This is a genomic window from Flavobacterium sp. WC2409 (assembly GCF_041200085.1).
In the GTDB taxonomy this organism is placed as follows: Bacteria; Bacteroidota; Bacteroidia; order Flavobacteriales; family Flavobacteriaceae; genus Flavobacterium.
This window is the reverse complement of the sequence record NZ_CP165625.1, coordinates 685,343-800,685: the sequence shown is the minus strand read 5'-3', so window position 1 is coordinate 800,685 and position 115,343 is coordinate 685,343. Positions and strand designations below refer to the sequence as shown.

At 32.5% G+C, this 115,343-nt stretch carries 90 protein-coding genes, 3 tRNA genes, 1 pseudogene and 1 CRISPR repeat array (2 of these 95 running past the window's edge); of the genes and pseudogenes, 44 read left to right on the top strand and 50 right to left on the bottom strand.

All coding sequences use genetic code 11. From position 1 onward, the window contains the following. Positions 1-156: direct repeats of the CRISPR family, unit length 36 nt; unit sequence AATATCGTGTTTTCTAATCTTTAATCAAACCACAAC (it extends 1,067 nt beyond the left edge of the window). 121 nt (positions 157-277) lie between these two features. Beyond that, entirely contained in the window at positions 278-3,664 is a 3,387-nt protein-coding gene (cas9, locus tag AB3G34_RS03560) for a type II CRISPR RNA-guided endonuclease Cas9 (protein WP_369753472.1), read from the bottom strand. A 508-nt stretch (positions 3,665-4,172) separates the two neighbouring features. Between cas9 and AB3G34_RS03555 the strand changes: the two genes are divergently transcribed. Both AB3G34_RS03555 and hemN read left to right on the top strand, forming a co-directional pair. After that, complete coding sequence (locus tag AB3G34_RS03555) at positions 4,173-6,179, top strand: DUF349 domain-containing protein (protein WP_367768615.1); 2,007 nt, start codon at positions 4,173-4,175, stop codon at positions 6,177-6,179. Between the two features lie 139 nt (positions 6,180-6,318). Continuing rightward, positions 6,319-7,683, top strand: a complete 1,365-nt coding sequence (hemN, locus tag AB3G34_RS03550; protein ID WP_369753471.1) for an oxygen-independent coproporphyrinogen III oxidase — start codon at positions 6,319-6,321, stop codon at positions 7,681-7,683. A gap of 130 nt (positions 7,684-7,813) precedes the next feature. On the opposite strand, the gene AB3G34_RS03545 is transcribed toward hemN, so the two are convergent. From AB3G34_RS03545 to AB3G34_RS03505, 9 genes are all read right to left on the bottom strand, one after another. Beyond that, positions 7,814-8,050, bottom strand: a complete 237-nt coding sequence (locus AB3G34_RS03545; protein ID WP_367752106.1) for a YdcH family protein — start codon at positions 8,048-8,050, stop codon at positions 7,814-7,816. 41 nt (positions 8,051-8,091) lie between these two features. Then, the gene (locus AB3G34_RS03540; RefSeq protein WP_369753470.1) at positions 8,092-8,793 is read right to left on the bottom strand and encodes a sulfite exporter TauE/SafE family protein; all 702 of its coding nucleotides are present in this window, start codon (positions 8,791-8,793) and stop codon (positions 8,092-8,094) included. Positions 8,794-8,877: 84 nt separating this feature from the next. Further along, positions 8,878-9,327: a FixH family protein gene (locus AB3G34_RS03535; RefSeq protein WP_367752102.1), complete on the bottom strand. Its 450-nt coding sequence runs from the start codon at positions 9,325-9,327 to the stop codon at positions 8,878-8,880. A 47-nt stretch (positions 9,328-9,374) separates the two neighbouring features. Then, positions 9,375-10,793, bottom strand: a complete 1,419-nt coding sequence (gene ccoG, locus AB3G34_RS03530) for a cytochrome c oxidase accessory protein CcoG (protein ID WP_369753469.1) — start codon at positions 10,791-10,793, stop codon at positions 9,375-9,377. 69 nt (positions 10,794-10,862) lie between these two features. Continuing rightward, the gene (locus AB3G34_RS03525) at positions 10,863-11,762 is read right to left on the bottom strand and encodes a cbb3-type cytochrome c oxidase N-terminal domain-containing protein (protein ID WP_369753468.1); all 900 of its coding nucleotides are present in this window, start codon (positions 11,760-11,762) and stop codon (positions 10,863-10,865) included. 25 nt (positions 11,763-11,787) lie between these two features. Then, positions 11,788-11,958, bottom strand: a complete 171-nt coding sequence (locus tag AB3G34_RS03520) for a CcoQ/FixQ family Cbb3-type cytochrome c oxidase assembly chaperone (protein ID WP_367752096.1) — start codon at positions 11,956-11,958, stop codon at positions 11,788-11,790. 83 nt (positions 11,959-12,041) lie between these two features. Next, positions 12,042-14,225, bottom strand: a complete 2,184-nt coding sequence (gene ccoN, locus AB3G34_RS03515) for a cytochrome-c oxidase, cbb3-type subunit I (protein WP_369753467.1) — start codon at positions 14,223-14,225, stop codon at positions 12,042-12,044. A 2-nt stretch (positions 14,226-14,227) separates the two neighbouring features. Continuing rightward, complete coding sequence (gene ccoS, locus AB3G34_RS03510; protein ID WP_367768600.1) at positions 14,228-14,419, bottom strand: cbb3-type cytochrome oxidase assembly protein CcoS; 192 nt, start codon at positions 14,417-14,419, stop codon at positions 14,228-14,230. A gap of 69 nt (positions 14,420-14,488) precedes the next feature. Further along, positions 14,489-16,891 carry a heavy metal translocating P-type ATPase metal-binding domain-containing protein gene (locus AB3G34_RS03505; protein WP_369753466.1) on the bottom strand — a complete coding sequence of 801 codons (2,403 nt, stop codon included), beginning with the start codon at positions 16,889-16,891 and terminating at the stop codon, positions 14,489-14,491. Between the two features lie 106 nt (positions 16,892-16,997). Between AB3G34_RS03505 and AB3G34_RS03500 the strand changes: the two genes are divergently transcribed. Continuing rightward, the gene (locus AB3G34_RS03500; RefSeq protein ID WP_369753465.1) at positions 16,998-17,678 is read left to right on the top strand and encodes a Crp/Fnr family transcriptional regulator; all 681 of its coding nucleotides are present in this window, start codon (positions 16,998-17,000) and stop codon (positions 17,676-17,678) included. A 209-nt stretch (positions 17,679-17,887) separates the two neighbouring features. Here AB3G34_RS03500 and mazG read toward each other — a convergent pair whose 3' ends face one another. The 3 genes from mazG to def form a co-directional block, all read right to left on the bottom strand. Further along, positions 17,888-18,670 carry a nucleoside triphosphate pyrophosphohydrolase gene (gene mazG, locus AB3G34_RS03495; protein WP_367768593.1) on the bottom strand — a complete coding sequence of 261 codons (783 nt, stop codon included), beginning with the start codon at positions 18,668-18,670 and terminating at the stop codon, positions 17,888-17,890. A gap of 84 nt (positions 18,671-18,754) precedes the next feature. Next, positions 18,755-19,228 (bottom strand): DUF5606 domain-containing protein, encoded by a 474-nt coding sequence (locus AB3G34_RS03490; protein ID WP_367752085.1) that lies wholly within the window; start codon positions 19,226-19,228, stop codon positions 18,755-18,757. 89 nt (positions 19,229-19,317) lie between these two features. Continuing rightward, a complete protein-coding gene (gene def / locus AB3G34_RS03485) occupies positions 19,318-19,905 on the bottom strand; it encodes a peptide deformylase (protein ID WP_367768590.1) in 588 nt (195 codons plus the stop codon). A gap of 201 nt (positions 19,906-20,106) precedes the next feature. Between def and AB3G34_RS03480 the strand changes: the two genes are divergently transcribed. After that, the gene (locus AB3G34_RS03480) at positions 20,107-22,338 is read left to right on the top strand and encodes an FUSC family membrane protein (RefSeq protein ID WP_367768588.1); all 2,232 of its coding nucleotides are present in this window, start codon (positions 20,107-20,109) and stop codon (positions 22,336-22,338) included. 40 nt (positions 22,339-22,378) lie between these two features. Here the strand turns inward: AB3G34_RS03480 and AB3G34_RS03475 are convergent, their stop codons facing one another. The 4 genes from AB3G34_RS03475 to AB3G34_RS03460 form a co-directional block, all read right to left on the bottom strand. After that, positions 22,379-23,878 (bottom strand): malate:quinone oxidoreductase, encoded by a 1,500-nt coding sequence (locus tag AB3G34_RS03475; protein ID WP_367768586.1) that lies wholly within the window; start codon positions 23,876-23,878, stop codon positions 22,379-22,381. A gap of 119 nt (positions 23,879-23,997) precedes the next feature. Next, positions 23,998-24,414, bottom strand: coding sequence for a Holliday junction resolvase RuvX (gene ruvX, locus AB3G34_RS03470; protein WP_367768583.1), 417 nt, complete (start codon positions 24,412-24,414; stop codon positions 23,998-24,000). A 1-nt stretch (position 24,415) separates the two neighbouring features. Next, positions 24,416-24,697, bottom strand: a complete 282-nt coding sequence (locus AB3G34_RS03465; protein ID WP_367752075.1) for a type II toxin-antitoxin system RelE/ParE family toxin — start codon at positions 24,695-24,697, stop codon at positions 24,416-24,418. After that, positions 24,687-24,920 carry a hypothetical protein gene (locus AB3G34_RS03460; RefSeq protein ID WP_369753464.1) on the bottom strand — a complete coding sequence of 78 codons (234 nt, stop codon included), beginning with the start codon at positions 24,918-24,920 and terminating at the stop codon, positions 24,687-24,689. Before AB3G34_RS03460 ends, AB3G34_RS03465 begins: the two co-directional genes overlap by 11 nt. Before the next feature lie 344 nt (positions 24,921-25,264). Here AB3G34_RS03460 and AB3G34_RS03455 point away from each other — a divergent pair, with 344 nt between their 5' ends. The 9 genes from AB3G34_RS03455 to AB3G34_RS03415 all read left to right on the top strand — a co-directional run bounded on the left by AB3G34_RS03455 (position 25,265) and on the right by AB3G34_RS03415 (position 33,507). Continuing rightward, positions 25,265-26,080 carry a 2,3,4,5-tetrahydropyridine-2,6-dicarboxylate N-succinyltransferase gene (locus AB3G34_RS03455; protein ID WP_367752071.1) on the top strand — a complete coding sequence of 272 codons (816 nt, stop codon included), beginning with the start codon at positions 25,265-25,267 and terminating at the stop codon, positions 26,078-26,080. Between the two features lie 33 nt (positions 26,081-26,113). Then, positions 26,114-27,094, top strand: a complete 981-nt coding sequence (locus AB3G34_RS03450) for a glycosyltransferase family 2 protein (protein WP_369753463.1) — start codon at positions 26,114-26,116, stop codon at positions 27,092-27,094. A gap of 19 nt (positions 27,095-27,113) precedes the next feature. Continuing rightward, on the top strand, positions 27,114-28,178 hold the full coding sequence (locus AB3G34_RS03445) for a glycosyltransferase family 9 protein (RefSeq protein ID WP_369753462.1): 1,065 nt from the start codon (positions 27,114-27,116) through the stop codon (positions 28,176-28,178). Positions 28,179-28,218: 40 nt separating this feature from the next. Further along, positions 28,219-28,992 (top strand): glycosyltransferase family 2 protein, encoded by a 774-nt coding sequence (locus AB3G34_RS03440; protein ID WP_369753461.1) that lies wholly within the window; start codon positions 28,219-28,221, stop codon positions 28,990-28,992. 146 nt (positions 28,993-29,138) lie between these two features. After that, positions 29,139-29,705 carry an L-threonylcarbamoyladenylate synthase gene (locus tag AB3G34_RS03435; protein ID WP_369753460.1) on the top strand — a complete coding sequence of 189 codons (567 nt, stop codon included), beginning with the start codon at positions 29,139-29,141 and terminating at the stop codon, positions 29,703-29,705. Positions 29,706-29,763: 58 nt separating this feature from the next. Further along, positions 29,764-30,147: a GxxExxY protein gene (locus AB3G34_RS03430; RefSeq protein WP_367752062.1), complete on the top strand. Its 384-nt coding sequence runs from the start codon at positions 29,764-29,766 to the stop codon at positions 30,145-30,147. A 29-nt stretch (positions 30,148-30,176) separates the two neighbouring features. After that, positions 30,177-31,598, top strand: a complete 1,422-nt coding sequence (locus AB3G34_RS03425; protein ID WP_369753459.1) for a CCA tRNA nucleotidyltransferase — start codon at positions 30,177-30,179, stop codon at positions 31,596-31,598. A 49-nt stretch (positions 31,599-31,647) separates the two neighbouring features. Beyond that, a complete protein-coding gene (locus AB3G34_RS03420; protein ID WP_369753458.1) occupies positions 31,648-32,670 on the top strand; it encodes a COX15/CtaA family protein in 1,023 nt (340 codons plus the stop codon). Positions 32,671-32,733: 63 nt separating this feature from the next. After that, a complete protein-coding gene (locus AB3G34_RS03415) occupies positions 32,734-33,507 on the top strand; it encodes a CDP-alcohol phosphatidyltransferase family protein (protein WP_369753457.1) in 774 nt (257 codons plus the stop codon). Between the two features lie 91 nt (positions 33,508-33,598). Here AB3G34_RS03415 and AB3G34_RS03410 read toward each other — a convergent pair whose 3' ends face one another. The 9 genes from AB3G34_RS03410 to AB3G34_RS03370 all read right to left on the bottom strand — a co-directional run bounded on the left by AB3G34_RS03410 (position 33,599) and on the right by AB3G34_RS03370 (position 42,772). Then, positions 33,599-34,354, bottom strand: a complete 756-nt coding sequence (locus AB3G34_RS03410; RefSeq protein ID WP_369753456.1) for a LytR/AlgR family response regulator transcription factor — start codon at positions 34,352-34,354, stop codon at positions 33,599-33,601. A gap of 45 nt (positions 34,355-34,399) precedes the next feature. Then, positions 34,400-35,890 carry an ArnT family glycosyltransferase gene (locus AB3G34_RS03405; protein ID WP_369753455.1) on the bottom strand — a complete coding sequence of 497 codons (1,491 nt, stop codon included), beginning with the start codon at positions 35,888-35,890 and terminating at the stop codon, positions 34,400-34,402. A gap of 58 nt (positions 35,891-35,948) precedes the next feature. Then, positions 35,949-36,302: a 2TM domain-containing protein gene (locus AB3G34_RS03400; RefSeq protein WP_367768554.1), complete on the bottom strand. Its 354-nt coding sequence runs from the start codon at positions 36,300-36,302 to the stop codon at positions 35,949-35,951. A 17-nt stretch (positions 36,303-36,319) separates the two neighbouring features. Continuing rightward, complete coding sequence (locus AB3G34_RS03395) at positions 36,320-36,625, bottom strand: 2TM domain-containing protein (RefSeq protein ID WP_367768551.1); 306 nt, start codon at positions 36,623-36,625, stop codon at positions 36,320-36,322. Between the two features lie 17 nt (positions 36,626-36,642). Further along, positions 36,643-36,954, bottom strand: coding sequence for a 2TM domain-containing protein (locus AB3G34_RS03390; protein ID WP_367752048.1), 312 nt, complete (start codon positions 36,952-36,954; stop codon positions 36,643-36,645). A gap of 249 nt (positions 36,955-37,203) precedes the next feature. Further along, complete coding sequence (locus tag AB3G34_RS03385; protein WP_369753454.1) at positions 37,204-38,103, bottom strand: alpha/beta hydrolase family protein; 900 nt, start codon at positions 38,101-38,103, stop codon at positions 37,204-37,206. 222 nt (positions 38,104-38,325) lie between these two features. Beyond that, on the bottom strand, positions 38,326-39,663 hold the full coding sequence (locus AB3G34_RS03380) for a histidine kinase (RefSeq protein ID WP_367768546.1): 1,338 nt from the start codon (positions 39,661-39,663) through the stop codon (positions 38,326-38,328). Between the two features lie 46 nt (positions 39,664-39,709). Next, positions 39,710-40,360 (bottom strand): hypothetical protein, encoded by a 651-nt coding sequence (locus AB3G34_RS03375; protein WP_367768544.1) that lies wholly within the window; start codon positions 40,358-40,360, stop codon positions 39,710-39,712. Between the two features lie 252 nt (positions 40,361-40,612). After that, the gene (locus AB3G34_RS03370; RefSeq protein WP_369753453.1) at positions 40,613-42,772 is read right to left on the bottom strand and encodes a TonB-dependent receptor domain-containing protein; all 2,160 of its coding nucleotides are present in this window, start codon (positions 42,770-42,772) and stop codon (positions 40,613-40,615) included. 270 nt (positions 42,773-43,042) lie between these two features. Here AB3G34_RS03370 and AB3G34_RS03365 point away from each other — a divergent pair, with 270 nt between their 5' ends. The 8 genes and pseudogenes from AB3G34_RS03365 to AB3G34_RS03330 all read left to right on the top strand — a co-directional run bounded on the left by AB3G34_RS03365 (position 43,043) and on the right by AB3G34_RS03330 (position 49,978). Further along, positions 43,043-43,600 carry a sugar O-acetyltransferase gene (locus AB3G34_RS03365; protein ID WP_369753452.1) on the top strand — a complete coding sequence of 186 codons (558 nt, stop codon included), beginning with the start codon at positions 43,043-43,045 and terminating at the stop codon, positions 43,598-43,600. Positions 43,601-43,603: 3 nt separating this feature from the next. Beyond that, the gene (locus tag AB3G34_RS03360; protein ID WP_367752037.1) at positions 43,604-43,864 is read left to right on the top strand and encodes a hypothetical protein; all 261 of its coding nucleotides are present in this window, start codon (positions 43,604-43,606) and stop codon (positions 43,862-43,864) included. A 1-nt stretch (position 43,865) separates the two neighbouring features. Beyond that, entirely contained in the window at positions 43,866-44,255 is a 390-nt protein-coding gene (locus tag AB3G34_RS03355; RefSeq protein ID WP_369753450.1) for a VOC family protein, read from the top strand. An 87-nt stretch (positions 44,256-44,342) separates the two neighbouring features. Beyond that, positions 44,343-44,882: a hypothetical protein gene (locus AB3G34_RS03350; RefSeq protein ID WP_367752029.1), complete on the top strand. Its 540-nt coding sequence runs from the start codon at positions 44,343-44,345 to the stop codon at positions 44,880-44,882. Between the two features lie 63 nt (positions 44,883-44,945). Next, positions 44,946-45,305: pseudogene (locus tag AB3G34_RS03345) on the top strand (four helix bundle protein). A gap of 62 nt (positions 45,306-45,367) precedes the next feature. After that, entirely contained in the window at positions 45,368-46,426 is a 1,059-nt protein-coding gene (locus tag AB3G34_RS03340; RefSeq protein ID WP_367768525.1) for a nucleoid-associated protein, read from the top strand. A gap of 788 nt (positions 46,427-47,214) precedes the next feature. Then, positions 47,215-47,454: a hypothetical protein gene (locus AB3G34_RS03335; RefSeq protein WP_367768523.1), complete on the top strand. Its 240-nt coding sequence runs from the start codon at positions 47,215-47,217 to the stop codon at positions 47,452-47,454. Positions 47,455-47,614: 160 nt separating this feature from the next. Then, entirely contained in the window at positions 47,615-49,978 is a 2,364-nt protein-coding gene (locus tag AB3G34_RS03330; protein WP_369753449.1) for a GAF domain-containing protein, read from the top strand. Here AB3G34_RS03330 and AB3G34_RS03325 read toward each other — a convergent pair. Next, a complete protein-coding gene (locus AB3G34_RS03325; protein WP_369753448.1) occupies positions 49,975-51,165 on the bottom strand; it encodes a Pycsar system effector family protein in 1,191 nt (396 codons plus the stop codon). The two genes, AB3G34_RS03330 and AB3G34_RS03325, sit on opposite strands and share 4 nt — an antisense overlap. A gap of 23 nt (positions 51,166-51,188) precedes the next feature. Between AB3G34_RS03325 and AB3G34_RS03320 the strand changes: the two genes are divergently transcribed. Next, positions 51,189-54,917 (top strand): metallophosphoesterase, encoded by a 3,729-nt coding sequence (locus tag AB3G34_RS03320; protein WP_369753447.1) that lies wholly within the window; start codon positions 51,189-51,191, stop codon positions 54,915-54,917. Here the strand turns inward: AB3G34_RS03320 and AB3G34_RS03315 are convergent. Together AB3G34_RS03315 and AB3G34_RS03310 are read right to left on the bottom strand one after the other, a co-directional pair. Further along, positions 54,900-55,784: an SdiA-regulated domain-containing protein gene (locus AB3G34_RS03315; protein ID WP_369753446.1), complete on the bottom strand. Its 885-nt coding sequence runs from the start codon at positions 55,782-55,784 to the stop codon at positions 54,900-54,902. The genes AB3G34_RS03320 and AB3G34_RS03315 overlap by 18 nt on opposite strands. A gap of 51 nt (positions 55,785-55,835) precedes the next feature. Further along, positions 55,836-56,900, bottom strand: a complete 1,065-nt coding sequence (locus tag AB3G34_RS03310) for a hypothetical protein (RefSeq protein ID WP_367752016.1) — start codon at positions 56,898-56,900, stop codon at positions 55,836-55,838. Between the two features lie 299 nt (positions 56,901-57,199). On the opposite strand from AB3G34_RS03310, the gene AB3G34_RS03305 reads away from it, so the two are divergent. The 7 genes from AB3G34_RS03305 to AB3G34_RS03275 all read left to right on the top strand — a co-directional run bounded on the left by AB3G34_RS03305 (position 57,200) and on the right by AB3G34_RS03275 (position 70,976). Then, on the top strand, positions 57,200-59,029 hold the full coding sequence (locus AB3G34_RS03305) for a PAS domain S-box protein (RefSeq protein ID WP_367768510.1): 1,830 nt from the start codon (positions 57,200-57,202) through the stop codon (positions 59,027-59,029). Continuing rightward, positions 59,019-59,408, top strand: coding sequence for a response regulator (locus tag AB3G34_RS03300; protein ID WP_367768508.1), 390 nt, complete (start codon positions 59,019-59,021; stop codon positions 59,406-59,408). Before AB3G34_RS03305 ends, AB3G34_RS03300 begins: the two co-directional genes overlap by 11 nt. Positions 59,409-59,480: 72 nt before the next feature. Then, positions 59,481-60,395 carry an ABC transporter ATP-binding protein gene (locus AB3G34_RS03295; protein WP_369753445.1) on the top strand — a complete coding sequence of 305 codons (915 nt, stop codon included), beginning with the start codon at positions 59,481-59,483 and terminating at the stop codon, positions 60,393-60,395. Positions 60,396-60,400: 5 nt separating this feature from the next. Continuing rightward, entirely contained in the window at positions 60,401-61,237 is an 837-nt protein-coding gene (locus AB3G34_RS03290; protein ID WP_367752008.1) for an ABC transporter permease, read from the top strand. A gap of 15 nt (positions 61,238-61,252) precedes the next feature. Continuing rightward, positions 61,253-63,586: a choice-of-anchor L domain-containing protein gene (locus tag AB3G34_RS03285; RefSeq protein WP_369753444.1), complete on the top strand. Its 2,334-nt coding sequence runs from the start codon at positions 61,253-61,255 to the stop codon at positions 63,584-63,586. A gap of 23 nt (positions 63,587-63,609) precedes the next feature. Beyond that, a complete protein-coding gene (locus AB3G34_RS03280; protein WP_369753443.1) occupies positions 63,610-68,094 on the top strand; it encodes a T9SS type B sorting domain-containing protein in 4,485 nt (1,494 codons plus the stop codon). A 95-nt stretch (positions 68,095-68,189) separates the two neighbouring features. Then, a complete protein-coding gene (locus AB3G34_RS03275) occupies positions 68,190-70,976 on the top strand; it encodes a T9SS type B sorting domain-containing protein (protein ID WP_369753442.1) in 2,787 nt (928 codons plus the stop codon). A gap of 91 nt (positions 70,977-71,067) precedes the next feature. Here AB3G34_RS03275 and typA read toward each other — a convergent pair whose 3' ends face one another. Beyond that, positions 71,068-72,864, bottom strand: a complete 1,797-nt coding sequence (gene typA, locus AB3G34_RS03270) for a translational GTPase TypA (protein ID WP_367752001.1) — start codon at positions 72,862-72,864, stop codon at positions 71,068-71,070. A gap of 171 nt (positions 72,865-73,035) precedes the next feature. Between typA and AB3G34_RS03265 the strand changes: the two genes are divergently transcribed. Continuing rightward, positions 73,036-74,748: a PAS domain-containing protein gene (locus tag AB3G34_RS03265; protein ID WP_367768497.1), complete on the top strand. Its 1,713-nt coding sequence runs from the start codon at positions 73,036-73,038 to the stop codon at positions 74,746-74,748. Between the two features lie 3 nt (positions 74,749-74,751). Beyond that, complete coding sequence (locus AB3G34_RS03260) at positions 74,752-75,162, top strand: response regulator (protein ID WP_367768496.1); 411 nt, start codon at positions 74,752-74,754, stop codon at positions 75,160-75,162. Positions 75,163-75,260: 98 nt separating this feature from the next. Here the strand turns inward: AB3G34_RS03260 and rpsT are convergent, their stop codons facing one another. The 5 genes from rpsT to proS form a co-directional block, all read right to left on the bottom strand. Next, positions 75,261-75,512, bottom strand: a complete 252-nt coding sequence (gene rpsT / locus AB3G34_RS03255; protein WP_072941373.1) for a 30S ribosomal protein S20 — start codon at positions 75,510-75,512, stop codon at positions 75,261-75,263. 35 nt (positions 75,513-75,547) lie between these two features. Then, positions 75,548-75,619: transfer RNA gene (locus tag AB3G34_RS03250), tRNA-Glu, on the bottom strand. Positions 75,620-75,658: 39 nt separating this feature from the next. After that, a tRNA-Glu gene (locus AB3G34_RS03245) sits at positions 75,659-75,730 on the bottom strand. A gap of 47 nt (positions 75,731-75,777) precedes the next feature. Then, positions 75,778-75,849 (bottom strand) — tRNA-Glu (locus tag AB3G34_RS03240). Between the two features lie 77 nt (positions 75,850-75,926). Further along, a complete protein-coding gene (gene proS, locus AB3G34_RS03235; protein ID WP_367768494.1) occupies positions 75,927-77,405 on the bottom strand; it encodes a proline--tRNA ligase in 1,479 nt (492 codons plus the stop codon). Between the two features lie 101 nt (positions 77,406-77,506). Here proS and AB3G34_RS03230 point away from each other — a divergent pair, with 101 nt between their 5' ends. From AB3G34_RS03230 to AB3G34_RS03210, 5 genes are all read left to right on the top strand, one after another. Beyond that, positions 77,507-78,517, top strand: coding sequence for a hypothetical protein (locus AB3G34_RS03230; RefSeq protein WP_367768491.1), 1,011 nt, complete (start codon positions 77,507-77,509; stop codon positions 78,515-78,517). A 31-nt stretch (positions 78,518-78,548) separates the two neighbouring features. Next, the gene (locus AB3G34_RS03225; RefSeq protein WP_367768488.1) at positions 78,549-80,051 is read left to right on the top strand and encodes an OmpP1/FadL family transporter; all 1,503 of its coding nucleotides are present in this window, start codon (positions 78,549-78,551) and stop codon (positions 80,049-80,051) included. A gap of 255 nt (positions 80,052-80,306) precedes the next feature. Further along, a complete protein-coding gene (gene rimO / locus AB3G34_RS03220) occupies positions 80,307-81,620 on the top strand; it encodes a 30S ribosomal protein S12 methylthiotransferase RimO (RefSeq protein WP_369753441.1) in 1,314 nt (437 codons plus the stop codon). Between the two features lie 46 nt (positions 81,621-81,666). Next, on the top strand, positions 81,667-82,146 hold the full coding sequence (locus tag AB3G34_RS03215) for a hypothetical protein (RefSeq protein ID WP_367751987.1): 480 nt from the start codon (positions 81,667-81,669) through the stop codon (positions 82,144-82,146). A 36-nt stretch (positions 82,147-82,182) separates the two neighbouring features. Further along, a complete protein-coding gene (locus AB3G34_RS03210; RefSeq protein ID WP_367768482.1) occupies positions 82,183-83,085 on the top strand; it encodes an N-acetylmuramoyl-L-alanine amidase in 903 nt (300 codons plus the stop codon). A gap of 197 nt (positions 83,086-83,282) precedes the next feature. Here the strand turns inward: AB3G34_RS03210 and AB3G34_RS03205 are convergent, their stop codons facing one another. The 7 genes from AB3G34_RS03205 to AB3G34_RS03175 all read right to left on the bottom strand — a co-directional run bounded on the left by AB3G34_RS03205 (position 83,283) and on the right by AB3G34_RS03175 (position 94,169). Continuing rightward, positions 83,283-84,308 (bottom strand): outer membrane beta-barrel protein, encoded by a 1,026-nt coding sequence (locus AB3G34_RS03205; protein ID WP_367768479.1) that lies wholly within the window; start codon positions 84,306-84,308, stop codon positions 83,283-83,285. Positions 84,309-84,741: 433 nt separating this feature from the next. Next, positions 84,742-85,704, bottom strand: coding sequence for a glycoside hydrolase family 5 protein (locus AB3G34_RS03200; protein ID WP_369753440.1), 963 nt, complete (start codon positions 85,702-85,704; stop codon positions 84,742-84,744). A 9-nt stretch (positions 85,705-85,713) separates the two neighbouring features. After that, on the bottom strand, positions 85,714-86,952 hold the full coding sequence (locus AB3G34_RS03195) for a glycoside hydrolase family 27 protein (RefSeq protein WP_369753439.1): 1,239 nt from the start codon (positions 86,950-86,952) through the stop codon (positions 85,714-85,716). Between the two features lie 86 nt (positions 86,953-87,038). Continuing rightward, positions 87,039-88,079, bottom strand: a complete 1,041-nt coding sequence (locus tag AB3G34_RS03190; RefSeq protein ID WP_367768471.1) for an IPT/TIG domain-containing protein — start codon at positions 88,077-88,079, stop codon at positions 87,039-87,041. An 18-nt stretch (positions 88,080-88,097) separates the two neighbouring features. Further along, positions 88,098-89,690, bottom strand: coding sequence for a RagB/SusD family nutrient uptake outer membrane protein (locus AB3G34_RS03185; protein ID WP_367768468.1), 1,593 nt, complete (start codon positions 89,688-89,690; stop codon positions 88,098-88,100). A gap of 19 nt (positions 89,691-89,709) precedes the next feature. Then, positions 89,710-92,901 carry a SusC/RagA family TonB-linked outer membrane protein gene (locus AB3G34_RS03180; protein ID WP_369753438.1) on the bottom strand — a complete coding sequence of 1,064 codons (3,192 nt, stop codon included), beginning with the start codon at positions 92,899-92,901 and terminating at the stop codon, positions 89,710-89,712. 389 nt (positions 92,902-93,290) lie between these two features. Beyond that, the gene (locus tag AB3G34_RS03175) at positions 93,291-94,169 is read right to left on the bottom strand and encodes a helix-turn-helix domain-containing protein (RefSeq protein WP_369753437.1); all 879 of its coding nucleotides are present in this window, start codon (positions 94,167-94,169) and stop codon (positions 93,291-93,293) included. A gap of 275 nt (positions 94,170-94,444) precedes the next feature. On the opposite strand from AB3G34_RS03175, the gene AB3G34_RS03170 reads away from it, so the two are divergent. The 6 genes from AB3G34_RS03170 (at position 94,445) to AB3G34_RS03145 (ending at position 102,074) form a co-directional block, all read left to right on the top strand. After that, complete coding sequence (locus AB3G34_RS03170) at positions 94,445-95,593, top strand: glycoside hydrolase family 26 protein (RefSeq protein WP_369753436.1); 1,149 nt, start codon at positions 94,445-94,447, stop codon at positions 95,591-95,593. 29 nt (positions 95,594-95,622) lie between these two features. Beyond that, positions 95,623-97,014, top strand: coding sequence for an MFS transporter (locus AB3G34_RS03165; protein ID WP_369753435.1), 1,392 nt, complete (start codon positions 95,623-95,625; stop codon positions 97,012-97,014). Positions 97,015-97,038: 24 nt separating this feature from the next. Beyond that, positions 97,039-98,235: a glycosidase gene (locus AB3G34_RS03160; RefSeq protein ID WP_369753434.1), complete on the top strand. Its 1,197-nt coding sequence runs from the start codon at positions 97,039-97,041 to the stop codon at positions 98,233-98,235. 2 nt (positions 98,236-98,237) lie between these two features. After that, on the top strand, positions 98,238-99,440 hold the full coding sequence (locus AB3G34_RS03155) for an AGE family epimerase/isomerase (RefSeq protein ID WP_369753433.1): 1,203 nt from the start codon (positions 98,238-98,240) through the stop codon (positions 99,438-99,440). Then, positions 99,433-100,674: a glycoside hydrolase family 26 protein gene (locus tag AB3G34_RS03150; RefSeq protein ID WP_369753432.1), complete on the top strand. Its 1,242-nt coding sequence runs from the start codon at positions 99,433-99,435 to the stop codon at positions 100,672-100,674. The genes AB3G34_RS03155 and AB3G34_RS03150 overlap by 8 nt, the downstream gene beginning before the upstream one ends. A 110-nt stretch (positions 100,675-100,784) precedes the next feature. Next, positions 100,785-102,074, top strand: coding sequence for a beta-mannanase (locus tag AB3G34_RS03145; protein WP_369753431.1), 1,290 nt, complete (start codon positions 100,785-100,787; stop codon positions 102,072-102,074). Positions 102,075-102,143: 69 nt separating this feature from the next. Here AB3G34_RS03145 and AB3G34_RS03140 read toward each other — a convergent pair whose 3' ends face one another. From AB3G34_RS03140 to AB3G34_RS03125, 4 genes are all read right to left on the bottom strand, one after another. Beyond that, positions 102,144-103,100: an aldo/keto reductase gene (locus tag AB3G34_RS03140; RefSeq protein ID WP_369753430.1), complete on the bottom strand. Its 957-nt coding sequence runs from the start codon at positions 103,098-103,100 to the stop codon at positions 102,144-102,146. Positions 103,101-103,226: 126 nt separating this feature from the next. Then, the gene (gene bglX / locus AB3G34_RS03135) at positions 103,227-105,521 is read right to left on the bottom strand and encodes a beta-glucosidase BglX (protein WP_369753429.1); all 2,295 of its coding nucleotides are present in this window, start codon (positions 105,519-105,521) and stop codon (positions 103,227-103,229) included. A 160-nt stretch (positions 105,522-105,681) separates the two neighbouring features. Further along, the gene (locus AB3G34_RS03130; RefSeq protein WP_369753428.1) at positions 105,682-107,061 is read right to left on the bottom strand and encodes a sialate O-acetylesterase; all 1,380 of its coding nucleotides are present in this window, start codon (positions 107,059-107,061) and stop codon (positions 105,682-105,684) included. Beyond that, positions 107,051-108,145, bottom strand: coding sequence for a GDSL-type esterase/lipase family protein (locus AB3G34_RS03125; RefSeq protein ID WP_369753427.1), 1,095 nt, complete (start codon positions 108,143-108,145; stop codon positions 107,051-107,053). The genes AB3G34_RS03130 and AB3G34_RS03125 overlap by 11 nt, the downstream gene beginning before the upstream one ends. Before the next feature lie 310 nt (positions 108,146-108,455). On the opposite strand from AB3G34_RS03125, the gene AB3G34_RS03120 reads away from it, so the two are divergent. Both AB3G34_RS03120 and AB3G34_RS03115 read left to right on the top strand, forming a co-directional pair. Continuing rightward, entirely contained in the window at positions 108,456-108,908 is a 453-nt protein-coding gene (locus AB3G34_RS03120; protein WP_369753425.1) for a DUF3291 domain-containing protein, read from the top strand. A 51-nt stretch (positions 108,909-108,959) separates the two neighbouring features. Beyond that, the gene (locus AB3G34_RS03115; protein ID WP_369753424.1) at positions 108,960-109,454 is read left to right on the top strand and encodes a nuclear transport factor 2 family protein; all 495 of its coding nucleotides are present in this window, start codon (positions 108,960-108,962) and stop codon (positions 109,452-109,454) included. 51 nt (positions 109,455-109,505) lie between these two features. Here AB3G34_RS03115 and AB3G34_RS03110 read toward each other — a convergent pair whose 3' ends face one another. From AB3G34_RS03110 to AB3G34_RS03095, 4 genes are all read right to left on the bottom strand, one after another. Further along, positions 109,506-111,047: an acyl-CoA carboxylase subunit beta gene (locus AB3G34_RS03110; RefSeq protein WP_369753422.1), complete on the bottom strand. Its 1,542-nt coding sequence runs from the start codon at positions 111,045-111,047 to the stop codon at positions 109,506-109,508. Positions 111,048-111,098: 51 nt separating this feature from the next. Beyond that, positions 111,099-112,538, bottom strand: coding sequence for an acetyl-CoA carboxylase biotin carboxylase subunit (gene accC, locus AB3G34_RS03105; protein WP_369753421.1), 1,440 nt, complete (start codon positions 112,536-112,538; stop codon positions 111,099-111,101). Positions 112,539-112,638: 100 nt separating this feature from the next. Beyond that, a complete protein-coding gene (locus tag AB3G34_RS03100; protein ID WP_367768424.1) occupies positions 112,639-113,124 on the bottom strand; it encodes an acetyl-CoA carboxylase biotin carboxyl carrier protein subunit in 486 nt (161 codons plus the stop codon). Between the two features lie 101 nt (positions 113,125-113,225). Continuing rightward, positions 113,226-115,343 carry the 3' portion of a radical SAM protein gene (locus tag AB3G34_RS03095; RefSeq protein ID WP_369753418.1) on the bottom strand. 111 nt of this gene lie beyond the right edge of the window, so the window shows 2,118 of its 2,229 coding nt (coding positions 112-2,229); its start codon lies off the right edge, out of view; its stop codon occupies positions 113,226-113,228.

Here is a 115,343-nt window from a genome sequence, read left to right as displayed (position 1 = left end):
TCTAATCTTTAATCAAACCACAACAAAATATTTATATTACACAAATATTTAAATAATATCGTGTTTTCTAATCTTTAATCAAACCACAACGTCTTGGAATGGCTGATTTGAAAGATAATTAATATCGTGTTTTCTAATCTTTAATCAAACCACAACTGAAAGTTACTGCATCCCTGCTGGGCGGATACCATACCTTTCAGTTGTGGTTTGAGATGTTTAAGATGCCGAACGAAATGTCAAAGAACTTCACTATACTAATTTGTCTTCCCTGGCAAAATTATAGCTTTTCTATTTTTCCTGAAACTGAAATTTTTACTTTAATTGGATTATGATTTCTCCATCCCGTTTTTCCATCTCCAAAGCTCTGAATTCTTTTAAATACGTTTGAATTAGTATCTTTATTTTGGGTAGAATCACTACTCAATCTAAATTCATAAAATATTGAAGATAAAGTTTGAACTTTAAATAAATGTTCTTTCAAAAAAACGTAATCTGGATTTTCCCAATTAATTTCTTCCTCATGTAATCCCAATAAAAACATATCGTTAATATGCAAAGTTGTAACAATTACGGCTCCATCGGGAGGTAATTTATAAACTGCCTCTCCTGTTCTTTTGCGTTCTACAACGGTCCAAAAAGTGGAGATTTCTTCTTTTAAGTTTCCTTTTTCATCTTTATAAATCAAAACGTGATGATTGTTTCTTGGGTTTACCCATTGATTTATATTGTCTTTTAGTTTTTCTGCACCTCCTATATTTTCTTTCATTCTAACTTTCATAATAGGAACAGGCGAACCATTATTATTTGGTAAGAAAATCTGAGGTTGCTTTACTCCGTTTTTATCAACTATGAAAAAAGTATTTACTGGAATTGTGCCTTTTACAAATCCTCCTAATTCTTGAATTCTTTTATGGATTAACTTTTTAATAGTTTGGTCAACCACTTTTTCTAGTTGTTTTTCGGTTGTTAAACTATCTATAGATTTCCTAACGTGATAGGCTTCTTCTCCATTAAAATTTCTTTTGCCAAAAACAGTTTCTTTATGTAATTGCCCGCGTGCTGCAACTCCTTTATTGATATGCGTTTTGCCGTTTTTCTCAACTTTAGTATATCTAACGGTGATGTCATTTGATATACGCTTATGCGAAATCAAAATTTTATCTACTGCTTTTTCCGCATCAAATCGGAAGGTTTCCCAAGGCATTGGAAAATCTTTTAAATCATAATTTCTATTGTAACGATTCCATTTTGATAATTCTTGTAAGTAACTTGTTTTTCCACAAGCCATAACCAAAGCATCGATAGCATGATGACGATGATCGTCACGAGTTTTTGCATTTTCATCATTCAGAACCGTGTTCAAACCCCATTTTTGGCGTAAGTTAGCTGTCATTTGACCTGGCGAAACATTTACTTTTTTACAAACTTGAGTTAAATAAGTCGCTGCTTCTTTACTTATAAATCGCGTATCGTTTAATTGTCTTGAAGAAAAATCGTCATCAAATTTAACCTGAACAAATCGTTTAAATTTCTGGTAAGCATTCGGATATTCCTTAGTGTCAGAAAATAATTTTAACGCTCGTTCTTTTCTAGAAATCCAATCTAACTCATCGTTTCCATAAAATTCAAAAGGTGTTTTGTCTCCTTTTCGTCTGTTCTCATCTGCATAACACAATGTTTTGTTATTAAAACTATCGTTTAATGAACGACTCCAAGGATGAATATGCTCTATTTGAACTTCACCTGTAAAAAGTTTGTTGATTGGAATTGTTACCCCTGTATAAGGACAAGTTTGTTTACACTCTTCCCATAATTTGAATTTTAATATGTTATCGTGAGAAACTCTAGTATATTTTTCTACTTCACTTTTTACTCTATCATTTTCTCGCTCCAATCTTTTTTGGTCTCTTCTAATTTTATTTCGTTGTGATTTAGATATTTTCAAATCACGAGCCATTTCTACTTTTATCTCATCAAGTTGCCCGTGTTCTTCAATTAATTCATTGACTAATTTTCGCAATTCAAATAAAGCAGTAATGACAATAGGATTCCGAATCGCTTGAATTTCCTTGTCTGCAGCTGCACCAACTGGTAATTTATCTAATAATACTTCAACATCAATGGTTGCGGAATGATGGTAGAGTTTCTTTAATTGTTTATCATCCAATTGGAAATCTTTACGAAGTAAATCCTTAATCGTATCGATAAAACCTCCTGATATTTTCGACCTCACAATTCCTTCAATATTATCAACTAAGTCTAATTGTTTTTGATTGTTTTCTGTAGTATCATTTTGCCATTTATCACCAAATGTATTTTTTATTCCCCCCATAACTACGGCAACATCATAGGTATATCCTTGGTGGAGAAAAGATAAAATATTCCCAATTGCTTTTCGACTCAAACTAGCATAACCGTCTTTTACATTAAATTTAGAAATAGCAATAGCTTGTTCATCTGAGAAATTCCAATTCTGAATAGCATATTCTTTTAAATTTGATTTACTATCAAAAAAATACAAAACGTGCCAAATATCTTCTTGCTCTTTCTCTGAAAAATCAAACCATTTTTTACCAAAGAATTTTTTATTTGATAAATTAGAGATAGTGTGTGTTCCAACTATTTTATCATCATCTTTATAATTAAACTTAAATTCAGCACTTTCTTTGCCAATAGCTTTTCGTAGTTTTTTAAATTCAATTTTATCAGATAAAAGTAATTGCTCAATTAGTTTGTCTTTTTCGTCTTGAGTTATTTTTTTTCCATTGTATTCAACCGTATTAACCCATTGATAAATTCTGAACATTTCAACAGGAATAGCACTAATAGGGCATTTGGTTTTTGAAGGTTCAAAAGAACAATTACCAACTAAATGCTTTTGAGAACGTAAAGGTCTTTGATGAAATAAAATTCCATCAGCTGTGTAATTGTCTTGCTTTCTTCCTCCCAAAATTGTTTTTAAATCATCATTTAGTACCGAATGAAACTGGGATTGCTTCCCCCAAATCATCTCAAATTCATCAATATACATTTTACGAGTAGTATATCTATTTCTGATTCTTTCTAATCCATCTTGAAAAGGTTGGTTTTCTTTTGGATAAATTTCATATAGATAAGAGCCTAATGTTTTACCTTCAATACTTTCCAAAGTATCATCAATTCCGATTTTTCCTTCTTTAGCATTTCCTTTAAAAATAGCTCCGTCATCGCTTCCGCCTTTTCTACTGTTACTTAAAAAACCTCTTCTTTGAATTAAATGATAAAAAACTCTGCCAATTTCTTCTAAAGATAGTTTTTCATTCAAAGCTCTCTGACGTAATTCATATGGATTTATAGCAAACCAAGAAGCTAATTTTTCGGATGGAAATTGCTTCGTTTTTTTCCAATCGTCAAAATCACTGTTATTCATTGGACACATATTATTTTCCGAAAGTGCTTTCAACAGCACTTTCTTTCTTAATCTTCTTCTAAAAAACTGACGCCTTACTCCTCTTGCCCCTGTCCGGCTTGCATTTTTAGACATTTCATTATCTCCATCACCCAAGTTTTCAACTCCCATTGGAAAAATTCTACTTCCAACACCTATTATTTTATTCAATTTATCCTCAATCAAAGCCCATCCAATCGAGTTTGTTCCTAAATCTAATCCTAATATTTTTGCCATATCAATCTATGTTTTGTAAGAATTTTTAAAGCTACGGTAAAAATAATTAGTCCCTTTACGGTTTTCCTCATTGCTAACTAACTAATTTTTAGTTATGTTTGTAACTGATTAAAATTTCTAATCTTTAATCTTATCACAATAAGGCTATATGCCGTAGATGAAAATCTTTAGTCCTGCTTCGGTGGGACTTTTTTATTTTATAATTTGTACTTTTTTATGTTTCAATAAGTATTTGTTATTGTGGACTACATTTAATTATTTACAATCGCCCCAATTGTCTTTAAATCACTAAAATTTAAACCTATAAACAATGCCTAGCCCTGATAGTAGCGGCATCCTTTTATAGCTTTTTTTAAGCTATAAAAGATAGAGCGAATAGCAGGAAATTGCTACAAAAAAACCCTACATTTTAACCTAAAACGACTCTAAATTAGAGAATTGTTTTGTATTTCAATACTGCTTTACTATCTTTCGTGTTCAATAAATAGAAACCTTACACATTGAACAAATGTTAGAAGAAAAGAATGATAACCTGCAAAATGCAGATGGAACGTTAACAACTGATTCTATTGAATCAACTCCAGAAACTACAGAGAACCTAGAAACTGTAGCGGAAGAGACAGTTGTACCCGCAGAAGAAAACACTGTTGAACCTGCAACCGAAAAAGTTTTGGTTACAGATACGGTAATTGAAAACGAAAATCAAAAAGCACTAAATTCAATAGACGATTCTAATGCTGAGGAAAGTGAAGATGAGACCTTGAAGGAGCGTCATCACATCCCGATGCAAGATTATGATACTTTGTCTATGGAGCAGCTTGTTGATGAGTTAGAAAACCTTGTTGGTACTGATAAAGTAATGTCAGTAAAGGATCATGTTGATGAAATCAAGAAAGCTTTTTTGGCAAAATTCAATCACTTCATAGAAGAGAAAAAAGAAGAATTCCAAGCAGAAAATCCTGATAGTACTGAAGATTTTCAATACCATTCTCCGTTGAAAGTGAAATTTGACCAATTTTACACGCAATATAAAAACAATAAAAATGTTCATTTCAAGAGTTTACAAACGAACTTGAAATCGAATTTAGAAAATAGATTAGCTATCGTTGAAGAATTAAAAGAGCTAATTAATCCGCAGGAAAACATCAAAGACACCTTAAAACATTTTAATGAATTAAGAGAACGTTGGAAAAATGCAGGGCCAATTCCAAAAGACAAATACAATCATGTATGGAATAATTATCATTTTCATGTAGAAAATTTCTATGATTATTTGCATCTTGACAGAGAGGCCAGAGACTTAGACTTCAAGCACAATCTTGAGCAAAAGCAAAAAATTATTTTGCGTGTTGAGGAATTATTGCATGAAGAAGATGTGAATAAAGCTTTTAGAGAACTGCAGGATTTACATAGAATGTGGAAAGAGGACATAGGTCCTGTTTCTAAGGAAAATCGTGATGAAATTTGGAATCTGTTCAGTGATTTGACAAAAAAAATGCACGACAAACGTGAGGTTTTATTTGAGAAACTGAGAGGTACAGAAGTTGAAAATTTAGAAAAGAAAAAAGAAATTATTTCTAAAATTGAAGAATTAGCATCTGTGAAAGTAAATGCTCATTCTCAATGGCTTGGCCAAATTGAAAAAGTAGAAGCGTTAAGAACTGCTTTTTTTTCGGCTGGAAAAGTGCCTTCGGAAGTGAATGAAGAAACTTGGGCTGCGTTCAAAACAGCAGTTCGAAATTTCAACTCTTTCAAAAATTCTTTCTACAAAGATATTAAGAGAGACCAAACTGAAAATTTAAATAAAAAAAATGCACTTGTTGCCAAAGCAATTGAATTGCAAGACAGCACCGACTTTGCTGTGACTACTCCAATCATGAAGCGTATTCAGGATGAGTGGAAACAAATAGGACATGTGCCAAGAAAATATTCGGACAAAGTATGGAAAGAATTTAAAGATGCCTGTAACCATTATTTTGACAAATTAAAAGAGCAAAAGAATGAGGAAAATGGTGAAGAGGTGGCTTCTTTTGATAATAAAAAAGCTTATCTAGAAACGTTGAGAGAATTCCAATTAACGGGAGATCACAAAACGGATTTGGATGCTATCAAATTACATATCGAAAATTGGAAAAACTTGGGTAAAGTTCCTTTTCCAAGAAGACATATTGAAGGAAAATTCAATAAAATCCTTGATGCGCTGTTTGATAAATTAAGTTTGAGTAAAAAAGACACTGATATGTTGCGTTTTGCTAACAGAATGGATCATTTATCAGAGAATAACGATACTCGTAAACTAGAAAACGAAAAGATTTTCATCATGCGTAAAATTGATGAAGTGCAAAATGAAATTTTTCAATTGGAAAACAACATTCAGTTTTTTACGAATACTAGAAATGCTAAAAAAGAAAATTCTATTGTTCTAGAAGTTCGAAAAAACATTGCTATCCATAAAGAAAGCTTAGATGTTTGGAAAGAAAAATTAAAACAACTAAGAAATATAAATCAAGAATAAAACCTTTAATTCTGATACTTATTAACCTCATCCTAGAAATAGCATGAGGTTTTTTTTATATAAAAAATGAGGCATGATAATTATCATTTTAATTTTTGATCATTCCTTGTACTTTTGATTTAAGATAAATTTCCTAGAAATGAAAAGTACACTAATTCAAAAATATAATGTTCCCGGTCCTAGATATACTAGCTATCCCACCGTTCCGTATTGGAATGAAACCGATTTTTTATATGAGGATTGGATTGCAACTTTACAAAAATCATTTATAGAAAGTAATTCAAAAGAAGGAATTAGTTTATATATACACCTCCCCTTTTGTGAAAGTATGTGCACTTTTTGTGGATGTAATAAACGTATAACCAAAAACCATGAAGTAGAGCACCCTTACATTGAAGCATTGCTCAAGGAGTGGAAATTATATTGTGAAATTCTAGGGAAACAACCTATCGTAAAAGAGATTCATCTGGGTGGCGGAACACCTACTTTTTTCTCGACTAAAAACTTAGAAGATTTAATCAATGGGATTTTTTGTTATGCAAAGAAAGCTCCCGATTATGAATTCAGTTTTGAAGGACATCCTAACAATACAACATACCAACATTTACAAAAACTATATGATTTAGGTTTCAGAAGAGTGAGTTTTGGCGTTCAGGATTATTCTGAAAAAGTACAAAAAGCCATTCATAGAGAACAACCTTTTCACAATGTAGCCAAAGTCACTTTTTGGGCTAGAGAAATTGGATATACCTCAATTGGACATGATATCATTTTTGGTTTGCCTTTTCAAGAAATAGAAGATGTGATTGATACTATAGAAAAAACAAAATCATTACAACCAGATCGATTGGCTTTTTACAGTTACGCCCATGTTCCCTGGATAAAAGGAAACGGACAACGTGGTTTCAAGGACGAAGACATCCCAAAAGATCAAGAGAAAAGAATGCTATACCAAATAGGCAAAGAATTATTACTAGAAAATGGATACCACGAAATAGGCATGGATCATTTTGCTTTAAAAACGGACTCCTTATACGAAGCTTTTCAAAATGAGAAATTACATCGTAATTTCATGGGGTACAGCTCTTCTAAAACAAAATTAATGATTGGACTCGGTGTTTCATCTATTAGTGATAGTTGGTACAGTTTTGCTCAGAACGAAAAAAACTTGGAAGACTATTATCAAATATTAGAATGGAATAAATTACCCATTTACCGAGGTCATTTATTGACAGCCGAAGATTTAATTATTCGAAAACACATCTTGAATTTAATGTGCCAATTTGAAACTTCTTGGGAAAACAAAAGTGATTATTTTGAAGAAATTCCTGAAGTTGTTACCCAATTGCAAGAAATGGAAAAAGATGGTTTGCTATTACTTAGCGATAGTGGAATAAAAGTGACAGAATCGGGTAAAGCACATGTTCGCAATATATGTATGGCATTTGACTTACTATTAAAACGAAAAACACCTGATACAAAATTATTTTCAATGACTGTATAAAAAACTCGCCTTTGAGTTAAAAGATAAACCGCAAATTCGCAAGTTGAAACACTTATATTGTGTTGATCATTTGCAAATTTGCGGTGATTTTTTCTAAAAAATATCGCAATTCAATTATTAGAAATGCAGTTTATTCATCCTTAGTTAAAATACTGTATAATTCATCTTTAATGAATAATAGCTTCGCTTTCAATTCATGGGCATGTTCATCAGTAACTACTTCAATATCCGTATTTATGCGGTGAATTTCATGTTCTAATTCATGGTACTCGTCAAAGAGTTCTCTAAAATGACTGTCGTCAACTTTTAGTTGATGTATTTTTTCCTCGTATTCAGGAAATTCGTGTATTAAATCGTGTCTTTCCATTGTGTTTAATTTTATAGAATATTTAAATGATGTCAAATCAATTAATGGCAATTTGGGGTAGCGTGAATAAACAAACTCATATTAGATGGTGAGACATAAGGTATGCCTAACCCTAAACCTCTTAAAATAAATAGTAATGCAATAAGAACGGCAACGTAAGGAACCACTTTCTGAATTTTATTTCGAAAAGAAATCGTAATAAAGGAATTCAAATATATAATACTACTCATCATGGGAACAGTTCCTAATCCAAATAAGAGCATGTATATAATTCCAAAACTAGCTGATTGCATAGCCATTGCTCCAAATAAAGCGACATACACCATGCCACAAGGCAAAAACCCATTGAGTAAACCTATTGTAAATAATGATTTGTAACTCTTATTTTTAAATTGACTCCCTAGCTGTTGTTTTACTTTTGAAATTATTTTGAAAATAGGCTTTGAAAAATTATAACGGGCGACCACTTTTTGAGGAATCAAAACAACAAGTAGCATTAGCACTCCTATAAAGATAGATAATTTTTGTTGCATTCCAGCCATAAAAAAACCTTTTCCTACCAATCCAAAAAGTAATCCTATTGTCCCATAAGCCGTTAATCGACCTATATGATATGTCATTATTTGAGTGACTTTTTTCGCTGGATTATTTCTGTCTACAGGCAACATCATAGCAATAGGACCGCACATTCCTATGCAATGAAAGCTGCTGATCAATCCAAAAATAAAGGCTGTATAAAGCATAAATTTAGTCTAAAAGTCAAAGGTCGAAAGCCCGAAGAAATAAATCATTACCACTTCGCGTTTTACAACTTCAACATGTTGTTTCTAATCAATATAAATCACATCTTTGGTTAAATACGATTTTCCATCATATTGCCATTCCATATTAATGTCCCATCGACCGCCTACCAATTTTGATTTAGGTATGAGCAAAGTTGGATTAGATAATGAAATTGGAATTTCAAAATCTAATTTTTTGTTAGACGGTCTGTATAGGGACACATTCCCTTTTATCTTATTAGGAATAAATTCATTTGGAAAAACAATGGTAACTCCATCCCTAGTTTTGGTAATAATAGGCTTTTGAGTTAAATCTTGTGCATTCTGTACTCGAGTCATTTCCTCCCCAAAACGGGCATCGTGTTTGTAATATTCTTCAACAACCAATTCATTATCATATTTAGAATTAGTTTGTACTTTAATCACGAAGTATAATATAAAACTCATGAACAAAGCTATTGCTATGACGATTCCGGTTCCCCAATTTATTTTCATTTTTTCTATTATTTTTTTGAAGTAAACTCCTTCAATACATTATTATGCTAATCGAAACTTCGTGGGCTTAAAAAACTGGTTGTACTGGTTTCAATTTTTTTATTGCCCTCGTACACTTCTATTTTTAATTTTGTTTTATCACTCTCTAATGTATACTGATTGATTTCAACAAATAAAGTTCCTTCATTCATTCCTTGTTTTTTTACTTTGAAATGTTGTTTCCCCACTACATTCAAATTTCCTTTTATTCCTACCAATTTGAAATGAATATCATTAAAATCATTGTTGGTTTTATTGATAATTTTATAGGTAAATACATTACTTATATTATCTCCTTTATGTTGAAACAGTTGTCCTGGTAATCGCAAAATGGTTGCTTCTACTTCGGTTCGTAAAAATAATAATCCAATTAAAATACCAACTAAAATCAACAAAATAGCGGAATAGCCTTTCATTCTAGCAGTGAATTTAAAAGGCGCTTTTTTCTCTATTTCATCTTCAGATGCATATCGAATTAATCCTTTGGGTAAACCTACGCTATCCATGATTATATCACACTCATCAATACATGCGGTACAGTTCACACATTCCAATTGCGTTCCATTACGAATATCAATACCGGTAGGACAAACATTTACACATTGTTTACAATCAATGCAGTCTCCTTTTCCAGAAACAGTTCTATCTTCTTGCTTATTGAATTTGGCTCTACCCAATTCTTTTTCACCACGAACAAAATCGTAGGCAACATTAATTGATTTATTGTCTAATAACACCCCTTGAAGTCTACCATATGGACAAGCTATGATGCACACTTGCTCTCTAAACCATACAAAGATGAAGTAGAAAACTCCTGTAAAAATGGACAATGCAATTAGTGTACTGAAATGGGTCTCTGGTCCATCTTCAATCATTTGAATCAATTCATCACTACCAATTAGGTACGCCAAAAACACATTTGCAATAGCAAAAGAAATGAGTAAAAATATAAACCACTTAATTCCTTTCTTTCTTATTTTCTCGCTATTCCATTCTTGTTTTTCTAATCTAATTTGGGCTCCACGATCTCCTTCTATCCAATATTCAATTCTTCTAAAAACCATTTCTAAGAAAATAGTTTGAGGGCAAATCCAGCCACAAAATATTCGTCCAAAAATTACTGTAAATAAGATTACAAATACGACTCCTACTATCATAAACAGCACAAAAAGATAAAAATCTTGTGGCCAAAATGGGAATCCAAAAATATTAAAACGACGTTCTAATACATTAAACATCATAAATTGGTTCCCATTAATCTTAATAAATGGGTTTGCAACTAAAATGATTAATAAAATATAACTCACCCATTTTCTATAGTCATAGAATTTTCCAGAAGGTTTTTTTGGAAAAATAAATTTCCTTTTTCCTTCAACATCAATGGTTCCAATTGTATCTCTAAAAGCTTCGTCTGGTAATTTTGACATTTTGTTTTAATTTATAATTCTAAGTTTTAAGCTATTTTACACTTTTAAAAACTTAGTAAATCAGTGTTTTTATTTTGCTGCCGGTGCTGCAGCATCATCAACCCAAACTTCACCATCTGGTGCTTTTGGATCTTTTGGGTTACTTCCCTGTAATGACAATATATAACTAGTTACTTTTTGAATCTCTTTTGGTTTTAAAGTTCCTTTCCATGAAATCATTCCTTTACCATCACGACCCCCATTAGTTACAGTATGGAAAAGATTTTTAATTCCACCACCCAGAATCCAATGATCATCTGTTAGGTTAGGACCAATTTGTCCACCAGCATCCGCTCTGTGACAAGCAGCGCAATTGGTTGTAAAAATGGTTTTCCCTATAGCTAAATCAGCAGGATCAGTCAGTAAGGTTACTGTTTTCTCATCCATTAAATCGGGTGCCGTTTTCATGTACTCCGCCACATCTATTTTGGCTTGAGCCAATTCTTTCTTCAATTCCATTTCCTGATTATCGCCACCCATGATCTCAAAACGAACTAAATATATTGCTGCAAAAGCGATGCATCCGTAAAATAAATACACCCACCATGGTGGTAAATTATTATCTAATTCCCTGATTCCATCATAATCATGACTCAACAATAAATTAGCTTCATTTTCAATAGGCTCGGTTTTAGTCAGTTTTTGCATTAACTTTTTAAACCACTCGCTCTCTTTATAACTTATAGCACTAACTTCTTCTAATTTTGCTTTTTGTTCTTCTGTAAGCATTTGATACGTAATATTATCAATAGCACTTACGGTGATTTCAATCGCTATTAAAAGAAAGAGAAATACAAATAGAAATACCGAAACCATTGGATATTTTATAAATGCTGCACGATCGCCAGAATCTATAAAGTATTCCATAGCGCCAAACACGAGAAAGAAAATTACGGGTACTCTTACGTATGCTGGGATTAATTTTTTCATTTTATCTAATTTGAAATTATACTGATTAATTGTCGTTTAATGGAATTTGGCTCAATTCATTGATCTTCTCTTTTTTATAGGATGCAACCCATATACCAAGCCCCACAAAGAAGAAAAAGAAAATCAATAACGATAGTATCGGATAAATTGCAACACCTGCAATCGTTTCCATGTTGTGTTTTATTTGTTCGAACATTTTTTTATAGTTTTGAGTTTCAAAGTAGCACAGTTACAAATTTGTTTTTCAACACTTTATAACTATGCTACTTTGCTACTTAGTTACTTTTTATCTTTTACTTTAATGTCTGTACCTAATCTTTGGATGTAAGCAATCAATGCTACAATCTCTCTCTGATGCATTGGCACAAATTTTTCTCCTTTTGCTTCGGCTTTTTTCTTGCTATTTTCATAACTTTTCACAAAGTCAGGATCAGCATGCAAATTGTCTTCAATTTTTTGAGATTGTACTTTGATTGCATTTTTAGCATTGGCAATTTCAGCATCTGTATAAGGAACCCCAAGTGTTTTCATCACTTGCATTTTCTTTTCAATGTCAGAAATATCTAAAGCGCTATTATCAAATAACCATTTGTACCCAGGCATTATAGATCCAGAAGATACACTTTGTGGACTCCACATGTGATTGAAATGCCAATTGTCGTTGTACTTACCACCTACTCTTAATAAATCCGGTCCTGTACGTTTTGAACCCCAAAGGAATGGGTGATCATACACAAATTCTCCCGCTTTTGATTGTGGTCCATAACGTTCTACTTCTGAACGGAATGGTCGAACCATTTGAGAATGACATCCTACACAACCCTCACGGATGTATAAATCACGACCTTCTAATTCCAATGGTGAATACGGTTTTACACTTGCAATTGTTGGTATATTAGATTTTACCATAATTGTAGGTACAATTTGAATAACACCTCCAATTAAAATCGCTACAGTAGCCAGAATAGTTAACTGGATTGGTTTTCTTTCTAACCAAGGGTGAAATTTTTCACCTTTAGTTCTACCACTACTTATTTTTTGTAATTCTGGTGCTTCGGCTAATTCATCTTCAATTGCAGCATTAGCTCTTATAGTTTTAGTAATATTGTATACCAAGACAAACATTCCAATAATATATAATGTTCCTCCAGCAGCACGCATCCAATACATTGGCATAATTTGCGTTACCGTTTCAAGGAAATTACCATATGTTAATGTTCCATCAGGATTAAATTGTTTCCACATAGAAGCTTGTAAAAATCCAGCTACATACATAGGAAGCGTATAAAGTATAATCCCTAATGTTCCAATCCAAAAGTGGAAATTAGCTAGTTTAGCAGAGAATAAAGGTCCTTTTGACATTCTTGGAACCAACCAATAAATCATACCAAAAGCCATAAATCCATTCCATGCTAACGCTCCTACGTGAACGTGTGCAATAATCCAATCTGTAAAATGCGCTATTGCATTTACATTTTTTAATGATAGCATCGGTCCTTCAAAAGTTGCCATACCGTATCCAGTAATAGCTACTACGAAAAATTTCAAAACAGGATCTACACGCACTTTATCCCATGCTCCACGCAAAGTCAACAATCCATTAATCATACCTCCCCAAGAAGGTGCAATTAACATGATTGAGAAAACAACACCTAGATTCTGTGCCCAGTTAGGCAAAGCAGAATATAATAAATGGTGCGGTCCAGCCCAGATGTATAAAAATATTAATGACCAAAAGTGAACAATTGATAATCTATAAGAATATACCGGACGATTTGCCGCTTTAGGAACAAAATAATACATTAATCCTAAAAATGGTGTTGTCAAGAAAAAGGCAACCGCATTATGACCATACCACCATTGTACTAATGCATCTTGTACTCCTGCATAAACAGAGTAACTTTTCATTGCAGAAACAGGAATAGCCAAACTATTAAAAATATGCAATACTGCAACTGTCACAAAAGTCGCTAAGTAAAACCAAATGGCGACATATAAATGACGTTCTCTTCTTTTTAAAATCGTACCAATCATATTGATCCCAAAAACAACCCAAATTAATGCAATTGCAATATCAATAGGCCATTCTAGTTCAGCATATTCTTTAGAAGAAGTATATCCCATTGGTAAGGAAATAGCTGCCGCTACAATAATCAATTGCCAACCCCAGAAATTAAGGTTACTTAAAAAATCACTATACATCCTTGCTTTCAATAATCGTTGCAAAGAATAATATACTCCGGCAAACATGGCATTACCTACAAAGGCAAAAATAACGGCGTTGGTGTGTAAAGGTCTTAATCGACCAAAACTTAACCACGAAACCCCGTCAGTAAGGTTTGGGAATAAAAAAAATGTTGCTAATAAAAGTCCGACGGCCATTCCGACTACGCCAAAAACAATGGTAGCGTAAATAAACTTTTTTACAATTTTGTTGTCATAGTAAAACTGCTGCATTTCCATAATTAATTTTGTTTTTCTTCTGTTGTTTGTATTTGTTTTTGGGGTGTTTTTTTGATTTCATCGTCAAAAAGCATTCTGACAGATGGCGTATAATCATCATCATATTGACCACTTTTTACTGCTACTATAAAAGCAATAAAAAAGCCAACCGCAACGAATATGCTTATGGAGATTAATAAATAAATGACACTCATACCTTAAATTTGTGTTAACAAAGTTAGTCTGCTCCTTTTTTAAAAAATATGACATTTATCATACTTCCTTTATTTGGTAAAATTCTTATTAATATATTTTAACCTTCTGGCATAATAATTACTCATAACGGTAACAAAACTGACAATGGTAATAGTACTTAAAGGCATTATAATGGCCGCAACTAAAGGCCGTAAATTCCCACTTATGGCAAATGATAACCCTACGAAATTATAAAGCAGTGATAAAGCAAAACTCAACTTAATTGTAGTCATCGCTTTTTTTGAAAGCTTTAAAAAATAATGCAGTTTTTGAAATTCATTGGCTTCTAAAATAGCATCACAAGCAGGTGAAAAAACATTTACATTTTCTGATATTGAAACACCTATATTACTTTGCGCCAATGCTCCTGCATCATTCAATCCATCGCCTACCATCATCACATTGCGACCTTGTTCTTGTAGTTTTTTGATAAACTCCAATTTCTGTTCTGGATTTTGGTTAAAAATTAGTTCGGTTCCTTTCGGCAAAATAGTCTCTAGGGCTCTTCTTTCACCATCATTATCTCCAGATAAGACTTTGATTTGATAATTATCCTTCAAGCCTTTAAAAAGGCTATCTAACCCTTCTCGATACTGATTATTGAAAATATATTTCCCATAATAAACGCCATCAATTCTAATATGAACAACGGTTCGTAACAAAGCATTGCCTTCTATTTTTCCAACAAATGAAGCAGAACCAATTTTAATTTGTTTCCCATCTATTGTGCCCTGAATCCCTTTCCCATTAATTTCTTCAAAATCAGCAATAGATATTTTTTGCATCTCTGGTAAATAATCATATAACATACGACTCAAAGGATGGTTGGACGCACGAAGTAAATTCTTAATCCAAAGGCTATCTATATCAGAAATAGGATTACCCTGATAGGAAATACTTGATTTTTTATTGGTCGTTATAGTACCCGTTTTATCAAAAACAATGGTATCTACTTTTGCCAATTGTTCTATTACCAAAGCATTTTTCAGGTAAAATTTCTGTTTACCTAAAATTCGCAATACATTCCCCATTGTAAACGGTGCAGTTAAGGCTAAGGCACAAGGGCAAGCCACAATTAATATGGAAGCAAAAACATTGAAAGCTGTAATGGTATCGATGAAAATCCAATATCCAAACGAAACAAAAGCAATCACGAGTAAAATTGGAGTAAAATAATGACTAATCGTATCCGTGATGTTTTTGTGTTTTTGCTCTACATTTTTTTGAAAAACATCATTGCTCCACAATTGCGTTAAATAACTTTGTGAAGTAGACTGTAAAACATCCATTTCAATCACTTTACCTATTTGTTTACCTCCTGCAAATATTTTATCACCAGAATTTTTAGTAATAGGTACAGCTTCTCCAGTTACAAAACTGTAATCAATAGAAGCGCTATCACTAATCAAAATTCCATCTACGGGAATTAACTCTTGATTTCTTATAAGTAGTCGGTCGCCTTTTATAATATCATAGACAGGTACACTTTCCTCTGTTGCATCAGGATTAATTCTAGTAATCGCTATTGGAAAATACGATTTAAAATCCCTTTCGAAACTCAAAAAACTGTATGTTTTAATTTGGAACATTTTACCTAAAAGCATAAAGAAAATCAACCCAGTCAAACTGTCAAAAAAACCGGACCCATAATCAAAAACAATATCTACGGTACTGCGAACGAACATTACTATAATCCCTAAAGCAATAGGAATATCAATATTCAACATTCTCGATTTGATGCTTTTATAAGCCGAAACATAATAACTACTAGCTGAATAAAAGAAAGCGGGTAACGAAAGAGCGAAGATTAACCATCTAAAAAAAGGGCGGTACGCGTCCAACCAATATTCCCTCACTTCAAAATACTCTGGAAAGGATAACAACATAATATTTCCAAAACAAAAGAAAGCGACTCCCAATTTATAAGTTAAACTTCGATCCACACTATTACTTCCGGTTTCATAGTTTTCTAAACTAATATAGGGCTCATAGCCAATAGAACTCAATAAATAAGCAATTTCACTAAGCGAAACTTCTTCAGGATTATAGGTAATTCGGACTTTTTTTTCTGGAAAATTAACCTGAGAAGTACTTATTCCTTTTTGAAGACGCTGTAAATTTTCCAAAATCCAAATACACGAACTACAATGAATATGAGGAATACTAAGTGAAACGATAGCGGTTGCAGTTTCTTGAAAATCCAATAATTTTGAAATGATATTTTCATTATCTAAAAATTCATATTTACCTTTAATATCTAATGGTGTTGCTCCAGGGGATTTTTCAAAATCATAATAGCAAGTCAAATCATTGACACTAAAGATTTCGTACACCGTTTTACAACCGTTGCAACAAAACTCTTTATTGTCAAAAATAATTTCTTCTGCTCTTATAATATCTAACCCACAATGGAAACAGTTTTGTGTGTCCATAAATTTGCTCATTTTACCTGATGCAAAGCTCTTAAACGAATGTTAATTAAAATATGATATATGTCATATTAAAGCGTATTTTTACATAAAAACAAACTATTTCAAGATGAGTAAATGCGAACAATGTATCGTTAGGGAATTTAGCTCACTAAAAGCCCTCAACAAAGATGAATTAGTAAAACTTGCTGATTGTAAAACATCACGCATCATAAAAAAAGGGGAAGTCATTTTTGAAGAAGGAGAAAATGTAAATGGAATCTTTTGTATTAAAGATGGTGTTTGTAAGTTATCGAAGTTAAGCCCCAATGGCAAAGATCAAATAGTTAAACTTGTTTCAAAAGGAGAATTATTAGGTCAGAGATCATTAATAAGTGATGAACCTGTTAACTTAAGTGCGGTAGCACTAGAGGACATGGAAGTTTGTTTTATTCCTAAAACTGAAGTAATGGGCTTTTTTGATAAAAACAATCAGTTTTCAATGAATGTCATGAAAGTAATTTGTGGCGATCTTAAAGAAGCTGATGGACATATGGTTGATATGGCTCAAAAAACAGTAAAAGAAAGACTTGCAGAAACACTATTGTACTTACAAGCTACTTTTGGCATAAATGAAGATAGTAGCTTAAAAGTTCAGTTATCTAGAGAAGAGTTAGCCAGTATGATTGGTACTGCCACCGAAAGTTGTATACGATTACTTTCTGATTTCAAAAAATTGGGGTTAATTGAATTAACTGGTAAAAAAATCACACTTATTGACATCAATAAATTAAAAAGAATAGCAGAATAATTATTTTGTTATAATACTTTCTTCGCTTCCTCCAAAAATTGAAGTATGTGAAAATCAGAGATTTTAAATTCCTGTTTTTGGGGTAACCGCTTCGCTTCTTCCCAAAATTGAAGTATGTGAAAATCCGAGATTTTAAATTCCTATTTTTGGGGTAACCGCTTCGCTTCTTCCCAAAATTGAAGTATGTGAAAATCCGAGATTTTAAATTCCTATTTTTGGGGTAACCGCTTCGCTTCTTCCCAAAAAACATCCATTTCAGCCAAAGTCATGTCCATTAGTGGTTTTCCTAATTCTCCTGCTTTACTTTCTAAATATTGAAAACGTTTAATGAATTTTTTGTTAGTGCGTTCTAAAGCATCTTCGGGATTTACATTTAAAAAGCGAGCGTAATTAATCATTGAAAATAAAACATCGCCAAACTCGGATTCTATTTTATCTTGGTCTCCTGCTTTAACCTCAACCTGTAATTCCTCCAATTCTTCTTGCACCTTGTCCCAAACTTGATGTGATTCTTCCCAGTCAAATCCTACCCCTTTTACTTTATCTTGAATTCTACTTGCTTTTACTAAAGCAGGTAAACTTTTAGGAACTCCTTCAAGAACCGATTTTTTACCTTCTTTCAATTTTAATTTTTCCCAATTTTGCTTGACTTCTTCTTCATCTTTTACTACCGTATCACTATAAATATGAGGATGACGGTGAATCAATTTTTCACAAATTTCATTACACACATCCGCAATGTCAAAATCATTAGTTTCACTGCCTATTTTGGCATAAAAAACAATATGTAATAGTAAGTCACCTAATTCCTTCTTTACTTCATTTAAATCATTATCCAAAATAGCATCCCCCAATTCATAGGTTTCTTCAATAGTAAGGTGACGTAATGTTTGAAGAGTTTGTTTTTTATCCCAAGGGCATTTTTCCCTTAGATCATCCATAATATTTAATAATCTTTCAAAAGCTTGAAGTTGAATTTGTCTTGCATTCATAGCGTACGGTTTTGTGTAAAAATAAGAAATCCTGTAATCTAATAAAGAAGATTACAGGATTAATTTATAAACATAAGGAATTAATTATTCCTTAACTTTTTTTTCTTTTTTTGGTTTTTCAACAACTGCTTCTGCTTCAACAGTAGTTTCTACTTCAGTAGATTCAGCTGGAGCCTCATCTACAATTAGCCCTTTTGCTTGAATCGTATTGTACCAATTCAAAATTTTCTTGATGTCAGATGGATACACTCTTTCTTCATCGTAATCTGGCAAAATTTCTTTAAAATAAGCTGCTAATGTGGCATTATCTTCTTTATGAGAGATTGCTGGACCATTACTTTCCTTAGCCCCAATACGTTTCATTATTTCGCCTAACGGTTGTTCTCCTTCATAAGTATAAACTGAAATCTCAGATAATAAACTTACATTGCTTTTTAAATTTACCGTGATTTTTTTTCCATCTGCTAATGATTCAGCTACAAAACCAGTACGCGTTTGTACTTTAAGTACGTATAAACCTGGCTTCCCTGAAATGGATAATATTTTTTCTAAACTCATGCTTTTTTAATTATTATTAAGAATTCAATTTGTATTATATTTTTTGTCACGACCAAAGACCATACCAAAATAAGAAATGAAAAATAATATTATCTTCCTTTTTTCGCAATAAAACGCATTCTATAATCTTGAAACGTTTTTCCTTCAGTAATGTTTTTTAATTTTTTTTGTATCAATCGTTTTTTTAGAGATGAAATTTTATCTGTAAACAAGATTCCTTCAATATGATCGTATTCGTGTTGAATTACTCTTGCAATTAAACCGTCAAACACTTCCGTTTTCATTACAAAATCCTCTTCACAGTATTCAATAGTAATTCTTTCGTTTCTATAAACGTCCTCACGAACGTCAGGAATACTTAGGCAACCTTCGTTAAAACACCATTCTTCTCCATCTTCCACTAGAATTTTCGCATTAATAAAAGTTCTTTTAAAGCCTTTTAATTCTTTTTGTGCCGATGCTTCTAAATCCTCATCCTCGCTAAAGGGAGTTGTATCAATTATAAACAAACGAATCGCTTTCCCTATTTGTGGAGCCGCAAGGCCAACACCATAAGCATTATACATCGTTTCATACATATCCGCGATAGTTTGTTTCAAGTCTGGGTGCTCCTCCGTAATATCCTCCCCTACCTTTCTCAAAACAGGATGTCCATATCCTACAATTGGTAAAATCATTGTTCTTGTATTAAATATTATCAACCACAAATCCAGAATCAACATTCCTTAACTGCAGTTTGCAAAAATAGTAAAAAATTAGACAATGAATAATTCCAAATTGATAAATAATATTTTTTTATACTATTGTATTAAATGGTCATTCATTATGATAGGCTTAAATCATACAATCCTTATCTTTGTGAGTAAGCGATATTATTTATGATTTCTACAATAAAAAAATTTACAGACAGTACCAATTTTACAAATGCATTAAAAGTAACTATTTCCGCAGTAATTCCTGTTTTGTTATTTACCTATTTAGGTGATTATTCTATTGGCTTTACAATAGCTCTTGGTGCATTTTTCACGTACCCAAGTGACATTCCCAGTAACTTAAAACACAAAGTAATTGGAATTCTAGTAGCTACATTAATTGTTTCTGGAGTGAATTTATTAATAAATCTTATCCATCCCTACCCATGGATTTTTTATCCATTATTAGCAATATTAATTTTTATATTATCCATGATCTCCGTTTACGGACAACGTGCGATTATGGTTTCATTTTCAGCATTACTGTCTATTTCTTTGGCGTTTGCTCATATTAATTCGGGTTGGGAAATGGTATTGCATTCCGGACTTCTACTTATAGGAGGATTATTTTATTTACTAATTTCATTGCTTTTTTTTTACATTAGACCTCATAGATATGTAGAACTACAGATCGCCGAATGCATTCAATTAACTTCCAGTTACTTAAAATTAAGAGGTGATCTTTGGAAAATAAATTCGGATAGAAAAGCAATCACAAAAAAACAGTTACTATTACAAGTAAAACTGAATGCTATTCATGAAAATATTCGAGAAATTTTAATACGAAATCGTACCAATTCAGGTTCTTCAAATCAAAATCGTAAAATGCTTATTCTTTTTATTTCACTTGTAGAAATAATGGAACTCGCCATATCAACTTCATTTGATCATAATAAATTACATCAAAAATTTGATAACCATCCCAATGTTTTATTGACATATCAAAACTTAGCATATAACCTGTCCAAGGTCTTAAAAGAAATATCAAAAAGCATTGAAGACAAAAGCAAATACAATTCGAAACATAATTTAATAACCGATTTACACGAATTTGAAATAGCTATTTCTGACTATGAAATTGAGATAGGAAAAACACGTGCGACTGAAGGCGTTTTTATGCTTACAACTATGTTGCACTATGCTGAAAAGCAAGTCGAAAAAATAAAAACACTAGAACGTGCTTATACTTCAACCGTCGACTTACATGACTTTAAAGAAAGAGACAAAGATTTAGAAAAATTTATAACGCCATTATATTACCCAATAAGTACATTTCTAGAAAATTTGAGTTTTTCATCGACCGTATTTAGACATTCTCTGCGTTTAACAATTACAATATTAATTGGTTTTATAATTGGGCAACTACTTCCGTTTCAGAATGTATATTGGATATTACTTACCATTATAGTTATCATGCGACAAGAATACGGCTTAACAAAACAACGCACTTATCAAAGAATTTTTGGTACTCTTTTAGGTGGATTAATTGCCTTTGGGATTTTATCAATTGTTCATGATAAAAACATAATAGGGGGTTTAGCTATTATTGCAATGCTTTTTGGATTTTCATTTACTCCCACTAATTATAAAATTGGAGCCACATTTGTCACTTTATATGTGGTTTTTATTTATGGAATTTTAACACCTAATATTCAAGATGTAATCCAATTTCGAATATTAGATACCCTAGTGGGTGCTACATTATCCTTTTTAGCTAATTATTTTTTATGGCCTTCTTGGGAATTTTTGAGTATTCCAATCCATTTGGAAAAATCCATTAAAGCCAACAGAAATTATTTACAACAAATATCGATTTTCTACAATGAAAAAGGAATCGTTTCTACCTCTTACCGCCTTGCCAGAAAACAAGCATTTATTGAAATTGGAAACCTTATGGCTTCTTTCCAAAGGATGTTGCAAGAACCTAAATCTAAGCAAAACAAACTAGCTCAAGTGTATAAATTAACGGTGCTGAACCATGCCTTACTGTCATCCGAAGCCTCATTAGGAACCTATATTCAATCACACAAAACAACCGAAGCTTCTGAAGCCTTTAATGTGGTTGTAAATCAAGTAATAAAAAATTTAGATTACGCTATAGTACTTTTAGGAAATACTGCTTTAGAACAAAAAGAAGAAAACAATAATGAAGAATTCAATACACGATTTACGGAGTTAAAAAAGATTCGTGAAAAAGAACTAAAACAAGTAAATAATAGTAATGACGCAGTGTTTCAACAAAAAATGCAAGAGGCACAACTTGTGATTGAACAATTGATTTGGTTAATAAACTTATCTGAAAATATTGTAAAAACAACAAAAATATTGATCCAAACAAAAAATGAATCCATTAGATAGGATTCATTTTTTTTTATAATTGCAATTCTATTTTTAAAACTTAATTATTCAGTTTTAAAACTTCAGCAGTGTGTTTTCTTATTTCAGCTGAAAGTGCAGGATTCTCATTTAATTGCTGGCCAAAAGAGGGTATCATTATTTTCAATTTTTCTTGCCATTCTGATGTTGCCAATTTGTCTTTAAAACATCTACCTATTAGATCTACCATAATGGAAACCGCCGTTGAAGCGCCTGGTGAAGCGCCTAATAATACTGATAAAGACCCATCGGCAGTAGTAATCACCTCAGTACCAAATTCAAGTATTCCTCCTTCTTTTTTATCTCTTTTTATCACCTGAACTCTTTGCCCTGCTCTTTCTATAACCCAGTCTTTCGATTCTGCTCCAGGCACATATTCTCTTAAGGCATTCATTCTATCTTCTGGCGATTGACGTACTTGCTCTATTAAATATTTTGTTAGTGGAATGTTTTTTATTCCTGCAGAAATCATTGGAAAAATATTATCTGTAGTGATCGATAATGGCAAATCAGAATAAGAACCATTTTTCAAAAAACGAGTAGAAAAACCAGCAAAAGGTCCAAATAGTAATTGTTTTTCTCCATTAATCATTCTAGAATCGATATGAGGAACAGACATAGGAGGCGCACCTACACTAGCTTTTCCGTATACTTTCACTTTATGTTTAGCAATTACCTCTGGATTCGTGCATTTAAGCCATTGCCCACTTACTGGAAAACCACCGTACCCTTCTCCTTCAGGAACATCGGCTTTTTCTAATAATGGTAAAGAACCTCCACCTGCACCAATAAATAAAAACTTAGTATACACCTTCATTTTTTGACCCGTAACCAAATCCGTGATTTTTAATCTCCATTTACCATCATCACGTCTTTTTATCTTAGAAACTTCATGGTTATAATGAATCGTAACTCCATCTAAATTTGATAAATAACCAAAGATATTTCTAGTTAATTCACCAAAGTTAACGTCCGTTCCTATAGCCATAGAAGTGGCAGCCACTTTCTCAGACTCATCTCTACCTTCCATTACTAACGGCATCCACTCTTTCAATTGAGAAAAATCAGTACTGAAAACCATATCCTTAAAAAGCGGATTGGCTTGTAACACCTCAAAACGTTTCTTTAAATAGGCAACATTTTTTTCACCCCACACAAAGCTCATGTGCGGAATACTTTTGATAAAATTTTCTGGAGAAGGTAATTTATTTTGTTCCACTAAATAAGACCAAAATTGTCTTGATACTTCAAATGATTCAGCTATACTAATTGCTTTTTTAGGATCAATAGAACCATCTGCTCCTTCTGGGGTATAGTTCAGCTCACAAAAAGCAGAATGTCCAGTTCCAGCATTATTCCATGCATCAGAACTTTCGGCAGCCGCAATGTCTAATCTCTCAAAAATTTGAATTTTTATATCAGGTTGTAGTTCTTTTAGAATTAAGCCAAGCGTGGCGCTCATAATTCCAGCTCCTATAAGTACTACTTCAGTATTTGAACGAATGGTTTTTGTATCAAGCATATCAAAATTTTAAAATGCAAAGATACTTTATATAATTAAAAAAATTATAATAAATTAAGGTGGAAAAGTTAGAAATTACGAAAACGTTCTAGTCTTTATAGTTGATTCAAAATGACTACTTAAAACTTTTTTTGAATCAGGTAATCTTGAAGCATAATTGTAGCCGAAATTTCATCAATTAGGCCTTTATTTTGACGTTGTTTCTTATTGAGTCCACTATCGATCATAGTTTGAAAAGCCATTTTTGAGGTAAAACGTTCATCCATTCGTATGACTTTCATGTCTGGAAAATGGTTGGTAAAATGAGTCACAAAGCCTTTTATTATTGAGGCACTTTCGGATGGTTGACCATTCATTTGTTTAGGTTCCCCAATTAAAACTGCCTCCACCTTTTCTTTGGTAAAATAATCTTTCAAAAAAGCAATAGCTGTAGCAGAGGGAATAGTAGTTAATCCCGAGGCGATGATTTGCATTTCGTCTGTAACAGCAATTCCGGTGCGTTTTTGACCGTAGTCTATGGAAAGTATTCTTGGCATTTTATAGGGAGTCTTTATATTTTATGAAAGCAAAAACAGAAACCATTTCTTTCTCAACATCAACTTCATAAACAGCTATATATCCTTTAAAAACATAATCTCTTATGTTTTCATTTTCAAAATATCTAGATACTTTGAAATGAAAGGGATGTTTTAGGTCTTTTTTAATGTTTCTAAGTAATTCTTTTCTGAATTTTAATGCCGCTTTGGGTTTGTCTTTGTAAATAAAACGAACTTGATTTGTAAGTAATTCCAAAAATTCATTGGAGACACTAACTGTCATATTCTGAAAAGGTTTGATCTAAAATAGCATCTGCTTCTTCAACAGTATGCATTTTTTCAGCACCACTTTTTAGTTTAGCATAAGCAATATCTACCTTTCTTTTATTACTATCCAATTGTGCTTCTTCTTGAACTATTTTCAACTCATCCGAAGAGAATGAACTCAATAATTCTAAAATTTTGGCTTTGATATTGGGTTGAAATTCTAATCTAATGGTTTCCATAATCTTGATTTTAAAATACAAAGATAAAACATTTCATGATAAGTTGTTTTTTGTATTCGTTTCTCCATCACACCAAATATCTTGTCTGTTTTCATATGATTTTTAAAACAAATTTAAAATCAAAATCTTGTCTTTAAAGAGGGCTGCGTGAGGGATTGTAGTGAAGCTCTTTTTATTGCTGGATTTTTTGACCAGTAATAAAAAAGCGAGAACGAAAAGCCCGACCCGAAGTTTTTACGTAGGGTCATGCCCAAAGAAATCATATGAAAAAACTAACATTTTGGAAAAATTTTCACTTTTTGCTTTTGGTTAAAAAGTATATCTTTGTCAAAAATCTAACAAAAATGAATCCATTACAGACAATTATAGAACAAGCTTGGGAAAACCGTGCTTTGTTACAAGAAACTACAACAACTGATGCTATCAGAGAAGTTATTGAATTATTAGACGCAGGAAAATTACGTGTTGCTGAACCAGTAGGTGAAGGATGGCAGGTAAATGAATGGGTAAAGAAAGCGGTTGTAATGTACTTCCCTATTCAAAAAATGGAAACTTGGGAAGCCGGTATTTTTGAATACAACGATAAAATGTTGCTAAAAAGAGATTATGCTGCCAAAGGAGTTCGTGTAGTTCCTGGAGCATCAGCTCGTTATGGTGCTTATATTTCAAGTGGTGTAATCATGATGCCAAGTTATGTAAACATTGGTGCTTATGTAGATGAAGGAACCATGGTTGATACTTGGGCAACTGTAGGAAGCTGTGCTCAAATTGGTAAAAATGTACATTTAAGTGGTGGTGTTGGTATTGGTGGTGTTCTTGAACCTTTGCAAGCGGCTCCGGTAATTATTGAAGACGGCGCTTTTGTAGGTTCTCGTTGTATTGTTGTTGAAGGAGTTCATGTTGGTAAAGAAGCAGTTCTTGGTGCTAATGTTTGTTTGACTGCCTCTACAAAAATCATTGATGTTACTGGTGAAACTCCGGTTGAAATGAAAGGTTTTGTACCTGCTCGTTCTGTAGTGATTCCTGGTAGTTATACTAAAAAATTCGCTGCTGGTGAATTTCAAGTACCATGTGCATTAATCATTGGGACACGTAAACCTTCAACTGATTTGAAAACTTCATTGAATGATGCTTTACGCGAATATGACGTAGCGGTATAATCCGATTCGTTAACCCACTTTATAAAAGACCTATTGGATATATCTATAATTATCGTTAATTATCGTGGCTGGAAAGCATTAGACGAATGTTTAGAATCTATTGCTACAATTGTTTCAAAAACAATTTCCTTTGAGGTTATCGTAATTGATAATTTCTCTAACGATGGACAATTCTCTATTTTTAAAGAAAAATATTCCAAGTTTACAATAATAGAAAATTCTGGAAATAATGGTTTCTCAAATGGTTGCAACGTTGGTGCAAGCATGGCAACGGGAAACCATTTCCTTTTTTTAAATCCAGATACCAAACTTACTATTGAAGCATTAGAAATACTTTTACAAACTGCCGTTTCACATCCTGAAATTGGAATTCTATCGTGTTTACAAATCAATGAGAATGCTATTTTCTATAAGCAAAACAACTTATTTCCTGCTTTGGGACGCTTTTTCGGAATTTCGCGAGCGCTTTTTAGAAAATGGAACAAAGCCAAACTAGAAAAACGCTTTAACACTACTACCGATTTGTTTTACCCAGATTGGGTCACTGGTGCAGTTGTTTTTATAAACAGAGATTGGTACACCAAAATTAACGGCTGGAACGAAGATTACTGGTTGTACTTTGAAGATGTTGATCTTTGTAAAAAAATAACCGATATAGGTGGAAAAGTTGCCGTTACTAGAAAAGCAACGATTTTTCATCAACATGGTGGTGCTTCCCGATTGAATATCAAAACAAAAGCACTCACAAAAACAGAAGTTATTATTTCAAAACACACTTATATTAGCAATCAATTTACTTTTGGAATACAAATCTATTTACATAGCTTGTTGATTATTGGAGTACTATTAGAAAAAATAATATTATCTGTAATTAGTCTATTTTTATTTTTTATTCCAAAATTAAAAGTGAATCGATTGATGCTTAAAAATCTATCCGTTTATTATTTTAATGCCATACAAAAGCAAACCTGGATTAGTCCTAGAGCCATGAATTACTTGAAAATAAAAGCATAATTTTTCAAATCCAAATCAAATGAAAATACTTGTTATTCAACAAAAAATGATTGGAGATGTCTTAATAAGCTCTTTATTATGTGATAATTTGCGCAAAGCATACCCCAACGCTCAAATTGATTACATGGTTTATGAATCGACAATTGCTGTTTTACAGGGAAATACTAGCTTTGATAATCTTATCCTTTTTAAGGAAAAACATCAAAAGAGTAAATGGGAACTTTATAAATTCCTAAAAACGATTCGTAAAGAAAAATACGATATTGTTATAGATGCTTATTCCAAATTAGAAAGTTGGCTCGTAGTATTATTTTCAGGAGCATCAAAAAAAATATCTTATCTAAAAAAAGGGAGAACATTCCTTTATACAGATAATATAATAAGACAGCAAACACCTACTAGTAATTTAGGCTTAATAATTGAACAACGATTAGCATTGCTAGATCCATTGCAGCTCAACATCGATTTGATTACATTTCCAGAAATTTATGTAACAAAGGAGGAAAATGATTTCGCCTCTTCCCTATTGGATTCTCATGGTCTAGATCGATCCAAAAAAACGATTATGCTCAGTATTATTGGAAGCAGTCCCGACAAAACCTATCCATTGAAATACATGTCAGAATTAGTTGATTTCATTGGTGACAATGATAACTGTAATATCCTTTTTAATTATTTTCCAAAGCAAATTGAAGAAGCTAAAACGATCTTCAATGGATGCAAAGAGAGTACAAAACAAAAAATCTACTTCTCTGTTTTAGGAAAAACAATTCGAGAATTTATCGCCATAATGAACCAATGTGATATGATTATTGGTAATGATGGTGGAGCAATCAATATGGCTAAAGCACTCCACAAACCTTCCTACATTGTTTTTTCTCCTTGGATTGACAAAAAAGGCTGGGCCACATTTGAAGACGGAATCAATCATATTTCCTTACATTTAAATGAATTTAAACCCGAATTATTTGAAGGAAAGTCGGCTAAAATTGTAAAAAAAGAAACTAAATTATTTTATAATGAGTTTCAACCTGAACTATTATTCCCTTCGTTGCAAACTTTTTTAAATACACATTCTCGCTAAACCCAAAAGAAAGAACTTATTTTCAAACTGCCCATAATTTATGATTGAATCGTCTAATACAAATATATCCGTTTTAATAATTACATTAAACGAGGAAAATCAAATGCAGACGCTTTTGGCTGATTTGGATTTTGCGGACGAAATTATTGTTGTCGATTCATTTAGTACAGATAAAACGGAAGCAATTTGTAAATCATTTCCAAAAGTAAAATTCTTTCAAAACACTTTTAAAAATTATCCAGCACAAAGAAATTATGCGATTTCATTAGCCCAAAATGATTGGATTCTTTTCCTTGATGCTGATGAAAGGCTAACTCCTGAATTAAAGTCAGAAATTCTAGAAACGACACAACAAAAAACAACTTCTATTGCTTTTCAGTTTCGTAGAAAATTTATGTTCAAACATAAGGTTCTTCATTTTAGTGGCTGTCAAAATGATAAAATTTTTCGCCTTTTCCATAAAGGATTTGCTACTTACGCAACTGAAAAATTAGTCCATGAAAAATTAATTACGAATGGAAAAACGGCGGTATTCAAAAACAAACTCATTCATTACTCCTATCCTAATTATGGTTCTTATAAAGCAAAAATAATACGTTACGGAGAATTGAAAGCACAGGAAAAGTTTATGCAAAATGACTTTCCTTCCATTTTGTTCCAATACCTCCACCCTGCCTATAACTTCCTTTTTAATTATATTGTACGATTGGGGTTTCTCGACGGAAAAAAAGGAATCACTATTTGCTATCTAAATGCGTACAGTGTTTTTATTCGTTACAAACGATTAAGAATCCTTAAAATCACACTAAATTAAAGGGAGATTTACTAAACGGTATTTCAAAAAACCACAGGTAATAAGTATAAAAAAACAGTATTTTAAGTTATTAGAAACTCAAATAAAGAGTTATAACATTTAGAATAGTTATTTTTGCAGTCAAATTTATTTTTTTTTATATAACTATGGATCTTAACGAAGAAGTAATTAAAGCACTTGAAGTGATCAAAGAAGGTGGAATTATCCTTTATCCTACAGATACCGTTTGGGGAATAGGTTGTGACGCAACTAATGCTGAGGCTGTAGCCAAAATATACAAACTCAAACAAAGAGCCGAAACGCAAAGCATGATCGTTTTGATGAATGGCGAAAAAATGATGTACAATGTTTTCAAAGAAATCCCAGAAGTAGCTTGGCAAATCATGGATTTATCCGAAAACCCCACTACTTTAATTCTTGATAATCCTAGAAACATTGCTGCTAACTTAATTGCCACCGACAAAACTTTAGGAATCCGAATCGTAAAAGAACCTTTTTGCTTTAAACTATTGGAGCGAATGAAAAAACCATTAGTTTCCACTTCGGCCAACATATCAGGGCTACCCACACCAAAAAGTTTCAAAGAAATTAGTCCTGAGATTATTAAAGGTGTAGACTATGTTGTAAATTTGCACCGCGATAAAATTGGGGGGAAACCATCGACAATTATAAAGTTGACAAATGACTCTCAGGTAAAAGTGATACGTAAATAGTTTTTAATAGCAGATTATTAAAGTACAACCGCAGATTCGCAGATTAAAATTTTAATTTATGGAGGAATATTTATCCGCAGATGAGACCTACAAAATAATTGGAATTCTATTTGAAGTTCATAAAACTTTAGGAAAAGGTTTTTCAGAAATTGTATATAAAGACGCTTTAGAATTTGAGTTTAACGAAAACAACATCCCTTATGAACGTGAAAAAGAATACTCAGTAAACTATAAAAACACAATTTTAAAGCATCAGTTTTATGCAGATTTCGTACTTTATAAGTCAATAATTTTAGAAATTAAAACTGTAGATTGTTTTAATAATAGCCATTATAATCAATGCTTAAATTATCTAAAAGTGTCAGATAATGAACTTGCATTATTGGTGAATTTCAATTCTATTTCTTTAGAATACAAACGAATTGTTCGCACAAAAAAATAAAAAAATCTGCGAATCTGCGGTAGAATCTTATGAATTACAAAGAAGCATTACATAACAAAATATTCCAAGTCATCTCTCAGGCTTCCCAAGAACTTAACGTTGATAGTTATGTTATTGGTGGTTTTGTGAGAGATTTGATTTTAAAAAGAGATTTTAAAAAAGACATTGATATCGTTGCTGTTGGCAGCGGAATCGAATTGGCTTTAAAAGTATCTAAATTACTACCTAACAAACCAAAAGTTCAGGTTTTCAAAACTTATGGTACTGCCATGTTGCGTTTTGAAGATACTGAAATCGAATTTGTTGGTGCTAGAAAAGAGTCGTACCATTTTGAAAGTCGCAACCCCGTTGTAGAAAACGGAACGTTAAAAGATGACCAAGACCGTCGTGATTTTACCATCAACGCATTGGCTATTTCTTTAAACTCAAAAAATTACGGGGAATTATTAGATCCTTTTAATGGTTTAAAAGATATGGAAAACAAGGTTTTAAAAACACCTCTTGATCCAGATATCACCTATTCTGACGACCCGTTGCGCATGATGCGTGCCATTCGTTTTGCCAATCAGTTGAATTTTGAAATAGAGGAAAATTCGCTGCAATCCATAACTAAAAATGCTGAGCGAATCAAAATCATTTCAGGAGAACGAATTGTAGATGAATTAAATAAGATTCTTTCGACTGATAAACCATCAATTGGCTTTTTACTGCTTTACAAAACGGGACTTCTAGACATTCTTTTACCAGAATTGACCGCTTTAAACAACGTAGAAGAAATTGAAGGGCAAACACACAAAAACAATTTCTACCATACGCTTGAAGTCGTAGATAATATTTGTCCAAACACAGATGATGTATGGCTTCGTTGGTCTGCTTTACTACATGATATTGGGAAAGCACCAACCAAACGATTTAATAAAAAACAAGGCTGGACCTTTCACGGACATGAATTTCTCGGAGGAAAAATGGTCAAAAAATTATTTGAACGTTTGCATATGCCTTTGAATCAAAAAATGAAATTTGTTCAAAAAATGGTCATGATGAGCTCCCGTCCTATTGTACTTTCGCAAGACACAGTTACGGACTCAGCAGTACGCCGATTGGTTTTTGACGCTGGTGAAGATGTAGAAGACTTAATGACACTTTGTGAAGCTGACATTACCACCAAAAACCCAAATAAATTCAAGAAATACCATAGTAATTTTGAAATTGTTCGAAAGAAAATTGTGGAAGTAGAAGAACGCGATCAAGTACGTAATTTTCAACCTCCAATAACAGGAGAGGAAATTATGGAGCTTTTTAACATAAAGCCTTCCAAAGAAATAGGTATGCTGAAAGAAGCTATAAAAGAAGCTATATTAGAAGGTGAAATCGCCAACGAGTACCAAGCTGCTTACGACTTTATGTTAAAAAGGGCTCAAAAAATCGGATTAAAGATTAACGCTTGTTGAATTAAGAATTAATTGTTTATAAAATATCTTTGCCAAAATTAGTTTCAAAATGAAAAAACAGAATAAATCAGTTATAATTTGGTTGTTATCCGGTTGTTTATTAATTTTTATAATGGTAGTCGTGGGTGGAATCACCCGATTGACAAATTCAGGTCTATCGATGACTGATTGGCACTTGATAACAGATACTCTACCCCCATTAACAGAAGCAAAATGGCAAGAAGCATTTGACCAATACAAACAATTTCCTGAATATCAAAAAATCAATATCCATAATGATTTTACCCTTTCTGATTATAAATTTATTTATTTCTGGGAATGGTTTCACCGTTTTATAGGTCGTGCCATTGGAATGGTATTTATGCTTCCATTTATCTATTTTTTAATTCGAAAACAACTAGACAAAAGCACAATTAAAAAATGCATCATACTATTAGGCCTTGGTGGTTTACAAGGCTTTTTTGGTTGGTTTATGGTTCGAAGCGGATTAATTGATAATCCTGATGTAAGCCATTTTAGACTTGCCTTACACCTTACGACAGCCTTTATTACCTTTGCTTACACTTTTTGGGTAGCGTTAGACCTAATTTATCCAGACAAAAGAGCTGCTCAAAAATCGTTACAAACTATCGCTAAATATGCACTTGCTTTTTTATTATTGCAAATCATCTACGGAGGCTTTGTTGCAGGTTTAAATGCAGGTTTAATTCACAATCATTGGCCATTAATGAGTGATGGACAATTCATTCATGACTCGGTATTTTTAGAGCAAAAAAACCTGTTTTTAAGCTTTACCGAAGGAAAAAGTGGCGTGCAGTTTATACATAGAACATTAGCTTATTTTGTAGTTGCTATGATGCTTTTACTTTATTTTAAAAGCAAAAAATACGTATTGGACAATGGACAAAAATATGGTATTAATTTGCTTGTAATTCTTGTTTTTTTACAGTTTGCTTTAGGTGTTTTTACATTACTTTATGGTGTCCCATTATGGCTAGGATTGATCCACCAAATCAATGCTTTTTTCCTTTTATCAGCCATGACATATACCTTGCACCGATTGTCTAAATAACAACTTTTAGCTATATTTACATTTGACTATATTGTCACATTTCTTTGTTCATCTTAAACAAAAATGTCTAAACTTGCTGCTCAGGATAAGTTCTTCGATTTATCAGATTACGGAAGATCACCTGGAAAATTATTTGCAAAACGATTAAAAAACACTCGATTTACCCCTATACATGTTACGCTGCTTTTTGGCCTATCAGGTCTTATTGCTGTCTATTTTATAGTGCAAAATCAATACTATTTAGCAGGTGTTTTTATTATTTTAAAATCGATAATTGATGCCGCTGATGGGGAACTGGCACGCTTAAAAAAAAGACCATCCTACACTGGAAGATACCTTGACAGTGTCTTTGATATTTTTCTAAATTTTTTCTTTTTATCGGCAATTTGCTACGTTTCAGCAACGCCTTTTTGGGTCGCATTATTGGCTTTCTTTTGCATCCAATTACAGGGAACATTATACAATTATTACTATGTAATTTTAAGAAACAAATCAATTGGAGGTGACTCCACAAGCAAAGTTTTTGAGTACAAAATGCCTAAAGCTTTACCTGGAGAAAGTCAAAAATCAGTAGCCATTTTATTCGAAATTTACACTCTTGTTTATGGTGGTTTTGATAAAATAATTCACACCTTCGACAGTGATGCTTATAGAGTCAAAACATTACCAAATTGGTTTATGACTTTTGTATCTATCTATGGATTGGGTTTCCAACTATTAATAATAGCGCTGATGTTGGCCTTAGATTACATTGAATACATTGCTCCATTTTTTATAGTGTATTCCATTTTTATTTTTATCCTAATAGGAATAAGAAAGCGATATTTTAGACATTAATACCCAATAGAGATAATCTATTGTCGGTATTTAAAAAATTAAATACGAGATAGTTAAGCTATTTATTATAAACTCATAGTTTAATCACTAATTAAGCAATCCAATTTTTAAAATCAGAAACTTTTTCTCTACTTACAACAACCTCATCGGTGGTATACGACGGCAAAATTACTTTTAAACGAGAATTACTATAGACAATAATTTCCTTTATTGCCTTCATTGGAATAATGAATTTACGGCTCACTCGATAAAAAGCAGAAGGATCTAATTCTTGCTCCAATACTTCTAAAGTAGTTTCGACAAGATAATTTCTATTGTCAAAAGTATGAATATAAGTCCCCTTATTTTCGCTATAAAAACACTCTATTTCATCAGTAGAAATAACTTTTAGATGCTGCCCTATTTTTACTGTAAACCGCTTTTTGTAATTTTTTTCAAACGGATTTGAAAGCATTTTTTTGATCTCTTCAAAATCAATTTGAAGCTTTTCCTTTTTAGGTAAACGGTCCTTAAATTTTGCAATTGCAATTTCTAAATCATCTTCGTCAATAGGCTTTAAAAGATAGTCAATACTGTTCAATTTAAATGCTCTCAAAGCATATTCATCGTAGGCAGTTGTAAAAATAATTGCACTCTTAATTTCGATTTTTTCAAATATCTCAAAGGACAATCCATCCGACAATTGGATGTCCAAAAATATCAAATCTGGATGTTCATTATTCGAAAACCATTCAATAGATTCTTCAACAGAATGAAGCATTACTCCTACCTCCAGATTCAGCTTTTCTAATTTACGTTGCAACAATCTTGCTGCCGGTTTTTCATCTTCGATTATTATGATAGTCATAAAATATTGTTTTTAAAATCTAAATTAATGAGTGTAAAAAACATGTTATTCAAAAACATATTTTTCTAACAAAGGCCATTTTTTCTTCAGGTTAATTTTGGGTTTTCTACAAAGGTAAACGGGAATATTATTTTCTTCATCAATGGCATATTTATGCTTGATTATTTTAACCAATTTCACCTCCTGAAAAACACGATAAACGGCTACTTTTTCGTTCCCAACACTGATACAAAAAGTGCCATCTGTACTTCCCGTTCCCCAAGTCCAAAAACTCCCATGTGAACAAACTGGATTAGGCAAATGATACTTTTTTCCTAAAATTTCTAATGCACCAGCTTCACCATAATTCTCGGCCCAAATCATACAATTCTCTTTCTCTTTTAACGGTAAGGATTGATATAAACTATCTACTAATTTCACTTGTTCTTCCCAACCAAACATATCCGCATAATCCGATGTTAATTCGACTCTACCGTCCTGTAGCTTTTTTGCATCAGCATATTCCACATAATCCGTGATAGGCAAAATAGGTATTGCTAAAGGCAAAAAAGGAAGAGCCGGAAGTAATAGTACCGCAGCCACAACATAAATCCATTTAGGCTTATTCTCCAATAATTTTTCGATTTTCACGGCACCTGCTGCAAACAGTATTGGATAAATGGCAAAGAAATAATAGGCTTTGGATTCCATAATCCATAGGGTTCCAAAGATGACAAGCGTGGCAACTCCAAAAATTTTATACTTTTTTAAATTGGTATCCAAAAAATAAGCAACTAGACCAATGAGGCTAATCGTAAATGTGAAAGGGTGTTTGATTTGTTCGATAACAAAATCAAATGTACCATTAGCATCTAATTGAGTTTCTTTTAATTTCTTTAAGTGCAAAATGAGAGGAAAATGGTGGTTTACTTGCCAAATAATATTGGGGAGAAAAATTAAAAAAGAAATAATTCCTGAAATATACAACCATTTATTTTTGAATAATTTCCCTTTATCGTAAAACATCAATCCAATAAAAACTCCAAATCCCCAAACTAGAATGGTGTATTTATTCATCAAGCCAATACCAAAAGTAATTCCTAGAAGCACCAGAAATTTAATTTGTTTGGTATTGAAGTATTTAATTAAAAAATAGAATCCTAAAGTCCAGAAAAACTGATCAAAAGCTACTGGCTGAAATAATAAATGGTTGCGGTAAAAGGGTAAGAATGCCAAAACTGAAATTCCTGCTAACAAAACGGCATTTCTCTTTCCGCCCAATTCTTTGGCAATGAAACAACAGATTATAAGTATTCCAATTCCAGCTAAAGTAGAAAAAAAACGAATTCCTGATAAAGAGTATCCAAAAACGAAATGAGCCACTTTACCTACGAAAGCAATAAAAGGTGGAAATTCAAAATAACCCCAATCCAAGTGTTCACTTACTGATAGGTGCAATAATTCATCACGATGGAAACCATAATTTTGATTTCCAATTAAATGAATTATAAGTTTTATAAAGGCTAAAACGGCAATAACTGGTACATATTTTTTCAAGGTAGCTAGCTTTCTAGTTTACGGTTAAATAATAAAGAATCAAATCTAAAAATTCATTTTACTCCCATTTATTATTTTTATCCTTATCCATTAATTCTTGAATTTTCTTCTCTTCCCAATCGGATCCAAAAAACAACTCTCTTCCAAAAACTGATAATCCATGTGATAGCAAACCAATTCCCCAGAATAAAGCCGTACTCCATGTCTCCCATTTCCAAAAGACTTCACTTCCGAGCAAGCTTCTATTAAAAGTAGAAAGCACTATAAAGGCATTAACTAAAACGTAAACTAATAAATGAACATAAAACCCTTTTATTCTTTTTACTCTTCTATAAGCAATATCATAACGCGCATCAGGACTATCATTCCCTGACGTATAATTTTCATACATTCTTCGTCTAAATCTTCCCATTTTTATAAAAATTTAAATTATTCCCAATTATTTCTGGATTGTTCTTCTTTATCTATAAACTCTTTTATTTTTCTTTTTTCCCATTCTTTATTAAAAAAAGGAGGGTAATCAAAAGCGATTAAACCATGTAAAACTATTGGTATTGCCCAGCCCAACAAGCACCACAAACACCACAAATATTCTGGAGAAGTAATCAGATTTACTGCAATTACAATTGGATTTGTCAGAAGATATACTGTAAGATGCACATAAAAACTTTTAATTTCTTTTACTTTTTTTTGCGCTTCATAATAGCGTTTCTCCTCTTGATAATTATTTTCCATTTTATTGATTTAAAATATTATTTCCATTTCTGCATTTTTTCCTTCTCCATAAATTCTTTGATTTTTTGCTCTTCCCAATCTTTACCTAGAAATGGCATGTAATTAAAAACCTTCATCCCGTGAAAAAACACACCCATTCCCCAACCTAATAGCGGCCAAAAAAACCATAAATATTCTGGTGAGGTAACCAAATTAAGTACTAAAAGCCCCGTGTTTACAACAATATAAGAGATCAAGTTTCCGTAAAATCCTTTAATTTCCTCTACTCGCTTTTTAGCCTTAAAATAACGTTCTTCGTTTTGATATTTATTCTCCATGATTATTTCCATGTTTGTTTATTATCTTCTTTAATTAAAATCTCTTGAATTTTTCTTTCTTCTCACTAATCGGTAAATATATTAAATTTTACAGGCATGTATTAATAAACGAATTCCTCTACTAACGTTCTTGGAATGCGGCTTTGCAAGGTTTCGAAATTCTTGGCAGTGATCTTTCAGCTAAGATAAAATTTCCCACGGAACGCAAACATAAATTTATAAGAAAATTCTTAATATTTCTATACAATTGTAGGCATTTCTTTATTTTGATACTTTAGACTTTTGAATACTCAAAGCTTTCTGTTTTATCCATTGAATTGAAATATCAACAGGTTCAGCATCATTGTCAGAAGAAGTATTGTGTCCTAAGTTAGAAAACAAAGTATATTCGAAAGGTCTACCTAGAACTTTCAATGTGTTTAATTGCTCGATACACATCTTTACCGGGATCTGTATATCTTTCTCACCAAAAAGCCAAAGTCCCGGAATTGAAAGTTTATTTAGAGCGTTTTTGGGATCAGTAGCCGTAAATTGATAGCGGTCAGCATCATTTTTGACATGTTCACGAGCATCCGCTTCTGAATGAGTTTCCCAAAAATTGTTGTTTCCATTGGTATAAAACTGAAACCTTAGTTGTTCCAGAGTTGTAATTGTTGGGCAACTAAACAAAACCATAAATTCTATTTTCGGATTTTTACTTGTAGTAATTGGGATTATCCACCCTGCTTGACTAAAGCCAACTAATCCAATAGGTATCTTTTTATCCTTCAAATAGGTTCTAAATGTATTTACTGCTGTATTTGCATCGTGAGATAATAAACTAAGATTAGTTGTGTCAATATTATTAGTACCAACAGATGGTCCCACATATACACCGCCTGATTCCCCAACTCCTCGTTTATCATATGTAAATACAGCAATGCCTTCTTTGGCAAGACGTTTTGCAAACTCCAATTCTCTTTTTACAGGGTCAGACCCATGAACAATTACAACAGCTGCAAATGTTTTTTTTGGCGTTAAAATTGAGCCTGAAAGAGTGACGCCCTGACTTTCGAATTTTACATCTTGAATTGTAAATTCCGTTGATTGAGAAAATACAATTTCTGGTAAAGTTATTACTACTAACCAAATAAATAAGTTTGAAAAAGAGTTAATGTTCATTTTTGTTTAATGTAAAAATTTGTTTTTTAAGTGTTTTTAGCATTGCCCACAACTACTGAATATGAACACCATTGTAATTCAGGAGTGAATTTCTAGTTAATAAAAATATAGTACGAGTTACACTAAAATAGATGAACAAATGCAACTTAAATGCTTTGATTTTATTGAATCTTTTTTTTGCCTTAGAATAGCAATCTTCTTCTTGATATTTATTCTCCATGACTATTTCCATGTTTGTTTTGCATCTTCTTTACTCAATATTTCCTGGATTTTTCGTTCTTCCCAATTCGAGCTATACCCAAAAACTTTCAAAGCATGCATGATTAAACCAAATCCCCAACCACCTGCTGAAAACCAAAACCATTGAAATTCTGGCGAATACCTTAGATTAATAAAAATTAAAAAAGGAATTACACAGCAATAAGAAATTAAATTTCCATAAAAACCCTTCAATTCTTCTACACGCTTTTTTGCTCTGTAGTAGGCATTGTTTTCATCGTATTCTTTTGTCGTTTCCATAACTGTAATTTGTTTGGTCAAAATTGGTATTTTGACCGAAAATACTTTTTCATTTTGTGCTATCAATACTTTCCTATCGGTGATAATTCCGTATCGATTAATTATATTTTGAAGACCAACTCCTTGACGGTCTTGTAATACTTCTTTCTTTTGAAAATCATTTTCAACTACTAAATAACTTCCTTGAATGCTAATTCGAATATGCAAAGGTCTTTTTTCACTTACCACATTGTGTTTTACTGTGTTTTCTAACAACAACTGCAAGGAAAGCGGGACGACCTTAGCTTCTGGATCAATTATTGAATTTGGTAATTCATAAAACAAACTATTCTCAAAACGCATTTTAAGCAAGTTCATATACGTTTTGGCGAAAGCCAATTCTTCTTCAACAGAAACTAATTCTTTGTCTTTTTGTTCTAATACATACCTGTAAATCTTCGACAAGGAAGTCGTGAATCGCTGTGCATTATCCGGATTTTCTTCGATCAAAGAACTCAATACATTCAGACTATTGAATAAAAAATGTGGGTCTATTTGATTCTTTAAACTTTCGAATTTCGCATTGGCAGTTCCAGCGATGATTTTCTGTTCTTTTACTTTGTTTTCGTTGTATAATTTGTAGAAATAAAAAGTATATAACGATAGTGTTACAAAAAAAGTAATACTAATTGAAAACAAATAATTGGATGGCTTTTCAGCTGATAAAAACTCTTGAAATGTCATCCCATTGACTAAAACTTCTTCAAAAATACGCAGTAAAAAAATAACGAATAAAGAAAGTAAAAATGCTCCAAAAAATCCAATTACAATCCTTTTTAGAGAAAACCTATCCTTTTTAAAATACAAATCTAGGGAGTTAAAAAGATACATATTAGACACATACAGTGATAACGTGTACAACAAGGTAAATCCAAAACTAATTAATAAACTTAGATCAAATCGTATTGTATTCCCTAAAATTAAGTTCAAAAATTGAGCTATAAAAAAGATAATAAATGAGAGTACAAATACTTTAGGTATTTCTTTATTAATTTTATACATATTATTTTAAATTAAGTAATAGGAAAATTGAATTTGATTAATTATCCTATTTACAGTTTTTCTGTGCTTCTAAAGCTCTGTCTAATCCCCATTTAGGAGAAAAAGGTGTTTCAGGTTTAAAAGTAGCAAAAAGTTCAATGGCTTTATCAATTTGAGCACACATCGGTTTGGTATCTTTTCCCCAAAACTTGGCTCCGCCTATTTCAAATTCTGCTTTTGAATAAACTACTCTCGGATTATTAGGTGCAATTGCTTCAGCTTTTGCGTACAATCCCATAGTAGGTCCAGATAGTTTTTGTCCGTTCGTCATAGGGTCGAAAACAATCCAAGCGGTATTAATCATAGCCTGCATCACATACAATTCGGCATTATTTTGATCTTTACCCATTTCTACATCTAAAGCGTTTTGTGCTTTCGAAAGTAATAAATTTATTTTTTCTTTATCCTTAGTTCCAAAAGCAGTTGTAGTATTTACTAAAGCCACATAGTAATTAGGCAACCAGTTCGTAGGTTCAGCAGCGGCAATTCTTTCGAATAAATCAGAAGCTTCTGTAGTTTTCCCTTCTCCCCAAAGTCCAAAGGCTTTTCCCATTCCTTGTTCAAACTTCCCTCCTGTTGACTCCATAGTGCTTTGTTGTCCTTGAGCCGATAATAATGTAATAACAAATAGTGCGAAAGTGGTAATTAATTTGGTCATGATTTCTAGTTTTTAAGATTGATTAATTTTTTATTGATGATTGAAACGTTGTTAATTTATATTTCAAAAGTATTTCAGAAATACGGTTGTAAAAATTTATAATTACTGAACTGTTGAATTTTAAGGATGAATCGGTAAATTAGTTGAAAGTCATAAAGTCGAAAGTCACATTGTTTGCGGAAATACTTTAAGTCTTTGAAAATCCAAATCATTCTTCCTTTTAAACTTTCAACTTTATAACTTTAAGACAAATTACAGATTCTTCAACTGATTGTCTTTTTTGTCTTTGCTAATGGTCCAAAAGAAACCAACAAAGAAGAACCGATCTGCTGTGGGCGTGATGGTTTTTCGGTTATAATAACCCGCTGCATTTGGGTCTTTAGCATAATCATATCCAAAAACATTTTGTGTTCCTAATACATTTGAAACGGAGATATATAATATCTTTTGAGCACTTATTAAATACGCCCAGTTAAAACTTAAACTATTATACGATTTCGTTTTTCCATTCATGAATTGGGTTTCATTTGGATTATTATAGGGACGTCCTGAGCTAAAAGAATTCGTAAATCCAATTTGTGATCTCCAGTCTGATATCCAATATTTAGTTACGATTGACAAACTATGATCAGCGACAAAACTGGGGGTTGCGGCTACTGGGAAATTTTTATAATCTCTTTTGGTATCGATATAAGAATAGGAAATCCAATATTCTAGATTTTTAATTGTTTTTCCATCCCTCCAGAATAAATCCAACCCTTTAGCGTATGCTGAACCCGTATTATTAAAAACCGAATTATAAGCAATATCCTGAGTATCGTATTTTACTAGATTATTGTAGTCTTTATAATAGGCTTCGGCTCTAAAGGTTTTACTGTCTTTAGCATATTGAAAATTCAAAATATAATGAGCCGCTTTCTCACTTTCAAACTGATGGTATTTAGAATATTTTATATAATCAACAGATGGACTTTGAGAGAAATCTCCGTAAGCCAATGAGAACTGACTATTTTTAGCTACTTTGTATGCTAATGAAAGTCTTGGAGCAAGGGCAGTTTCATCAAGTAAATCATTGTACGAAGCTCTTAACCCAATTTTGGCGGCAAACTTTTTCGAAAATAAAACATCGGCTTCCGTGAAGACTGCTGCAATATTCGAGTTGTACCCATTTGTATTCGTTGTTCCAAGATTAGGTTTGAAATCTTCATTGAATTTGGTACTAAAATAATCCCCTCCAAAAGACAATTTAAAATAATTAGAAAAGCTTTTCTTCAATTTCAATTTTAAATGGGCAGCATTTTCATCATTATCAACTTTATTTAAATCCAATCCTATTTTATTTTTACTATACCCATAACTCATACCAGTAGTAATTTGCCAATTAGTTCCAAAACCGCCTTTGTATGAAGTATTCAAATAAAAATTATCATTGTTTAGATTCACCCTTATTTTCTCTGGACTGTTTATATTTTCCTGATTAATATCAAATTTAGAAGAATCAAAAGCAGCATACAATTTCAGAATTCCGTTATTAAAATTATAGCGATACACCGTTTCTCCCGACAAAGATTGAAAAGGACTATTCCAGTCCACATTTTGTGGAATTGCTGCTTGGTAAGGAGCTAAATTGATATACGAAGCATTTACACTCAGTGAACTCTTTTCCCATTTTTGAGTATTTCCAAGCCCTAAGCCAACAGTCATTAGTGAAATTTCGGTTTTGTTTTGATCCGGATTGTCCTCCGTATTTAAAAGCAATACGCTCGATAACGCTTCCCCATATTCGGCAGAATACCCTCCAGTAGAGAAAGCAATACCATTGAATAAAAATGGAGAAAACCGACCACGAGTAGGCAAATTATTAGTTGTTGCGCCATACGGTTGTGCCACACGAATACCGTCGACAAAAGTTTGAGTTTCATTAGCTTCTCCTCCTCTAACAAACAAACGACCGTCTTCACCCACACTTTGCGTCCCAGGTAAGGTTTGTAAAGCAGCAATAATATTCCCAGCCGAACCTGCTGTGGTTACAATATCTAACGGTTTTAAAACTGAAACCCGTGCTTTCTCACCTGATTCCATTGTGCCAGCTGTAATCACAACCGCGTCCAAAGCATTTAAATTCTCTTTTAGTTTGATGGTTTTTCCCTGAAAATTAGCAACATCAATTTGAGTTTTTGAAGTTTCGTAAATTAAAAAACTAACTACTAATGTTTGATTTCCTTTTTCGTCCGTTACAAATGAGAAATCCCCCATTTCATTAGATGTTGCTCCGTCGTAAGTTCCTTCGATAAAAACATTAGCGCCAACGATTGGTTTTCCTTTTTCATCTATCACTTTTCCTGAAATAGTAGCTTGTGCAAATAGTAAAGTGGTAAAAAATAAAGTAATTAATGTAGTGATTGATTTCATTTGGTTTGATTTTGATTCTCCAAATGTATTTTGATTGTCTCTTTTTAAAAACTTAAACTAACTGAACTGTCAATTTTCAGGGATGAGTTGTAGTCGATTTGATTTTCTGTTATATTTACATCAAATCGTAAGGATTTACAATGGCGATTTGCATGAGGGATGGCAGTGGAAATCCTCCCATTTTTCATGGGAGATTGCAACGAACAGCCCGACCGAAGCTTTTGCGGAGGGCATGCCCAAGAAATATTTAGAAACAAAGATTTATAGTAAATGAAAACGGAACAAGAAAAAATGATTGATGGTGAGTATTACTTGGCTGGAGATCCTGTTTTAGTTAAAGGGCGAAGAAAGGCAAAAAACTTGCTACATAGCTTGAATGTTACTCAATATCGAGTGACCAAAAAAGCACGTGAGATTATAGCAGAATTGATTCCGAATGCTGGAGCAAATCTTTATATTGAACCTCCTTTTCATTGCGATTATGGATACAATATATTATGTGGAGAAAACGTTTATTTTAATGTCAACTGTGTGGTGCTGGATTGTGCAAAAGTAACAATAGGTTCGAATGTGTTTTTTGCACCCGGAGTTCAATTGTATACTGCTACGCATCCACTGGAAGCTGAATTAAGAAAAACTCTTGAAAGTGCTCTACCAATAACCATTGGAGACGATTGCTGGATTGGTGGAAACTCCGTTATTTGCCCAGGAATCACTATTGGTAAAGGTTGTGTTATAGGTGCTGGATCAGTAGTTACTAAAGACATGCCCGATAATTCACTGGCAGTTGGAAATCCAGCGAAAGTCATACGAAAACTAAATCAATAAACTATGTCACATGTATTAGCTAAACTCAACAATGTTCCAATTGCAGTTATTAAAGAAATCCTAGAAAAAGACAAGGAATTTCATGCCTCCCAAGGAATGTATTTAGAAAACATTTGGCAAAACACAGATAACGATACCGAAGTTTTCTTTTTGTTTAAAATTGATTCTATCGAAAAAACAAAAGTACTCATCAACAAATTACACGCACAAGCTTTAGTGGAAAATCCCGAAGCTAATTTACCCACCATGATTTATTTACAATAAAATGCTAGAACTTAACAAAATACACCACATCGCCATTATCTGTTCTGATTATCAAAAGTCAAAGGATTTTTATACTGAAATTTTAGGATTAAAAATCATTCAAGAAATTTATCGAGAAGAAAGAGAATCCTATAAATTAGATTTGTCTTTAAACGGAAACTTTGTTGTCGAACTTTTTTCTTTCCCAAATCCACCTCAAAGACCTTCGACTCCAGAATCCTGTGGTTTGCGTCATTTGGCTTTTGAAGTAAATGATATTGAAAAAACAAGAGCTTTTTTAATTACAAATAACATTTCTTCTGAAGAAATTCGAGTAGATGCCTATACTCAAAAACGATTTTTCTTTATTGCTGATCCTGATGGTTTGCCGTTAGAGTTTTATGAATTGTAATCAAAAATCTTATTAACAAATCAAGTTTCTTAAAAAGATATCTGAAATTAAATTTTACCTTTGACCTTTCAATAAAAAACAAAGATTATGGTTTACAAATTCAGAGTAATTCTAGATGCTGAAGAAGATATATTTAGAGATATAGCAATACTTGCTGATGATACTTTAGAAGATTTACACAACGCTATCTTCAATTCATTTGGTTTTGACGGCATGGAAGTAGCCTCTTTCTATACTTGTGATGAAACTTGGAATCAAGAGGATGAAATTTCACTTTTTGATACTGGAGATGTTCCAGGGGAGCAAAAAATCATGAGTGATTATGTTTTATCCGATTTATTAGATGATGAAAACACTAAGATTATCTATGTTTATGACTTCATCAATATGTGGACATTCCTTGTAGAACTAGCTGCAATTGAAGAGCAAGAAGCAGGGAATTTATATCCTGAGACCTTATTTTCACATGGTGAAATGCCAGATGAAGCTATGGAAAAAAACTTTGAAGCAGACAATGCTGATGATTTTGCCAGCGAATTTGAAGATGATTTAGATGAAGATGATCTAGATATGTTTGGAGGAGATGATAGCTTTGAAGATTTTGGATTTGAAGAGAATTGGAATTAGTTTTTTGAGTGACAAAGCTGCATAGTTTCAGAGTGACAAAGACTTTTAGCCGTTATAAAAAATATGGGAACATTTAGAGATTTATTAATATGGCAAAAATCAATGGTACTCGTTACTGAAATTTACACTTTGTCTAATAATTTCCCAAAAGAAGAAATTTATGCCCTTACCTCTCAATTAAGAAGAAGTGCTATATCGATCCCTAGCAATATTGCTGAAGATTAGGGTAGAAACGGAAACAAAGATTATTTGAAATTTTTAAATATTGCTGTTGCATCATTATTTGAATTGCAAACACAACTCGAAATTGCTTTTAATTTAAAATATATTAACCAATTACAATTTAACAAAACATACGAAGATAGCAGAGAAGTAGAAAGAATGATAAGTGCTTTTTGTCGAAAAATTAAAACTGATTTATAATCGCTTTTTTGTTCGAAATACTTTGAAACTCTGAAACTCTGAAACTTTGAAACTCATAGCCAATGATCAACTTATTTAACACACATATTGAGACACTTTCTATTCACAGGGTAGGAAATAAAAGTCGCAATGAAGCTATTTTCTTATCGGAGCAACCATTTAGCCTTCAAGACGAAATTGTACCTCTTATAAAAGAATTTTTTCTAAAACCATTTAGAGAAAAAGAGGAGAACTATTTCCAGTTTGCCCATGAAGTAGATTTGGATTACAACGACATGTATAAATATGCTTCGGAAATATTTGACAACCCTAGCAGTTTACACGAAGGTTCTAAAAAAATCACACAACATCTATTTGATCAATCAAACCATCCACACATTAAGAATGGTGAGGTTTATGTTACGTATTTGACCAATGTAAATATTGATAATAATGTAGTGGACGCCATTGGAATTTTTAAAAGTGAATTACAATCGGACTTTTTACAATTTGAAGAAAAAGGAACACATCTAGAAATGATTTTACAACAAGGTATCAACCTAAGTAAATTAGATAAAGGATGTATTATTTTTAATCATAAAAAAGAAGAAGGATATAAAATACTTACAGTTGACAGCAACCGTTATGATGCTCGTTACTGGTTAGAGCATTTCTTATCAGTTGATGCATTTGAAGATGAGAATTTCATTACTAAGAAATATTTGAAATTCTGTCAAAGTTTTGCCAAAGATGTTGTTTTTCCAGCAGAAGACAAAAAAGAAGAAGTCATGTTCATGAATCGTTCTGTAAATTATTTCGCCAAAAACGATCAGTTTGAAGAGACTAATTTTTTAAATGAAGTTCTTGACAACCCAGACTTAATTCCTGAATTCAAGAATTACAAAGTTGATAAAGGAGAAAAATACAGTATTGAAGATGTAACCTCATTCCCTATTGCTAATGCAGCAGTTACTGATGCACGTAAGTCAATCAAAAATGTAATCAATCTAGATACACACATTCAAATAAAAATGGATTTCATTAATCCTGAAAGTGCAGAGAAATTTGTTGAAAAAGGTTGGGACGAAGAAAAGCAAATGTATTATTACTTGGTTTATTTCAACAAAGAAGAGAAATCATAAACCGTAAATCATAAATTAAGACCTAAAAAACCCTCAATTATAATATAGTTGAGGGTTTTTTGATGCCGCAAGCAGAAAGTAACAAATATAGTATTGACCTATAATCATAAGGTATTTACTATAAATAAACTAAATTTATGTATTTCATCGATTTTTTTAATCGTTTTAACGGATTAATTCTATATTTACAGTCCCCAAACCTACCTAAACAATTATTATTATGAGACAAATTAATTAGCCTATTGTTTTACATAATTAAGAAATCAAATATTTTTAAAATCTAATGAATATTAGATAGAATAAGCCCCTTTATTTAATGACATTTAATTGTCAATAAAATAAAAAGAGAGTTATTTATTAAAAAAATAACTCCTTAGATTTGATCTAGATATAATAATTGTTCAAAACTTAAATTAAAGAGATGCTGATACTATTAATCATACATTGTTTACAAACAATAAAAAAAAGGTTTTACGAGGTTCAAGTTATTCGAATAGAAAAGAATTAATTTATGTCTAATTATTATTGATTAGTCTTGAATTATAAAATAAATCTAAATTATGAGTTAGTCCTATAATTTTTATTTAAAAAAATTTTGCCCCAAATTTTTAATCTCTAATTACTTTCAGTAATTAGAGATTTTTTTTATATTTTAATTTATTATTGTTACAAAATATACGTAATACCTTGTTAAAAATAAATAAACACGCATTTAATCGATAAATTTAGGGATATTAACGATAATTTAATAAGTTTATTATCCCCAAATCTACCTAAACAACCTAATTATGACCAAAGTAGAAATCAAAGACATTTTTCTAAGTAAAAAAATGATTTGCAAAATTATTGGTCATAAAATCATCCTATCAAGAAGAATTACCAATCACATCAATGAATATAAATGTTCAATCTGTGATTTAGAATTAACAAATGATGATGAAGGTAATAGAACCAACCTCACTCCTGAATTAAAAGAAATCAACGAAACTTTAATCCAATTTTATAAAAAAAAACTCCATAAAGCATAACCTATAGTACGCTCCAAAAAACATCCTTACTTTTCCCTGTTTTAGTGTAAATAAGACACAAAAGGCCAATAGGAAAAGATTGACAAAAAGAACACAATAAGTTATCAAAATGTACTTTTAATTTTAGTTTTTTGTAGATTTGTACCCTATATCATATTTTATGGGAAACATTAATTTTTTCAAAGAAAGTCCATTTAAAACCTTAATTTCATTTCATAAACTGATTGAATCTTTGGAGGAAATAGCTTTGTCTGAAATTGATTATCGCTCCAATTATGCCAAAGCATTATTAAAAGAAATTGAACATATTCCTGAGTTTAGTACTGGTATTGAAGATATATCTATTATTGAGGATAATAAAACACTCATAAAATACTTACTGGCTGATTTATTTCCAACTGCATTGACAAAAAATGAAATCAAGGCGGTTACAATTCCCTTTCAAAACTTGACCTTTAATTTTTCGGAACGATTTAGTAAAATTCTAAAAGAGGCAGGCGGTACTTTTGACATGTCCATTAGAGACCTTGACGGGGATCAGTTATACATTGTAAGTTGTATACTCATCTTGAATACGGTTTACCAACAACACTTTGAAATCAATAAACCTTTATTTTATGATATTCCTGATTCAAATGGCATACTAAAACATTATCGTATTCTTTATAATGCTGATTTTTTAGAAATAACTCCAACTAAAAAATCAATTGCATTAACCCCAGAAGATATTGATCAATTAATGGATAATTATGATGACATCTCGTTATGGAAACAAAAATTTCCAATAGAAAGTTGGATATTTAAGGGTTTTGGTATCGTAACTCTTTTTGATGCTACCACAGAAAGTGCAATTTCTAATTTAAAAAGTAACTTATTAAAGTCTGAAACCGATGCCGGAAATCAAGAAAATTTTGAAACTATATTTAGGTCCATCTTTAAAATTCCCGATTTAAAAGTAGGTTTAATCTTTTATGATGAAAAACAAGATAAATTCATAAAGCCGCCATTCAATAACAAAATAAAAAGTTACATTCTTTTTGAACAGGATGAAATGGTCGATTGTAACAAAGCCTTTTTTGGATGTTCTCAAATTACTCTTTTGAATGAAAAAAAAACATTTATAATTTCAAATGTTGAAAAATTCTCTACAATCTTAGGAAATGAGACTTTAGGAAACCATTTATTGAAACAAAATATAAAAAGTTGTATTCTGGCTCCTGTCTTAAAAAACGGCAAACTACTTGGTATTATAGAGCTAGTATCTTCCAAAACAAAAGAACTTAACAGTATCAATGCTAACAATTTAGACCTTCTACTGCCATATGTAATTGATTCTTTGGAACGCTACAATGTCGATTTACAAAACCAAATAGAGGCAGTAATTCAAAGAGAATATACTGCAATCCATTCCAGTGTATATTGGAAATTTAAGAACGAAGCTGAAAAATACTACCAAACGAACAGCCCAAATAAAGACTATATCTTTAAAGAAATTGTATTTAAAGAAGTATATCCTTTATATGGTCAAATAGACATTAAAGGCTCTTCACAGCATAGAAATGACACTGTTAAAGAGGATCTTAAAAATCAATTAAAAACATTGTTAACTATTTTTGAGAGCTTGAAATCTAATAGCTCACTCACATTATTGGAACAACGAAAATTTGAAATGCAAACCTATTTTAAAGAACTTGAAAAGGAATTAAAAGCAGATACTGAGCAACAAATTCAAAACTATATTCAAAAAGAAATACATCCTATTTTAAATAACTCTAAGATTGACAATACGTGTCAATTAATAATTAACCAATATTTTGAAGAATTAGATCCTAAAACAGCTTTGTTTTATCATTCTAGAAAAAAGTTTGATGATGCAATGTCCATTATCAATAAAAAAATGGCTTCCATTCTAGATAAGGAACAACTTGATGCTCAAACCATTTTTCCTCATTATTTTGAACGATTTAAAACTGATGGAGTAGAACATAATTTATATATTGGAGCCTCTATCACACCTTCACAACCTTTTGACATCATGTATCTTAGCAACCTGAGATTATGGCAATTACAAACTTTATGCAAAATGGAATTAGAACACCATCGATTAAAAAAAGCCTTACCATATGAGTTAGATGTGACTTCATTAATTTTAGTATTTAGCTCCCCACTTTCCATACGATTTAGAATGGACGAAAAACGTTTTGACGTAGATGGAACATATAATGCCCGCTATGAAGTAGTAAAAAAACGCATTGACAAAGCAAATATTAAAGGTACGCAAGAAAGAATAACTCAAAAAGAAAAAATAACAATCGTATATTCTCATAGCTATGAGGAAACTGAATATTTGAAATACATTAAATTTTTGCAATTCAAAAAAATTCTAGAACCTACTATAGAACAATTTGACATTGAAGAGCTACAGGGCGTTTCAGGTTTAAAAGCTTTACGAATAAAAGTGTTTAATACAGAGTCTTCTAATGATAAATATTCTTATCAGGAATTATTAAGTGAAATAAATTAAGCTCTAACAGAATAAAAAGCCAGTACAAATGCAATCACCGAAATAATAATTCCGATCATAAAAATATTATAAGTAATCCTTAACAATCTATATTTTTTTTCAAGTACTAAGCCTAAATAATATAAATCTTTAATTAAAGAATTATATAAGTATTCGTTGTCTTTCATCATTTCATTTACAGCCCATTCATATTCTTCTAAAGGCATTTTATAAAAATTACCAAAAAACAACAAATTTACTTTTCTATCCTCAATGTCTTTTCGCGTAAAAATACCACTGGTAACTTTTGGGCGTGTAGATAGGATGGCAAAAATTATTGAAATCACACTAAACATAAGCATAATAAATGTTGGCATAACCAAATGCGCGTTATTTGCACTATCTAATTTTGGAATAATTGACGAAAGCGCAATAGAAATAATAATTGCATTTACTGAAAGTAGAATATTGGCTTTACTGTCAGCAATACCACTTAATCTCGTGTGATTACTTAATGTGATTCGAAACAAAGTGTCAACACCACGATCCGCTTTTTTGTTTTTCTCCGTTTTCTTTTTATTTTTTATTTTCTTAGGCATTTCTTCCATTTTGGCTTCTATTTTTTTTATTTTATCTTGAACCAAGAGTATGTTTTTTTCCTTTAACGGCGTCCAATTAGCAATTGCAAAATCAGTATAATATTGATGACATTGTGTTAGTATTCTATAATTCTCGCTATCCCATTCAAAATCATTATAGAATTTTTGCAGTGTATTTTCCCATTCCGCTCTTAACGATTCACAAATACTTAAATAATCAGGACTCGCAAAATGAGAATAATCAGCATCTCTTATGATTTTTTCCAGAACCGTATTAGGTGCATAATCGAATGTAGTAGCTTGAATTGTACTAGCCACTTTTTCAATGTATTCTGTAGATTTGTCTTTTTCTTTGAGGAAATCAGTGGCTATCGTTACACTAGAAAGCTCATGATGATCACAACCTTGAATGTAACCTGTATCATGAAACCAAGCCGCTATTAAAACTATTTCCCTATCTAATTGACTTAAAGACTCTTTCTCACTAAGGACTTCAACCGCCTTAACCACATCCATTGTGTGCTTAACATTATGATATGTAAATGAAATAGAAAGTCTATCTTTGAGTAATTTAATTACAAAATTTTCGGCTTGTTCTATAAGATTCATAAAAATTTTTATAATACTAAATTATGAAATTGTTTTCAGATAATCATTTTATAAAATATAAAATACCCGCATACTTATTTTTATCAATATTCATATTGCATTCTTGTGCAACTCATCATGCACAATATGGAAATAAAATTACAGCTAGTTTAACAACAAACGCAGATGATACTTCTAAAATTGCTCATACTTTTTTTTTAATTGGTGACGCTGGTAATAGTGACGAAGATAATTCAAAAAAAACGCTAAACCAACTTAATGAAGCATTACTAAAATCAGATAAAAATGCTACGTTACTTTTTTTGGGAGACAATATTTACCCGAAAGGAATGCCAAATAAAGAAGACAAATCCAGTTATGATTTGGCAAAAAACAAACTATTAAACCAGTTAGCACTTTCTAAAGAGTTTAAAGGTAAAACGCTTTTTATACCTGGAAATCATGATTGGTATAATGGAATAAATGGTTTAAAGCGTCAAGAAGAAATTGTTACTGATTACTTAAATGATAAAAAATCATTTTTACCAGGAAAAGGTTGTCCCATAGATGATTTAAAAATTAATGATTTCACAACACTAATTACAATTGATAGTCAATGGTTCTTGGAGGACTGGGACAAGACTCCAACAATAAATGACGATTGTGATATTAAATCTCGAGAAGGCTTTTTTGAGGAACTGGAAAGTTTATTAACTAAGAACAAAGAGAAAACCGTAATACTCGCATTACACCATCCATTAATGAGCAACGGTAGTCATGGCGGTCAGTTTTCATTAAAAAAACAGCTTTTTCCCTTGGAACAAAAAATCCCGCTTCCAGTAATAGGCTCTTTAATTAACTTTATTCGAAAAACATCCGGAATAAGCCCTCAAGACATTCAAAACAAACAATATACCGCTTTTTCGAAAAGAATAAAAACCCTTTTACAAGGACATGATAATGTTATAGTCGTTTCTGGACACGATCATAATTTACAATACATTGATCATCAAAATATAAAACAAATAATAAGCGGTGCTGGATCAAAGTCGGAAGCAGCCAGAGCGATCTATCAAAATGATTTCTCTTACGGTAAAAATGGTTTTGCTACTTTAAAAGTCTATCGTAATGGAAAAACAATCGTTTCCTTTTTTGGTCAAGAAAACAATAAAAACAAGCTCCTTTTTGAGAAAACTGTCTTATTTTCCAAAAACGAAGTAGTTTTAGAATATCCAAATAAATTTTCTCTAACAACAAAATCGGCTGTTTATACTCCAGACATGATTCATAAAAGTAAAGCACATAATTTATTTTTAGGAACACATTATAGAAATTATTATGGTGTACTTATAGAAGCCAAAACTGCCATTCTAGATACCTTGTATGGAGGTTTAAAACCAGATATTGCAGGTGGGGGTCATCAATCAAAATCATTACGACTTGTTGATAAAGACGGTAAGGAATATGTAATGCGTGCAGTTAAAAAGAGTGTCTCCCGATTTTTGCAAAGTGTTGCATTTAAAGATCAATATGTAGAAAACGAATTTGAAAATACATTTGCTGAAGACTTTTTATATGATTTTTATACCACTGCACATCCATACACTCCCTTAGCTGTTGGTGCTTTAGCAGATAAAATTGGGGTATCTCACACTAATCCAAAATTATTTTACATCCCAAAGCAAAATGGCTTGGAAGAATTTAACACCAATTTTGGTGATGAATTGTATTTAGTTGAAGAAAGGCCTTCGGAAAGTCAAAAAAAATTAAAAAGTTTTGGTACTCCAAAGGATATAATAGGAACCGAAGAAGTATTAGAAAATCTAGTAAAAGACGAGAAATATAGTATTGATGAAAACGAATATATAAAAGCCCGTTTATTTGACATGTTAATTGGAGATTGGGACAGGCATTATGATCAATGGCGTTGGGGCGAATATAAGGAGGATGGGAAAATAATTTACAAACCGATTCCTAGAGATAGAGACCAAGCATTTTCAAAATACGATGGTGCTTTGCTTTCTATTTTAATGAATATTCCCGCATTGCGACATATGCAAAGTTTTAAAGATGATATAAAAAATGTCAAGTGGTTTAATCGTGAAGCCTATCAATTAGACTTGGCTTTTTTAAAAACGGCAACAAAAAAAGATTGGATTAAAGAAGCACGATACATTCAAGAAAACCTTACAGATGAAGCGATTGATAATGCTTTTACTAGTTTACCAAAAGAGGTTCAGGATAAAACAATTGCCGAAATTAAGGAAAAGTTAAAATCTAGAAGAGCAAAACTAGCTAATTATGCTTCTAATTATTCCACCGTTTTACAAAAAACAGTTTTGATTGTTGGTACCAATAAAAAAGACAAATTTGTCATCAATCACATCTCAAAAAACAATATTGAAGTTTCTGTTTATAGATTAAAAAAAGAAGGAGAACAATTAATCCATAGCATTAGTTATAATGGTTCTAAAACTAAAAACATATGGATCTATGGGTTAGATGATGATGATGAATTTGAAGTAAAAGGGAATTATTATTCAAAAACAAAAATTAGACTAATTGGTGGTCAAAATAACGATACCTATACCGTAGAAAACGGTGATAAAATTAAAATCTTAGATTTTGATTCTAAAAACAACACTTTCAATATCGATTCTAAAACTCAAAAAAAATTGAGCGACAATTATGAAACTAACTTATATAATTACAAAAAGCCAAAATACAATGCCTTTTCAGGATATCCTACAATAGGCTTTAACCCTGATGATGGAATAAAATTTGGTATAAATGTCAACTATACCGTTAATCGTTTCAAGCAAAATCCATACACTCGAAAACATATATTTAAAGGTAATTACTATTTTGCTACTGAAGGTTTTGAATTACTTTATAATTTATCGGCTCCAAAAGTTATTGGTTTATGGGATTTTAATTTAGATACACAGTTTACAAGCCCCAATTTTGCAATCAATTATTTTGGCTATGGAAACGAAACCCACAATAATGATGATATCGAAGGAATGGATTACAACCGTGTTCGTATTCGAATTATTAAAGCGGCTCCACAATTAAAAAAAGCAGGCCTTAATGGTAGTACAATAACTATTCAATCTATTTTTGAAAATATAGAAATTGACAGGACTGTAAATCGTTTTATAACCACTGTAAATACTGTAAACCCTAACGTTTTTGAATACCAACAATTTGCAGGAACCTCATTAAAATATAGTTATGAAAATTACGACAACCTCTCATTACCAAGCATTGGAATGGGTTTCTCGATTTCAGGAAGCTGGAAAGTAAACCTAGGTGATCTAAATCGTAATTTTCCAACAATTGAATCAAAACTTAATTTTAATCACAAAATTGACTCTAATGGTAAGTTTGTTTTAGCAACACTGTTAAAAGGAAAAGCGGTATTAAATAATAATTTTGAATTCTATCAAGGTGCAACTTTAGGCGGTGATTATGATTTAAGAGGTTTTAGAAATGAACGCTTTTTAGGCAAGCAATCCTTTTTTCAAAGTAGTGATTTAAGATGGAATATTGGAAAAATACGCGAAAGTATTGTTCCAATGACTTATGGTGTTTTAGGAGGTTTTGATTATGGAAGAGTTTGGTTAGACGAAGAGAAATCAAACAAGTGGCATCAATCCTTTGGTGGAGGTTTATGGCTTAATGGTTTAAATGTAATCACTGCTAGGCTTACTTATTTTAAGAGCCCAGATGATGAAGGACGAATCACTTTTGGATTAGGGTTTGGATTTTAGTTTAAGGTTATTTATGGAAACTTCATAAACCATTCCCCCATTACCCTTTGTTTTTTCGTCGACAATTAGTAATTTATCATTATCTTTAAAACAAATCCCTTCTTTTTGAGAATTATGCTTTAAATTAAATTCACACATTTTTCCCGAGAAAAAATCGTCCTCTTTAAAATTCTCAAATAACCAAATTCTGCTATGACTCAACAAGACTACTTTTGATTGATCTGGACTAATAGCTGCACTTGTTATTGCATAGTTATCAAAATCATTCCCTGTTTTATATTTACCTAATAACTTCGCTTGATGGAATCCTTCTTTATTTGGGATTCGATACAATAATGTAGTACCATCAAATCCCTTACTTCTGTTTTTAGTAAACAAATAAAAATTACCCTTTAGTTCAAAAAAACTTTCAACATCAAAAAGTAATTCTTTCTTTTTTGGAGGAAATTCATTTTGTTCTGGATAAGAAAAAGACACTTTATAAATGGGTGCAGTTGTCTTATTATCTAATGCTGCTTTTGCAATTTTATAAATGCATAAATCCTTTCTGACATTCTCATTGTTCCCAAAATCACCTATATATAAGTTCCCTTCTCCATCTTTAGTAATCTCTTCCCAATCAATATTTTTTGTCTTCTTTATTGTTAGACTATTCGCAACATTCCCTTTTTGATCTAAAGCATAGATTTTATTCTTATTGCCACTATCTTCAATTACCCAAACTAAATGATTTTCTGGTGCGTAACTAATACCAGAAACCTCCTTTAAATTGTCCGGTAATTTATAAAGGGGAGATAGTAAACCTGAATCTTGTTGACATGAAAATAAAAAGAAACCGACCGAAAAAAACAAAAAATAATTTTTCATAAATTATACCGATATCACATAAATAAAAAAGAAGATAATCAAAAAAACAAACTAGAAACCAGGTTTAAATAAGTTGGCATTTTTAAAGTTCCTTGTAACAAATTTGAATGCAGCACTCAATACATTACCCATTCGTTTTGCATTTTTAAAATTCAAGTCGTTGGTGTATTTATAAAGGTCCAATTTTAATTGTTGTACATGTTCGTCTGGGGCAATCATATCGTTCCCCATAATTTTCAATATTCTTTTGATACGTGTTTCTGCCGAAAGAATTCTTTTGGCTAAGGCTGCACGTTCTTCATTTTTATATTGCTCAATTGAACTTTCTTGCAGTTTTTCTTTAACCAATTTTACCATCGGATAGTTTTCCTTAAAGAATTGGGGACGATAAATTTTAAAATTACCCTCATAACATTGTTGATCAAAATCGATAGGACGAATTCTATACACTACTTGATCAAAATCATGAATTGGGATGATTACATAATTATACGCTCTCATGTCACCCAAAAGGCGAATCATACAACGTTCATTAAATTTTACAAATTCTTTTGCAATTTGAGATTTTTCAGTCTCCGTACAGTCATTTAATAGTGTTTCAATGAATACATCACCTGGAATCCCAATAATATGCTCTTCAATTAAAGTATCATCGTATACTAAAAAATTTATTTTATCAGGTGATAATATATGTTCCAATTCCAGTCCATATATACGGGAAGCATCTGCTTTTTTAATGTAAAAATGTACATAATTATCATTTAAAATATTTCTGACTTTTATCCTAAAAGGTTTAGAATTTCCAAAAGTGCAAAAATCAATTGCATCTACATTTAAAAATTTTATAATATCATTGTTTCCATCTGAGTGCAAAAGAGAATAGATTTTTTTTAAATTCAAGTCTATTTCATTTCTTTCAAATTCATTATAAAAAACACGTGCCCATAAAGTGTCCTGGTCCTGCTTATCATACACATTTATTGAACCAGAAAAACGCAGTAAATCATCATAACAAATTTGAACTTTTGAAATACGGTCAAAACGCTCTAAATAGTCAAATAACGGTTTATTTACAGGATAAGTTGGTTTTTTAAATAGAATTTCGCCTTCGCTCATTTGGATAAAATTTAATGCAAATTTACATTAATTTGATCCGTATTGGCAATAAAAGATAAACTTCTTAGTTTTAAAAAAGCGGAATGCATCAGTATCAGTTAATTCATGCAATATTTAATCTACTAAAAAAAATATTTTAACCAGCTAAAAAATATTTCTGATTATCAAGCAATTAGAAAATAAACATTTTTTAACTTCAAAAAATAAAATATTAAATACAAAAAAAACGATTCAGAGAATAATTTATTTTAAATTTGAAAGTCCCCAAGACATAATATACCATTATCTTAAAACCTACTATGACGAATAAGCATGATATTTATATCAAGGCAGCCGAATCTGCAAAAATTGGTATCTGGGAATCGAATTTAGAGACCAATTCTGTATATTGGGATTCCATTACAAAATGTATTCTTGAAGTCCCTGAAGACTTTCAACCGATAAATGGTGACGGAATTAAATTTTATAGCCCCGGTGAAAACAGAGAAAGAATTGTAGCTTTAATAGAAAAAGCAATTAGCGATGGTATCTCATTTAATGATAAATTTCAAATTACCACAGCAAAAAATAACATAAAATATGTTGAATGTATTTGTCGGACGGAATTGAAAAACAATAAAGTAATTAGACTATTAGGTACTTTTCAAGATATTACAAAAGAGCAAAATTTAATTAATGAACTTGAATTAAACGTTAAGAAATTTTCTTCTATTTTTTCCAGTGCTAATGATGCCATAATTATTATTGATTATTCTACTGGAATAATTACGGATTGTAATTCGAGAGCTTATGAGCTTACGGGATATAAATCATCTGAATTACTAGGTATACACAACTCAAAGTTGTTCCCAATTGAGAAAAGAATTGAAATCCGATTGTTTCTAGCCAATAATAAAGATAAAGACAACTACTTTGTAAATGAGACTTTTATAAAGACAAACTTGGGTGCTATAATCCCAGTTGAAGTCGCATCAGGAAAAAAATTCATCGTCGGCAATCGTACTTTTTTAGTTTGTTTTTTTAGAGATATAAGTGAACGTAAAAATGTAGAAGACAACCTTAACATGCTATCTCTAGTAGCATCCGAAACATCTGATGCAATTATAATTGCAAATCCAGAAGGTGAGACTGTATGGGCAAACAATGCTTTTCTAAAATTGACTGGTTTTTCTCTAAATGAAATCATTGGTAAAAAACCTCGTGCCTTTTTAAATGGTCCGGAAACCGATTTACAAACTATTAGTAACATTAATGATGCCCTTCATTTTAAAAAAAATATAAAAACCACAATCCTTAATTATAACAAACAAAAAGAAAAATTTTGGTATGAGTCAAGTACAACACCTGTTTTTGACAATCTAGGAAATTGCACCAAATTTATTTGTGTAGGTAGAGACGTTACCGTAGCTAAAGAAAAAGAACTAGAACTCCGAAGAATATTAGATGTTACCAATGATCAAAATGACAAACTTTTTAATTTTGCTCATATCGTTTCACACAATATCCGCTCGCATGCCAGTAATTTATCTATGATTTTAGATGTTATGGAAAGTGCGGATGATACTGATGAAAAATTGTCTTATATAGAAATGTTTAAAGAAGGAACTGATAAATTATCCGAAACGATTGAGTATTTAAACGAAATCATAACCATTCAAAAAAACACAAATATTGATAAAAAACACATTTGTTTAAAAGATGAAATAGAAAAAGTAAAGATGGCATTAAGTCAATCAATCGTTGAAAGTTGCATTGAAATAACACATTCTATTCCTGACAACCTTGTTGTAAGTGTAATTCCTGCCTATCTGGACAGCATTCTACTTAATTTATTTACAAATGCTATCAAATACAAATCCACGAAAAGAAAAGCTACTTTAGAAATAGGTTACGAAATTAATGAACATTATACCATAATAAGCTTTAAAGACAATGGATTAGGAATAAATCTAAATAAAAACGGTCATAAATTATTTGGAATGTACAAAACTTTTCATGGCAATGATGACGCAAGAGGTATTGGACTCTTTATTACCAAAAACCAATTAGAAGCGATGAAAGGTAAAATTGAAGTAGAAAGTGAAGAAGGTGTTGGGTCAACTTTTAAAATTCACTTAAATGAAAAATAAAATTACTTATATTATTGATGATGATAAATTATCTATAAAATTAATGAGTATGTTAATTACAAAAAATCATTTTTGTGAAGAGATTATTCCGTTTTTTAACCCCCAAGTTGCATTAGAAAACTTAAAAAAAAACGCTACAGATCCTGATAATTTGCCTGATGTTATCTTACTTGATTTAAATATGCCAATACTAGATGGTTGGCAATTTTTGGACGAATTTATCCTTTTACCAATAAAAAAAGATATTTCAATTTTTATTGTTACCTCTTCCATTGATCCTTCAGATATTGAAATGGCAAAAAAATATGATATGGTAAAAAGCTATATTATGAAACCTATCAACGCAAAAAAATTAGAAGAAGCCTCAAAATTAATTTAATTCATAATTTGAAATATAATAGTAACAATTTCATACTTTGTTCGTCCTATTAAAAACTAAAAAACGAACATTTTGGAAACTATTCTTTCGATTAAAAATCTCAATAAACGCTACGGCAGTTTACAAGCCTTGAAAGATGTCTCTTTTGAAATTAAAAAAGGACATGTCTACGGTATTTTAGGACCTAATGGAAGTGGAAAATCAACCACATTGGGAATTGTTTTGAATGTTGTAAATAAAACATCCGGAGAATACTTTTGGTTTGATGGTAAAATGGAAACTCATGAAGCTTTGAAAAAAGTAGGGGCTATTATTGAAAGACCTAACTTTTATCCTTACATGACGGCGGAAGAAAATCTAAAACTAGTTTGTAAAATTAAGAATATCAACTATACTAAAATTCAGGAAAAACTAGAATTAGTAGGTTTAGATGAAAGAAAAAATAGTAAGTTCAGTACTTTTTCTTTAGGAATGAAACAGCGCCTAGCCATTGCTTCTGCCCTACTGAATGATCCAGAAATCCTTATTCTTGATGAACCTACCAATGGATTAGATCCACAAGGAATTCACCAAATTAGAGATATTATCAAGCAAATCGCTGCTCAAGGAACAACTATATTACTTGCTTCTCATTTACTCGATGAAGTCGAAAAAGTATGTACCCATGTATTGGTTTTAAGAAAAGGAACTGTTTTATATTCTGGTTCTGTTGATGGCATGACTGCAAATGAAGGATTCTTTGAGCTACAAGCTGATGACAACGCCAATTTAATTGCTATTTTAAAAACACATCCAGCTGTAGAAAGTGTAAAAACAGAAGAGGGAAAAGTTTTTGTTTATTTAAAAAATGCATTAGAAGCGGCTGAATTAAACAAATTCCTTTTTGAAAAAAACATATGTTTAAGTCATTTGGTAAAACGTAAAAATAGCCTTGAAGAACAGTTTTTAGAATTGACCAGTACAGTTACACCAACAACATTAAACTAGCCGCTATGAAACGATTACTATCTATAGAATTACAAAAAATCTGGATGAATAAAGCCAGTAGAATACTTACACTTACTTATTTCATTCTTCTTTCCTTTATTGCATTAATAGCATCAATAAAATTTGATATTGGATTTTTTAAGTTAGATCTTGCCGAAATGGGGATTTTTAACTTTCCAATTATATGGCATTTCAATACCTATATAGCTGCTTGGTTAAAATTCTTTTTAGCCATTGTTATTGTTTCAATGATGGCAAATGAATACAGCTATGGTACGTTAAAACAAAACTTGATTGACGGAATGAGTAAAAAAGAATTAATCATTTCTAAATTCTTGACTGTACTTCTATTTGCATTGGTTTCAACTGTTTTTGTTTTCTTGATGAGTTTATTATTAGGGTACAGCTTTTCATCTTATACAGAAATAAGTATCGTATTTAGTGATTTAGAATATCTAGTGGCATTTTTCGTGAAATTAGTTGGGTTTTTCTCCTTTTGTTTGTTTTTGGGGATACTCGTTAAACGCTCCGCTTTTGCATTAGGTTTTCTTTTAGTTTGGACAATAGGGGAATGGATTACGAAAGGAATTTTAACTTTTAAAATATTTCCAGATAGTGATACCGCCGATTCTATAACACAATTTTTCCCTTTAGAATCTATGTCTAATTTAATTGTTATGCCCTTTAGAAGGCTATCGGTCATAAAAAATATTGGGACGCAAATTGGAGTTAATAGCACAATAGATTATAGTGTACACTTTAGCGCTATACTAATTGTACTAACTTGGTCATTACTTTTTATGTTATTATCTTATAGATTATTAAAAAACAGAGATTTGTAGTACCTTTACAAGGCTATGAGATGTTTAAAAACAATTTCACTTTGTATCCTTTTTTCCTTTTGCACTACAATAGGAAAGGCTCAATATATTACTGTAAATGATAGCTACACAGCACAAAACTTGGTTGATTTATTAACAAATAAAAGTCCTTGCGCTAACACCTCTAATCCTAGTGTAACTGGGGATACTTTTTCTGGAATAAAAAATAGTTATAGTTATTTTAATTCAGGAACAAGTAACTTTCCTTTTACCGAAGGAGTATTATTAAGTACTTGGAGTAGCACTAATTCAGTTGGTCCCTTTATACGAAATCAAGGTGGCGGAAGTTCGTCTTGGAAAGGAGATACCGATTTAGATCAAGCCTTAGGAATTAAGTCCATAAATGCAACAGTATTAGAATTTGATTTTACGCCCTTAACCAATTTTGTTAATTTCAATTATATTTTTGCTTCAAATGAATATCAAGATGATTTCCCTTGTCGGTTTTCAGATGGTTTTGCTTTTTTAATTAAAGAAAATGGACCAACAGGTGTTTATAAAAATTTAGCTGTTTTACCCGATAACATTACTCCAGTTTCCTCTGAAAATGTTCATCCTACTATCAGTTTTACTAATACTACTGGAAGTACATCAGGCTGTGCAGCAAAAAACGAATCTTATTTTGGACAAATAAATACAAGCCCAGCAAATACAAGCCCTATTAATTATAGTGGACAAACGGTTGTATTAAATGCACAAACTAATGTTGTTGCGGGAAATTCATATCATATTAAATTAGTACTTGCTGATGATGAATTTGAGTATTATGATTCGGCAGTTTTTCTACAAGCAGGAAGTTTTACAACCAAAGTAGAATTAGGAGCCGATCGGTTATTAGCAACTAATAATGGAATTTGTTTTGGTGAAAATTATGTAATTGACACTAAACTTCCTGCCAGTTATATATATAAATGGTATAAAAACAATGTCTTATTAATAGGAGAAATTAGCCCTTCTTATACCGTTAAAGATGCAGGAACCTACAAAGTCGAAGTCATTTTAAGTCCTACAATATGTATAGCTACAAGTGAACTAAAAGTTGAATACACACCCGAAATTGTATTAAAAAATACCTCTTTATTTCAATGTGATGAAAATGGAGATGGAATAGCCATTTTTAATTTAACAAAAGCTGAAGCAATCATAAAAAACAATAATAGTAATCTAAAACAAATGTTTTTTTACGAAAATAGTTTTGATGCTCAAAACAATCAAAATCAAATTATAAATCCAACTAATTATACGAACAAAGCAAATAATCAAATTGTAATTGCCAAAGTTTCGGACAATTATGGCTGTTCTAACTCCGCAGAATTGACACTATCCATTTCGAATAAAACTATAGCTCCACTAGATCCAGTAACAGTTTGTGATGATGATGGAGTCAGTGATGGAATACATCAATTTGATTTAATGGCTGTAGCTACTTCTGGTCAATTTTCAGGTATAGGAAATAATATTTTTGTTACTTTTTATTCAAACCCAACAGATGCATATCTTGAAAAAAACGAATTACCTTTCTTATTCAAAAATACGATTCCCTACCAACAAACTCTATTTGTAAGAGTACTTAACGGATCTGATTGTTATGCGATTACCCAAATTACACTTTTTATAAATACATTTAATCCTCCAAACTTTGAAGATGAAAACATTCCTTTATGCGAAGGAAGTGCTCTTACTATAGCTGTAAACAACATATATTCCAGTTATTTATGGAATACAGGCGCAACTTCAAATTCTATTTTGGTCAATACGGCAGGAGATTATTCAGTAGTCGTTACAGATACAAATGGTTGTGAGGCAACAAAGAACTTCCACATCACAGCCTCTGGTATAGCAACAATAACTGGAGCAACAATAAATGATTTTGCAGGGAATGAAAATTCAGTTGAACTGGAATATACTGGTACAGGAAATTATGAGTTTTCATTAGATGGGTCTTATTTTCAAGATAACCCCATTTTTAATGGAATAGCTCCTGGTAATTATTTAGCCTATGCACGTGACAAAAACGGATGTGGTTTATCAAATCCATTTCTCCTATATGTTTTAGATTATCCTCGTTATTTCACTCCTAATGGGGATGGATTTAATGATTTATGGAACATTAAAAATCTTGATTTATTATCAAAATCTACTTTGACAATATTTGATCGTTATGGTAAATTATTAAAAGAGTTGGGGTCAAAAAGTACAGGATGGAATGGTACTTTCAATGGGTACGAATTACCTGCAGACGATTATTGGTTTCAATTAACCTTTGCCGATGGGAAAATGATTAAAGGGCATTTTTCGTTAAAAAGATAATATCTTTTTTATATTTTTAGCAAATGAAAAAGATAACTGCTCTTTTCTTTTTATTCTTATCCATAAACTGTTTTGCACAGTTTAGCAAAACCCACTACATACCACCTTTAAGTGGTTCAAGTAATGTTGCTGCCGAAGAGCAATATATTTATATCTCAACTCCAAGTACTACACCTGTAAATTTCAAAATAATTCAACTAGGAGGAACAATAGTAACAGGAATTGTATCACAAAGTAGCCCCTATATTTTTAATGTTGGTTATGGAAATGACACTCAACTTCACGTAAAAGAAAGTTTAATAAGTACTGTTTTAAACAACAAAGGATATGTTATAGAAGCCGAGGACGTTGTATATGTAACCGTTAGGGTAATAGCCGGAAATGGTAATCAGGCAGGAGCATTAGTTTCCAAAGGATTAGCCGCTTTAGGAACTCAGTTTCGGATTGGTGCGTTTACAAACACAGATATTAGTAGTCTAAGTGTAAATCATCTTACTTTCATATCAATCTTAGCTACAGAGAACAATACACTAATAAAATTTAGCGGAATTAAAACAGGCGTTTCTTTAATAAATAATGGTGGTGGAGCAACTCCCGCAAATATTACACTAAATAGTGGCGAAAGTTATGTTTTGGCTGTTAAAGGACCTAACAATGCCAACAGAGATGGCTTAATAGGTTCACTAGTGAGTTCAGATAAACCTATTGCAGTAAATTGTGGATCTTACGCTGGAACAAATGGTGATATACTCCAAAATGTCGACTTAGGTTTTGATCAGATTGTTTCTGCGGAAAGAACTGGTAAGGATTATATATTAATAAAGAGTACAGGACAAAATTTAGTCGAAAGAGTTCTTATTGTCGCAAATGAAGACAATACCGAAATATATTTAAATGATAATTTAAGTCCATCGAAAGTTTTAAATGCTGGCGAATACATTGCTTTGAATGGATCAAATTATAGTGTAGCTGGTAATTTGTATATTAGAACTTCAAAAAACACTTTTATCTATCAAAGTGTTGGCGATAATTCTAGAAGCGACCAAGCCAATCAAGAATTATTTTTCGTCCCTCCATTAAGTTGTGAAACTCCAAAGTTAATTGACAATATTCCTAATCTAAACCAGATAGGTTCCAGAACATTTACGGGTCGTGTAACAATCGTTACCGAGAAAAATGCAACACTAACATTTGCAATCAATGGAACACCGTTCTCGCTATCTGATTTACCTGCTACAGTGGATGGACCAAAATTAGTCACAGGAAATTCAAATTATGAAACCTATACGATAACGGGACTTTCTGGTAACGTATCTGCTTATTCTTCGGGACAATTATATCTTGCTTCCTACGGTTCAGATGGAGCGGCGACTTATGGCGGTTTTTATTCTGGATTTACTTTTAAACCACAAATAACTTTTGACAAAATAAATATTGCCCAGACTGGTTGTGTCTCAAATACACGTCTTTTCGTAAGCGAAATTACAGGTTTTGATACTTTCCAATGGTATTATAACAATGTAGCAATTCCTAGTGCAACTACAAACGTATTATTTCCAAAAGAACCTGGATATTACCATGTTAAAGCAACTATTGCTTCTTGTGGCACAACTTTAGAATCAGATAAAATTCCAGTTAGCGACTGTCCGTTAGATACTGATAATGACACGGTAAATAACAACATTGATATTGATCTTGATAACGACGGGATATTGAATAGTGATGAAGCTTACGTCTCTCTTATTAACCAATCTAATCCAACTACTAGCACCGATTTTAATGCTGTAATCAGTGGCAATGGTACAATAATAGGCAAGCCTATTTATGGTTTTGTATCAGAAGTTCCTGCTGGAAAAGCAAATAACACATCTTATACCATTAATTTAACGACGCCTCAAAGCCTTTCAATAAATTATATTACACAAGATAGTCCGTCGCAAGCGACAGCTATTTCTGAGTATTTAAATTCTGAGGGTGATTTTATATTACGCGTGCCTTCGGACAAGACTATTACTTTGAGTGATCCTCAAAATCAATTATTAGTAGACACTAACTTCGACGGCATTTACGAAAGTGGCATTACTACATTTTCCTCATTTGAAATAAGATTTAGATTAAAGAGCACTACTCCATTGCTTCCTGGAACTGGCAGCTTTACATTTTCGACCTACCTTACAAATTCAATTACTTTAATTCATAATAATTTATCCGAAACCAACATAAATAAAGCGACATTTATGATTACTCATACTGAAACCTATGATACGGATTCAGATGGAATTCCAGATTTATTAGATTTAGATAGTGACAATGATGGAATTCCTGATACTATTGAAGCACAAGGAAAAGGATTTAAAATTTATTCCGGAATTGATGACAACAATAATGGATTAGATAATGCCTTTGAACCAGGAATAAACAAAATCAACACTGATAATGATCTCTTTGATTCTATTATAAAAAAATACGATATCATCGACTTAGATAGTGATAATGATGGAATTTATGATTTGGTTGAATCTGGAAGTAGCGCTCCGGACACGAATAATGATGGAATAATCGATGGACCGCCTTCCTCTTTTGGAAATAATGGCCTTTATGACAATCTTGAAACAACTCCCGACAGTGGCATTTTAAAAAAACCTATTGAAGATACGGATAATGACGGTAGCTTTAATTATATAGATTTAGACAGTGATAATGATTCTTGTTTTGATGTTACTGAAGCAGGTTTTACAGATAACAATAATGACGGCGTTTTAGGAAATAATCCAGTTACAATTAATGCTTTTGGAATCGTTACTAGCCGAATTAATGGTTATATGCTCCCTAACAGTAATTACCTCGTAGCAGCACCTATTAGTATCACTGAACAACCCAAAAGTCAATCAGAATGCGAATTACAAGCAACTTCATTTACTATCCAAACTAATGCCGTAACTGCCTATCAATGGCAGGTATCAATAGATGGAACTGCTTGGAATGATATTGTTAATGGTCCAACTTATTTAGGAGTAACTACAGATCAAATAATAATAAAAAGCGTAACTAATAATATGAATGGTTATCACTATAGAGTACTTTTAAGTAAAGTTGGGAATTCCTGTGGACTTATTTCTAACGCAGCAATTCTTACTGTTTACCCCCTACCAATAGTGGTAACACCTATTGAATTAATACAATGTGATGATGATTTAGATGGTTTTTCAACTTTTAATATTACTGAACAAAATAGTTCCATTTCTACTAATTCATCCAAAGAAATTTTCACGTATTATACCACTTTTGATGGAGCAAAAGCAAAAAATCAATTCGTTCAAATTGTTAATCCTATTAATTACAAAAGTAAAACAAATACTATTTGGACCCGAGTAGAAAATGCAAATGGATGTTTTAGTATATCTCAGTTAAATTTAGTTGTGTCATCAACACAAATTCCAACAACTTTTAGTCGCACCTATGAAACTTGTGACGACTATATAGATTCCACTCATGATGATATGGATGGGGTAAGTACATTTGATTTTAGTTCCACCACTTTAGATATTAAAGCAATTCTACCTTCCCCAAGTACATTATATGCTATAAAATATTACAACAATGAATTGGATGCTTTATCTGAATTAAATGAAATAACGAACACAACTACTTACAGAAATACAAATTCACCTTACTTCCAAGAAATTTGGGTCCGAGTAGAAAGTACATTAGACAACTCTTGTTATGGGCTTGGAGCACATATAAAACTTAAAGTAAATGCAAAACCTAATATAAATACAAATGAGGATCATACCGATGATGCATTAGTGTGTTCGAATCTCGCTTCCTTTTTTGTAAAATTAAATGCTGGAGTTCATGATAGTTCGCCAACAGAAAACTACACTTATGTTTGGTCGAAGGACAATCAAGTTCTAGCAGAAAATACGGCATATACATTAGATGTGAATGCAACAGGAAATTATTCAGTTACGGTTACTAATGCCTCAGGTTGTAGCAGAATTAGGACCATTAATGTAACTGCTTCTGATGTAGCACATATTGAAACAATATCAGTTTTAGACTTAGTTGAAAACAATACTATTACAGTGAACGTTACTGGACAAGGGAGTTATGAATATAGTTTAGATGCCATTTCTGGCCCCTTCCAGTCCTCTAATTTCTTTGACAATGTTTCAGCAGGGATTCACGAAGTATTTATAAATGACACCAATGGATGTGGCATCATCCAAAAAACGATTGCTGTTATAGGGGTTCCTAAATTTTTCACACCTAATGGCGATGGATTTAACGACTATTGGAATTTAAAAGGCGTAAATACTAATCTCAATTCAAAATCAATAATTTACATCTTTGATCGTTATGGAAAACTTCTCAAACAATTAAATCCCAATAGTATAGGTTGGGATGGAACTTTTAATGGACTACCATTACCTGCCGATGATTACTGGTATACAATAAAACTAGAAGACAGTAGAGAGGTAAAAGGACATTTTAGTATCAAAAGATAAGAAGCTCAATTATTTTAAATATTAAATTTTAATTGTTTTGTTATAATTCTGTTATAATTCTGAAAATTAGTACATTTGATATATTCAGATAGGTCATGAAAATAAATATTTTTTTTGTTTTGGTTTTTTCATTATTAATAACTCCTTTATTTGCACAAAAAGAAGCTGCAATATGGTACTTTGGAGGTAATGCTGGATTAGACTTTAACTCAGGAAGTCCAGTTGCATTAAATAATGGAAAATTGGTCACAAATGAAGGCTGCGCTAGTATATCAGATAAAAATGGAAACATCTTATTTTATACTGACGGCTCAATTGTATACGACAAAACACATCAAGTAATGCCAAATGGTTATGGACTTCTTGGTCATAAATCCAGTACTCAATCGGCAATAATTGTTCCCAAACCAAAAAATCCTAATATCTATTATATTTTCACAGTAGACCAACCTAATCCCGATAATGTGGATGATGATTTAACAAATGATGAAGATCCTCCAAATGATGGTTTAAACTATTCAGTAGTAGATTTAAGATTAAATAATGGACTGGGTGACATCATAAGTACTGAAAAAAACATACATCTTATTACCTACAATCCAAATGATGCAGAAGATGTAAAATTTAAATGTTCTGAAAAAATTACTGCAGTTCAACATTTAGATGGTATTTCAATATGGGTAGTCACACATTTTAAAAACACTTTCTACTCCTTTAAAATTAGTACTCAAGGGCTAAATCAAAAACCCATTCAAACAACTACTCCTCTAGATGTTCCCACTAGTGGCTATATCTCTAATGCTATTGGTTACTTAAAATTTTCTCCTAATGGAAAAAAAATTGCCATGGCAAATACGGCGATAAGACTTACCAATGACTTGGGTCCAAAAGGAGAGGTAAGAAGAAATACAGGAAATGTTTTATTATACGACTTTGATGCAGGAACAGGTAAAATTAGTAATGGTATTACATTATTAAATAATGCCAATCCTTATGGAGTTGAATTCTCGGCAAAATCAAAAAAACTATATGTTACCGTAAACTTATTTGATCAAACCGGAAGAATGTCTTTGGGAAGTAATTTAATTCAATTTGATTTAAAAAATCCAAACATTCCATCTACAAATACAATTGTTAATAATTCGAATTATGTAGCGGGAGCGCTACAATTAGCCATTGATGAAAAAATATACCGTGTTGGTTACCCCAATGGCGGAGGATATATTGATAAAATGTCCGTAATAAACAATCCAGAATTAAATGGAACAAGTTGTAATTTTCTACAAAATGCTATTAGCTTAAATGGAGGAATATCACAGTTAGGATTACCCCCATTTATTACTTCCTTATTTCTATATACTTTTGAATATGAATTTAACTGCTTAGGAGATTCAACTCATTTCTTTTTAAACACTATTGAAAAAATTGACTCCGTGCAATGGGATTTTGGGGATGGTACAACATCAAATGCTATTGATGCTTATCATATTTACAAAAACCCCGGTGATTATAAAGTAACATTAATAAAAACTATAAATGGAGAAAATAGAGAGCCTATTGAAAAGACCATTACAATATATGAAAGTCCCATTATTTCAACGGATCCCTATACACTTGTTCAATGTGATACACAAGATTCAAATCCTTTAGATGGTCTTGCTACTTTTAATTTGGAAGCTGCAAATGATAAAATCACCTTCGGAAATAAAGAATATGATGTATTTTATTATCACACTATCAATGATGCAGAAAATGATGTCGACAATCTAAATTCTATCAACCCTATCTACAGAAACACTATTCCTGACGAATATATATACCTTAAAGTAACACAACCTAATTCATCTTGTTACAGAATTGGCACAGTAATTTTACATGCAAATAAAAACAATTCTATACTTCCAGAACCTTTGCATGAATGTGACAAGGGAGATGGAATAGGCGTATTTAATTTAGAAGAAAAAAAAGACGCAATTAGGAACGAGCTGGGGTTAACGCCAGATATTCTTTTGTTTTTTTACCCTACTGAACAAGATGCGTCATTAAGCACCAATGAACTTGAAAAAGAATATTCTTCAAATTCAAAAACTATATTTATTAGAGCTGAGAACAAAGAAGGATGTTATGGAACGGGACAATTTGATTTAATTGTAGAGCCAACACCAAAAATAAACACTTTTGAAAAAAGCTTTCTTTGTGAAAGCGAAAACCCATCTATTACAATCAATTCTGGTTTAGGTCCACAAGCTTTATCAAGTGATTATACTTTTTTATGGTCAACTGGAGAAACGACTCCTTCGATTACAGTAACTAAAGAAGGGGACTATAAAGTTATTGTAAAGAATAAATCTGGTTGCAGCGAAACTAGGACCTGCAGTGTAATAATGTCATATTTGGCAAAAATACAAAATATCGATGTACAAGATTTAGCTCCAATTAATCAAGTTACAATTGAACTTACAAATCCAGAAGACTATAGATATATGATTCATTTTGAAAATGGATTATCTACAGTATTTCAGGATAATCCAAATTTTAAAAATATACCTGGTGGATTTCATGAATTGATAATTGAAAACATAAATGGATGTGGCCTTGTAAAAAGAAATTTTGCCGTATTAGAAGCTGCACCTTTCTTTACACCTAATGGAGATGGGGCAAATGACAACTGGAATTTAAAAGGACTAAATGGGAGTGTTTATAAAAATGCAAAAATATTTATATTTGACAGATATGGAAAGCTGTTAAAGCAATTAAATCCCTCAAGTCCTGGTTGGGATGGAAATTACAACGGAGGCCCACTTCCTTCAGATGATTATTGGTTTAGTATTGAACTCGAAGATGGTAGAAAAGCGAAAGGCCATTTTAGTTTAAAAAGGTAACTAAACACAAACCATATAAAGACTGAAATAAAAGTAAAGACATAAAAAAAGCCATTCTTACGAATGGCTTTTATTTTATATAATAATAAAATTAGATTTTAAATCTTTTTCTATCAGTTTCTGTCAAATAAATTTTTCTTAAACGAATAGATTTTGGAGTACACTCTACATATTCATCTTTTTGAATGTATTCTAATGCTTCTTCAAGAGAGAAAATGATTGGCGGGATAATTCTCGCTTTTTCATCATTCCCAGAAGAACGTACGTTAGATTGTTTTTTCTCTTTAGTTACGTTTACACACATATCATCACCACGAGAGTTTTCTCCAATTACTTGACCTTCGTAGATTTCAGCATTTGGTTCAACAAAAAACTTACCACGATCTTGTAACTTATCGATAGAATAAGGAATAGCTTTTCCTTTTTCCATAGAAATTAACGAACCTTTATTACGTCCAGCAATTTCACCTTTGTAAGGTTCATACCCTATGAATCGGTGTGCCATAATAGCCTCACCAGCTGTAGCAGTAAGTAATTGATTACGTAATCCAATAATTCCACGTGATGGAATATTGAATTTTACAATCATACGCTCCCCTTTAGTTTCCATAGAAAGCATCTCACCTTTACGCATAGTAACAAATTCAACTGCTCTACCTGAAAGTGATTCTGGTAAGTCGATAGTTAATTCCTCGATAGGCTCACATTTTTTACCATCAATTTCTTTGATGATAACTTGTGGCTGACCAATTTGCAACTCATACCCTTCTCTTCTCATTGTTTCAATAAGAACAGATAAATGAAGTACACCACGACCAAAAACCATGAACTTATCAGCTGAATCAGTTTCACCCAATTTCATTGCTAAGTTTTTTTCTAATTCTTTTGTCAAACGGTCTCTAATATGACGTGAAGTTACAAATTTACCCTCTTTACCAAAGAAAGGAGAGTCATTAATTGTAAACAACATACTCATTGTAGGCTCGTCAATAGCAATAGACGCTAATGCTTCAGGGTTTTCAAAATCAGCAATAGTATCCCCAATTTCAAAACCTTCAACACCAATAATAGCGCAAATATCTCCAGCAATTACTTCTGTTACTTTTTTACGACCAAGTCCTTCAAAAGTATGTAATTCTTTAATTCTTGATTTAGAAACAGTACCATCTCTTTTTACTAAAGAAATTGGCATTCCTTCTTTTAAGACACCTCTTTCAAGACGTCCAATAGCGATACGACCCGTAAAAGCAGAAAAGTCTAAAGATGTAATTAACATCTGTGGAGTTCCTTCAGAAACTTTAGGTGCTGGTACATTTTCAATAACCATATCTAATAATGCTTCAACATTATCAGTTACGTTTTCCCAATGGTCAGACATCCAGTTATTCTTAGCAGAACCATAAACTGTTGGAAAATCCAACTGCTCTTCAGTAGCTCCTAATTCAAACATTAAGTCAAAAACTTTCTCATGTACTTCTTCAGGAGTACAGTTTTCTTTATCAACTTTATTTATAACAACACATGGTTTCAAACCAAGATCAAGCGCTTTTTGCAATACAAATCGCGTTTGTGGCATTGGTCCTTCAAAAGCATCTACTAGTAGACAAACTCCATCAGCCATGTTTAATACTCGTTCTACCTCACCACCAAAATCGGCGTGACCAGGAGTATCAATAATGTTAATTTTTGTTCCTTTATACTGAACAGAAACATTCTTGGAAGTAATGGTAATACCTCTTTCGCGCTCTAAGTCGTTGTTATCAAGGATTAGATCACCTGTGTTTTCGTTGTCACGAAATAACTGACAGTGATACATAATTTTATCAACCAAAGTTGTTTTACCGTGATCGACGTGGGCAATAATTGCAATGTTTCTTATAGATTCCATCTGTGATTTTTAATGGGTGCAAAGGTACACTTTTTTTTGATAAAAAAAATAAATACCTAATACTTTACATATTGTTAACGCATTACAGTCTAAAATTAACGTCAAAAATTTTCAAATAAATAACTTTAAAATGAAATTTTATATTTCATTTTAATTAATTACATTTGAGTAATGAAAAACAAAACGAATCAAATAACCGTAATTTATCTGCTCATCGCTATGTTTACGGCTATAGTTTTTCATAAACTATCCTTAATCTATTCAAAAGTAGAAAATTACGAAATTTTCAACTTCACAAAAGACCTATTCTTAGTACTATTTACAGGGCTAATTTACAGGTATATTTTATCCAAAAATGACAATCGAAATAAAGCCGTCTTTGAGAAACTCAAGAACACAAATGACGAAATTAAAGAGTCAAATGAAAAATATGACATTGTAGCAAAAGCAACAAGCGACACTATTTGGGACTGGAAAATACAAGATGACAAACTGCTTTGGAGCAAAGGAATAAAAGGTATTTTTGGATATAATGAGGACCAAGTAGGCGAAAGTTCAACATGGTGGTTTGACAAAATCCACCCAGAAGACAGTATAAGAATGTCTGTTAAACTATACTCGTTTATTGAGCAAAAAACAGAAAAATGGCAAGATGAATATCGTTTCAAATGCGCCGACAACTCTTATAAATATGTACTTGACAGAGGCTTCCTTTTAAAAGACGAAAGTGGCAAAGCTGTCAGAATGATTGGAGCTATTCAAGATATAACGAAACAAAAAGAAGAAGAACTTAGACTTAGATTATTAGAAACAGTAATCGTGCAAACTAAAGACTCTATAATTATTACTGAAGCTGACTTTAATAAAAGAAAACTACCAAAGATTATTTATGTGAACCCTGCATTTTCAATTATGACCGGATATTCTTCTAATGAGGTTATAGGAGAATCACCCGATTTATTAAAAGGGCCAAATTCTGATAAAAAAGAAATAAAAAAAATAATCTCTTCTATAAGAAACAGAGAAGAATGTGTAATAGAAATGATATGCTACAAAAAAAACAACCAAGAATTTTGGCTACGCTTTTCTATTATTCCAATTTATAATTCAGATAATGAATTATCTCACTGGGTCTCCATGCAACGAGATATTTCTGATGAGAAAAAACAAGAAAAAGAAAAAGAACAACTTATACTTGAATTAACTCAAACAAATAAAGATCTCAAGCAATTCTCTTATATTACTTCTCATAATTTAAGAGCTCCAATATCTAATTTAACAGGCCTTTTAAACCTAATCGAAGATATAACTATTAAAGACCCTGAATTAAAAGAAATCTTATATGGCTTTAATAAATCTACCCACTTACTTAACGAGACTGTCAATGATTTGACCAAAATCATGATAATAAAAGACAACCCTTCAATTCAAAAAGAAGAAGTCTCATTAAAAGAAGTTTTTGAAAATGTTTTTAGCCAACTTACCTTTCAAATAGACACTCATAAGCCTATCTTAAAAATTGATTTCGAAAAAGTTTCTGTATTAAATATAAACAAGTCTTATATTGAAAGCATATTACTCAATCTTTTGACTAATTCTATAAAATACAAGTCTGAAAATCAAAAATTAAAAATCACAATAACTGCAAACCAAGTTAACGATACCATAACATTACTATTCAAAGACAATGGAATTGGAATTGATTTAGAAAGAAATCGAGATAAAGTCTTTGGTCTTTACCAAAGGTTTCATAATTACCCAGACAGCAAAGGACTTGGACTCTATCTTGTAAAATCACAAGTAGAAGCGATGGGAGGAACGATTCAAATTGAAAGTACGGTAAATAAAGGGACTACTTTTACATTAATATTCAAAAACAAATAACCAATGCTAGATCTAATTTTATGTGTTGATGATGACCCCATAACACTTATGTTATGCAAAAAAGTAATCGGAAAAACAACATTTTCAAATAAGATAATTACAGCCCAAAATGGAGAAGAAGCACTCTCCTATTTTGATGCAATAAAAAACGACTTTGAAGTTAATAACAAATCTACACCACTCCCACAATTAATTTTCCTAGACTTAAACATGCCTGTAATGGGAGGATGGGAGTTTCTAGACTGTTTTAGTAGTTCAGATTATTCTAATTTCAACACTATTAAAGTAGTCGTTCTTTCCTCAACAATAGACCCAGAAGACCTGCAAAAAGCAAGCACTTATCCAATGGTTATAGACTTCCTATCTAAACCCATCACCTTATCAATGCTTGATTACCTCTCAAACAAAATCTAATATTCAACAACATAAATAAGTCATTATTAAAAAATAAAGCATATAAAAAAAGCTCCTTAAAAAGGAGCTTTTTTTATATAATCGATAAATTGAATGTATTACAATTTAGCAACAAATTTCGTTAATTTAGATTTTAAATTAGAAGCTTTGTTATCATGAATGATATTCTTTTTAGCTAATTTGTCAATCATAGATATTACATTTGACAATTTAGAAGTAGCATCTACTTTATCAGTAGCTATTCTTAACGCTTTGATAGCATTACGAGTAGTTTTGTGTTGGTATCTATTTAATACTCTTCTCTTTTCGTTACTTCTGATTCTCTTTAGAGCTGACTTATGATTTGCCATTTTATTATGTTTTTATCTTTTACTATTCTTTTTTGTAGTCCGTAAGGGAATCGAACCCCTGTTACCAAGACGAAATCTTGGCGTCCTAACCCCTAGACGAACGGACCATTATCCTCCTAAGTTTTTATCAATCTAAATTGAAATTGTAGCCCGTAGCGGAATCGAACCGCTCTTACATGGATGAAAACCATGCGTCCTAACCGATAGACGAACGGGCCATTTTTCCCTCTAAGTTTGGGATTACTTTAACCTGCAAAAAAAATAGTAGCCCGTAGCGGAATCGAACCGCTCTTACATGGATGAAAACCATGCGTCCTAACCGATAGACGAACGGGCCCTGCTTCTCTAATGCGGATGCAAAAATACAACTATTTTTGAGAAGTGCAATAGCAGACTTGAAAAAAATTAAAAAAATTAATATGCCTTTGCAAAAAGAACTCTTTTACCAGAAGGATTCCCAGTAAACACGCAGTTTCCCGACTCTTCTATCGCATCCAAAGGCACACATCTTATAGTAGCTTTGGTCAAATCTTTTATCTTCTCTTCAGTAGCAGCCGTTCCGTCCCAATGAGCTGATACAAAGCCTCCTTTAGTATCCAAAACTTCCTTAAACTCATCAAAACTATTTACTTCAGTGATATGAGTGTTACGATAATTTAATGCCTTATTAAATAAATCTTCTTGAATTGTAGCTAATAAATCACTGATATAAGTCGCAATTCCATCTTTAGGTTGCACTTCTTTTGTTAAAGTATCTCTTCTTGCTACTTCAAAAGTTCCGTTTTCTAAATCTTTGGGACCAACAGCAATTCGCACTGGAACCCCTTTTAATTCCCATTCAGCAAATTTAAATCCTGGTTTTTGAGTAGTTCTGTTATCATATTTCACTGAAACATTCCTTTTTTTCAATGCATCTATCAATACATTTACTTCAACTGTAATTTCATCAAGTTGTTCGTCCGTTTTATAAATAGGCACAATAACCACTTGAATAGGAGCCAAATTAGGAGGTAAAACCAATCCTTTATCATCTGAATGCGTCATTACTAAAGCACCCATCAATCGAGTTGAAACTCCCCATGAAGTTCCCCACACAAATTCTTGCTTTCCTTCGGCATTAGCAAATTTTACATCAAAAGCTTTCGCAAAATTCTGACCAAGAAAGTGAGACGTTCCTGCTTGCAATGCTTTTCCGTCTTGCATCAATGCTTCGATACAATACGTTTCCTCAGCACCAGCAAACCGTTCTGTTTCTGTTTTTATTCCTTTTACAACAGGAATAGCCATGAAATTTTCGGCAAATTCAGCATAAACGTTCATCATTTTTTCCGATTCTTCAATAGCTTCATTTCTTGTTGCATGAGCTGTGTGCCCTTCTTGCCATAAAAACTCAGCTGTTCTCAAGAATAAACGCGTTCTCATTTCCCATCGAACTACATTAGCCCATTGATTAATCAATAAAGGCAAATCACGATAAGACTGAACCCATCCTTTATAAGTTGACCAAATAATCGCTTCACTTGTTGGTCGAACAATAAGTTCTTCTTCTAATTTAGCATTAGGGTCAACCATCAATTTCCCAGGTTTATCTGGATCATTTTTCAGTCTGTAATGCGTTACAATAGCGCATTCTTTAGCAAATCCTTCTGCGTTTTTTTCTTCGGCTTCAAACATGCTCTTTGGAACAAATAAAGGAAAATAGGCGTTTTGATGCCCTGTTTCTTTAAACATTCTGTCTAGTTCTGCTTGCATTTTTTCCCAAATGGCATAACCGTAAGGTTTGATAACCATACAGCCTCTAACTCCTGAATTTTCGGCTAAATCCGCTTTTACAACCAGCTCGTTATACCATTTTGAATAATCTTCTGATCTTGTAGTAAGGTTCTTACTCATATTGAATAGTTTGGCACAAATTTTGTTTTGTTTTATTTAACTAAATAGTTCCACAAAACTAACTATTTTTGTAATGTGCAACAATAAAAAACCATACAGATATGAAAACTAATATTTTTTCATCCCAAAATACGCCAATTTATTCTATTATTGTATTTTTGAGTCTCTTATTCACTTCATGTGGATCCTATCAAAATAGCTCCTATTATGAACGTGATGGAATTTACGGCGGAAGCACTTCTAGCAGAACTGAGAGAGCTCCACAAAGTAATGAAAACAATCACTACAAAGACTATTTCAGTTCTCTCCAAGATGAGAATCAATCAACTGAGATTTTTACGAATATTGATGAATACAGTGATTACGATGCTGTAAATGATAGTTTACAACAATCAAACTCCAATTATGCTGACTGGGGAAATAATTATTCAAGAACAGATATTACAATACAACCAAACAATTGGGGAATCGGCTTTGGTTACGGAATGGGCTATTCATCATATGGATTAGGCTACGCTAATTACGGTTGGGGTTATCCTTATAACAGTTGGGCATATTCTAATTACGGATGGGGTTACCCTTATTACGGGTATGGGTATTCTAACTTTGGATGGGGTTATCCTTATTATGGCTATGGCTATCCATATTATGGTTATTCTAATTATGGATACAATTATTACAACAATCGCAATTATTCATACAATCCAAGTAGAAGAGGTTCTTCTTCTTACTATTCTAATACAGCAAATACAAACCGAAACTATAGCTCAAGAAACTATTCTCCAAACAGAACAAGCACTAATAGAAGTAGCAATACAGTAGACTATAGAAGAAACAATACAAATTTTAATACCTCAAGAACAAGTCCAACTTTTACTAGAAGAAGTGAATCACAAAACCAATCTTACAACACTCCAACTCGAAGAGTCAATACAAATACTAGTAGACAAACAAATTCAAATAGCTCAAGAAATGACAGCTATTCTCCATCAAGATCTAACAGTTCTTACAATAGCGGTGGAAACAATAGCAATAGTGGAAGATCCTCATCTGGCGGAGGCGGATCTTCATCTGGTGGAGGAAGATCATCATCTGGTGGAGGAAGAAGATAATAACAATTCATATTTATAAAAAATCATCAAAATGAAAAAATATATATTTTTAATAATGACAGGCTTAACTTTCGGTGTCGTACAATCACAAGAGGTAACCGATGCATTACGCTTTTCACAAGACAACTTAAACGGTACCGCACGATTCAAAGCAATGAGCGGTGCTTTTGGCGCTCTTGGAGGCGACCTATCTTCTCTAAGTGTTAATCCAGCTGGTTCAGCTGTATTTATAAACAATCAAATCGCAGTTACGTTAAGCAATAATGATATTAAAAATAATTCAACCTATTTTGGAACTACAACAACCGATAATAAGAATTCATTTGACTTAAGTCAAGCAGGAGGAGTTTTTGTTTTCAAAAACCAAAACCCAAGTAGTAATTGGAGCAAAATTGCTGTAGGTATCGATTATGAAAATACCAATAATTATAATAATTCTGTATTTTCTGCAGGAACCAACCCAACGAATTCCATCGCCAATTACTTTTTAAGTTATGCAAATGGAGTTCCTTTAAATACACTTGAAAATTCAAATTACGGTAGTTTAGACCACGGAACGCAACAAGCTTATTTTGGATACCAAGGGTACGTCATAAATCCTGAAACGACTGACGCTAACAACACCCAATACAATTCAAATGTTGCTCCAGGTGGAAATTACTACCAAGAAAATAGCGTCTACACTACTGGTTATAATGGAAAACTTTCTTTTAATGCTTCTACTTCATATAAAGATAAATTATACCTAGGAATAAATCTTAATTCACACTTTGCAGATTTCAGACAGTCTTCTGTTTTTTATGAAGACAACAACAACGCTTTAGACTCTAATTACAAAGTTACTAAAGCACAGTTTAATAATGAATTATACACTTATGGAACAGGATTTTCATTCCAATTAGGCGCCATCGCTAAAGTGACCAATGAAATGCGATTAGGACTAGCCTATGAATCATCAACATGGTATCATTTAAGTGACGAACTTTCTCAAAAACTTGTTGCTGTAAGTAGCAATGTTGACGGCTCTTTACCATCGGATGTAGTTGACCCAAGAATTACTAATGTTTATGCACCGTACAATTTACAAACACCAAGTAAATTAACAGGGAGTTTTGCTTATATTTTTGGAAAATCAGGATTAATAAGCATTGATTATGCGATAAAAGATTATAGCAAAACTAAATTCAAGCCAGAGAATGATGCCTATTTCAGTGGATTAAATAACACTATGAGTAACACTCTTAACAATACTGGCGAGCTAAGAATTGGTGCCGAATATAAAATTGAAAAAATAAGTTTAAGAGGAGGATATCGATATGAACAAAGTCCTTACAAAAACGGAACAACAATAGGAGACTTAACTGGATATTCAGGCGGTTTAGGCTACAACTTTGGATCTACTAAAGCGGATTTAGCTTATTCTTACGCCAAAAGAGATTCACAACAAGGATTTTTTAGTCAAGGGTTAACTGATGGAGCCAAAATCAACTCCATTAACAACAACATTACTTTCACCCTATTATTTGAATTGTAAATAATACGAAGAAACAATTACAAACCGTCTCGTTCTAATTTTAACAAGACGGTTTTTTTCTAGCCTTAATAGCAGTGAAAATCCTCCCGATTTTTCTCAGGAGATTACTTCACTAAATCTTTATTTAGAAAGGAGTTCAGTGAACTTCGTTTGTATCGGATAGCAGGAATAGCTCCATAAAAAATAGCTAAAAAGAAGGGAAACAAGTTCTGTTTGAATAAAAAAGCGTAATTTTGCACTCCAATTTACAAATCTATGAGAACCAAGTCTTTAAAAAAGAATAAAATCAACGTGATCACCCTTGGGTGTTCAAAAAACATATACGATAGCGAAGTTTTAATGGGGCAACTTCGTGCCAACGGAAAAGAGGTTGAACACGAGGCTCCAGCAGAAACAGAAGGTAACATTATTGTTATTAATACGTGTGGATTTATTGATAATGCCAAAGCAGAATCAGTAAATATGATTTTAGAATATGCCGATAAGAAAGAAAGAGGATTGGTTGACAAAGTTTTCGTTACAGGTTGTTTATCTGAACGTTACAGACCTGATTTAGAGAAAGAAATTCCAAATGTGGATCAATTCTTTGGAACAACTGAATTACCTGCGTTATTAAAAGCCTTAGGAGCGGACTATAAACATGAATTACTTGGGGAACGTTTGACTACTACTCCAAAAAATTATGCCTACTTAAAAATTGCTGAAGGTTGCGATAGACCATGTAGTTTTTGTGCTATTCCAATTATGCGTGGAAAACACGTTTCTCAAACTATTGAAAAACTAGTAAAAGAAGCAGAAGGTCTAGCAAGAGATGGTGTAAAAGAATTAATTTTAATTGCTCAAGATTTAACTTATTATGGTCTTGATATTTACAAAAAACGTAATCTTGGTGAATTATTAGAAGCACTAGTTAAAGTAGAAGGTATTGAATGGATTCGTTTGCATTACGCCTTCCCTACTGGTTTTCCAATGGATGTTTTGGAAATCATGAAACGTGAACCAAAAATTTGTAATTATATTGATATTCCATTACAACATATTTCAGATTCTATATTGAAATCAATGCGTCGTGGAACAACACAAGAGAAAACAACTAAATTACTGAAAGATTTCCGTACAGCAGTTCCAGAAATGGCGATTCGTACGACTTTAATCGTAGGATATCCAGGAGAAACACAAGAAGATTTTAACATCTTAAAAGACTGGGTTCAAGAAATGAAATTTGACAGAATGGGTTGTTTTGCTTATTCTCATGAAGAAAACACACACGCTTACTTATTAGAAGACGATGTTCCAGCTGATGTAAAACAAGACCGTGCAAACGAAATAATGGAACTGCAATCACAAATTTCATGGGATTTAAACCAATTAAAACTAGGTAAAACATTCAAATGTATTATCGACAGAAAAGAAGGCGGTCATTTTGTAGGAAGAACTGAATTTGACAGTCCTGATGTAGATAACGAAGTTCTTATTGATGCTTCTAAATTTTATTTGAAAACTGGTGATTTTGCTATGATTAAGATTATTGAAGCAACTGAATTTGACTTATACGGAGAGCCAGCCTAATTTTATATTATCTTATTCCACATTATAAATCACTAAAAAAATAAACATGAAAACAATTCACTCTTTACTAGTTTTGACACTTGTGTTATTATCAATTAATTCTGTTTCGGCTCAATATGGAAATAATGGGTATGGTGGTTATGGTAATGGATATGGCGGAGGTGGTTATGGTGGAGGACGAATGGGGCAAATGAGTCAATTGAATCAAGGCCCAAGTCATGATAAACCTAAGGAAATACCTGTAGAAGTAACCGTAGGTAAAATAATGGAAAAACTAAAACTTGAACTTGATCTTGACGCTTTACAAGAGATTGCTATATCAAATGTTTTAATTGAAAGCATTCGCTCTCAAGGAATTTTAATAAAGGGAGAGACCAGTCAAGAGCAAAAAATAGAGGAAATAAAAGCGCTTTCTGAAACTACTGACAGAAAAATTAACGAATTTTTGAATGAAGACCAAAAAGTAAAATACAAAGCACTAAACGAAGAAAGCAACAGCAAAAAAAGATCAAGAAGAAATAGATAAAAATTATTGATCAACAATAAGCCCCTTGTTAATACTATGAAAAAATATTTTTATTACTTCATTCTTACAATTGTTATTACATCCTGCTCCACAAATCCATATAAGGCAAGTGAAAAGGAATATGATAGCAAACTAAAATCTTTTAAAGAAACAATTTCAAGTAAAGAACCAGAAGCATTACCTATTGTCACAAAAACTATAATTAGTATTGATAATGTGTACACAAAACAATTATATACTTTTAAAGATACAATATCTAAAATGGGGTCTACCCCAATAGGAAATGGTATAAAAACGGAATGGATTGGAACTGTAAATTTTAATTTACGTAAACCAAATTTTATTATCATACACCATACCGCACAAGACTCGATTCAACAAACTATCAAAACATTTACTCTTACAAGAACACAAGTAAGTGCACATTATGTGATAGGAGATGATGGAAGTGTAGTACAAATGCTAAATGACTACTTACGCGCCTGGCATGCTGGCAGTGGATCATGGGGGAAAAATACAGATGTAAATTCGGCTTCAATAGGAATTGAATTAGACAATAATGGCACAGAGCCCTTTTCAGAAGCTCAGATAACTAGTTTAATGGCGTTATTGAGTAAATTAAAAAGAGAATACAACATTCCTGCTCAAAATATTATTGGCCATTCCGATATTGCTCCTACTCGAAAAAATGATCCAAGTACCCTATTCCCTTGGAAAACATTGGCCGAAAATGGATTTGGAATATGGAAAGATGATCTTTTAGAAACAGCTCCAGTAAATTTTAATCCAGAGCAAGGGTTACGAATTATAGGATATAACACAAAAAATCTTTCAGCTGCAATTATAGCTTTCAAACGCCATTTTATTCAAACAGATGTAAGTGATATACTAGATGAAAATACAATAAACACTATTTATTCCATATACAAAAAACAATAGCTAGTAGTTTATAGACTATAAAAAAAGAGTTTTCCATATGGAAAACTCTTTTTTTATAGTCTTATTTTATGAAGCACTATCGAGACAATACATCATAAAAAAACTGCCAAAATACTAGAGTTATTTTGACAGTCAAAAAAAAAAATTATAAGTTATTATTACAAATATATAATCTAAAATTCTTTTATGGTTTATGGTTAGAAACCATATACAACTCCAAAAGCAAACTGTGCAGCAGATTTTGTTGCAGCCATATTAGAGTCAACAAATACTTCATCAGATGAATTATCTATTCTAAACTCCGGAATAAATGTTAATCCTCCTGATTTTAAATTGGCTGAAAATGTTAATGCAGTAACTGAAGTATCTCCAGAACCTTTTTTATAATCAAAATACTCCCCACGTAAACCTAAGCCAAAATTATCAGAGATTGCATAAGATGGGTACAAAGCAACACCTGTATAACCAACATCACCATCGTTAGAGTAATCAGCAGCATTAAGACCTAATAAAAATTTATCAGAAAGTTTGAATGTTGCAGTTAAGTCAACGATTGTACCACTTACTGAACCATCCATAAAGTTGATGTAAGCATTTACCCCTTCAGTTGGAGCTAAAGATAATTGAGCTCCAAAAGCGTTTAATCCTTTAAATGCATCTGCTTGATAAGAATTCCAAGCATCATTAAATGCACCTACCATTAAACCTACTTTATCAGTTATGGCGTAGTTAGCTTTAACACCTGCATTTTGGAATGGTCCATTAGTAAACAAATAAGAAGTTGAATAATGGAAATTAGCTAAAGGAGAAATCACTTCATATCCTATAAATGTTCCCATAAAACCAGCGGTAAAACTTAATTTATCAGTTGCTGCATAAGTAGCATACAAGTTTTGAATATGGAAAGAGTTAGCGCCTAACTCATCGTAAGTACCATCGGAATTTAAGATAGATTGAAATTGCCCTCTAGGACCAAAAGAAATCTCACCTACAAAAGAGGTTTTACCAGTTGTTTTTTTCAATGCGATATCGATCATTCCTAAAGAAACAGAGTTTTGATCTGAAGCAAAACTTGTTGGGATGTTTGCTGTTTTAGAAAAGTCATATTTATAATAAAGATCTCCCGAACCTGAAATTTCTAATGGTGTTGATGTTGGTGCATCTTGAGCAAATGTCATAGTTCCCGTCAGCACAAAAGCCAACATAATTACTACTTTTTTCATATTAATTTAGTTTTAGTTAGTTACTTTTTTAATCGTTTTTTAATGATAAAAAATGTTAAAGAAGGAATTTTTCCTTGTTCTGGGGACGAATTTATTAACTTTTATTTAAGATAAATAAATAAAATCCGAATTTTTAACTTAAAACTGTTAGAATTATTAATTACAAAAAAACACTTAAAAAAAATATGTATTCCTCATTTTTGACGATGTAAAAACAAAATATTCATAACGCGTTTCTCAGTCAAACCCCCTTATTTTTCAAACAATAAACGGTTAAAACAAAATAAAAAACGATTAAAAACAATAAAAAACATGCTAAAAACACAAATACCCCTATTAAAAAATAGGGGCACCCATATAAACTACAAATAAAAAAAAACAAATTTCACTATTAAAAAACTACACTGTTATTTTTACAGTCTATTTTATCACACTATTCTTTGTTATATTTCCGTAATAATTCTCGTACCTTAATTCCAGATTCTTTCAAATCTATCTTTTTCCAATTTCCATTAGACTTTGCCGATTTTTTTAGAATCGAACAGGTTTCATCTTTATCAGAAACCGACCATGTAATCCAACTTATTTTTTTTGATTCCATCCAATCAATATATTCTTGCCAAGCCTTATAGTCTAAAGGTCCATCTCCAGTGGCTTCCATACCAGCAGACTCTGAAACAAAAATGGGTAAACCAGATTTTATCGCTTCATCAGTTCTGTCTCGCAATACTTTTTGATGAGTCGCTGCATAAAAATGCATCGTATACATTAGATTCTTATATCCTTTTATAGGATCCTCAGCAGGAAGGTTAACATCTTGATCCCAGCGAGGACTCCCTACTAAAATTACGTTGTTAGGATCGTTAGTTCGTATTACCTTTATTACTTCTTCAGCATACGCTTTTACTTCGGGCCAAGTTTCGTAATCTGGTTCATTAAAAACTTCATATATAATATTAGGATACTTTCCGTATTTTTTTGACATCTCATCAAAAAATACTTTAGACTCTTCCAAATTAATATTATGGCTATGCCAATCAATAATCACATAAATATCCGATTTGATGGCTCCTTCTACTACTGCTTCAATTTTTTCTTTTGAGAATTCAGGCTTCTTAATGTAAGGACTTTCTCCAGCTTCAACACCCATAGCTGCTCGGACAACAGTACATTTAAAATCTTTCTTTAACCAACTTACTGCATCTTCATTATAAAACCGTGGCCACATACTATGCCAACCAAAGCTCGTCCCTCGCAATACTATAGGTTCATTATTAACATCCACAAGTTGTGTACCTGCTACTTTTAACTGCCCGTGCTTTTTTACAAATTGAGCATTCATTAGACTGGAACACATTAAAAGCAACATTATAATAATCTTATAAATTATACTCATAGTTTATTTTTATTTAATTAGTTTCAAAGTAATTACATCATGAGAAGCAATAGTAACCATTAAATTCTTGTTGGTAGTACCTATATCCTTGTTATTCCAAAGGTCTTTCAACTTGAATATTGTTTTATTGAAATCGGCTTCAAAGCCAAAGTCAGGGTCTTTAATTGGGTTCTTTTTCCAATCAAAATTAATATTTTTAGCTACTTCTGTTCTGTTTAAAAATGTAACTGCCCAGTTTCCATCAGATAATGGCTTCACCCATACTTCTAATCCATCTACTGCTGAAAGTTTAAACCCTTGAATCCCTAATTTATCCTGATTGACTGCAATTAATGCCTTATTAGTTAAAATCGCCAAGGTTTCTTTAGACATTTTTCTAAAATCATTACCTGCTATTAATGGTGAAGCTAACATGGACCACATCGTAAAATGGGTTTTATCTTCAGTATTTGTCATTCCATCACCCACTTCCATCATATCAAAATCATTCCAATGATCAGGTCCTGAATATTTACGAATGTCTTTACGCATTTCGGCAATTTTCATAAATCCCCAAGAAGACCAGTTTCCTTCTTCATGGTGAAATTCACAATCAAAACAAGGATAAATATCTCCCGAAATTCTCCAAAGATTCCCAATCGGTTCCCCCCATTCCCAAGGTTTATTATCTCCCCATTCACAAAGACTAAAAACAATAGGTCTTCCCGCTTTTTTAAGCGCGTTACTCATCGTTGCATACGCTTCGGGAGCATTAATTCCTGCTGTATTACACCAATCATACTTTAGATAATCTATTTCTAGGCTAGCGTAAAATCGTGCATCTTGATATTCATATCCTCGTGTACCTGGATACCCTGCACAAGTTTGTGTTCCTGCACAATTGTATAGTCCAAATTTCAAACCTTTAGAATGAACATAATCAATTAAGGCTTTCATTCCACTTGGAAATTTAATAGGATCCGGAACTAAATCTCCATTAGCATCTCTTTCTCTAGTCATCCATCCATCATCTAGGACAATATATTTATAACCAGCGGCTGCCATTCCTGTACTTACCATAATATCGGCAGTTTCTTTTACTAGTTTTTCATTTATATTGGTTTCAAATGTATTCCAAGAATTCCAACCCATTGGTGGAGCCATAGCAAGACCTTCAAATTTTCCACCAGTTTGATTCACTTTATTTCCTTGGCTAAAGCCTACAAAAGAGGTTAGTAATGTTAAAAAACTTATTGTTATTTTTTTCATATTTAATTATTAACATAGATTAAAAAAAAGAATTCCCTAATTTTTAAATTAGGGAATTGCTCAACCAAACTCACTTAAACAAAATATTATTTTAAGACAAATCCCATATCGTCCATAAGGATTGTATTTCCTCCAAAACTACCTGACTCTTGTAAAGTCAACTGATCAAATGTAGTAGGATTGCCAATTTCAGAAAAAGGAATCTCGATATAGGTCCAATCAGTTGATAGTGCCTTTTTAATTTGAAATGCCCATCCTCCAAAAACAAATATAACACTGGCATCTGCATTAGTAGAAATGCTTTTAACACGAACTCTAAATGCTTTATATTTTGTTACATCTCTGGAAGCAAACTTCATATCAGCACCATTCCATCCACCAAAAATAAATTTTATACTTTTTAACCCTTGAGCCTTATCCGAAGTGTAATCGGTATTAAAAGTATCAGCCCCATTCCACATCCAATGCCCCGCATCTCCTTGCAAAGCATCATCATAAAGTGCCGAACCAATAGCAGCAGCAGATTTAATCGTACCTGAAATAGTGGTTACATTTACATATTTACCATCTGAATTTGCAGGAATTTTTACTTTAATCTCTGTTAATGAAGACGAAATTACTGGAGTAGCAGTTGTACCGATAGTCACCACAGGGTCAAGAAAAAAGTTCCCGTATATTGTAATAATATCGCCCTCAACAGCATTGATTGGATTAAATCCAAATAATAAAACAGGGGCTGGCGGAGCCACAACAAATGGATAAGTTACAGTCCCATTTTTAGTAACAATCTTTAACTCATTAGATGAGTTTGCATATGGAGTATTCAAATCAATAGTTACAAAAATTGCTGTATCCGTTACTAAAGTTGGGTTAAAATAAGTATCCGTATCATTAAAATATATTTTTTCAACAGTACTAAAACCAGACCCTTTTATGATATACACATTATTTGCAAAACCAACAGCTGTAGGTACTAAATCCCCAGCTTCTGACTTACTCACGCTTTCAATTGTCAAAGCTGATGATGCAGTCCCATTATCGTCATTTGAACATGAAGATAGTACACTAATAAATATTGTAGCCATCATCAGAAAGCTCAATAAATATTTTATTTTTAATTTTTTCATAATCATTATTTTTTAATATTATTTGAAAGTATAAGGAACTGGAGCTTCCAATAATTTTGGATTTTTAGCAACATCATTATCTGGGTAAGGCATTAAAAAGTCATTAGCCTGTCTATTTACCGGGTCATAAATTGGAGTAAAATAGGCAGAACCATTCTTATCTCCTCTATTTTGAGCAGCCATAATTGCTATTGCTTTTGTTTTATCAATTCTCCCTAAATCAAACCAATAATCTCCTTCAAAACATAACTCTAACCTTCTTTCTTTAAAAATATCATCAAAAGTAATTGATGTTTTACTGGCTAATCCTGCTCTATTTCTAACAGCATTAAATGAACGTAATGCTGCTGCATCACCTGTACTTGATCCACCTGCTAAAATAGCCTCAGCGTGTATCAATAGCAACTCAGCATAACGCATCACATAGCTATTATTATCCATCATCGCCCAGGCATCTGTTGGTCCAGTTGCATCAGATTTTACACCAATGCAATATTTCTTAATTCCTCCCCCAGAACCTTGAGCATTATTTTCATCAGGAACAGTAAAACCAATCCCTGTTGTAGTGTTCATATTAGGATATACATCTCCAGGAGTCATTACAGTTTCATGTTTTCTTTTATCTCCAGTAACATATAAAGACATCACTTCTTGAGAAGGACCAAACACACCTCCATAGGAAGCATTTGAAGTAGAAACTGTAGATGAACTTATACCAAATTGTGTATTGCAATTGTTTCCTGAACCGTAATTCCCATCCCCTTTCCATTGTAATGCAAATATTGATTCTTCATTATTGTTGTTTTTATACAAAAATAAATCAGCAAAACTTTTATCTGGTAATTGATCGCCTCCAAGAAGTTTAAACTCCCCACTATTAATTACACTCTCTGCCATCAATTTAGCATTAGGATAATCTTTTTGGTATAAGTAAACTTTAGCTAAAAAAGCTTTTGCAGATCCTTTTGAAACATGTCCATTAACCCCATAATTAGCCCCTCTAGTTCTATCAGCTAATCGATCAATCGCTTGGAGATAATCCATAGTGATTAACTTATAGATATCTTCAACTGAATTAGTATTAACATTAGGATTACTAGAGAAATCTAAATTGTTTTCTATAATAGGTACAGCTCCCCATATTCTCACTAAATCAAAATAGGCAGTCGCTCTCATAAAATAAGCTTCTCCAATTGTGTTTTGAACAACAGCTGGATTAACTGCTGAACCAACTCTTGATTCCAAGAAATTAATTATTGCATTAGCTTGAGCGACATTAGCCCAAAGTGACGCCCAACCATTTTCCAATTCAGGATCACTCCCGTTTAAAGAAAATGTTCTTAAACCACTTACATCTGGTGAACCTGAATACATGTTACCTGATCCTACTTCTAGAGCCCAATAGAACTTATTATACATTTGAAACCAAGTTCTACTGTACATCCCATTAGTAGCCGATGCTACCTGCTCATTAGTACTGTAATAAGAATCTAAACTTATTGCATCCTCTGGAGGTCTGTTTGTGAAGTCTTCCTGACAAGACCCAAAAACTAAAAATACAATTGCTACACTAAGCAATCTATAGGTGTTAAAAAAAGTTTTATATTTCATCTTTCTAATTTATTATTTTTTAAAATTCAACATTTACTCCAACTGTGAATGTTCTTGGAGATGGGTACCTTCCATTATCAATACCTGACAAAAGAGGATTCTGATTAAAAGAACCAATCTCTGGATCGTAACCTGAATATTTTGTAAAAGTGTACAAGTTTTGTACAGAACCATAAAATCTTAATCTTGACATTTTTAATTTTGAAATAGCATCTTGAGGCAATGAATATCCAAAAGTTAGATTTTGAATTCTCATATAAGAACCATCTTCTAGATAACGACTTGAAATCACAAGATTCGTATTTGATGAATTTGCAATAGGTCTTGGAATATCCGTATTTGTATTTGTTGGAGTCCAATAATTTGCTGCCTCTACCAATTGATTTTCATATAATGAAGCATTAGTTGTACCTGCTCTTTTAGTTAAATTCAAGATATCATTACCATATGAACCTTGTAAGAAAACAGAAAGATCAAAATTTTTGTAATTAAAATTATTGGTAAATCCGAAAGTAAAATCTGGATGTGGACTACCTATTAACGTTTTGTCTAATGGATCAATTACGCCATCGCCGTTCACATCTTTGTATTTAACATCTCCTAAATACGTTTGTCCAGCACCAGTCCCAACAGTTTGACCAAATTGTAATGGCGCTGCATTTAGTGTTGTCATATCTTTAAAAATCCCCTCAGAAACATAGCCATAAAACATCCCTATTGGCTGTCCTACTACGGTATTTGTTGCCACGACTGGTTGGTATCCATTTGTATTTACTTGTTGTGTCAAAATAATACCATTTTGAATATCTACCAGTTTGTTTACATAATGAGAAAAAACTAATGAGGAACTCCAATTAAAACCACTTCCTTTTGTATTATAGCCTAAAGTAATATCATATCCTTTATTACTCATGGTTCCAAGATTAGAATAAGGAGCAGAAATCCCTCCGTATTGACCTCCCCCACCTGTCAAGTATATTGGCAATGGCACTTGAAACAAAAAGTCTTTTGAAATTTTTTCATAAAAATCAACACTTGCAGATAATCTTGAATTAAATAGTGTAAAATCAAGTCCTACATTTTTTTGATTAAGTGATTCCCAAGTTAAATCCGGATTTGGAGAGTTTGACACTAAAAACCCACTACCTAAACCAGAGCTTTGTTGTCCTAATAAAGCAGTGTACCTATTGTTTTCAATTTGTTGATTCCCCGTTTCACCATATCCTAATCTAAATTTAATATTATCGATATAGTCACGAGTACTTTCCATAAAAGCCTCGTTAGACAATTTCCAAGATCCAGAAACCGCTCTAAAAACGCCCCATTGTTTATCCCCATTTGCAGGGTCAAATTTTGAAGACTTATCAGCTCTTATTGAGGCATTTAAACTAAATCTATTATCAAAATCATAAATAACACGCCCAAAGAGGGAATATAACGATGCACTACCTTTGTAACCTGTTACTGTGTTATTATCAACATTGGCTAAATTTATAGTATGGTTTTCATTAGTCTGAAACCCTTCTGATGAAGTTACTAATCCTTCCCAATGACTATCATTTGCTTCTTGACCTACTAGAACAGTAAACTTATGTTTATTTATCTGTTTGTCATACGTCAACAAGTTTTTAATATTTGTTGAATACCAATTTTGTCTTCTCATGTTTAAATCTGCCAAAAGATTTACTTGAGATCCCCATTTATAAGAAGGTCTAAAATCATTGTTTTCAGAAAACTCGGTATTTGCCGAAACTTCAGCACGGTATTTCAAACCTTTAACAATGTCAATCTCGGCATAGATATTCCCCAAAAAGTTTTTTCTTACTAATGAATTCTCTCTTGTTAATGCTTCAGCAACAGGATTATAATAAGTAACACTTTGGTCTTTATTAGGAGGTCCCGCAAAAGTTCCATCAATATTCCTTACTGGTATATCAGGAGATTGTAGTAGTGTATTACTAATCAAACCTTGAAAACTTTGATTCACAGTAATTTTTTCATTCGTTATTCCAGAAGTCAAATTTGACCCCACTTTCAACCAGTCTTTAACTTTTGAATCTACATTTAACCTTACAGTGTATCTCTTATAACCCGAACCAATAATAGTCCCTTCTTGATCTAAATATCCTCCAGACAAATAATAACTTGTTCCTTCTTTGGCTCCAGAAAATGATAATTGATGGCTTTTAGCCAATGCTGTTCTATACACCTCATCTTGCCAATTTGTTCCTAATCCCAATAATTCAGGATGGGCAAACTCTGGTCTAACTTCGTATCCGTATAAATTTGCTAAATCTGTTTTGTTTTTTGCGAATTGTTGCAAATTCATTACATCAAGAGATTTAGAATTTGCTATAAAAGAAGAGTACGTATCATAAGTAATTTTACCTGCTCCTTTTTTACCCGATTTAGTAGTAATAATAATTACACCATTTGCTCCTCTTGAACCATAAATAGCTGTCGCAGAAGCGTCTTTTAAAATATCTATAGATTCAATATCATTTGGATTTATCATTGACAAAGGACTTACAGCGCTATTACCACCCCCACCAGTTGATGAAAAACCATCTTTTCCTGCTAGAGCTTGTCCACTTGTAGATTTGCCTGTAGCATCACCAGAAATAGGAATACCATCAATAATATATAAAGGTTCATTAGTCCCAGATATAGAAGTTGTTCCTCTGATCCTCACCGAAGCCGCTCCACCAGGAGATCCAGAGTTATTTGTTATAGAAACACCTGCAGCTTTACCTTGCAACATTTGATCAATGTTGACTTGCTTAATGTTCTCTAAATCCTTTGCTTTAACAGATGATATTGAACTATTGATATCTCCCCTTTTTTGAGTTCCATATCCAATAACTACAACTTCATTTAAAGCTTGTGAATCACTTAATAAAGTTACATTGATTTTTGACCTGCTTTTTACAGCAATTTTTTGAGTGTCAAATCCAATAAAGGAAAATGATAATGTCGCAGTTGATGGCGCATCAATTTCATATTTACCGTCAATATCTGTTGATACGACTTTACTAGACCCAACAATTGCAATATTAGCTCCTGGGATAGTAAGCCCATTCGCATCTTTTATCACTCCCGAAATTTTGGTTTGAGCAGTAACAAAAGTACTTGTTAGTAATAAAAATAACATCAAAGGAAACAGACGATGATTGATTTTCCAATGAATCAAATTAGACAATAATTTTTTCATAATAAATGTTTGGTTAGTTAAGAATACTAATTTCTAAAAGGGAAAAAATTAGAAATGAGAATACAGGTTAATTTTAATTATTTATAATTAACAAATCTATAACACAAGCAAACATCTTATTAATAGTATTATATCATTTAATGATAATATTTTTACTTTATACTCAATAACTATATGTATTTGAAAAAAAAACACATTTTTAATTACGTATTGTATAATTAATTGATAAAAAAAATACGATAAAATGAAATGAAATGGAGTAAAAAAAATAGCCTTTAATAATTAAAGGCTATATAAAATTGTCTCACAATAAAAAGAAGACTATACTGTTTTCGCAAAAAAGGCTTTAAAGTACAGTGAAAACAAATAGAATCAATTAAGAAAAAATGTTATAAAATTCTTTTTAACCCCGAAAAATCTTCTCTATACTGACTTGGAGTACATTTTTTAATAGTCTTAAAACTTCTATTAAAATTAGCAATATTATTAAACCCAGATTTGAATGCAACTTCAGATATACTCAGATCCTTTTCAACTAGCCATCTTGCAGCATACCCAATTCTAATATCATTTATATAATTGACAAAAGTTTTACCAGTTCTCTTTTTTATAAATCGATTAAATGAAATACTCGACATGCTCGCCACACTGGAAACCTCATCCAAAGTTATTTTTTCGGCAAAATTATTTTGCACATATTCATAAACCAATTTCATTTTATCATAATCTTCAAACGTATCATGATCAACAGTAAAAGTAGATAAAAGCCTCTGATTCCTAGAGTTAGCTAAGTCATATAAAATTGAAATGATCTCTAAAAAATAATCTATACCATCCAGTTTTGAGATTTTAACAAGACGAGAAGAAAGCTCTTCAGCAGTTTTTCTGGAAAATAAAATACCATGAATTGAGCGATTAAACATATCCTTAATAGGATTCATTATACGTCTAGACAACAAGGTGTCATCAAATAAATCATTATGAAACTGAATCGTAATTTCATGAATTTGATTGTTTTTACATCTATTAAGTTCCCATCCATGATATAAATTAGGTCCTATTAGTACCAGCTCAATATCTTCAATTTCTTCAATATTATCACCCACAACACGCTTCACTCCTTTACCATTTTGAATAAAATTGATCTCAAATTCAGGATGATAGTGAACTGGAAAGTCAAAATTATCTTTGACTCTGTCAAAAACCAAAAAACTGTCTCCCGAAGAAAGAGGGGGTATTTCTCTGTAAAAATTTTTCAGATTGCTCATATTAACTTTTTTATTTGCAATAATATGATATATAATTGATAAAATAATATTAATTAGAAGCGAGTCATCCAATTATCTTTGAAAAATACATTTATCATTATTTTAAAAACTACATTCATATTAAATACAAATCATTTTTATTATCCATTATTTTTATTGTTTTAATAATTTCATTCCTTAAATCGTTTGTTTTTTTTATTACATAAAAAACTATTTTAGCATCAAATTAAAAAAGTAGAGTACTAAAAAACATGCACTCAAATCAACTCCCAAAAATGAAAAAAAACACTATTGCACTATTCACTCTTTTTTGCCTTTTTATCTCTTGCGCCTCAAAAAAACAACCTAATGATACTAAATCATCTCTTTCTGATACAAAATCAACTATAGAAACTCAACAATTATACAATAATTTAAAAAAATCAATTGATATAGGAATCTTTTTTGGTCACCAAGATGATTTAGCCTACGGTGTAAATTGGAAATATGAAGCTGGAAGAAGTGATGTAAAAGAACTCACTGGAGACTATCCTGCGGTATATGGATGGGATCTTGCAGGACTAGAAAAAAAATCAAAAACAAATATAGACGGTGTACCATTTGATAAAATGAGACAGTACATCAAAGAATCACATAAAAGAGGAGGTATTACTACTCTTAGCTGGCATATTGATAATCCTTTAACAAATAAAAACGCTTGGGACATTACTCCAAATTCTCTAGTATCAGCGCTACCTGGTGGTGTCAATCATAAAAAATTCAAATCTTGGTTAGATGAAGGAATACGCTTTATTTTATCTATAAAAGATGAAAATGGAAAACCTATTCCTATGGTATACCGACCCTACCATGAACTTACAGGAAACTGGTTTTGGTGGTGCAAAAACAATGGAAGTCCAGAAGAGTTTAAAGCATTATGGAAATTTACTATTAATTATTTTCAGCAAAAAGGAGTACATAATTTAATATATGTTTACAATACTGCCGACTTTAATACCAAAGAAGAGTTTCTAGAATATTATCCTGGAAGTGATTATGCTGATATTTTAAGTTTTGATAAATACCAATACAGTGACCCTACGAAAGATAATTCTTTTATAGAAAATTGCCAAAGACAATTTAAAATCATGGATGAAGTAACCAAAGAACAAAATAAAATTATGGCTTTTGCCGAAACGGGTTATGAAGCTATTCCTTATGATAAATGGTGGACTGATACATTAATAAAAGCGATTGGTGATTATAAAATTTCCTATCTATTAGTATGGAGAAACCACGGATGGCAAGAGAAAGAACAAAAAATGCATTATTACGCACCCTATAAAGGGCAAATAAGCGAAAAAGACTTTATCAATTTTTATAAACTTGATAAAATTCTATTCGAAAAAGAAGCGAAAAAAGAAAACCTGTATAAAAATAATTAATTAACATTTAGACCTTTAAACAACCAAAAATGCATCATAAAATAAGTATAAAAGAAAAAGTTGGTTACGGCTTAGGAGATGCTGCCTCCTCCATGTTTTGGAAAATATTCAGCATGTATCTTATGTTTTTTTACACCGATGTTTTCGGTCTAGCTCCAGCCATAGTTGGAACTATGTTCTTAATAACTAGAATCTGGGATTCTTGTTTTGATCCCATTGTAGGAATAATTGCTGATCGTACTAAAACACGTTGGGGTAAGTTTAGACCTTATTTATTATGGACTGCAATTCCATTTGCCGTAATAGGTATCTTAACATTTTATACTCCTGATTTTGATGAAAAAGGCAAAATAATCTATGCTTACATTACTTATTCTTTAATGATGATGGTGTATTCCATAATCAATGTTCCTTACGCTTCACTACTTGGAGTAATGTCATCGGATAGAAAAGAACGCACAACCCTATCTTCTTATCGTATGGTTTTTGCATTTGCTGGAAGCTTATTGGCACTTTGGTTAATAGAACCTTTGGTAAATCATTTTGGAGGAAATATGAATTCAAAAACGGGTTGGTTATATACCATCATCGTATTTGGAATTATCACGACCCTCTTTTTTTGGGGCTGTTTTTTTCTAACCAAAGAGCGCGTTAAACCCATTTCTGATGAAAAAACAAATTTAAAAGAAGACCTTAAAGATCTATGGGAAAACAAACCATGGTGGATTTTACTTGGTGCGGGAATTGGTGCATTAGTATTCAATTCAATCCGAGATGGTGCAGCCGTTTATTACTTTAAATATTACGTAAGCAATACAGTAAACTACAGTTTTAATGTATTTGGAGAGACTTTTGCAATGACACCAACCTCATTATACTTAGTTCTAGGACAAGCTGCGAATATTATTGGAGTAATTGCCGCCACTCCTATTGCAAACAAAATTGGTAAAAAAAACACCTTTTTTGGAGCAATGACCTTAGCCGCAATTTTAAGCGTTGTTTTCTATTTTTTTGGAAAAGAAGATGTTTTACTAATTATGGTTTTCCAAATATTAATAAGTATTTGTGCGGGTTGCATCTTTCCTTTAATCTGGTCGATGTATGCTGACAGTGCTGATTACTCTGAATGGAAACAAGGTCGTAGAGCAACAGGATTAGTATTCTCTGCTTCTTCTATGTCACAAAAATTTGGTTGGACCATTGGTGGAGCAGCAACAGGATGGCTTCTTGCATTTTATGGTTTTCAGGCGAATATTGAACAAACAGCTGTAACACAAAACGGAATCCAACTTATGTTGAGTATTCTTCCTGCTGCTGCTGCAGTTATCTCTGTGATTTTTATTTTATTCTACCCACTTACAGAAAACAAATTACAACTAATCGAACAAGACCTTACTGAAAAAAGAAATTTAACTAATTAATACTTGATTTTAGAACTTTCAAACATGAATACAAAAACAATAGAAACCGATTTCCAAAAAAGAAAAATTGAAATTAAAAATGAATTTCAACAATTGATAGAACAAAAAAATGAGCCACAATCAAACGTTAGTAATGGTATATTTATACGTTATAAAAACCCTATTTTAACAGCCAAACATGCTCCTATTGAATGGAGATATGATTTGGACGAGAATACAAACCCATCGTTAATGCAACGAATTGGCGTTAATGCCACTCTGAATTCTGGTGCGATGAAATGGAATAATAAATATATTCTTGCTGTTCGTGTAGAAGGTTTTGATCGTAAATCATTTATTGCTATTGCTGAAAGTCCAAATGGTGTTGATAATTTTGAGTTTTGGGACAAACCGTGTGTGCTCCCTCAAATTGAAGGGAATCCTGATACGAATGTGTATGACATGCGTTTGGTAAATCATCAAGATGGTTGGATTTACGGCATCTTTTGTACAGAAAGAAAAGATCCAAATGCTCCAAAAGGAGATACTAGTTCTGCTATTGCAAATGCAGGAATCGTACGAACCAAAGATTTAATAACTTGGGAACGTTTGCCAGATTTAATTTCGAATACAGGTCAACAAAGAAATGTAGTATTTCATCCTGAATTTGTAAACGGAAAATATGCAGTTTATACGCGTCCACAAGACGGATTTATTGACATAGGAAATGGTGGTGGTGTAGGATTAGGTTATATCGATGATATGACAAATCCAATAGTACAAGACGAAACCATCATCTACGGTAAACAATATCATACGGTTTACGAACTTAAAAACGGTTTAGGTCCAGCACCAATTAAAACAGCAAAGGGATGGTTGCACCTAGCTCATGGTGTTAGAAATACAGCTGCAGGATTACGTTATACACTGTACATGTTTATGACAGCTTTAGATGATATTTCAAAAGTAACCCACAAACCTGCAGGACATTTTATGGGGCCAGAAGGAATTGAAAGAGTTGGTGATGTTTCGAATGTGTTATTTTCTAATGGTTGGATTAAAGATGAAGACGGAACTGTTTTTATCTATTATGCATCATCTGACACTAGAATGCACGTTGCAGTTTCATCTGTAGAAAAATTAATTGACTATGTAATAAACACTCCTGAAGATACTTTTACATCTGCAGGTTCTGTAAATACAATCATTGAACAAGTAAATAAAAACAAAGCAATTTTATAAACGTGCCTTTACAATTAAAACAATTACAATCTGAACTTACAACTGAACTTGATGGTATTCTTGAATACTGGTCTAAATTCACTATTGATACCATAAATGGTGGCTTCATTGGGCAAATAGATCATAATGACATTGCACATCATCAGTCAGAAAAAGGTTCTGTTTTAAATGCTCGAATCTTATGGACTTTTTCATCAGCTTATAAACTTACTAATGAGGAAGAACATAAAAAAATTGCAAAAAGAGCTTTTGATTATATTATAAGCCATTTTTATGATACCGAATTTGGTGGAATTTTTTGGAGTCTCCATAACGACGGAACTCCAAAAGACACCAAAAATCAAATTTATGCTATTGCTTTTGTGATTTATGGCATGGCTGAATATTATGCCATTTCCAAAGAGGAAAAAGCACTTGAAGTAGCTATAAATTTGTATAAAAAAATTCAAGAGCACAGTTACGATCCAATAAAAAAAGGGTATCTAGAAGCTTTTACACGCCATTGGCAAAACATTGACGATTTCCGCTTGAGTGATAAAGACGCTAACGAAAAGAAAACAATGAATACGCATTTGCATATTGTGGAAGCATATGCCAATTTGTATACCGTTTGGAAAGAGGAAACCTTACTTAATGACATTGTTGAATTACTCGAGGTAATTGATGCTCATTTTATTAATGAAGAAACAGGTCATTTAAAACTATTTTTTGATGAAAACTGGATCGAAAACCCAGATGTAATATCCTATGGACACGACATAGAAGCTGCATGGCTTTTATTACAATGTGCAGAAATTTCTGGAAATGAAAAATTAATAGCACGTTATAAAAAACATGCTATCCAACTTACAGATGTTACCTATGAAGGAATTGACATAGATGGTGGTTTGTGGTATGAATTAGACCCGAACAACAATGAATTAATTGCCGAAAAACATTGGTGGCCACAAGCAGAATTGATGATTGGTTTTTTTAATTCATTTCAATTAACTGGTGATAAAGCCTATCTTGATGTAGTCCTAAAAAATTGGGAATTTACAAAGAAATACATTCTTGACAGCAAAAATGGAGAATGGTATTGGGGCGTAAATGCTGATTATTCTTTAATAGAAAAAGACAAAGCAGGTTTTTGGAAATGCCCTTATCACAATGGTCGTGCTTGCATTGAAATAATTAACCGAATTAAAACTATCAAAAATGAATAAATCTCTTGTGTTTTTTATAATTGTATGTGTTAATCTTTTGATTTGTAGTTGTTCTACAAGTCCTGATACTCCAGATCCCGTTGTAACTCCACCACCTACTGTGCCTCCTACACAAACTGATGTTTTAACAACCACCAATGTAAAAACATATATGGTAGATGCTAATGCTACTGCAGAAACAGTTGCTTTGTTCTATAATTTAAAGAAACTGGCCAAAACTAAATTTGCCATTGGTCAACAAGATGCTTTTAATGCTTTTTACAATAATGGTTCATCAGCTCTATCTGATATAAAAAAAACTACTGGAAATGATCCAGCACTTCTAGGTTCTGACTTTATGTTTATTACAGATAAAAACAATAATGGACAAGTTGACAATTGGTTTTACCAACAAGAAAAAAAGATAACTGATGATGCCAAACAAGCTTATAGCAAAGGAATGGTAAATGTTTTTTGCTGGCATTTAAGAGAACCTAACAAAGAAGATAGTTTTTATGCCAATGACATGACAGCTGATGAAAAAGCTACAGCTTTCAAAAGCATTTTGCCTGGAGGTACTAAACACGATTGGTATAAAGCAAAACTAGATAAAATTGCATCGGTGATTTCTAATCTTAAAGGAAGTAATGGAGAATTAATTCCTGTTATTTTCAGACCTTTTCATGAATTTGACGGAAACTGGTTCTGGTGGGGAGCAAATTATTGTTCTCCTGAAGAATATAAAACAGCGTTTCAATTTACAGTTGATTATCTGAAAAATACTAAAGGAGTTCATAATATTTTATATGCCTTTTCACCTGATAACTCTTATTCTACTTCCACAAATTATTTGAGTCGTTATCCAGGTGATACTTATGTTGATATTCTAGGAATGGATAACTATGGTGATTTTAATAATCAAGGTCAAGCTGGTTCGGACAGAGCGAATACAAAAATTAAAATGGTTTCTGATTTAGCAATAACCAAAGTAAAAATAGCAGCTATGACGGAGACTGGATATCAGGTTACAAGCTCAAACACGGCAATTTCTGGATGGTTTTCTACTTATTTATACAATGCATTGACTGCAAATAGTGCTGAAATTAGTTTTGTCATGTTTTGGAACAATACCTCAAATGGTTATTATGTTCCTACTCCTGAAGCTTCAAATGCTGCAGATTTCACCAGTTTTACAACAAAACCAAAGTCGGCATTGGTGAATTCATTACCTAAAATGTATGTGTTACCCAATTAAGAATGTAAACATAAAGCCTAGCCCTGATAGTAGTGAAAATCCTTTTATTTTTTTCTTTAAAAAATAAAAGATTGAAACGGATAGCAGGATAAAGCTCCTAAATAAAAATCATGAAAAAAGTACTATTTCCTATTTTGTTTATTCTTTGTTTTTTTACCTCAACAAAAAATACCGCACAAAACCAACCTAGAATTACCGTAAAAGGAACACAATTTTTTAAAGGTGATAAACCGTATTCTTATGTAGGAACAAACTATTGGTATGGTTCCCTACTGGCTTCAAAATCAGTTGGATATAGAGATCGTTTGGGTCGTGAATTGGATTTAATGAAGAAAAACGGAATCGACAACTTAAGAATATTGGTTGGTGCCGAAGGTGGAACCTATGATTATACCGTAAAACCTGCTTTGCAATACGAACAAGGAAAATACAATGAAGACTTACTTGACGGACTAGATTATTTAATGGCCGAAATGGGAAAACGCAATATGTATGCGGTACTTTACCTGACTAATAACTGGGAATGGTCTGGCGGTATGTCACAATATTTAGAGTGGAACGGTCATGGAGCGATTCCTATCCCGAATATTGCACCAAATACTTGGCCGCAATTCATGAGTTATACCGAGCAATTCCATAGCTGTGAACCTTGTATGAAAGCTTTAGAGGACCATGTGAAATTTATTATTGGAAGGACAAATACTTACACTCATAAAAAATATACCGAAGACAATACCATTATGGCTTGGCAAGTTGGGAATGAACCACGCACGTTTACAGCTGAAAATGAAAAAAAATTCACTTTATGGTTAAACAATATTGTTAATTTAATAGATAGTTTAGACAAGAACCATTTAGTTTCTACGGGTTCTGAAGGAAAAAACAGTTCTAATGATAGTATGGAAACATTTCAAAGAACGCATGAGAATCCAAATATTGACTATTTGACTATGCATATTTGGCCAAAAAACTGGGGTTGGTTTAAAGCAGAAGATGCCGAAAACACGATTCAACCTACTTTAGAAAAAGCCTGTGCTTATATTGATGCGCATGTTGCTGTGGCTAATAATCTAAAAAAACCAATAATCATTGAAGAATTTGGTTTACCAAGAGCAAATGAAAGTTTAGTTGCAGGTTCGTCTGTTGCAAATAGAGATATTTTTTACAACTATATTTTTAGCCGAATTGTAGAAAGTAAAAAGAATAACGGTCCTTTACAAGCAGCCAATTTTTGGGGTTTTGGGGGAGAAGGGAAAGCCGTAACCAAAGATGGAAAATGGAACGCTGGTGATCCTTTAACAACTGATCCACCACAAGAACCGCAAGGATTAAATTCAGTTTTCTCTAGTGACAAATCAACATTGAAAATAGTAAAAAAATACAATTGCAAATTGAAATAATTACAAAATTGAAATAAACAAAAAAGGGACAGTTCATAAAAACTGTCCCTTTTTTTATTTTTATAAAGATTATTTTAAAATCCCTTCAATTGCTTTCAACTCCTCTTGCGTAAAGTCAAGATTTTGTAAACTATCAATATTATTGTTCAACTGCCCTACTGAACTTGCTCCAATTAATACAGAAGTGATTCGGTTATCCTTTAACAACCAAGCCAAAGCCATTTGTGCCAAAGATTGATTTCTATTTTTTGCGATTTCATTCAAAGCTACTATTTTAACGACCTTCTCGTCAGAAACTTCTTCTGATTGCAAATGTCCATTAGGATTAAAAGCCCTTGAATTTTCAGGAATCCCTTTTAGGTATTTATCCGTTAAAAGTCCTTGTGCCAAAGGTGAAAAAGCGATACAACCTACTCCTTTATCTTCTAAAACATCCAGTAACCCTTCCCCACAGGTGCGCACAAACATCGAATATTTTTCTTGGTGAATTAAGCAAGGTGTTCCTAATTGTTTCAAAATTTCAGTTGCTTGTTTAGTTTGCTCCGCTGGATAATTAGAAATTCCTGCATACAAAGCTTTACCGCTTCGTACTGCATAATCTAATGCCATCATAGTCTCTTCAAGTGGTGTATTTGGATCAAAACGATGTGAATAAAAGATATCTACATAATCGAGGTTCATTCGCTTTAAACTTTGATTCAGACTCGATATTAAGTATTTTCTTGATCCCCATTCTCCATAAGGACCTTCCCACATTTTGTATCCTGCCTTTGTAGCAATCACCATTTCGTCACGCAAATTTCCTTGGAAATTATTCTTTAAAATTCTACCAAAATTAGTTTCTGCAGAACCCGGTATTGGTCCGTAATTGTTGGCTAAATCAAAATGAGTTATTCCTTTATCAAAAGCTTCTTTGACAATATTTTCTCCGTTTTCAAAAACATCTACTGAACCGAAGTTATGCCATAATCCTAAAGAAATTTGTGGCAGTAATAAACCACTTTTTCCACATCTATTGTATTCCATTGTATTAATTTAAAGATTTGATTTTCAATTTTATAATTCGTAAAATTCGCATTCATATGTTTATAATACAAATAAACCCGACCTGTTTTTTAAGCTGTCGGGTTTATTAATAGTATTTTAAAAGTTTTATTTTATTTCAAAAGCACTTTCCAACCCTTTGTCTGAGCTTCCTCCTACCATGATTTTAAAAGTTCCTGGTTCTACCAGATAATTACCATCATTATCAAAGAAACCCAATTCTTTATCAGTCAATGGTAAGGTTACCGTTTTAGTTTCCCCTTTTTTCAAGTCCACTAATTCAAATCCTTTCAATTCTTTTACCGGTCTCGCTAAACTAGCAACATCATCATGAATGTATAATTGCACGACTTCTTTACCATCATAATCCCCTGTATTAGTAACATCTACAGATACTTTTACTTCTTCTCCTAAAGCAATAGCAGTTTTATCTAATTTTAAGTTTTTATACTCAAAAGTAGTATAACTTAATCCGAAACCAAAAGGGAACTGTGGCGTTTTCTCTACATCAGTATAATGAGACCAAAAAACATTTCCTTCTCCATTAGTAGGTCTTCCTGTACTGTAATTGTTATAATAAATAGGACATTGCCCTACGTTTCTTGGAAACGACATCGGTAATTTACCACTTGGGTTATAATCTCCGTACAAAACTTGGGCTACAGCATTACCTGTCTGTGTTCCTAGATGCCAAGCTTCTACAATAGATGGAATATGTGCTGCAGCCCAAGGCAAAGCTAAAGGTCTACCATTATTTAAAACCAAAACAATATTAGGATTTACTTTATATATTTCCTCTAATAATTCTTGTTGTAAACCTGGTAAATCAAGATTCGTTCTACTGCGTCCTTCCCCCGATTGAAAACCATGTTCTCCCAACACCATTACTACCACATCGGCAGTAGCTGCTGCTTTTTTGGCCGCATCAAATCCACTTTTATCAGTTGTATTAAAAACCACCTCTTCTACAAATGCTGTTTTACCAATAGTTAAATCGGCGCCTTTTTCAAAAGTCAACTGATTTCCTTTGTATTGTTGCATTCCTTCTAGAACAGAAACCGCGGTATTATCATCTGAAGCAATTCTCCAACTTCCCAACGGGCTGTTTTTGTCATTAGCCAATGCACCAATCAAAGCAATTTTTTGTCCTGATTTTTTTAGCGGGAGCAAATTAGACTCATTCTTCAACAACACAATTGATTTTTTGGCCATGTCCAAAACTCCGTCATTATTGGCTTTATTTCCAATAGTTGCTTTTTCTCGTTTCTCGTCACAATATTTATACGGATCATCAAATAATCCCAATTCAAATTTCACTCTTAAAATTCGGCGTACCGCATCATCAACTAATGTTTCTTTAACTTTTCCTTCTTGAACTAATTTTGCCAATTCAGCCACATACATATACGATTCCATATCCATATCTGAACCTGCTGTTACTGCTTTTTGTGTTGCATCTGCACCATCTTTTGCATAACCATGAATTATCATTTCCTTAACTGAAGCCCAGTCTGAAACCACAAAACCGTCAAAATTCCATTTCCCTTTCAGGATGTCTCTTTGCAAAAAACTGTTTCCCGTTGCAGGAATTCCATTCAGGATATTAAAGGAGTTCATAAACGTACGAACTCCCGCTTCTGTAGCCGCATGAAACGGAGGCAAAACTTCATTATACAATCTTGAATTACTAATATCTACTGTATTGTATTCCTTCCCTGCTTCGGCAAAACCATAAGCCGCAAAATGCTTGGCACAAGCCGCAATTGTGTTTACTCTTAACAAATCAGCTCTAGTATCGCCTTGAAAACCGGTAACTCTAGCAATCGCTATTTTACTTCCTAAATAGGCATCTTCACCCGCTCCTTCCATTACGCGCCCCCAACGCGCATCATGAGATACATCTACATTTGGTCCAAAAGTCCAGTTGATTCCCACTGCCGATGCTTCGGCTGCAGCCACCTGAGCCGATTTTTTTATCGCTTCCATATCCCAACTCGCTGCTTCAGCAAGCGGAATTGGACTCAAGGTTTTATACCCGTGAATTACATCAAAGCCTATGATTAACGGAATCCCTAAACGCGTTTCTTCCACAGCAATTTTTTGCACTGCTTTTACTTCCTTCACTCCACGAACGGATAACATAGATCCAACTAACCCAGCGCGCAAATGCTTGTATTTTAGTTCTGCATTCCCTCCTGTTGGAGCCGGTCCTGTTACTTCCCAAAAACCGTTGTATTGATTCATTTGCCCTACTTTTTCCTCCAGTGTCATTTGTTTCATTAACAAATTAATACGTTCCTCAGTAGGTTTTGTATTATCTAAATAAGATTTTTTCTGTGCATTCATAGTTCCAATAGTAATCAGGGCAAAAATCCCCGTTGTAATTATTCTTTTAGTATTCATAGTTTGTTTTGGTTTTCTTTTTTGGGCGTGACCCTTCGTAAAAACTTCGGGTCGGGCTATTCGGCTTTATCTCTCCGCTGCGCTACGAGGATATCACCTACTATCCCTCACGCAGCATCTGCGTAATTAAGCTGCGTTTTTTTGTCAATAATCACTTCCATTATTCACTCAAAAATGACGAAGCAGGCAAATTGGCTTTATTAAATAAGTTCGATTGTGCAATATTTGTCCATGCAAAACGAACTTTTACAGGATGCGGTACTTTATTTGATTTTAGAATAACCGTATTGTTTTTTATGCTAGCCTCTGCAGTATAAAACACATTATCCGCACCTGCAATCTCAAATTGATTTGATTTTTTATTTGTAAAATGCAATCCTTCAGCATAATCAAAAGCAACAATAACTTTATTCTTTTCTATTTTAATGTCTTTATATAGTGGTCCGTTTACCAAATCCGTATTGGTTTTATAGGTTTTCACTAAGGCTAAATTCGCCAATCGAGTTCCTACCGATTTCTTGTCTTTTGGGTGTATGTCTTCAACTGTTGAAATATCTGTTGTTAATACCATCCCTACATTCGGAACTTCTTGCAACACTTTGCGCTGCGCATTTCTAATTTCAACTCCGCCAAAATGATCTTCTCCGTATTGATAAGGTGCAATTTGAACATAATAAAAAGGAAACTCGTAATTCCATAACTTTCTCCAAGAAGTAATCAAAGCCGAAAAGGTTTTGTCATAAACCGATGAACCGACATTTGATTCTCCTTGATACCAAATCACACCTGCAATTTTGAATCCAGCCAAAGGATAAATCATAGCATTAAAAGCGCGTCCCGGTTGGTTTGGCCCATAGGTTTCTTCTTTTCTAGTTTTAGCACTTTCTAGTAAAACGGCATCTTTTTGAATGACTTCTTCCGGTGTCCAAATCTCCGCTGGCGTACCTCCCCAGTTAGACGAAATCAAACCTATTGGCACATTTTTTAAATCTTCTTGTAAGCGTTTGGCAAAGAAATAACCTGTAGCGCTAAAATTTTTCATGGTCTCTGGTGTACATTCCGTCCAGTTACCAGACACATTATTTTGTGGTGTAGTAGCTGTCAATTTAGGTATCGAAAAAAATCGAATATTGGGATTCATTGCCTTTTTTACTGCTTCATCACCATTCTCAATTCCCCAAGCTGCTGACATCTCCATATTGGATTGTCCAGAGCAAATCCAAACTTCGCCTATCAAAATATTCTTCAATACAATCTCATTGTATCCTTTTATGGAAATAGTATAAGGTCCACCTTCTTTTGGAGTAGGTATTTTAATCTCCCATTTTGCTTGATTTGAAGCTTTAACTTTATACACCTCATTATTCCAACTTGGACTGATAACTACTTCTTCCTGTGGATTCGCCCAACCCCAAATGGCAACTTCGGTATTGCGTTGCAACACCATATTATCCGAAAACAAATTGGGTAGCGTCACATTTGCAAAAGCAGGAGAAGAAAGCGTTAGAAAAAGTATAAAAGCAATTACATTATTTTTCATCTAGTATTTTTTTTAAAAATGGAGTCAATTGGCTTGCCATGATTTTGTCATCGGCAATATCAGGATGTGAACCACAACCGTTTGGTTGCATCGATTGAAATTCAAATAAAGCAATGGTTTTATGTTCTGCATCATTTTCAAAAGCTTGAATTACTTTTTTCAAACAACGTACTAATACTACATTTCTATCTCCAGAAACCATAGGGCTGTTCAACAATACAATTCTAGTATTAGGTGTATGTTGATATACCGTTTTGATAAAAGCGATATAATTTGAAACGTATTTATCTTCACTAAATGGTAACCTTTCTTTTTTACCATCACCATCTGAGAGGTCATTTGTTCCCAAACAAATACTCACTAAATCAGGCTGGAAAGCAAAATCATAAGGCTTTGAAGTATTGGTATCCAAATTCAAATTTTCATATACATCAGGAATATTAGGCTCCTCTTTATGATCGTCATTCCAGTTGCGATACATCCCAAACCCAGAAACAGAACTCAATACATAATCTAAATTTAAACTACGAGCAACTATAGCTCCGTAGGCCCAATATCCATTATGTTGATCAAACCAACCTCCCGTCCCACAAGGAATTTCGGCCGTGTCGTTTCCAAATCCAGAGGTAATAGAATCACCTATATATTCAATTTTATTTCGGTTTGGCGTGGTGCTTTTTATCAATTTTGCAGTAGTTCCTATGAACATAACCCCACCTGTTGAAGCTTCGGTTGCTTTATAAATGGCAAGGTGGTGTGTTTTTTTATTGGTAGTAACTTTTACAGGAAATGTCTGAGCTATCCCTTTTTCGATTCGAATTCGGCCTATATAATTCCCATCCAATTCTAAGGCAATAAAACTATGTTGGTCTGTTACATTTTGTAAAAATATTTTACACGTCTTTCCAATAAAATCAAAGGAAACAGATGAAGCTGCACTAATCAAGATTACTTTATTATTGTCTTGTAATTCGACTCTCCCTGAATAGTGATAAAAACTAGATTTTTCTTTGACATTCTGAGCCATAGAAAAAATAGAAACTGATAAGAATAAAATTAAAAATCTATATTTTTTCAAAATCATAATTTATGGGTTAAATAAAAACATATGTCACAAACTTATCTATTTTGTCTATTTATTAAAGATACTAAAATGTCAAATAGCAATGTAAAAATATCATTATGTAGTTTCTACACAAAGACTCCTTCTTTGTCACTCCTTTTTGGTAAAAAAAACGCGTAATTAATTTTAAAGTTATCGATTTTCTTATTAAAATAATAAAAATACAAATAGTTATATATCTAAATCATTAGATAAAATTCAAAAATAAATGCATAATTTAGTCTCCAATCAATCACATTATCAACAAAAAAAATAACGAAAAAATAATTCTATGGCAGAATACCAAATTGCAGAGATTAATATTGCAAAAATGAAGGGAGTTGCAATTAATGACCCAATAATGAAAGAGTTTGTCGATAATTTAGATTCCGTTAATGAACTGGCTGAAAGCAGTGCCGGATTTGTTTGGAGACTAAAAGATGATACAAATAATGCGACTTCATTGAACCCGTATAATGACGAACAAATTATTGTAAATGTTTCCGTTTGGGAAAACGTGGAATCATTGGAAAATTTCGTTTATAAAACTTTCCATACTGAGTTTTTGAAAAGAAGAAAAGAATGGTTTCAAACTTTTGGCAAAGTATATACTGCAATGTGGTGGATCAAAAAAGGGGAATTCCCAACGCTATATAATGCAAAAGAAAAATTAGATTATTTGCAGGAAAATGGAGCTTCGGAAATTGTTTTTGATTTTAGAAAAAAATTTCCAAAACCTATTTAAGTTGTATTTAAAAAGCCTTATTTATTCACTTACAAATATTTAAAATAAATTATGAAAAACTATAGCCTACCCTGTTTTTTAATTTTCTTATTTGCAATTACAACAGCTGTATGTTCTGCTCAAAAGTACACTACTAAAGAACCAGCATACCAATACATTCCAGACAATCTAGAACTCTACAATACCATAGTTGCCATGGATAGTACATTTTTCCAAGCGTACAATACCTGTGATCTAGATAAGCAGGCAGCAATATACGCGGACAATATTGAGTTTTACCATGACAAAGGGGGATTAAGCACTGTTAAACAAGAACTAATTGATGGTACTAAAAAAAATATTTGCGGTAAAGTAACGCGGGAATTAGTAAAAGGAAGCATTGAGGTTTATCCCATCAAAGATTTTGGAGCAATAGAAATGGGACTGCATAAATTTCATAATAATAGGGAGAAAGAAGGAACGCCATCACATGCGAGTAAATTTATCATTTTTTGGAAAAATGATAATAATGTATGGACTATAACAAAAGTGGTTAGTTTACATTAAACAAAAAACCATTCGCCGTGGCGAATGGTTTTTTCTATTCTTATCATTCTTTTACAAAGGAATATTCCCGTGTTTTCTATCGGGAGTTACGCTTACTTTATTTTCGAGCATACTAAACGCTTTTATCAATTTTCGTCTAGTATCTTGCGGTAGGATTACCTCATCTACAAAACCACGTTGTGCTGCTGTATATGGATTGGCAAACAAATCAGCATACTCCGCTTCTTTTTCCAACAATTTAGCTTCATGGTCTTTGGCATCGTGAATTTCTTTCTTGAAGATAATTTCCGAGGCTCCTTTTGCCCCCATAACCGCAATTTCAGCAGTAGGCCAAGCAAAATTCATGTCGGCACCAATGTGTTTGGAATTCATCACATCATAAGCTCCACCATAGGCTTTACGCGTAATCACAGTAACTCTAGGCACCGTCGCTTCGCTTAAAGCATATAATAATTTGGCTCCATGAACTATAATTCCATTCCACTCTTGATCTGTTCCTGGTAAAAATCCTGGTACATCTACCAAAACCAATAACGGAATATTAAATGCATCGCAAAAACGGGTAAATCGAGCCGCTTTTTTTGAACTATTCACATCCAGACAACCTGCTAAAACCATCGGTTGATTAGCTATAATTCCAATGCTTTTACCTCCTAGTCGAGCGAAACCCACCAAGATATTTTCGGCATAATTTTTATGAATTTCATAAAATGAATCTTCGTCGATTATTCCACCAATCACCTCGTGCATATCGTACGGTTTATTGGGATTTTCGGGAATAATAGTTGCTAATTTAGTACGAACCTCATCATTCAATTCATAAGGTAAATTATGTGCTTTTTCTTTATTGCTTTGTGGCAAATAACTCAACAAACGTTTCAAATCTTCTAGGCATTCGACATCATTTGTAGAAGTGATGTGCGCCACACCCGATTTAGTTGAATGCGAACTCGCACCTCCTAATTCTTCCGATGTTACCGTTTCATTAGTTACCGTTTTTACCACATTAGGACCTGTTACAAACATATAACTGGTGTCTTCGACCATCATCGTAAAATCCGTCATTGCTGGCGAATATACCGCTCCACCAGCACAGGGTCCCATGATAGCCGAAATTTGTGGAATAACACCCGAAGCTTGCACATTTCTATAAAAAATATCAGCATAACCTCCTAGAGAACGAACCCCTTCTTGAATACGAGCTCCACCGGAATCATTCAATCCAATCATAGGCGCACCCATTTTGACTGCCATGTCCATAACTTTACAAATTTTCTCGGCATGTGTTTCGGATAACGAACCTCCAAAAACGGTGAAATCTTGTGCAAAAATATAAACCAATCGTCCATTTATTGTTCCGTACCCGGTGATGACACCATCCCCGTAATACATTTCCTTTTCCATTCCAAAATCGGTAGTTCGGTGCGTTACCAACATTCCAATTTCTTCAAATGAACCTTCGTCCATTAAATAATTAACACGCTCTCTTGCCGTTAATTTTTTATTCGAATGTTGTTTTGCTATCCTCTTTGTGCCTCCGCCCAAATGAGCTTGAGCAATTTTATCGTTTAATGTATTTATTTTGTCTTGCATACTGTTTTTTTTACCGCTAATTCGCAAATTTTATTTATAACTCTTTAAAAATCAATTTGGTAATCTTACGATTTTTTGATCTTCAAAATAGTGTTTTAATGCTACCATTGCAGCGATTTCAGCTTCTTGAACTATTTGGTTTTTCAACAAATCCGCATTGTAATATTTTTTCACAAAATGGGTGTCAAAATTTCCAGAACGAAATGCCTCATGATCAAATACAAATTTTCCAAAAGGCAATGTTGTTTCTACTCCTTCTACTTGATAACCATCTATGGCTTCTAGCATAATTTGAATGGCTTCCTCACGTGTTTCTCCATAGGTAATCAACTTTGCTAGCATTGGATCATAATAAATAGGAATATCCATTCCTTGCTCAAAACCATTATCTACACGAATTCCTTTGCCAACAGGCAATTGGTAAACATCCAAATGACCTACACTAGGTAGAAAATCATTCATAGGATCTTCGGCATAGACACGCAATTCCATCGCATGTCCTTTTATTTTCAGGTCTTCTTGTTTGATTGATAATTCTTCTCCTCTAGCGACTCTAATTTGTAGTTCGACTAAATCAGTTCCAGTGATTAATTCCGTAACGGGGTGCTCTACTTGCAAACGAGTATTCATCTCCAAGAAGTAAAAATTATTATTTTCGTCCAATAAAAACTCCACCGTTCCTGCTCCAAGATAATCACAAGATTTAGCTACTAAAACGGCAGCTTCACCCATCTCTTTTCGCAATTCTGGTGTTAAAACAGAGGAAGGTGCTTCTTCGATAACTTTTTGGTGCCGTCTTTGTATACTACATTCTCTTTCGAATAAATACAAAATATTTCCATGACTGTCAGCCATTATTTGGATTTCGATATGCCTTGGCGAACCCACATATTTTTCTATAAAAACAGCACCATCCCCAAAAGCAGAAATCGCTTCGCTAATTGCACGATCCATTTGAGATTCAAATTCGGCTTCGTTTTCTACTACACGCATTCCTTTACCTCCACCACCTGCTGACGCTTTTATTAGAATTGGAAAACCTATTTCTTTAGCTACAACTTTGGCTTTTTCCACATCGGTAATGGCTTTATCATAACCAGGAACCATTGGAATATTGTATTTTTTAACAGCCTCTTTGGCTGCTAGCTTACTTCCCATGATATGAATTGCTTTCGACTTGGGACCAATAAAGATGATATTGTTTTTTTCGGCCTCTTCGGCAAAATCAGCATTTTCACTCAAGAATCCATACCCTGGGTGTATAGCGTCCACGTTTAAAGATTTGGCCACTTCGATGATTTTACTTCCTAACAAATAGGATTCACTAGAAGGAGCTCCTCCAATACAAACCGCTTCATCAGCAAATTTTACATGTGGTGCATTTCTATCTACAGTTGAATATACTGCAACTGTTTTAATCCCCATTTTACGGGCGGTTTTCATTACTCTAATAGCAATTTCCCCTCTATTGGCAACTAATATTTTTTTCATATTTTTTTTAGATAAAAGACGAAAGACCGCTACGCTGCTAGATTCAATATAAATCCTCTCTAACTATTTTCTTGCCTCTTTCTTCTTGTTTCTTACAACTTTATTCAAATTCAATTAACAACTGCCCTTTATCAACAGCATCTCCTAACACAACCGAAATTGTTTTTATAACACCATCACGAGGAGACAGGAAACTATTTTCCATTTTCATAGCACCCAAAATGATTAAATTATCATTTTCAAGTACCGCTTGTCCAACCACTACACTGATTTCTAGAATTAGTCCAGGCATAGGTGCTTTGATGAAATTGACTTGTTTAGTGAGTCCAACTTCAAATCCCATATCTTTAATCAAAACATCCAACGGATTAGAGATTGCCACAACATAAGAGTTGTTATTGACCTTTACAGTATACGTTTTTTGAAGAAAGTCAGAACTTACAATTTCTGCTTTATAAGGGTTGTTTTTATGTAAAATATGGACAGAATTGGAATCCAAATTTACAGCATCGAGTTTTGAAACTTCTTCTTTATTAATATCAAATGAAAAAGAATCATTTACTTTTACTTTATAACTATCACTCATTAGTATTATTTTTATGGTGGTAAAAATAAGTAAAAGAAAACGTTTTCGTAAAAGAAAAAGAAAAGTTTTATGCTAAATTAGTATAGCTATCAAAAATTAATCTACAACACCAATAATCCAAATTCTCTTAATGAATTAATAGGTTTTGAATACCAAAATAATTCAAAGTCTTCAAAATGAGTTTCAAAATCAGATTTAATTTCTTGGAAAGAATAAATTTTAGCATTAGAAACAGCTATTTTTAAAAGTATTTCTGCAAGCCATTCGCCCTCTTCCTTGTTGGTTTGAATTGTAAAACTTTCTTTTTTATCATGAAAAGTCAAACTCATCATTTCCCAAGAATTTCCTTTTTTAGTTTTAGTAAAATAGTCTACAAAAGGGGTTCCACCTAACCAAACAATTTTGGCTGTAGGTTTGATATTAAAACCATCGTTTTCTTGAAGTGCATCAAAAATAAAATCGGGAGAGATTTTAGTTTTCGGAATTTTAAATTCAAACCAATCTTGCAACTCATAATCAAAACAGATACCGTGCATGAAGTTGAACAACGATTTCTTTAATCCAAAACTAAATTTATCATGGTCAATTCCTGTTGAATCGGTATAATTAATGTCGTTATTAGCAAAAGTCCCAATAACTTCGGTTTCTTTTACAACTCCAAATTTCTCAGGATACAATCCCACTGGACTGTGTGCTGTCATGGCAAATTGGTGCCAAAACCCTGATTGCAATACGCCTACTTCAAACAATTGGCGTACCATTTCGAGACTATCCACCGTTTCTTGAATTGTTTGTGTAGGATAACCGTACATCAAATAGGCATGAACCATTACGCCGGCTTCCGTAAAGTTTCGAGTGACTTTAGCCACTTGTTCAACAGTTACGCCTTTAGCTATTAATTTTAACAAACGATCCGAAGCTACTTCGAGTCCACCAGAAACAGCGATACAACCGGAAGCTTTTAAAAGCAAACATAAATCTTTAGTAAAGCTTTTTTCGAAACGAATGTTGGTCCACCAAGTCACAGATAGTTTTCTTCGCAATATTTCAAGAGCCAAGGCACGCATCAATGCAGGTGGTGCTGCTTCATCAACATAATGAAAACCATTTTCACCTGTTTGCGCAATCATTTCCTCCATTCGATCACAAAGTAAACTAGCAGCTACTGGTTCGTAAATTTTAATGTAATCTAATGATATATCACAAAATGTACATTTTCCCCAGTAACAACCATGTGCCATAGTCAATTTATTCCAGCGACCATCAGACCACATGCGGTGCATTGGGTTTACGATTTCGATAACCGAAATGTATTTATCCAAAGGCAAATCGGAATAATCTGGCGTTCCTACTTGGGATTGTTTGTAATCACTTTTGGTAGAATTATTTTTGTAAACTACTTTTCCGTTTTCAAGAAGAAACGTTCTTTTAAAAGACTTGTAATTGGGTTCTTCAATATTGGCAATCAATTCCTCAACAGGAGCTTCGCCATCATCCAAAGTAATAAAATCAATAAATTCAAAAACTCGAGCATCTGATAACGAACGTAATTCGGTATTGGGGAAACCGCCTCCCATCGAAACCTTAATTTCGGGATGGTGTTTTTTTACCCATTGTGCAGATCTAAAGGCACTATATAAATTCCCTGGAAAGGGAACTGAAATTAAAAATAATGTGGGCTGTATGGTTTCAATCCTTTCTTTTAGAATAGAAAGTAAAACAGTGTCAATATAAGTAGGCTCTTGTTGTAAAGCCTCGTACAATTCATCAAAAGAATTAGCACTTCTTCCTAAACGCTCAGCATAACGGCTGAAGCCAAAATTAGCATCCACACATTCCACTATAAAATCAGATATGTCTTCAAGATACAAAGTAGCCAAATGTTTCGCTTTATCTTGTGTTCCCATGGTCCCAAAAGCCCAATCGAGTTCTTCTAATTGTGCAAAACGAGAAGCTTCTGGCAAATAATCTTCTTGACAAATTTGCAAAGCTAAGGTTGGATTTTTCCCTTGTAAAAAAGTAATTACTGAATCGATTGTTTTAATGTATTCCTCTTGAAGTGCAAAAATACGTTTCGAATTATCTGAAATTTCTCCAACTTCACCCGAGACTGAAAGTCGAACTGGCGTAGCAAACTTTAAACTTGCAACTTCAAACAAACTTTGCAATCCTTCTTTCGAAAACAATTTTAAAATAACCTCAATACCTAAATCTGCCTG

Excerpts from the sequence above, each read along its gene's own strand:
- AB3G34_RS03145 (WP_369753431.1), top strand. The coding sequence starts at position 100,785 with ATGAAAAAAGTACTATTTCCTATTTTGTTTATTCTTTGTTTTTTTACC.
- rimO (WP_369753441.1), top strand. The coding sequence starts at position 80,307 with ATGAGAACCAAGTCTTTAAAAAAGAATAAAATCAACGTGATCACCCTT.
- AB3G34_RS03290 (WP_367752008.1), top strand. The coding sequence starts at position 60,401 with ATGAAACGATTACTATCTATAGAATTACAAAAAATCTGGATGAATAAA.
- ccoN (WP_369753467.1), bottom strand. The coding sequence starts at position 14,225 with ATGGAAATGCAGCAGTTTTACTATGACAACAAAATTGTAAAAAAGTTT.
- AB3G34_RS03160 (WP_369753434.1), top strand. The coding sequence starts at position 97,039 with ATGAATACAAAAACAATAGAAACCGATTTCCAAAAAAGAAAAATTGAA.
- AB3G34_RS03420 (WP_369753458.1), top strand. The coding sequence starts at position 31,648 with ATGAAAAAACAGAATAAATCAGTTATAATTTGGTTGTTATCCGGTTGT.
- AB3G34_RS03120 (WP_369753425.1), top strand. The coding sequence starts at position 108,456 with ATGGCAGAATACCAAATTGCAGAGATTAATATTGCAAAAATGAAGGGA.
- AB3G34_RS03215 (WP_367751987.1), top strand. The coding sequence starts at position 81,667 with ATGAAAACAATTCACTCTTTACTAGTTTTGACACTTGTGTTATTATCA.
- AB3G34_RS03385 (WP_369753454.1), bottom strand. The coding sequence starts at position 38,103 with ATGAACATTAACTCTTTTTCAAACTTATTTATTTGGTTAGTAGTAATA.
- AB3G34_RS03480 (WP_367768588.1), top strand. The coding sequence starts at position 20,107 with ATGATTTCTACAATAAAAAAATTTACAGACAGTACCAATTTTACAAAT.
- AB3G34_RS03330 (WP_369753449.1), top strand. The coding sequence starts at position 47,615 with ATGGGAAACATTAATTTTTTCAAAGAAAGTCCATTTAAAACCTTAATT.
- AB3G34_RS03395 (WP_367768551.1), bottom strand. The coding sequence starts at position 36,625 with ATGGAAAATAATTATCAAGAGGAGAAACGCTATTATGAAGCGCAAAAA.
- AB3G34_RS03210 (WP_367768482.1), top strand. The coding sequence starts at position 82,183 with ATGAAAAAATATTTTTATTACTTCATTCTTACAATTGTTATTACATCC.
- AB3G34_RS03185 (WP_367768468.1), bottom strand. The coding sequence starts at position 89,690 with ATGAAATATAAAACTTTTTTTAACACCTATAGATTGCTTAGTGTAGCA.
- ccoG (WP_369753469.1), bottom strand. The coding sequence starts at position 10,793 with ATGTCAAAATTACCAGACGAAGCTTTTAGAGATACAATTGGAACCATT.
- AB3G34_RS03400 (WP_367768554.1), bottom strand. The coding sequence starts at position 36,302 with ATGGGAAGATTTAGACGAAGAATGTATGAAAATTATACGTCAGGGAAT.
- AB3G34_RS03170 (WP_369753436.1), top strand. The coding sequence starts at position 94,445 with ATGAAAAAAAACACTATTGCACTATTCACTCTTTTTTGCCTTTTTATC.
- AB3G34_RS03555 (WP_367768615.1), top strand. The coding sequence starts at position 4,173 with ATGTTAGAAGAAAAGAATGATAACCTGCAAAATGCAGATGGAACGTTA.
- AB3G34_RS03435 (WP_369753460.1), top strand. The coding sequence starts at position 29,139 with ATGGATCTTAACGAAGAAGTAATTAAAGCACTTGAAGTGATCAAAGAA.
- AB3G34_RS03540 (WP_369753470.1), bottom strand. The coding sequence starts at position 8,793 with ATGCTTTATACAGCCTTTATTTTTGGATTGATCAGCAGCTTTCATTGC.
- AB3G34_RS03285 (WP_369753444.1), top strand. The coding sequence starts at position 61,253 with ATGAGATGTTTAAAAACAATTTCACTTTGTATCCTTTTTTCCTTTTGC.
- AB3G34_RS03230 (WP_367768491.1), top strand. The coding sequence starts at position 77,507 with ATGAAAACTAATATTTTTTCATCCCAAAATACGCCAATTTATTCTATT.
- AB3G34_RS03430 (WP_367752062.1), top strand. The coding sequence starts at position 29,764 with ATGGAGGAATATTTATCCGCAGATGAGACCTACAAAATAATTGGAATT.
- AB3G34_RS03325 (WP_369753448.1), bottom strand. The coding sequence starts at position 51,165 with ATGAATCTTATAGAACAAGCCGAAAATTTTGTAATTAAATTACTCAAA.
- AB3G34_RS03195 (WP_369753439.1), bottom strand. The coding sequence starts at position 86,952 with ATGAAAAAAATAACAATAAGTTTTTTAACATTACTAACCTCTTTTGTA.
- AB3G34_RS03350 (WP_367752029.1), top strand. The coding sequence starts at position 44,343 with ATGGTTTACAAATTCAGAGTAATTCTAGATGCTGAAGAAGATATATTT.
- AB3G34_RS03465 (WP_367752075.1), bottom strand. The coding sequence starts at position 24,697 with ATGACAGTTAGTGTCTCCAATGAATTTTTGGAATTACTTACAAATCAA.
- AB3G34_RS03500 (WP_369753465.1), top strand. The coding sequence starts at position 16,998 with ATGAGTAAATGCGAACAATGTATCGTTAGGGAATTTAGCTCACTAAAA.
- AB3G34_RS03130 (WP_369753428.1), bottom strand. The coding sequence starts at position 107,061 with ATGAAAAATAATGTAATTGCTTTTATACTTTTTCTAACGCTTTCTTCT.
- AB3G34_RS03490 (WP_367752085.1), bottom strand. The coding sequence starts at position 19,228 with ATGAGTTTAGAAAAAATATTATCCATTTCAGGGAAGCCAGGTTTATAC.
- AB3G34_RS03225 (WP_367768488.1), top strand. The coding sequence starts at position 78,549 with ATGAAAAAATATATATTTTTAATAATGACAGGCTTAACTTTCGGTGTC.
- AB3G34_RS03310 (WP_367752016.1), bottom strand. The coding sequence starts at position 56,900 with ATGAGCGAAGGCGAAATTCTATTTAAAAAACCAACTTATCCTGTAAAT.
- AB3G34_RS03460 (WP_369753464.1), bottom strand. The coding sequence starts at position 24,920 with ATGGAAACCATTAGATTAGAATTTCAACCCAATATCAAAGCCAAAATT.
- ccoS (WP_367768600.1), bottom strand. The coding sequence starts at position 14,419 with ATGAGTGTCATTTATTTATTAATCTCCATAAGCATATTCGTTGCGGTT.
- AB3G34_RS03525 (WP_369753468.1), bottom strand. The coding sequence starts at position 11,762 with ATGAAAAAATTAATCCCAGCATACGTAAGAGTACCCGTAATTTTCTTT.
- def (WP_367768590.1), bottom strand. The coding sequence starts at position 19,905 with ATGATTTTACCAATTGTAGGATATGGACATCCTGTTTTGAGAAAGGTA.
- AB3G34_RS03365 (WP_369753452.1), top strand. The coding sequence starts at position 43,043 with ATGAAAACGGAACAAGAAAAAATGATTGATGGTGAGTATTACTTGGCT.
- AB3G34_RS03415 (WP_369753457.1), top strand. The coding sequence starts at position 32,734 with ATGTCTAAACTTGCTGCTCAGGATAAGTTCTTCGATTTATCAGATTAC.
- AB3G34_RS03360 (WP_367752037.1), top strand. The coding sequence starts at position 43,604 with ATGTCACATGTATTAGCTAAACTCAACAATGTTCCAATTGCAGTTATT.
- AB3G34_RS03100 (WP_367768424.1), bottom strand. The coding sequence starts at position 113,124 with ATGAGTGATAGTTATAAAGTAAAAGTAAATGATTCTTTTTCATTTGAT.
- AB3G34_RS03355 (WP_369753450.1), top strand. The coding sequence starts at position 43,866 with ATGCTAGAACTTAACAAAATACACCACATCGCCATTATCTGTTCTGAT.
- AB3G34_RS03115 (WP_369753424.1), top strand. The coding sequence starts at position 108,960 with ATGAAAAACTATAGCCTACCCTGTTTTTTAATTTTCTTATTTGCAATT.
- AB3G34_RS03545 (WP_367752106.1), bottom strand. The coding sequence starts at position 8,050 with ATGGAAAGACACGATTTAATACACGAATTTCCTGAATACGAGGAAAAA.
- rpsT (WP_072941373.1), bottom strand. The coding sequence starts at position 75,512 with ATGGCAAATCATAAGTCAGCTCTAAAGAGAATCAGAAGTAACGAAAAG.
- AB3G34_RS03305 (WP_367768510.1), top strand. The coding sequence starts at position 57,200 with ATGACGAATAAGCATGATATTTATATCAAGGCAGCCGAATCTGCAAAA.
- AB3G34_RS03150 (WP_369753432.1), top strand. The coding sequence starts at position 99,433 with ATGAATAAATCTCTTGTGTTTTTTATAATTGTATGTGTTAATCTTTTG.
- AB3G34_RS03445 (WP_369753462.1), top strand. The coding sequence starts at position 27,114 with ATGAAAATACTTGTTATTCAACAAAAAATGATTGGAGATGTCTTAATA.
- AB3G34_RS03335 (WP_367768523.1), top strand. The coding sequence starts at position 47,215 with ATGACCAAAGTAGAAATCAAAGACATTTTTCTAAGTAAAAAAATGATT.
- AB3G34_RS03110 (WP_369753422.1), bottom strand. The coding sequence starts at position 111,047 with ATGCAAGACAAAATAAATACATTAAACGATAAAATTGCTCAAGCTCAT.
- AB3G34_RS03200 (WP_369753440.1), bottom strand. The coding sequence starts at position 85,704 with ATGAGTATAATTTATAAGATTATTATAATGTTGCTTTTAATGTGTTCC.
- bglX (WP_369753429.1), bottom strand. The coding sequence starts at position 105,521 with ATGAATACTAAAAGAATAATTACAACGGGGATTTTTGCCCTGATTACT.
- AB3G34_RS03140 (WP_369753430.1), bottom strand. The coding sequence starts at position 103,100 with ATGGAATACAATAGATGTGGAAAAAGTGGTTTATTACTGCCACAAATT.
- AB3G34_RS03440 (WP_369753461.1), top strand. The coding sequence starts at position 28,219 with ATGATTGAATCGTCTAATACAAATATATCCGTTTTAATAATTACATTA.
- accC (WP_369753421.1), bottom strand. The coding sequence starts at position 112,538 with ATGAAAAAAATATTAGTTGCCAATAGAGGGGAAATTGCTATTAGAGTA.
- ruvX (WP_367768583.1), bottom strand. The coding sequence starts at position 24,414 with ATGCCAAGAATACTTTCCATAGACTACGGTCAAAAACGCACCGGAATT.
- AB3G34_RS03180 (WP_369753438.1), bottom strand. The coding sequence starts at position 92,901 with ATGAAAAAATTATTGTCTAATTTGATTCATTGGAAAATCAATCATCGT.
- AB3G34_RS03535 (WP_367752102.1), bottom strand. The coding sequence starts at position 9,327 with ATGAAAATAAATTGGGGAACCGGAATCGTCATAGCAATAGCTTTGTTC.
- mazG (WP_367768593.1), bottom strand. The coding sequence starts at position 18,670 with ATGAATGCAAGACAAATTCAACTTCAAGCTTTTGAAAGATTATTAAAT.
- AB3G34_RS03505 (WP_369753466.1), bottom strand. The coding sequence starts at position 16,891 with ATGGACACACAAAACTGTTTCCATTGTGGGTTAGATATTATAAGAGCA.
- AB3G34_RS03315 (WP_369753446.1), bottom strand. The coding sequence starts at position 55,784 with ATGAAAAATTATTTTTTGTTTTTTTCGGTCGGTTTCTTTTTATTTTCA.
- AB3G34_RS03475 (WP_367768586.1), bottom strand. The coding sequence starts at position 23,878 with ATGCTTGATACAAAAACCATTCGTTCAAATACTGAAGTAGTACTTATA.
- AB3G34_RS03320 (WP_369753447.1), top strand. The coding sequence starts at position 51,189 with ATGAAATTGTTTTCAGATAATCATTTTATAAAATATAAAATACCCGCA.
- AB3G34_RS03340 (WP_367768525.1), top strand. The coding sequence starts at position 45,368 with ATGATCAACTTATTTAACACACATATTGAGACACTTTCTATTCACAGG.
- AB3G34_RS03125 (WP_369753427.1), bottom strand. The coding sequence starts at position 108,145 with ATGATTTTGAAAAAATATAGATTTTTAATTTTATTCTTATCAGTTTCT.
- AB3G34_RS03205 (WP_367768479.1), bottom strand. The coding sequence starts at position 84,308 with ATGAAAAAAGTAGTAATTATGTTGGCTTTTGTGCTGACGGGAACTATG.
- AB3G34_RS03265 (WP_367768497.1), top strand. The coding sequence starts at position 73,036 with ATGAAAAACAAAACGAATCAAATAACCGTAATTTATCTGCTCATCGCT.
- AB3G34_RS03260 (WP_367768496.1), top strand. The coding sequence starts at position 74,752 with ATGCTAGATCTAATTTTATGTGTTGATGATGACCCCATAACACTTATG.
- AB3G34_RS03175 (WP_369753437.1), bottom strand. The coding sequence starts at position 94,169 with ATGAGCAATCTGAAAAATTTTTACAGAGAAATACCCCCTCTTTCTTCG.
- AB3G34_RS03520 (WP_367752096.1), bottom strand. The coding sequence starts at position 11,958 with ATGTTCGAACAAATAAAACACAACATGGAAACGATTGCAGGTGTTGCA.
- AB3G34_RS03165 (WP_369753435.1), top strand. The coding sequence starts at position 95,623 with ATGCATCATAAAATAAGTATAAAAGAAAAAGTTGGTTACGGCTTAGGA.
- AB3G34_RS03280 (WP_369753443.1), top strand. The coding sequence starts at position 63,610 with ATGAAAAAGATAACTGCTCTTTTCTTTTTATTCTTATCCATAAACTGT.
- AB3G34_RS03410 (WP_369753456.1), bottom strand. The coding sequence starts at position 34,354 with ATGACTATCATAATAATCGAAGATGAAAAACCGGCAGCAAGATTGTTG.
- AB3G34_RS03275 (WP_369753442.1), top strand. The coding sequence starts at position 68,190 with ATGAAAATAAATATTTTTTTTGTTTTGGTTTTTTCATTATTAATAACT.
- AB3G34_RS03370 (WP_369753453.1), bottom strand. The coding sequence starts at position 42,772 with ATGAAATCAATCACTACATTAATTACTTTATTTTTTACCACTTTACTA.
- AB3G34_RS03380 (WP_367768546.1), bottom strand. The coding sequence starts at position 39,663 with ATGTATAAAATTAATAAAGAAATACCTAAAGTATTTGTACTCTCATTT.
- AB3G34_RS03190 (WP_367768471.1), bottom strand. The coding sequence starts at position 88,079 with ATGAAAAAATTAAAAATAAAATATTTATTGAGCTTTCTGATGATGGCT.
- typA (WP_367752001.1), bottom strand. The coding sequence starts at position 72,864 with ATGGAATCTATAAGAAACATTGCAATTATTGCCCACGTCGATCACGGT.
- hemN (WP_369753471.1), top strand. The coding sequence starts at position 6,319 with ATGAAAAGTACACTAATTCAAAAATATAATGTTCCCGGTCCTAGATAT.
- proS (WP_367768494.1), bottom strand. The coding sequence starts at position 77,405 with ATGAGTAAGAACCTTACTACAAGATCAGAAGATTATTCAAAATGGTAT.
- AB3G34_RS03390 (WP_367752048.1), bottom strand. The coding sequence starts at position 36,954 with ATGGAAATAATCATGGAGAATAAATATCAAAACGAAGAACGTTATTTT.
- AB3G34_RS03425 (WP_369753459.1), top strand. The coding sequence starts at position 30,177 with ATGAATTACAAAGAAGCATTACATAACAAAATATTCCAAGTCATCTCT.
- AB3G34_RS03455 (WP_367752071.1), top strand. The coding sequence starts at position 25,265 with ATGAATCCATTACAGACAATTATAGAACAAGCTTGGGAAAACCGTGCT.
- cas9 (WP_369753472.1), bottom strand. The coding sequence starts at position 3,664 with ATGGCAAAAATATTAGGATTAGATTTAGGAACAAACTCGATTGGATGG.
- AB3G34_RS03375 (WP_367768544.1), bottom strand. The coding sequence starts at position 40,360 with ATGACCAAATTAATTACCACTTTCGCACTATTTGTTATTACATTATTA.
- AB3G34_RS03300 (WP_367768508.1), top strand. The coding sequence starts at position 59,019 with ATGAAAAATAAAATTACTTATATTATTGATGATGATAAATTATCTATA.